Raw genomic sequence first — 115343 nt, forward strand, 5'->3', positions numbered from 1 at the left:
GGCCTTCATTTCATCGCAAAGCGCCTTTGCGATATCCACGTCGAAACCAGCCAGGGTGCCATCCGGCTTAATGAAATTGAACGGAGGATAGGCGCCCTCAGTGCCGATGATGAGTTTCAGCGGTGCTTCGGCATTTGCAGCAGTCGTTGCCAGTCCGCCGATCATGGTTGCCATCGTCGCCACCGAAGCAGCCACGACGATACGCTTCAAGACACGCATGCTAAGTTCTCCCAATTTGCTTTGGCTGGTTCCCTTATTGATGTGCCGACCCAGCCGCCGGCAGGGTAATCACAACCAAGTCAATGCAAATTGACGACTCGCAGTGCCTTCCCCCGCTCTATCAATAGATGTTTCTTTTAAATCTGGACAATGTCTTTTCGTGTGAAAGCTTCAGTATCAGTCCTACTGAGCCTTCGCTCGCAATACACGTCAACGACGCACACCGCCATGTCATGAGTGACAGGCGATGAAAGGATAGTGCCGCTCTAACTGCCCGGTTCTACCCGAACAGCCCGACAAACATCCACACGACGAGGGATGCCATCAGACTGACAATCAACACGGTCAGAACCTGGGTTCCCTGCCTGCCCTGACGAACATTCTGTGCCTCGAATTCCTTCGGCGGCAATGTGCGCGTGACCATGACAGCCTCCTCTCAAAGAGGCCTTCCAATATGCGCTGAAATAACGACGAAAAAGCGGCCTGTATTGGCGCATGCTTTTCCCGAATCAGAACAAGTCCTGACGTTACGTCATTTGAACAAACACAGTCTTTTCTCCTGCACGAGCAGCATATCCATGCCTAAAGTAGCAGAAGAGCCCGAATTGACAGTCCTGGTAAAGTAAGTTTACCAATCAATCGTCTAAAGAAGTCAACAATCAGCAATAGGCACCTCCGGGGAGAGGATGGTGTCAGTTGCCTCTTCATCGGCAGACAGACCGGTGAAGCATTTTGCATTGAAGAGAGGAACGTTTTTCAGTCCAGGAAGGGAGGAAACCATGCCCTGGAATCAAGTATACGACCCTTTGGGCAGCATGTTCTGGTCAACATTGCTTGCCGCTTTGCCAATTGTCGTCCTGTTGGGCGGCATCGGCTTTCTCCATATGAAAGCTCATACTGCAGCAATACTCGGTCTTCTGACCGCTCTCATCATCGCCGTTGTAGGATTTGGTATGCCCGCCGACAAGGCAGGCGCAACTGCCGTCTATGGCGCGGCCTACGGGCTTTTGCCCATCGGCTGGATTATCCTGAACGTCATTTTTCTCTATCGCCTTACTGAACAGACCGGGCAATTCAACATTCTGCGCGACTCGATCGCCGGGATTACGCCGGATCGCCGTCTGCAGCTGCTGTTCATTGCCTTTTCCTTCGGCGCCTTCTTTGAAGGAGCGGCTGGTTTCGGCACGCCAGTTGCGGTCACTGCGGCGATGCTCATGGGACTGGGCTTTGCCCCTCTCCCGGCAGCCGGCCTGTCGCTGATCGCAAACACCGCGCCTGTGGCCTATGGCGCGCTTGGAACACCAGTCATCGCGCTTTCCGCCGTGACCGGCATCGATCTTCTGCAACTATCAGGCATGATCGGGCGGCAATTGCCGTTCTTCTCGGTTATCGTGCCCTTCTGGCTGATCTGGGCCTTTGCCGGACGCAAGGGCATGCTGGAAGTCTGGCCTGCCTTGCTGGTTGCCGGTGTGGCCTTTGCGATTCCGCAATATCTGGTTTCAAACTTCCATGGTCCGTGGCTGGTCGACGTGGTTGCCGCCGTCTGTTCCATGGCAGCGCTCGCCGGATTTCTGAGAATATGGCAGCCGAAACGCATCTGGACTTCCACCAGCCTCGATGCCGACGAAGTCGCCGCGTCCTATACGCCACCGCAGCAACATGCGAGCGGAATCGTTTTCCGTGCGTGGTTGCCATGGCTGATTCTGTCAGTCTTCGTGTTTCTGTGGGGCACGCCACAGTTCCGTGCATGGCTCGACTCACTCTGGGTGCTGAAAGTGCAGGTGCCTTATCTGCATAATCTGGTGTTCAAGGTGCCGCCCGTCGTCGCCGAAGCTCATGCGGAAGCGGCGGTCTATACGCTCAATCTGCTGTCGGCCACCGGGTCAGGCATCCTGCTTTCCGCCATCGTGGCGGGGCTAGTGCTGGGTTTCAATCCGTTCAAGCTTTTGAAGGAATACGGCAAGACCGCCTATGTGGTGCGCTTCTCGCTCATCACCATCGCGGCCATGCTGGCGCTGGGCTATGTCACCCGCTATTCCGGCACGGATGCCACGCTTGGCCTTGCATTCGCGCAGACCGGCTGGGTCTATCCGTTCTTCGGCGCGATGCTGGGCTGGCTCGGCGTTGCCCTCACCGGCTCGGACACGGCATCCAACGTTCTTTTCGGCGGCTTGCAGAAGATTACCGCCGAGCAGCTCGGGCTCTCGCCAGTACTGATGGCTGCCTCCAACTCGTCGGGTGGCGTCATGGGCAAGATGATCGATGCGCAATCCATCGTTGTCGCGTCCACGGCAACCCAGTGGTACGGGCATGAGTCGAAGATCCTGCGCTATGTGTTCTTCCACTCGGTTGCGCTGGCGTCGCTCATCGGTCTTCTCGTGATGGCACAGGCCTATCTGCCGCCATTTACCCATATGGTTCCGGCGGAAACCCTGCCTGCCATAACGCACTGATTGCCGATCAAGTCCGCAACAACCCACGCGAGCGCATGGCCGCGTGGGTTTTCTTTATCGGAACCGATGGCGCATTCGGGCGTTCCATTCTTACCCCTCACGTTAAGGAGTTGAATGTGAACAGAAACGGGCTTTATCTGATTATCGGCGCATTGATCGTCGTTGCCGCCGGTCTGGCTTTTTACGTCTATCGCGAAGAGACGAAACCCGCCGGGATCGAGTTAAAAATCGGAGAAGGCGGTGTTTCCGTCGAGGAAAACTGACCTCTAAAAGGTTATAAACATATAAACCGATTTAGATTTCAAGTGCTTACGCTTTGTGATGCAACGTTCTGGGCAGCTCCGTGTTATCTGCATCGCCAGATGAACGGAGGATCAAAATGAGTATCCAGACTGTTTCCGATGAACTTTATCGTCGTCACGAACGCGAATGGGCACAGTGGCGTGACGCAGTTGAAGAGCAGGAATCGAACCAGAAACAACAGGATAAGGTTTCCGGCGAGACTTCTTGTGACGGCAAGACGTCCGGACACTGATTAGCCTCTTCTCGAAGAATTGGATGCGCCGCGAAAGCGGCGTTTTCCGTTTGTGGCCTGCCCTTGCCCGTTAAGCGCCAGGTAACGAAATGCGAAGGAAGACTTGTTAGCGTCTAGCCATCGCGATTCGAACAGGGGTCAGACATATGGCTGCACGGAAGCCCACCCGAAAAGCTGCACCGAAAAAGAGGTCCCGCTCCTCCAAGGGCGGATCTGGTTCGTCTGCGCCTGTTCTGGCGTTGGCGGCCATTCTCGGACTTGGCGCCTTCAGCCTATGGGCCACGTCGCAACACAAAAGCCCGCAAGCCGCGCTGACGGCACTTTTCCAGCGCTCCGCGACCAATCCTTTTGCATCGACCCCGCCCCGTACGGAAAGCAAGCCCACGGTTACCGCGAAGGCTCCAGAAACGACCGCACCGTCGAAGGACAAAGACAAGGACTATGGTGCAGCCGTCGGCCCTGTACCGCGTCCGTCAGCGCCCGTAGCGCCTGTCGCTCCGAAGCCCGTTCAGCAGGCGGCGGCTCAAGCCCCAACTCAAGTCACCGTTCAAGCGCCGAAGCCGCCACGCCCGACCAATCAACTCGTCGCCTCAGCGCCGACCGGCCCGCATATGATGCCGCCGCGTGGCGTCAACACGCCTGCGCATTCGCCTTCGGTCGTCTACGCCCGGACGCAGCTGACCATTCACAAGAATGCATGGGACAAATCCGCAGCCATCGGCACCGTCGCAAAGGGACGCGAGATGCGCTCTTACGGCAAGACAGGGCGCTGGCATCGCGTCATCGTGCCTAAGACCAATATGATTGGCTGGGTTCATGAAGATCAGCTTGTCGGCGGTCGCAACAAGCCCGACAGCGCAACGCTGATCACCGGCTCGGTCACGAAGAAGCCCGAGATCGCTAAAAGCGCGCCTCTACAGACGCAGTCCCGCATCGTCCCGCCCAAGGCGGTTGGAGATAAGAATTAGGCTTTTTTTAAATTCCGCAGCCATGGCTGCAATCTGCGGATCGCCAGGAAGATATTCAAACCCGGCGCCGGTCAGTGACGACGTGTCCGCTGTCAGATCACCGAACAGCTGCTCATAGAGCCCCTTTTTGCCGAGTGCCGTCAGCAGCAGGCGCATCAGCATTGGCGGCACGGGCAGAAGGCGCGTCGGACGCCCCATAGCCTTACGGGCGATGGATACCAGTTGCCGGGTTGAACGCGGTTTGGGTTCAGCCAGATGGAACACCCGCCCCGCGACTTTTTCAGCCGGAGCTTGCGATAGGAAAGCAAGTGCGCGGGCGGCATTCTGCAAGGATACGAAGCTGCGCTGGTTGTTCGCCATGCCGAACGGTAGCGGAAATGCACTATCGCAGAGCTTCATCAAGGCCCGGAGATTGGCGCGTGCACCGGGACCGTAGACGAGTACGGGACGCGCAATGACAACCTCGATGCCGGTCATCGCCAGCAGCGCCGCTTCCGCCTTCGCCTTAGCGCGTCCATAATCGTCGTCTGCCCTCGGCGATAGTGGCATGTCGGGCGTCAACGGCGTTGGATTTCCGGCAATGGTATAGATGGTTGAAACGAAGACGAAGCGTTTCACGCCCGCCTGTTTCGCCTTTTCGGCCAGTTCAACAGTCAGTCGGTGATTGACGGCATCGAAAGCATCAGCGTCCGGTCGTTCCGCGCCCGTGCGATGGGCAAGGGCCGCGCAGTGCACAACGGACTCCGTGCCGGAGAAATACGCATTCGCCAGATCGTTGCGAGAGAGGGGCGTGACCTGATGCCCTTCGTCATACAGCTGCTGCACAAGCGCGCTGCCGATAAACCCGCCTGCCCCCGTGACGACAATCTTCACCGTCAGCCTGCCTTGTCGCCCGTTTGGCCATCCGTATCAGCCAGCACCTGCGCCGCCAGCGCCCGCGTGATGCGGGTTTTCTGTTCCAGAGCCGCCCGGTCGAGCTTGTCGACAATCTGGATCGCAGACAGGAGCGAACGTTCAATCCGGCTGACCAGATAGGTCACGACATGCGGCTCAACGCTGACCTGACGATCGGCAAAAAGCTTGTGAATGACACCCGACAACAAAAGATCGTCCGGCTCGGCGATTTCCACCACGGTGGCCGCTTTCAGCCGCGAAGCGAGATCGGGCAGCTTTACGTTCCAGTTCGCGGGCCACAGGCGCGACGTCATCAGGAGTGACGGCCCGAAACCCTGCGCGGCATGCTGGCGAACGCTGTTGATGAGGTGAAACAGCCCCGTTTCATCGAACGGCGCGCCGCCAATATCGTCAATCAGCACGGCGCGCTCTGCCGCAGCCTGAACGATTTCATCGGTAATCCGCGCGGGATCGACCAGAAGCGCATCTGTACCTGCGCGCCAGATTTCGGCGAGATGCGTCTTGCCCGCACCGGTAGGCCCGGCCAGGATCGTAACCGGCGATACCCAGTTCGGCCAGCGGTCGATAAGGTCAACCGCCGCACGGTTCGAGCCCGTGACGATCAGGTCTTCGCGGTGATAACCGGGCTGGTGTTCGAGATTCAGCGGAATCTGACGCGGGGCGTCACGCATCGCTGCCTCCCGCACACCCGTCCAGATTGCGGTTCAGTCTCATTTGTCCCTGCCTGCATTCGGGCCTGCATTCTCGCCTGCCTCGATCAGCGGCCCCGCATCCGGGTCGCGACGACGAAAGGCTGGATCGTACATCGGTGAATTGAGATAGCGATTCAAGGCAAAACGCACAAGCACCCCGACTGCCGCCGCAGCGGGCACAGCGACCAGCATTCCGGTGAAGCCGAACAGTGAACCGAACGCGAACAGAGCGAACATGAGCCATACCGGATGGAGGCCAACCGACGAGCCAACCAGCTTGGGCTGGAGGATGTTTCCTTCCACGAACTGGCCGATGAAAAACACCGCCGCGACGGCACAGATCATGATCCAGTCTGGCCAGAACTGCACCAACGCCACACCAATGGCGAGTGCCAGACCGACGAACGAGCCGATATAGGGAATGAAGGAGATCAGACCGGCAAAAAAGCCGATCAGCAGGCCGAAATTGAGCCCCGTCAGGGTCAGTCCCAGGGCATAATACGTGCCCAGAATGAGGCAGAGCGTGCCCTGCCCGCGAATGAAGCCTGCAACCGCTGCATTCATTTCGCGCGCGATCTGGCGCACCGTGTGAAGCTGCGCCCGTGGCACCCAGGAATCGATGCGATTGACCATCCGGTCCCAGTCGAGAAGCATGTAGAAAGCGACGACCGGCGTGACGACGAAAAGTCCCGCAATATCGATCAGGATTTCCCCGAATTCCACAGGGACTGGAGCAGTGTGGTCATGAAACCGGCACCCTGCTGAACCAGCGCGCTGAGATTTTGCTGAATGACCGAACTGTCGATGCCGATATATTTCTTCAGCCATTGCGAGTTTTCGTTAGCGAGCAACGACTGCAATTGCGTGATGTATCCGGGCAGTTTGGAAATGAAATCGGCAAGCTGCGTCGCCAGAATTGGCACGATGATCATCAGCCCGACGACGAGCGCAATCAGAAAAACCAGCAGGATGACGACAGTTGCAGTCAGACGCGACAGGCCGAAACGCTGGAGCCTGTCAGCCACGGGATCGAGGAAGTAAGCCAGAGCCATGCCCGCCACAAAAGGCAGCAGAACCGAGCTGAACACCACCAGAAACAGAACGAACAAGGCCATTGTCGCGAGCCAGAACATCGCCTGACGCCGCACCGTCGTTCCCGTCAAACTGCCGACTTCGACATTGACGTGGATATTGCCATCCGAAGCGATGGCATCCGTCTGGCGAATGACTTTGCTGCCAGCCGTCTGGTTGGTATCTGTTCTGGCGCTTGTCTGGCGTGTCGGCGTCGGCTTCTTGACCATATGGTTCCGTTCTCTGCAAATATCTGCTGGCAAAACAATATCAGAATTGCATTACCGGCATCTTATCGCTGATGCTCGGCTCATTTCGTACTAAGAGTAGACTGGCCCGCGCGAAATGCAAAGCCATGCGACAAACGCAGTCATCGGCACGACGACGACCGATCATGCGAAAAACTGGGCAGAATCCAGCAGAGTTTTGCGCTTTTCCCGCTTCTTGACCTTGCGGGCAGCGCCATCTCGTGGCATTGCGCGCTAGGGTCTGAACTCGATTAGGATTTGGAGCGCGGTATGAGCGAAAATCGCTCAGCTTTAGGAGCGAACGCGAAGGTGGAGTGTATCTCCATCAAGTGTTCGCGACGAAAAGATGAGGGATTTCCGTCATATTCCGAAGGAACGCGGTGGATTTTGTCCCAGAATGCGTCGAAAAGCCCTCATGGAGATTTACTCCATCACGGTCTTTTCTCCTATTCTAAAACAAAATCCAGCTCGCGCCGCGCCCGAAACCTAATCGAGTTTAGACCCTAGTGGATAGCACCCAGTTTCAGGAGCAGGCCATGTCCTCGGAAAACAAGCTCGACGGCCATAATGGCCTGACCTATGCGCAGGCAGGTGTCGATATCGATGCCGGCAACCTGATGGTTGAAAAGATCAAGCCACTCGTGCGTTCGACGCGCCGTCCCGGTGCGGATGGCGAGATCGGCGGTTTCGGCGGCCTGTTCGATCTGAAAGCGGCAGGCTTCAAGGACCCGGTTCTGGTCGCCGCCAATGACGGCGTGGGCACCAAGTTGAAGATCGCCATCGACGCTGACAAGCATGACACCGTTGGTATCGACCTCGTCGCCATGTGCGTGAACGATCTGGTTGTACAGGGTGCGGAGCCGCTTTTCTTCCTCGATTATTATGCCACCGGCAAGCTGTCGCCCGATCAGGGCGTGGACATCGTTGCAGGCATTGCCGAAGGCTGTCGTCAGGCTGGCTCGGCGCTGATCGGCGGCGAAACCGCTGAAATGCCCGGAATGTATCGCGACGGCGACTACGATCTCGCCGGTTTCGCCGTGGGCGCGGCAGAGCGCGACCGGCTGTTGCCGCGCGGCGATATTGCCGAAGGCGATATCATTCTTGGCCTCGCCTCTTCCGGCGTTCATTCCAACGGCTTTTCGCTGGTGCGCCGCATTGTTGAACTGTCCGGCCTTGGCTGGAAGTCCGATGCGCCATTCCAGCCGGGTTCGACGTTGGGTGAAGCGCTACTCACCCCGACCCGCATTTATGTGAAGCCGCTGCTTGCAGCCATCCGCGCTTCGGATGGTATCAAGGCGTTGGCGCATATCACCGGCGGCGGTTTCCCCGACAATATTCCGCGCGTTCTGCCGGAAGGTCTCGCTGCCGAAATCAACCTGACGGCCATCGCCGTACCGCCCGTTTTCTCCTGGCTTGCCAAGACCGGCAACGTGGAAGCCAATGAAATGCTGCGTACCTTCAATTGTGGTATCGGCATGATCGCCGTCGTCACGCCTGAAAAGGTTGACGAAGTGGTCGCGGCCCTCGTGGCTGAAGGCGAACAGGTCGTCACGCTCGGTCGCATGATCGCACGCGAAAAGGACGGCGTCGTCTATAAGGGCACGCTCGCACTATGAGCCGCAAGCGGGCCGTTATTTTCATCTCGGGCGGCGGCTCCAATATGGAGGCGCTGATCCGGGCTGCGCAGGCGCCCGACTTCCCCGTTGAGATTGTGGCTGTCTTCTCCGACAAGGCAGATGCAGGCGGCCTTGCCAAGGCGGAAGCCGCTGGCGTTGCCACACAAGTTTTCACGCGCAGGGATTTTGCGTCGAAGGAAGAGCATGAAGATGCGATCCTCGCCGCGCTGGCTGCGCTGAAGCCTGATTTCCTCTGCCTCGCTGGCTATATGCGGCTTCTGTCCGGGCGTTTTATCGCGCCCTATGAAGGACGCATCCTCAACATCCACCCTTCCCTGCTGCCACTTTTTCCGGGCCTCCACACACATCAGCGCGCTATCGACGCCGGTGTGAAACTTGCAGGCTGCACCGTGCATCTTGTGACGGAAGGCATGGACGAAGGCCCCATTTTGGCTCAGGCTGCCGTGCCGGTCATCGACGGCGACACTGCCGACACGCTGGCGGCACGTGTTTTGAAAGCCGAACATCGGATTTATCCGCTCGTTCTGCGGCAGTTTGCGAATGGCCAGAAGGACGATGATGCGTCTCTAGCCGACGCGATGCTCGTGAGCGCCTGAGGGCGCTTCCGCGCATATGCGCGACAAATTCATCACACCCCAAGTTTTTTTGTTAATAAAACTTTAATTTCCCGCAAAAAGCTCTAATTCAGATTTGTAACGGAACTTGCTTCGGCAATCCCCGTTATTGAGACGAGCCTATGCAGCCCCGTCTCTTTCAATATGTGTTCAAGAAGAGGACAAGATCATGTCTCTCCGTTTTTCGACTTCCTTCCTGTCCGCAATGGCCGTCATCTCCGGCATTGCTGTCACCGCTCCCGCCATCGCGGCAGACTTCGTAGCTCCTCCCGCTTCGGGTCGCACGCAGCCGCGTTCGGAAGTCGGCACCCTGACCTGCGACATTTCCCCGGCGATCGGTGTGATCATCGGCAGCCAGCAGGAGGTTGATTGTGTGTTCCGCCCTGCGCGCCGTGGTAATCCTTTGGAACATTACACCGGAACGATCACCAAGCTCGGCGTTGACGTCGGCTTTATCAATGGCGGCACTGTCGCCTGGGCCGTCTGGGCTCCGACCGTTCGTCCGGAAGGCGCACTCAAGGGCCGTTATGTCGGCGCTTCGGCCAATGCAGCCATCGGCATCGGTTTCGGCACGAACATCCTGACGGGTGGTTCTTGGAAGACGATTTCGCTGCAGCCGATTTCGGTTCAGGGCCAGCGTGGCCTCAATGCAGCTGTTGGTGTGTCCAAGCTGAAGCTGAACTACGCCGGTTAATCGTTAGCCTGCTTTACGGAAAAGCCGCGCCGAAGACATTCGGCGCGGCTTTTTATTACGCAAGTTTTCTGATCCAGATCTTTGTGTCATGCACCGCCAGACCGCCATAAGGAGCGGCGGGCTCCGCACCGAGCAGCGTATTGATCCCCTCGCCGCGCTCGAATGACGTGTTTGGAAAAATGCCTTCCGACACCACCACGCCGCGTTTTTGACCAGCGCGAAGCACGGCGTGCAGCACCACTTCGCCGCGATGATTGCCGATCTCGATCCGCTCGCCATCGGCAATGCCAAGTTCCGCCGCATCGTCCGGATGAATCAGCAGTTCCGGGCGGATTTCCTTGGCCATAGAGGTCTGCGTTTCGGCAAAAGTCGAGTTCAGGAAATTATGCGCCGGTGATGTCGCGAGCCGGAACGGATGCTCGGCATCCGCCACCTCAATGACTTCCCAATAATCCGGGAATTCCGGGATCGAGTGGAACTCGCCTTGCAGGCCCATGACTTCCGGCGGACGGTCCGGTGCAGGACTACCCGTCCAATCGGGGCGGAAGCGGAATTTGCCATCGGGCCATTTGAAGCCGTTGATGTAATGCGCTTCTTCGAAAGGCGGTTGCTTGTCCACAAAACGCCGCTCTCTCAGTTCGTCGAAATGCGGCAGATCGCTGTTGGCGTTCATATTGTCAATCAGCGTGCGCTCATCGACAGAAAAGCCCGGAAGGTGGCCAACGCCGAGCCGATTGGCCAGTTCGTTGATGACGAAAATATTCGGTCGCGCCTCGGCTAAAGGTTCGATTAGCTTTGGCCCAAGCACCACGTGCTGCTGGCCGCCGCCGCGATATATATCGTCATGTTCCAGGAATGTGGTGGCGGGCAGCACGACATCGGCCATCTTGGCCGTATCCGTCATGAACTGCTCGTGCACGGTGACGAACAGGTCCTCGCGCGCAAAACCTTTGCGGACAAGACGCTGTTCCGGTGTCACATTCATCGGATTGGTGTTCTGGATGAGCATCGCCATGACGGGCGGGCCGTCATAAAGCGCCTCGCGATCGCCGGTAAGAACGCGCCCGATCTTCGACTGGTCGAGGAAGCGGATGGTCTTATCCTGCATCGCCCGGCCTTCAATCTCGCGCTTGTCGAATTTGAAGATGCTGGCGTTTGAGTGAAACGCGCCGCCGCCTTCATAAAGGAATGCCCCGGTCACGCAGGCGATAGAGGCTGCGGCATGCATATTCACCGCGCCATTGCGCTGCCGCGTGAAGCCATAGCCAAGGCGGAAATAGGTCCGCTTGGTCTTGCCGACCAGATGCGCGAAGGCTTCGATTTCCTCAACCGTCAGCCCAGTGATAACGGAGGCCCATTCCGGCGTGCGGGTTGCCAGATGCGCTTCCAGCCCCTTCGGGTCGTCGGTGTAGCGCTCCAGATAATCCCAATCGGCGAGGCCGTCGCGGAACAGCACGTGCATGACGGCGCAAGCAAAGGCGCCATCCGTACCGGGCTTGAGTACGATGCCCATATCGGCCTGTCGCACGGTCGCATTGGCATAAATGTCGATGACCACGATCTTGGCACCACGCTCTTTGCGCGCACGCACGGCGTGGGTCATGACATTAACCTGCGTGGCGGCAGCATTGGTGCCCCAGATTACCACCACGTCAGCCTTGCTCATCTCGCGCGGGTCCGGGCCGATCAGGCTACCAGTTCCGGCGAAATAGCCCGTCCAGGCCATATTGGTGCAAAAACTGTCGAACTGATTGGAATAGCGTTTGGCGAAGCGAAGACGGTTGATGGAATCGCGCTGAACAAGCCCCATCGTGCCAGCATAATAATAAGGCCAGACGCTTTCGCTGCCATATTCGGCTTCGGCTTTCAAAAACCGTTCGGCAATCAGATCAAGCGCCGCTTCCCAGGACGCCTGTTTCCATTCGCCCGCGCCCTTAGCGCCGGAGCGTATCAAAGGGTGTTTCAGCCGGTCTGGATGATGAACGCGTTCGGCATAGCGCGCCACCTTGGCGCAGATGACCCCCGCCGTATAGCTGTTGTCCTTCGAACCGCGCACACGACCGATGGTGCGCTCGTCCAGAAGTTCGACGTCGAGCGCGCAGGTGGACGGGCAGTCATGCGGGCAAGCCGAATGACCGATCTTGATATTGGATATGGAAATTTGCTCGTTCATATTTCTTTATTACCGCAAGCGCTCACACGGCGAAATATGTTTTCAACGTAGGACCTCTAAGACAGACGAAGCGTAATCGCACCCAGCACAATCAGTGCCGCAGCCACAAAACGCGGCAACCCTACCTTTTCCTTCAGCACGACCGCAGAAATGATCATGCCAAACAGGATGGCGGTTTCACGCAAGGCCGCCACCACGGCAATCGGCGCCATGGTCATCGCCCAGAGTGCCAGCCCGTAGGAACCGAGCGTCCCCACGCCGCCGATCAGCGCCGGACGCCAGCGATTGCGCATATAGCTGATAAAACGGTCGGGCTCGCGATAGAGCGCCCAGCCCGCCAACGGCACGGCATTGATGACAAACAGCCACAATGTATAGGAAAGCGGCGCACCCGACGCCCGCACGCCAAGACCGTCGATGATGGTGTAACCGGCAATAAACCCGGCATTGGTCAGCGCCAGAATGGCCGTGCGACTGGAGGTGCCGCGATTGCGCCGCCTTGCTTCCAGCGCCATGGCCAGCACGCCCGAACAGATGAACACAATGCCGAGCCAGCTCTTCCAGCCCATGACCTCGCCCACCAGCGGCGCGCTGACCAGCGCAACGAGCAAAGGCGGCGTGCCGCGCATGATGGGATAGGCCTCGCTCATATCGCCGGATTTATAGGCCGCCGCCACCAGCGACATATAGAAAGTCTGGGTGACGGTCGACATCAGTATATAGACCCAGCTGACCGCATTCGGCATCGGCAAAAATGGCACGATGAACAAGGCGATAAAACCGGCAGCGCCGGTCACGCTGGCGGCAGCGAAAAACTTGTCGCCGCTGCTTTTGACGATGGCGTTCCAGCTCGCGTGAAGAAACGCGCCAAACAGGACGATCAGAAGGACGCCACCGGACATTGCAAGCTCGACTCAGGTGAAGATGCGGTTGGTGACCGCTGTATGTCACATTTATGACAGTCGTGGCGAATCGGAAATTGGTATCCTCTTGCCGAAAGCGGAAAGCCGTGAAACAAGCGCGATCATGAATTATCGTCACGCCTATCACGCCGGAAATTTCGCGGATGTCGTCAAACACGTCATCCTCGCCCGTATCATCGACTATCTGAAGCGCAAGGATCAGGCCTTTCGCGTCATCGACACCCATGCGGGCATCGGACTTTACGACCTGAAGGGCGTCGAAGCGGGCAAGACCGGCGAATGGACCGGCGGCATTCACCGTGTCATCGAAGCGGTCGAAAAAGGCCAGATTGAACCGGCAGTGCTGGAACTGCTCAAGCCTTATCTCGATGCGGTGCGTGCGGTGAACGCGGACGGAAAACTCCGCCACTATCCTGGTTCGCCTTATGTGACGCGGCATTTGTTGCGCAAGCAGGACCGCCTGTCAGCGCTGGAACTGCACCCGCAGGATGCGGCCAAACTGGCAAAGCGCTTCGACGGCGATTATCAGGTGCGCGTCATTGAACTCGACGGCTGGCTGGCGCTTGGCGCGCATCTTCCGCCAAAGGAAAAACGCGGCCTCGTGCTCGTTGATCCACCTTTCGAAATTGAAGGCGAATTCGACCGTATGGTGGATGGTCTCGCCAAGGCGCACAAGCGCTTCGGCGGCGGCACTTATGCGCTGTGGTATCCGGTGAAGGACCGCAAGGAAACCGAGCGCTTCGCCAAGCGGCTTCATGAAACCGGGATTCCGAAGATCATGCAGATCGAGCTGGCGATTCGCCCGCCCTCATCCGAACCGCGCCTCGATGGCACCGGTATGATTGTCGTGAATCCGCCCTATACACTCGAAAGTGAGATGCAAACCGTGCTTCCCAGCCTTACGAAACTGCTGGCCGAAGAAAAGGGTAGCAATTTCAGTGTTCGGTGGATACGCGGCGAGACGGATCGCTCTTGACCGCTGCCGCGCGCTGAAAGAAACTGCGCGAAGCAAAGCTTCGGCTATCACAGACATAAGCGCGCGCTTCGCGTTCGCATTTTGGGACAGGATAGAGACATGCAACTTACCTCGGGCAAACTGGATCGCTTCGGTCGCTTTTCGCGGGCCGCCCTCTTCGCCGCCTCCGTCCTGCCGGTGACTTTTGCAGCCCTGCCCGCCAGCGCTGCCGATTATCTTCAGTCTGCACCAGCCGTGGTCGATAACACCGTCTGCAACCAGCAGAGCGTGCTGCGCTCGGTGGTCTCGCGTTTCGGCTATCAGGTGCGCCACGTTCCCGAACTGCCGCAAGTCGGCATTTCAGCGATGAGCGATGTTCAGCTGACCCGTTATGAGCCGAAGACCAACCCGGCAGAAATCGAACGCACCTATTGCAAGGCCACCGCCGTATTGAGTGACGGCCAATACCGTTCCGTCTGGTATCTGGTCGAAGAAGGTCAGGGTTTTGCATCGGTCGGTCGCAACGTGGAATTCTGCGTTGAAGGCTTCGACCGCTGGTATGTCTACGACGCGCCAAGCTGCCGCGTCCTCCGCTGACCTGACCGGAGGTTCCATGCTGCGAAGACTGGCGGCTGTCCCAAGCGCTTTGCTTTCGATTGCCCTGATGGCGACGACAATATTGTCGGGTGCAGCTCTTGCTGACGACCAGGACAATGGCGATGTGCCCGGCGATTTCGACTTCTATGTGCTGTCGCTTTCTTGGTCACCGAGCTATTGCGCGTCGGAAGGCCGTCGCGCCAACAAGCAGCAATGCAACAACCAGCGCCCTTTCGGCTTCGTCGCCCATGGTCTCTGGCCCCAAAATGAATGGGGCTATCCGACCAATTGCCAGCTCGACAATGTGCGCAGCCGCGGCGGTTATGTTCCGCGCCAGATTATTTCCAGCCTGTCGGACATCATGCCGGCCGCTGGATTGATAGGCCATGAATGGCGCAAGCACGGAAGCTGCTCGGGTCTGTCCCAACGCGATTATTTCGACACGCTGCGCAACGCCTATGAGCAGGTCAATATTCCGCCCAGCCTTCGCAATGTAAGCGGTGACCGCCGGGTTGACCCAATGCTGGTCGAAAAAGCCTTCCTTGCAGCCAATCCGGGCATGAAGGCCAGCGGCATTTCTGTCACCTGCCAGCGCAATTATCTTCAGGAAGTGCGCATCTGCATGACGAAGGATCTCCAATATCGCGCCTGCCAGGAGGTTAATAATAACGCCTGCCGCAGCCGTTCGGTCATGATGCCGGCAACCCAATAATCTTCATTCTCAGGAATCACACATGACGCAGATTCTCTATTCACCCGCCTCGCCTTACAGCGCGAAGGTGCGCATGGCCGCGCATTATGCAGGCGTCCCTTTTGAAAGCGTGGTCGTGAACACGTCGGCGGAGCCGGAGAACCTCATCAGCGCCAATCCGCTTGGCAAGATTCCAACCCTTGTTACCGATGACGGCAAGGCCGTTTTTGACAGCCGCGCCATTACCCAATATCTGAACCGCGTTTCCGGCAACAAGCTTTTCCCGCGCAACGCGGAAAAGCGCACCGATGCCGAGCGTTATGAAGCCATTGCCGATGGCCTGGCCGACGTTCTGCTCGCGCATGTCTATGAACGCCGCCTGCGCCCGGAAGATAAAATCCACCAGCCATGGCTGGATCTGCAATGGCGCAAGGCCGAGCGTGCGCTCGACCTGCTCAATGAGGCCCCGCCGCGTCTGGCGGGCAAGCTGCATGCGGGCCATATCGCCGTCGCTGCTGTGCTGGGCTATCTCGCGCTGCGCTTCGATGGCAAATGGGAACGTGGACGTCCGAAGCTGAAGCGCTGGATCAAGCGTTATCGGGAACTGCATCCGGAACTGGCGGCTTTGCTGCCGCAAGGCTAAGTTCTGCGCCAAGCTTTCAAATGCCCCGGATGGCAGCCGCTATCCGGGGCGTTTGTATTTTCAGCGATTATTGATTGCCGTCCAGCGCCTTCAGGATGCGGTAACCGGCCTTGATCCGTGCATCGTTCGGATAATTGCGGTTCGCAAGCATCACAATGCCGATCTTTTTGCCCGGCACAAAGGCCACATAGGCCCCGAAACCACCGGTCGAACCGGTCTTGTTCAGCAGCATGTCGTCCGACGGCTGCAAAGGTGGGGCGAGCTTTTCGATTTTGTGCGATTTCATCGCCATATCGGAGGTGTTGCCGCCAAGCAGCGTTTTCAGACTCAGCGGATAGGCGTAACGCTCCCAGCCAAGGCTCTGTGTCATGTCACCGACCTTGTAATAGCCGGTATGCGTGGCCGCTACGGCCTTTTGCATCGGCTGATCAAGCGATGTGCTGTCCATATTCAACTGAACGAAACGGATCAGGTCCGGCGCAGTGGTCTTGATTCCATAAGCCTGCGCGTCGAAGGCGCCGGGAGACACCCGGATCGGCTTGTTGGCTTTCGAATAGCCATAGGCGTAATTCTTCATCTGGCTTTCAGGCACCTGGATGAATGTGTGCTTCAGGCCGAAGGCCGGAATGAGCCTTGTTTCCATCACCTTGTCGAAGGGCTCGCCCATGCTTTGAGCAGCGAGATAACCAAACAGACCGATACTCGGATTTGAATAGCGGCGCTGTGTGCCCGCAGGATAATCCGGCTTCCAGTTCCTGAAATAATCGATCATCGTCTTGTGGTCGGTGACACTGTCTGGAAATTGCAGGGGCAAGCCGCCCGCAGTGTAAGTGCCAAGATCGAGCATAGAGACCTTGTCGAAGCTGCTGCCTGCCAGTTCGGGAGCGTATTTCGTCGCCGGATCGCCCGGGTTAAACGCGCCCTCCGCAAGCCCCAACCCGCCGAGCGTCGCGGTAAAGGTTTTGGAGACGGAACCAATCTCGAAGATCGTGTCTTCGGTCACCTTCTGTCCGCTTTCCTTAGAGGCGACGCCATAGCCGAAAAAGTAGGTCTCGCCGCCAGACGTAACCGCCACGGCCATTCCGGGAATCTTGTGTTCGGCCATGACAGTCTTGATCGTTTCATCGACCAGATGCCTGATCTCTTTCTCGCTCGGCGCGTTTGCGGCCTGTACTGATACACTGGACAACAGGCTGGCGACGGCAGTTATGCTCAAGGCGGAAACGGTAGTTTTTCTCATGATTTATACGCAATCCTCATTGTGAACCGATTTCCCTGCCGCGTGGGAGACATGCGGAAGGAATCGGTGTTTTCTCATGTGAAATAACGCGCGTTAAACCGGATGCAGGTGAATTGAATCAAAACCCGTCTATTCGGCACTCTCGATATAAGCGAGCTATACGTCCGAAACAAACGACGTTATCTTGCCTCTGGCATTAGAAAAATTTGGGTATAGCGATGGTCCGGCCTCATCTTCCGCTGAATGCACTGCGCGCCTTCGAGGCGTCGGCACGCCATCTCAGCTTCACCAAGGCGGCAATCGAATTATGCGTGACCCAAGCCGCTGTCAGCCATCAGGTGAAAAGCCTCGAAAGCCGCCTCAATGTCACCCTGTTCGAACGTTTGCCGCGCGGATTGCTGCTCACCCATGAAGGTGAAACGCTGCTGCCCACCTTGCGGGAGGCCTTCGATAACATTGCCGGGACGCTGGAACGTTTTGAAGGCGGACATTATCGCGAGGTTCTGCGCGTTGGTGTGGTCGGAACTTTGGCCGTCGGCTGGCTGATCCCTCGCCTGCGCGATTTTCAGACCACGCATCCGTTTATCGATTTGCGGCTTTCAACCAACAATAACCGCGTCGACATCGCCGCTGAGGGACTGGATTTTGCGATTCGGTTCGGGTCCGGGGCGTGGCACGGTGTCGAGGCAACCTGCCTTCTGGAAGCGCCGCTTTCGCCCTTGTGCATTTCGGACATAGCCAGCCAGCTGAAAAACCCGCCTGATCTCGTTCGCCATACGCTGCTGCGGTCCTATCGGGCCGATGAATGGTCGCAATGGTTTGCTGCTGCTGGCGTCACCGGCGACATGCCGCTGCCCAAAAGCATCATGTTCGATCTCGTCGCTGGCCATGATGGAAGCTGCAATACAAGGTGCAGGTGTCGCGCTTGCGCCGCCGTCGATGTTCACCCGGCAGCTTCACGCCGAAACAATCGTCCAGCCCTTCCCGCAAACGGTGACCATGGGCAGCTACTGGCTGGCCCGACTTCAATCGCGCCCGGAAACGGATGCGATGACCGCTTTTCGTAAATGGCTGGTCGATACCGCACAGCAGGAAGGTTATTGAGGGCCTGTCTGCCCGAAGAAAATTCGGGCAACAAAAAACCGGGCAGTTGCCTACCCGGTTTTCCGTGTTCAATTATCAGATAATTAGAACTTGTAGCCGAGACCGACGCGGATGTCGTGGGTGTCGAGCTTGTTGCCAACGGTGGTGCCACCGAGGTCATAGTCCTTGTTACCGAACTGGGTGTAGCGGTATTCAACGCGGCCCAGGATGTTTTCGGTCAGCTTGGCTTCCATACCGGCGCCAGCAGTCCAACCAACGCGGAACTTGCTTTCGTCGTCGCCATTGCCGCTCAGCTTAACCTGCGAACCAGCGATACCACCGGTGATGTATGGCATGATCGGGTTCAGGTCGTAGCCGAGACGTGCACGCAGCGAGCCTTCGAAGCCCTGCTTGACTTCCAGACCGTCCTTGGACTTCTTGGCCCAGGAGTAACCAGCGTCACCTTCAACACCGTATACGAACTGGTCCTGCTGGAAGTTCCAGCCAGCATAAGCGCCAGCCTTCCAGTCGTCAGGCTTTACGGTGCCGACGATGTCGTTCTTGGCCTTGTTCCAGCCGTAGCCGAGGTACAGACCGGTATAACCGCCAGCCCAGGTGTTCTGGGGAGCCATTTCGACCGGAGCCGGAACAGGAGGCTGTTCCTGAATGGCGTCAGCTGCAAAGGCAGTCGCAGAGAACGGCAGCAGCGCAGCCGAGGCGATTACGAGAGACTTAAGAGTGCGCATAGCATTCTCCTTACACAAATTACGTTTGACACGGTCCCTTATCGGGCGGGCAGCATGTTGGGAGTTCGAAGTTGCCCATGCCGTGCTGATGGGGAGGAGGTATCGTCGGTAATTGCGGCACGAAATGCCCGCTTCTGTGAAGAAAACCCGACGAGAAAATGGCAAAAATGCGATGTTGCATTCTCGCAACGCCAAGCTTTTGTGACTATATGAGCAGGTGCGGATTGTTGCGGGGCAATCAACTCACTCCCTCGCTACGAGAAGCAACTGATATTGCTCGCATTTTGTCAGTAGCGGACGTATTTCCCGCTATTAATGGATGCAATCTGACGAGCAAAATGGCATGAAAATCACGAGAGAATCTCGATAAGAAAGTGTTTACCGTGTTGAACGAACAGGAAGTCAGCCAGCTTGCAAAATGTCCGGTCCTCGTGACGGGCGGCGCACGGCGCATCGGAAAGGCGATTGTCGAAGACCTCGCAGCCCATGGCTTCCCTGTTGCGATCCACTGCAACCGTTCCATCGAAGAAGGACAGGCTCTTGCCGATGCCATCATTGCGCGCGGCGGAACGGCCTGCGTCGTTCAGGCCGACCTCTCATCCGAGCAGGATGTGCGCGGCCTTATTGCGCAAGCAGAGCGTCAGATCGGCCCGATCCGCCTGCTCGTCAATAATGCGTCCTTGTTTGAGGATGACCGGGTTGGTGATCTCGACATGGCTTTGTGGGACAAGCATTTTGCAATTCATCTCAAAGCCCCGGTCATGCTTTCCGAAGCAATGGCCAAGGCTCTGCCGGAAGCAGTGGACGGGTTGATCGTCAACGTGATCGACCAGCGCGTCTGGAAGCTCAATCCGAACTTCTTCTCCTATACGTTGTCCAAGACAGCGCTTTGGAATGCAACCCGCACGCTTGCGCAGGCATTGTCCCCGCGCATTCGCGTCAACGCCATTGCGCCGGGGCCCACCTTGCCGAGTGAGCGGCAGCGACCGGGTGATTTTGAACGACAGGTCAGCAAGGTCGCCTTGCAACGTGCGCCAGAATTGCCGGAATTCGGGCGCACAGTGCGTTACTTCTGGGAGAATCGTTCCATTACCGGCCAGATGATCGCGCTTGACGGCGGGCAGCATCTGGCATGGGAAACCCCCGACATTGCAGGAATCACTGAATGAGCGGCAACCGCAAAAACCATGACGATACTGGCTCTAGCTTGCCGTCCGACGACGAGCAGGACGTGGCCGGTATTATCATTGGCGATGCGGAAGCCGAAGATGATGAAGACAGCGACGACACCGGTTCCGAAATTGTTGCTACGCCTTCAATGGCCGATCAGATCCAGTGGGACTCGTCCGATGGACTGCCGGATACGGCAGGTCTCAGCGGTCAGGATATCATCAACGCCTTCGTCAAGCGCCTGCCGAACAATCCCGGCGTCTATCGCATGTTCAACAGCGATGGTGACGTGCTCTATGTCGGCAAGGCGCGCAATCTCAAGAAACGCGTTTCCAATTATGCGCGCGGCATAGCCCATTCGAATCGCATCGTGCGGATGATCCGCGAGACGGCGATGATGGAATTTGTCGTCACGCGCACCGAAACCGAAGCGCTGCTGCTCGAAGCCAATCTGATCAAGCGATTGCGCCCGCGCTTCAATGTGCTGATGCGCGACGACAAGTCGTTTCCCTATATTCTGCTGACGGGCGATCATCGCGCGCCGGGTATTTTCAAGCATCGCGGCGCACGCTCTCGCAAGGGCGACTATTTCGGCCCCTTTGCCTCGGCAGGCGCGGTAGGACGCACGATCAATGCGCTGCAACGCGCCTTTCTGCTGCGCACCTGCACCGATCTCGGTATTCGAAAGCCGCACCCGCCCCTGCCTGCTTTATCAGATCAAGCGCTGCTCCGGCCCCTGCACGGGCGAAATCAGCGATGCCGACTATGCCGAGCTGGTCTCGGAGGCCAAAGCATTCCTGTCCGGCAAGAGCCAGTCGGTGAAAGACCATCTGGCCACCGCCATGCAGGCGGCATCTGCCGATCTCGATTTCGAACATGCGGCAGTCTATCGCGACCGTCTGGCAGCGCTTTCGCATGTCCAGTCACATCAGGGCATCAATCCGCAGACGGTCGAAGAAGCCGATGTGTTCGCCATCCATCAGGAAGGCGGCATGACCTGTATTCAGGTCTTCTTCTTCCGCACCGGCCAGAACTGGGGCAACCGCGCTTATTATCCAAAAGCCGACAGCTCGCTTGGCCCGGCGGAAGTTTTGGGCGCATTCCTGTCGCAGTTCTATGACGACAAGCCCTGCCCCCGTCTTGTGCTTCTGTCTGAGGCCGTGGAAGAACAGTCGCTCATCGCCGAGGCGCTTTCCACCCGCGCCGGTCATAAGGTGCAGGTCAATGTGCCCCAGCGTGGCGAGAAGAAGGACCTTGTCGATCACGCCCTGACCAATGCGCGCGAAGCGCTGGGCCGCAGACTTGCCGAAACCTCGTCGCAGGCGCGCCTGCTGCAAGGCATGGCAGAGACATTCGGCCTTGCGCGTACGCCACGCCGCATCGAGGTTTACGACAACTCGCACATCATGGGCACGAACGCCGTCGGTGGCATGATCGTCGCCGGACCGGAAGGGTTCGTCAAAAACCAGTATCGCAAGTTCAATATCCGCTCGACAGATATCACGCCGGGCGATGATTTTGGCATGATGCGCGAAGTGATCGAGCGTCGCTTCTCAAGGCTGGTGAAGGAGCATGGCGCGCCGGATGAAGCACCCGATCCGGAAAGCCCTGAAGTGCCTGAAATAAATGACAGTTTCCCGGCCTGGCCCGATGTGATTCTCATTGACGGTGGACAGGGGCAAGTGGGGGCTGTGCGTCAGATTCTCAACGAGATAGGTATCGCCAATCTGGTCAATGCAATCGGCATCGCCAAGGGCGTGGACCGTGAAGCGGGACGCGAACGGTTTTTCGTGGAGGGCAAGCAGCCTTTCACCCTGCCGCCGCGCGATCCGGTTCTCTATTTCATCCAGCGCATGCGCGATGAGGCGCACCGGTTCGCCATCGGCACGCATCGCGCACGGCGCAAGAAAGAAATGGTCAAGAACCCGCTCGATGAAATTGCGGGAATCGGTCCATCGCGCAAACGCGCATTGCTGCATCATTTTGGAACGGCAAAGGCTGTTTCCCGTGCGGCGATGGAAGACCTGATGCAGATCGACGGCATATCGGAGGCAATGGCACGCACCATTCACGATCATTTTCGTGACCGGTGACGCAATTTTGATGCGCTTTTGCGCGCCAGCGTCATAAGGTCCGAGCAGAACACCTGCACAAGAGTTGATTTTATTGGTCATCCCTGTTGATGTGCACAAAATAACGTTACGGCGGAACAATGCAGAACAAACATACCCTCTCCTTGCCCAACATCCTCACATATGGACGGATTGTCGCCGTGCCGCTTGTGGTGTTGTGCTTCTTTGTGGAGGGGCGCCTCGAATCCAGCGACTTCGCGCGCTGGACCGCTCTTGGCCTGTTTATCGTGGCCAGCATCACCGATTTCTTCGACGGCTATCTTGCCCGTATCTGGAAGCAGACCTCGACCATCGGTCGCATGCTTGACCCGATCGCAGACAAGCTTCTCGTATCCGCCATTCTGCTGCTTCTGGCCGCCGATGGCACCATCGCCGGCTGGACGCTCTGGGCGGCGATCATCATCCTGTGTCGCGAAATTCTGGTTTCCGGCCTGCGTGAATATCTGGCGGAACTGAAAGTCAGCGTTCCGGTTTCGCGTCTTGCGAAGTGGAAAACCACAGCGCAAATGGTTGCATTGGCCTTTTTGCTCGCTGGCCCTGCCGGTGATAAAATCATGCCCTATGTAACGGAACTGGGCATTGTCCTGCTGTGGATTTCGGCAATCCTCACGCTTTATACGGGCTGGGATTACTTCAAGGCAGGCCTGAAGCACGTGATGGATTAAGCTCGTGAGCGTTAAAGTCGTCTATTTCGCCTGGGTGCGGGAGAAAATCGGCAAGGATGAGGACCTCATCGTCCTCCCTGCCCCGAAAGTGACGGTCGGCGAACTCATTAGCCAGCTGAGAACCCACGGCGAAGAATATGAAGCCGCTTTCGAACATGGCGACGTTATCCGCGCGGCGATCAATCAGGAACATGCCGAACACCACGAATGCATTCAGGACGGCGACGAGGTAGCACTTTTCCCGCCCATGACGGGTGGCTGAGATGAGCGGGCAACCAATTTGCCCGCTGTTCGTCAGCGTTCGCGAAGATGATTTCGACGCGGCGGCGGAAGTGGAAAAGCTTCGCGACGGGCGCAAGGATATCGGGGCCATAGTCACCTTCTCCGGGCTTTGCCGGGACGAAAATGGCCGCCTCTCTGCGCTTGAACTTGAACATTATCCGGGCATGGCCGAAGCCGAGATCAGGCGCATTGCCGAACAGGCGATGGCGCGCTGGCCGCTTCTCGGCATATCCGTCATTCATCGCTATGGGCTCATCAAGCCCGGCGACAATATCGTCCTTGTCGCGACCGCTTCCGCGCATCGCCTCGCCGCCTTCGAGGCCGCCTCTTTCCTGATGGATTTCATGAAGACCGGCGCACCGTTCTGGAAGCGCGAACACCTCGCCGATGGCACTGCGGATGGGTGGGTAGAGGCCAAGGCAGACGACGATTTGAGTCGGCAACGATGGGGCAAGTCGCGCGATACTTGAGCCGTCCAAACAGTGCGCTGATCTATTTGCTGAAAACTGCGTTTATCTTTAAGTGCGAATTAACTATTTAAACCCCTAAAATAAAGGGTAATTTGGGTCGCATTTACTTGTGCTGCCACAATTTTCACATGAAGATTTCATTACTGTCAGCGGAGTGAATCAGGCTCCCGTCAGATATGGATCGCGAACGGAGCAATGGGCACGGCAACACTGTCACGACGGGGATTCTCCCCGACTGTGCAGGAATCAGGTTTCGGACTTTAAGAATGCGAAAACTACTGAAAAGCACTCTTTCCATTGCGGCGGCCCTTGTGGTCGGTCTTGGCGCGCTTGGTGGCGCCGCCTTGTTTCTGACCACGTCCATGCCGACCAGCAGCATTGCTGCGGAAAAGACTGTCAGTGGCAAGGTCATGTATCGTGAGCGCATTGCCCTGCCCCCCGAGGCCAAGCTGACCGTGCAGCTTGCGGATATTTCGCTTGCCGATGCGCCGTCCACAACGATTGCCGAAACTCGCATTGAATCCGCGCAAGGATCGCCGATCCCCTTCGCGATTAATTTCGACACCGATCAGATTCAATCCGGCCACACCTACGCCTTGCAGGCCCGCATCACGGCTGGCGATACGCTCTGGTTCGTCAATGACCAGAATTACACCATCGATCCGGCCAATCCCGGTGCTCCGGTGGAAATGCGCGTCGTCATGGTTCGCAAGAGCGCCGACGAAGCCGTGTCCATCGGTATTGAAGGCAAGGACTGGCTGGCAGAAGACATTCAGGGTGGCGGCGTGATCGACAATGCCCAGACCACACTGACCGTCACCTCCGATGGATCCGTCAGCGGTTCGGGCGGCTGCAATCGTTATTTCAGCAAAGCCACGGTGACGGGCGAGAATATTTCCTTTGCCGAGGTCGGATCGACCTACATGCAGTGTCCACCCGCACTCATGAACCAGGAACGCAAGTTCCTCGACACATTGACCAGAACGCGATCCTACAAGATTGATACGGTAGGCAAGCTCGTCCTTCTCGATCAGGAAGGCAAAGAGATCGCGACACTGGCGCAAAATCTCTGATCTGATTTGAGAAAAGATACAAAAAAAGCCGGGCGCGAGCCCGGCTTTTCTCATGCATGCGGATCGGATTAGCCGACGATTTCGGTGCCCGAGAACCAGTAAGCGATTTCTTCGGCAGCGGTTTCCGGAGCGTCGGAACCGTGAACCGAGTTTTCGCCGATCGACAGGGCGAATTCCTTGCGGATCGTGCCAGCGTCTGCATTTGCAGGGTTGGTGGCGCCCATGACTTCGCGGTTCTTGGCGATTGCGTTTTCACCTTCGAGAACCTGAACGATCGTCGGGCCCGAAGACATGAATTCAGTCAGTTCGCCGAAGAAAGGACGATCCTTGTGAACAGCGTAGAAGCCCTGTGCTTCACGCAGGCTCATCCAGACGCGCTTCGAAGCGACAACACGCAGACCAGCTTCTTCAAGCTTGGCGGTGATTGCGCCGGTCAGGTTGCGGCGGGTCGCGTCGGGCTTGATCATGGAGAAGGTACGTTCGATTGCCATTATGACACCTTGTTTGCTGGGAAATTTTAGAAAAGTGAGGCTCTATACCGTCGATAGGCCTGATTGCCAAGAGCTAGCGAGCATCGCCACCCGTTTACCGGCTTGAGACGGCAGAAATTTGAAGGCATAGATAACGCCATTCTGATTCAGGCTGTCAGATAGCGGGGGATTGCATGGAACAGCATTTTCAAATGTTTGCGTGGTACAATCGCTGGGCGAACGAACTGCTTTATGCAGCCGCTGCCGATCTGAGCGATGAAGAATACCGGCTGGATCTCGGCCTGTTTTTCGGCTCGGTCCATCGCACGCTCAACCATCTCCTGGTTACCGACCGCATCTGGATGAAGCGTTTTACCGGCGAAGGCGACCATCCAAAGCAACTCGACGCCATCATCACCGACAATTTCATCACGCTGCGCGATCTGCGCCATGCCGAGGATGAGCGCATCTGCCGCTATACCGAAGGGTTAAACGCCGACAAGCTCGCAGGGCGCTTTACCTACACGACCGTTTCCGACATGCGCACGATGAGCCAGCGACTGGCGCCTTCGCTTGCGCATCTGTTCAATCACCAGACCCACCATCGCGGCCAGATCCATGCGGCTCTGACGCGGCTCGGCACCAGCGCCCCATCGCTTGATCTCTCGCAATTCCAGCGCACGGAAGGCGGTCGCCGCTTCGCCTGATCTATGTTGATACTTGCGGAAACGCCCGGAGCCGTGCAAAAGCCTGTCCATGCTTATTCTCGATGACATTTCCGTCCGCATCGCCGGACGCCTTCTGATCGATCATGCCAGCGTGACGCTGCCAGCTGGGTCGAAGACCGGTTTCGTCGGTCGCAACGGCACCGGAAAGTCCACCTTGTTTCGGGTGATCACCGGTGATCTCGCGCCGGAAACCGGCAGCGTATCAGTGCCGAAGAACACCCGCATCGGTCAGGTGGCGCAGGAAGCCCCCGGCACCGAGGAAGCGCTGATCGAAATCGTCATGAAGGCGGACAAGGAGCGCACCGCGCTTCTGGAGGAAGCCGAAACAGCGACCGACCCGCATCGCATCGCAGAAATTCACACGCGGCTTGCCGATATCGACGCCCATTCAGCCGAAGCGCGCGCAGGCGCGATCCTGTCCGGTCTCGGCTTCAACGCGGAAGCGCAACGGCGCCCGGCGTCGGCCTTCTCCGGCGGCTGGCGCATGCGCGTGGCGCTGGCTGCGGTGCTGTTTGCCGAACCGGACCTGCTGCTGCTCGACGAACCGACCAACTATCTCGATCTTGAAGGCGTGCTGTGGCTGGTCGACTATGTGAAGCGTTATCCGCACACAGTCATCATCATCAGCCATGACCGCGATCTTTTGAATTCGGCCACGACCTCGATTATGCATCTCGACCAGAAGAAAATCAGCTTCTGGCGCGGCAATTACGATCAGTTCGAGCGGCAGCGGCATGAAATGCTGGAATTGCAGCAAAAGGCCCATGCCAAGCAGGAAGCGCACCGCAAGCACATGGAATCCTTTGTCGAGCGGTTCCGCGCCAAGGCCACCAAGGCCAAGCAGGCGCAGTCCCGCCTCAAGGCGTTGCAGAGGTTGAAACCGATCGACCTTTATGTCGAGAGCCATGTGCAGCCGTTCAGCTTTCCCGACGCGGAAAAGAAGGCCGCCTCGCCCATCATCGCGCTGGACCACGCCGATGTCGGCTACGTGCCGGGCAAGCCGGTGCTGCGCAATGTGACGCTGCGCATCGATAATGATGACCGCATCGCGCTGCTGGGATCAAACGGCAATGGTAAGTCCACACTGGCCAAGCTGATCGCGGGCCGGTTGAAGCCTGAAAACGGCACGCTGACCATTTCACCCAATCTGAAGGTGGCCTTTTTCGCACAGCATCAGCTGGACGATCTGGTGCCGGAAGACAACGCCATCGAACATGTGCGCAAGCTGATGCCGACCGAGCCCGAAGCAAAGGTTCGCTCGCGCGTGGCGCGAATGGGGCTTTCGACGGAAAAGATGCTGACACCCGCCAAGGATCTTTCTGGCGGGGAGAAAGCGCGTCTTCTGATGGGACTTGCGACCTTCCACGGTCCAAACCTTTTGATCCTCGACGAACCGACCAACCATCTCGACATCGACAGTCGCGAAGAGCTGGTCCACGCACTCAACGCCTTCAACGGTGCTGTCATCCTGATCGCGCATGACCGCCATCTGATCGAAGCCACGATGGAACGGCTTTGGCTGGTGCGCGAGGGCGGCGTGAAAGCGTTTGAAGGCGATCTTGATGAATATCGCCAGATCGTTCTGGCCGACGCCAAGGGTGAACCGGCTTCCGAACGTGACGAAGGGCCGAAGGTCAACAAGGCGGAGCAGCGCAAGCTTGCCGCGCAAAAGCGTGAAGCCATGGCGCCCTTGCAGAAAAAGATCAAGGAAACCGAAAGCTTGATGCAGAAACTGCAGAAACAGATTCAAGCTTTCGCCGCTCAACTGGAAGATCCGGCGCTCTACGAGAAAGAGCCTCAGAAAGCCATTCGCATCAACAAGGATATGAGCGATGCGAAATCCGCGCTCGCGAGCGCGGAAGAAAAATGGCTGGAGCTTTCATCGGAATATGAAGAGGCGATGGCGGATTAATCCGCCATTGCTCAACCGATAAATCCAAGAGCGAACACAAGCGCCAGCAGCACCCATCCGGCGATGCGCGCCCAGACCGGCAACGGTCTTGGCCCGAAGCGGACTGCCAGAACCGCGAAAATGACGGTCAGGATCGGAAATCCGAAATAGACCGCGACGTATCCGCTCGATCCTTCAAAAGACGAGCCGAAAACGCCAAGCCGCTCAAGCGGAAACAATGCCACCACAGCCGACAAAAGAAGCAAAAGCAAACGGTCTGAAATGGTGCCGGACAAGCTGCATAGGATCAGCTCTGTCGGCGCAGACGGGTGCGCATCAGGCCATAGACGCCCAGCACGCCCAAAACCAGACCGATGGTGGTAAAGGTTTCGTCCGGTGTTTCCGCTCCACGGCGCAGAACCAGATCGGCCTTCGATATTTGCAGGCCGTCCGTATTGCCCTGAACAAGACGAAACGCATATTGGCCGGGGATGACCGGATCAATATCGCCCGCACTCTGGCGCAGCGGCGTCCCGTCCTGCGGGCGGTCCGTATTGACGGAGCTGCTGTTCGAAACGAAATCAAGCCCCTGCGACAGAACCGGCTGGCCGTCGCGGCTGACGGCAAGCGTCAGCGCGGACCGGCGTTCTGCAGGCACATAGCCCGGCAAAGGCGTGGCATCGATGAAGACCCGCACCGGCGCATCGCCCGTTTCAAGGCGCACTTGCTGCACCTTGAAACCGCTCTGCCGGTTTTCCAGCATTGTCCAGCGACCGATCTCGCTGCCGGTGAAATGGCGCATATACCACGGGTAGCCCAAGCCAAGCCCGACGCCCGCCACGATCATCGCAACAAAAACCGGACGCATCAGGCTTTCCGCTCCCAGCGGCGATCCGGCGTCTGCTGCCAGTAAGTCAAATCGTGGTTCTCCGCCTTGAAGGCTTTCCATTGTCCGCGCGCAATATCGAGCTGGTCCTGATCGTGACCGTCAAACATCACCACAAGCCGTTCGAAATTGCCGACCTGCTCCAGCCCGGCGCCTTCCACCAGAAAGCGGACGGTTGCGCCATTGGCATTGTTTTCGGTCGTCGTCAGCAGGACAGGCTGCAGCTCCGGGTTCGGTTCCGCATCGGTGCCGTGGGCAACGAAGGACGTGTCGGAGAAGGTCCACAGCAGATTGTCCAGCGCATCCCGCCTTTCCTCGCTGACGGTCTGCACCGTCACGCGCCAGCCGCGCCCAAGCGATCGCTCGACGAGGCCCGGCAGAGCTTCGTCGAGTGTCGATTCCGTCAGATGGTAGAACAGGATTTCTGCCATGCACTTCCCAGAACTGTCTGCGAAGCGGGGCGGAGAAAATGATTCACATTCCCGCCCCATCTTCTTGTTTCAAAAAGAGTTTAGCTTTCGAAATGGTCGCGGACAAGGCGGTCGAGCAGACGCACGCCGTAACCGGAAGCCCAGGTCTGGCTATATTCATTTGCCGGAGACCCCATTGCTGTGCCTGCCACGTCGAGATGCGCCCACGGCGTTTCACCGACAAAGCGCTTCAGGAACTGAGCAGCGGTGATCGAGCCGCCGTAACGACCGGCGCTGTTCTTCATATCGGCGAATTTCGAATCGATCATCTTGTCATATTCGGCGCCGAGCGGCAGACGCCACAACTTCTCACCCGTCGCCTGACCGGCATCGTAAAGCTGGTCAGCGAGTTCATCGTCGTTGGAGAACAGACCTGCATGATACTGGCCGAGCGCAACCATGACCGCGCCGGTCAGCGTGGCCAGATTGATGATAAAGCGCGGCTTGAAGCGATCATTGGTGTAGTGCAGCGCATCCGCCAGCACCAGACGGCCTTCCGCATCGGTGTTGATAACCTCGATGGTCTGGCCAGACATGGTGGTGACGATGTCACCTGGACGCTGCGCATTGCCGTCAGGCATGTTTTCCACAAGGCCGATCACACCAATCGCATTGACCTTGGCCTTGCGTCCGGCCAGCGCGCGCATCAGGCCCGTTACGGCTGCCGCGCCACCCATATCGCCCTTCATGTCTTCCATGCCGCCAGCGGGCTTGATCGAAATGCCGCCCGTGTCGAACACGACGCCCTTGCCGACAAATGCGACGGGCTTTTCCTTGCCCTTCGCGCCCTGCCACTCCATGACGACGAGACGCGGCGGGCGCACCGATCCTTGCGCAACCCCGAGAAGCGCGCCCATGCCAAGCTTCTTCATTTCCTTTTCACCGAGAATCTCGATCTTCACGCCGAGCTTCTCAAGCTTTTCCGCTTCTTCGGCAAACTCCACCGGGCCGAGTACATTGGCCGGCTCGTTGACGAGATTGCGCGCCTGAATGACGCCATCGGAAATGGCTTCAGCCACTTCAAAGGCCTTCTTCGCGCTGTGCGTATCGGCAACGTTGATGGTGATCTTCGCGGCGTGTTTCGGCTCGGCGTTTTCCTCGTTCTTGCGCGTCTTGTAACGGTCGAACTTGTAGGACCGCAGAATCATGCCAAGCGCCACATCGGCAGCTTCGTCGCCCGCAATCGTCGTTTCCGGCAGAGCCAGCGTGACAGTCGCGCGCTCGGACTTGCCGATTCGCGAAAATGCCGCACCGCCGATCTTCAGCCAGTCGTCATTGCCAAGCTTGCCCGGCTCGCCAACGCCGACGAGAATAATCTTGTCGATGCCGCCAGCCGTCGTTTCGATTGCTTCAGCAGTCTTGCCCAATGCGCCGGTGAAATCCGAGATTTCGAGGATGCGCGCAATCTTTTCCGCCCCACCGACAGCCTGCGCCGCCTCTTCAGCGAAGCCTCCGCCTTTGGCAACCAGAACGATGGCTGCGCCTTTTTCGGGTGCTTCAAACGCGCTGAAAGAAATCGAAGGACGTTTAGACATGATAACTCCAAACCGATGGCCGATGAACAAATGACACGATTGTGTCGCGACTTTTCATCACTCATGTGAGACGAATATGGCGAAACAGCAAGGGTGCAAGCCCTTCCTTATCAGTTTTGCGTTAACTTGGGTGAAGCGCCATCACATGCAATCGATATTCTGGTCACACCCTCGGTCATTCCAACAGCTGTTGCGCAGAAACATGTTGCCTCGGACATTTCAATCCTTTTAACAGACAACAGCTAGCGCCAGCGCTTCGCTTTTAGTAATCTGTTAACTGCGTTTATTCGGGCAATCTTAGCCAAGCGGCATTAGATTAAGTTCATTATTGCGAGTGCCGTTCCAAAATGGTGAATGGGCTCCTTCAACGGAACCGGGATGTAAACTCCACCTATGCGATTGATAGAGTTGTACATCCTGCGCCGCGTGGCGATCATGTTCCTCGCGGTGCTGGGCGCGGCGGTGGGCATTACGTGGACGGTGCAGGTGCTTCAGCGCATCGACTTTCTGACGACCAGCGGACAGACTTTTCAGACGATCATTCAGTTCAGTTCGCTGCTGATCCCGTCCGCCATCCCGCTGGTGATGCCTTTTGCACTGATCATCGCCATCACCCAGACGCTCTCGACGATGAACCAGGACTCCGAACTTGTCGTCATCAATGCATCGGGCGCGCCGCGCAGTGCTGTCATGCGCCCGATTCTGATGCTTGCGGCGGTGATTTCCATCGTTTCGTTTCTCGTCGCCAATTATGTCGATCCTTATGCGCGCATGAACATGCGCGCGATGATCGCCAATGCCAGCGCCGACCTCGTCAATCTGATCGTGCAGGAAGGCAGCTTCCGCAAGTTGGCTGACAATCTCTATATTCAGGTGGCCGAGCGCCGTTCCGATGGTAGCATTGGCGGATTGTTCATCGCGGATTCCCGCGATCCGTCGCTCGATCTCATCTATTACGCAGCCGACGGTGGCATCGCCACGACGGAGACCGGCGCCAACATGCTGCTCATGCAGAATGGCGAAGTGCAGCGCCGCAGTGTGTCCGATGGCACGGTTTCGATCATCAAATTCGATTCCTATGCTTTCGACCTCAGCCAGTTTGCCTCTGCCGGCGACGATTATGTGATTTATGCCAAGGACCGTCCGCTGTCCTATCTGCTCAATCCGGACCCGAACGATCCGATCCTGCAAACGCGCCCGCTGCGTTATAAGGCGGAACTGCATCGCCGTTTGACACAATGGCTCTATCCGGTGGTCTTTGCGATGATCGCACTGGCTTTCGCCGGCGATTCCCGCTCGCATCGTGAAGCACGGGTGTCCGCATCGTTTTCGGCCATCAGCACCGCCCTTCTCGTCTATTGGGCCGGGTATTTCGCCTCGGATCGCGCAGACAAGGACGCATCCTATATTGTCGTGATGTATTTCGTGCCGATTGCCGTCATGCTCTTCACCGGTTTTGCGCTGGCGACCGGGCGCAGCATCGGGCTGCCCAACAAGTGGAACGACAGATTGCTCGACAGCTTCGACCGTCTCCGGAAGTTTGTTTCCGATCTTTATGATCGCGTGACGGGCCGCTTCCGCGGCAATGCGGGAGGTCAGGCATGATCGGTTGGACGCTCGGTCGATACTTCTTCACGCGCTACGTGCAGATCACCTTCTATTTTCTGCTCGGCATTTTCGCGCTTTCGATGCTTCTCGACTTCACCGAGAATGCCAGCAAACTCTCCAATCTGCCTGACTATACGGTGTGGGCGGCGCTTGGCCTTTCCGCCATGCGCGTGCCGTTTATCATGCAGCAGATGATTCCATTCGTGGCGCTGTTTTCCGCAATGGCGACGCTGATTTCGCTTAACCGCAAATATGAGCTGGTCGTCGCGCGTTCGGTTGGTGTCTCGGCCTGGCAATTTCTGCTGCCCGCCTGCTTCGGCGCGCTGCTATTCGGCGTCGCGACGATTCTGGTGCTCAATCCGCTGGCGGCCTATGGCTTCTCCAAGGCTGAGGAAATTGCGGCGACATGGAAAAACGGCAAAGTGACCGATGTTTCCGCGCTGCGCGATCCATGGCTTCGCCAGAAGACCGACGAAGGCGAAACCATCATCGGCGCGAAGAGCATTCTGGATCAGGGCGCGAGGCTGGCCGACGCGACATTCATCCAGTTCGACAGCCAGAAGAATATCAGCGTGCGTTACGACGCCCGCGTGGCCCAGCTGATGGATGGTCATTGGCAGCTTACCGACGTGACGCGATTCGCGCGCGGCGAAGAGCCCAAGAAAATGGACAGTTTTGCGATCCCCACGCAGCTGCGACCCGAATATGTCGAAGAGAAGCTCGCTTCTCCCGATACGATTCCCTTCACCCAACTACGACGCAAGATCGAAGTCGCGCGTTCATTCGGCTATTCAGCAAACGCATTTGACATGCAATACCAGTCACTTCTGGCTTTGCCTGCGCTTCTGATGGCGATGACGCTCATTGCTGCAACAGTGTCCCTGAAATTTGTGCGTTTCGGCCAGTCCGGCGCGATGATTCTGGGTGGCGTTGTCGCTGGCTTCATGCTTTATGTCGTTTCGGTACTGGTCAAAGCATTCGGCAATGCGGGATTCGTCCCGCCGTTTGTAGCTGCCTGGGTTCCTGTGATTATTGCGACATTCTTTGGTGTCTCCTTTTTGTTGCATAAGGAGGATGGTTAGTGGGTTTGAGTAACACCCGCATGGTATTGCCCCAGCTGCTCACGCGCTTCTCGCGCGGGACCGCCTTGGCGTGCGTCCTTGCTTTGCCTTTCATATCTGTCGCAGTCATGCCCTCGCCCGCTTCGGCGCAGGACGCATTGGGAGCCAATTATCAGAGCGATCCGAATGCACGGATGCTTCTGCAGGCGGATGAGCTTGTCTATGATCGCGATGTGAACACCGTTACCGCTCAGGGTCGGGTCAAGATCGAGTATGACGGCAACCGCCTTGTCGCCGATAAGGTGACCTATAACCAGCAAACCCGACGCATGACGGCGACCGGGAATGTGGAAGTTGTCGAACGCGACGGCAACAAAATCTATTCCGATCACATGGATGTCACCGACAGTTTCCGCGACGGCTTCGTCAATGGCCTGCGCGTCGAGACGACGGATAATACGCGTTTTGCCGCCGAAAGTGCTGAGCGCAGCAACGGCGAAATCACGACATTCAATAACGGCGTCTACACGGCTTGCGAAGCGTGTAAGAAAGACCCCGACAGGCCTGTTCTGTGGCAAATCAAGGCCCGCAAGATCATCTGGAACAGCACCACGAAGACGGTGCGGTTCGAGCGCGGCAAGTTCGAGTTTCTCGGCATTCCGCTGGCCTGGTTCCCGGCGTTTGAAATGGCTGACCCAACGGTCAAGCGCAAGAGCGGCTTCCTGTTCCCGGGCTTTGCCTATAAGGACGATCTCGGTTTCGGCATCAAGAACTCCTATTTCTGGGCTCTTGCACCGAATTACGACGTGACCCTTTCGTCGACCTATTACACGAAGCAGGGCTTCCTGACCGAAGCCGAGTGGCGCCATCGCCTTGAAAACGGCACCTATAACCTGCGTATCGCAGGCATGCATCAGGCCAAACCCGGTGAGTTTGATGTCGCGACGGTTGATCGCGATGTGGACAACCGCGGCATGGTGTCCTCGAAAGGTGATTTCGAGATCAATTCCCGTTGGCGTTACGGCTGGGACGTCATGGCCCAAAGCGACCGTAATTTCAGCCGCACCTATAATATCGAAGGATATAACGCCGGAACGCAGGTTTCGAAGATTTACCTGACCGGTATCAACAACCGTAATTACTTCGATCTGAATTTCTATCGCTTCAATGTGCAGGAGTCCCTTCTGCCGGGCGATCCAAACGAGATACATTCGAAGCAGCCTTGGGTTTTTCCAAGTCTGGATTATTCCTATACGCTGCCTGAATCTGTTTATGGCGGCGAGTTGAGCATCAACACCAATCTGCAAGCGCTTTATCGCGACAACGATAATGTGACGCCTTTGGGTACTCGCTACCCTCGTGTACCGGGTTTTGGTGGAACAAGTGCTCGTTTAACGAGTGAAGCGGAATGGAAGCGTACCTACATCACGCCATCCGGCCTGGTTATTACGCCATTGCTCGCATTGCGTGCCGATGCAATTGGTGCCAATACGAATCTCGATCTTTCCTCCGCTGGATACACAGACGCCGTCGTACGCTCCGAAGCACTGCGCGCCATGGCGACTGCGGGCCTCGAATTGCGCTGGCCGATCCTGTTCTCGAGCACCAGTTCAACGCATATCCTCGAACCAATTGCGCAGATCTATGTGCGCAACAATGAGCGTTATGCTGGTGAATTGCCGAACGAAGATGCACAGAGCTTTGTCTTCGACGCGACGAACCTGTTCTCGCGCGACAAGTTCTCTGGTTATGACCGCGTTGAAGGCGGCACGCGCGCCAATCTCGGCTTCCGCTACTCCGGCAGCTTCAACAACAGCGATTGGGCGCTCTACGCCTTGGCGGGGCAGTCGTTCCAGCTGGGCGGCCTGAATTCCTATGCAACGAGCGACTTCGTGAATGTCGGTGCGGATTCGGGTCTCGACAGCGCACGTTCGGACTATGTTGCGATGATTGGCACGTCCAATTCGACCGGTCTGGCGCTGGCTGCACGCGGTCGCTTCGATAAGGACAGCCTGTCGGTACGTCGCGGTGAACTGGAAGTGCAGCAGAGCTGGCAAAAGCTGACGCTCACGGCGCAATACGCCTATATCACGCCACAACCAGCCTATGGCTATAATGATTTGCGTCAGGAAGTGAGCGGCACCGCTTCGGCCAAGGTCAATGCGAACTGGCGTGTTTTCGGCTCGGGCACTTACGATCTCGTGTCGAATACCCTCGTCCGTGCATCGTCCGGCCTTGCCTATGATGACGAATGCTTCACTTACATGATGGCATATACGCAGACGCGTAATCCCGGTGAGGACAAGGCTTCGCACGGCATCGGCTTCAACATCTCGTTGCGCACGCTCGGCGATATCGGCAGTGGCAACCAGACATTCTAAGATTTTTTGATCGGAAACATATTCTTATGTTTCCGATCAAATCTGCTCAAAGCTGTTCCCAATAAAAAACGGCACTTCCGAAATTTGCGATTTCGTTCAGTAAACAATCTCCAATCGTCTTGTAAAATGCGCGAGGGTCATTGTTTCGCCGCACTGGCTCCTCTATACAGACAGCAATATAGTTGGTTTCCGATACTCTTGCGGCTCGATGACAAGCATATCCGGAACCGAATGAGCACATCCGGTGAAGGGTTTCGTTCACCGACCGTAAGGAAATCGGGAAACAAGATGATGTTTGCAAGACCTCTTTTCGCCTCCCTGTTAAGCGCGGCTGTCTGTCTGACGGCGCTCGGCACGGTTGCGCTTCCCACCTCGGCTTTTGCCGCTGGGGAAGCTGAGGTCAAGGTTGTCGTTTCCGGCAATGCGATCACCAATGGCGATATTCAGCGCCGGGCAGCTTTTTTGAAGCTGCAGCGCAAGGGCGGCAATACCGCCCAGCTCGCCCGTCAGGAACTGACTGACGAAATGCTGAAGCGCATCGAGATGAAGAGCCGCGGCATCAACGTTTCCGATCAGGAAGTCGATCAGGCCTATGCGGGCTTTGCCACGCGCAACAAGATGACGCTTGCGCAGTTGAATCAAGTGCTCAATCAGGCAGGTGTTACGCCGGACCATTTCAAGAAATACATCATGGTCCAGATGGGCTGGGGACGCCTTGTCAGCGCTCGTTTTCGTGCCACAGGCATGGTTAGCGAACAGGATGCCGTTCAGCGCATGCTGAAGGACGGCGGCAAGAAGCCTGTTGCGACCGAATATCATCTGCAGCAGGTCATCTTCGTCGTACCGACCTCTAAGCGGTCGCCCGCCCTTCTCGCCAAGCGCCGTCAGGAAGCCAATGCGCTTCGTTCGCGCTTCCAGAGCTGCGACGCGACGCGCCAGCAGGCAAAAGGCATTATCGATGTGACTGTCCGCGATCTTGGGCGCATTATCGAACAGCAGCTGCCGGGTGAATGGTCGAAGGATGTGAAGGCCGCTGGCGTGGGCCGCACGACACCGCCGCATGACACGGAAAAGGGCGTCGAATTCCTCGCCGTCTGCGCCACGCGCCAGCTTTCCGATGACCGCGTCGCACAGCTCGTTTTCTCCATGGAGGGCGCGGACACGCCAGAAGGTCAGGAAAAGAAGGCGGACGCGCTTGCCACCAAATATCTGGATGAGCTGCGCAAGAAAGCCACCATCGTTAATCGCTAACATTCCGGCGACAGCACAGCTGTCGTTCAGGATAAGGCAATGATATGAGCTGGCACGGTATTTTCCGGTTGCCAGCTTTTATTTTTGGAATCAGAAGCATGTGCGCACAGTCTGTTCTTCCGCTCGCGGTTACTATCGGCGACCCATCCGGTGTCGGCCCGGATATCGCGCTGGCCGTCTGGCTCAGACGGGATGAATTGTCCCTGCCCCCTTTTGTGCTGCTGGCCGATCCTGCACAGCTTGAAGCACGCGCGCGGCTTCTCAATCTCGACGTCCAGATCGAAGCGGTCGCAGACGCTGCCGCATCGCGCGAGGTTTTTGCACGCGCTTTGCCCGTCTTGCCGCTCGTGAACAAGCACAGCGAAAGCGCTGGTAAACCACTGACTGACAATGCCGCAGGCACAGTTGAAGCGATTGAGCGCGCTGTCGCGCTTACGCTCGCTGGCGAGACGTCCGCCGTCGTCACCTGCCCGATTGCCAAGAAGCCACTTTATGAAGCCGGATTCCAGCATCCGGGGCACACCGAATTTCTGGCAGAGCTTGCAAGCCATCACGCTGGCACGACAATCACGCCGGTGATGATGCTCGCCGGGCCGCAATTGCGCGCCGTCCCCGTGACCATTCACATCCCGCTTGTGGAAGTGCCGCGCCAGCTCACGACCGAGAATATTCTCGAAGTGTCGCGCATCACGGCGCATGAACTGCGCGAGCGGTTCGGGATTGCCAAGCCGCGTCTGGCGCTTTCCGGCCTCAACCCGCATGCGGGCGAAGGCGGCGCCATGGGCAAGGAAGACGACGCGATCATTCGCCCCGCAGTGGAACAATTGCAACTGGAGGGCATCGACGTGCGCGGTCCCCTGCCCGCCGATACGATGTTCCACCCTCAAGCGCGTGCGGCATATGATGCAGCCATCTGCATGTATCACGATCAGGCCCTGATACCAGCCAAGGCGCTCGCCTTTGACGAAACCGTCAATGTGACGCTGGGCCTGCCCTTTATCCGCACCTCGCCGGATCATGGCACAGCGTTCGACATTGCAGGTCAGGGCTTAGCGCGACCAGACAGTCTGATGGCAGCGATCCGGCTTGCGCATGAGCTGGCAAAAAATACAACAGGTTCCAAGGCATGAGCATCGACAATCTGCCCCCCCTTCGCGAAGTCATCGAACGGCATGACCTGATGCCGAAGAAGTCTCTCGGGCAGAATTTTCTGTTCGATCTCAATCTGACTTCCAAGATCGCCCGTCAGGCGGGCGATCTGAAGGACCAGCCAGTTATCGAGGTTGGCCCCGGCCCCGGTGGGTTGACCCGCGCCCTTCTGGCGCAGGGCGCCTACGTGACGGCAATCGAGCGCGACGAACGCTGCCTTGAGGCGCTGGCGGAAATAGAGGCCCATTATCCGGGCCGCTTGCGGATCATCTCCGGCGATGCGCTGGAGCAGGATTTCAAGACACTGTTTCCCGATGGCCCCAAGCCGCGCATCGTGGCCAATCTGCCCTATAATGTCGGCACGCAGCTGCTTTTGAACTGGCTTCTGGTCGAGCCGTGGCCGCCGTTCTATTCCTCCATGACGCTGATGTTCCAGCGCGAAGTGGCAGAACGCATTGTGGCAACACCCGACAGCGATCATTATGGACGCCTCGGCGTGCTGGCAGGCTGGCGGACAAAATCCAGGATCGCGTTCGACGTGCCACCGCAGGCCTTTACACCGCCGCCGAAAGTCATGTCGTCCGTGGTGCACATCGTTCCGCTCGAAAATCCGCTGCCCTGCAATGCGGCGGCACTCGGTCAGGTGACGCAGGCCGCTTTCGGACAAAGGCGCAAGATGCTGCGCCAGAGCCTGAAACCCATCGGCGGTGCGGCCCTTCTGGAAAAGACCGGCATTGACGGCACCCGCCGCGCCGAAACGCTCAGCGTCGAAGAATTCGTCACTCTGGCGAATGCCCATCGCCCATGACGTGATTTAATGGTGGCCACCAGCCACCCGGCCCGCCTTTTGACTATTGGCCGGTCGGTCATGCGGTTCGGTCTTGTCCTTGGCGTCTGAGCCGTCTTTCAGAATCGGCAGCGTCATTTCATCGACGATCTGACCGACGTGATCGATTTCCTCGCGGAAACTCGACAGCGACGAACCGGAGAGCTTTTCACCGGCATTGAGGCGCGCGGTCAGCGGGTCGACATATTGATCGCCGACTTTCAGCTCATAATAAAGATGCGGACCCGTGGAATAGCCGGTCGAGCCGACATAGGCGATGACTTCGCCCTGCTTGACATGCTGGCCGACGCGCAGTCCTTCCTTGGCCGATGAAAGATGCGCATAGGTGGTGCTGTAACCGCCCTGATGGCGGATACGCACATATTTGCCATAACCCTTCTGGTATGAAATCAGTTCCACGACGCCGTCGCCCGCAGCCACGATCGGCGAACCTATCGGTGCGTCGTAATCGACACCGTTATGATGCTTGCGGACGTGCAGAACCGGGTGGATACGCCAGCCGAAACCATCGTTCAGTCGCCCGTTCGGCAAAGGTTTGTGCATCAGATATTTGGTCATCGAGGAGCCATCCTCGTTGAAGTAGTCCGTGGCGCCGCCCTTGCCTTCGTGACGGTAGAGGCGCTTGCTTTTACCGTTGGTGGTGAATTCCACAAATACCAGTTCCGGGTCGGTTTCTGCGCTTTTCCTGAAAAGAAGGTCGATCAGATCCGGCGCATTGACGCCCTTCTCCAGCACGACACCGTTCTGTTCCGCAAGCTTCTCGACTTCACGCACGATTTCTCGTGGAGCGCCCGCCTGAACCAGCCTCGTTTCTATCGAGCCATTGCTGTTTTCCGCCGGAGCCGATGGATGATAGGCGCTCAGCATGGCATCGCGGGACAAACGCGCAAAAAGCCGCTCATTACCGGTCGAATGAAAGACACCGTCATCTGCCCGACCATAAACGGCCTTGTTGGCATTGCCGTGGTTGAAGCGGGCCAGCGAAACATGGGCGGCGGCATCGCTGCCGTCTTTCTTGTCGACCAGCAGTTCCAGATTGTCGCCCGGAAGCAATTCGGTGCGGGCCAGCGCTTCTTCCAATCTCTGACTGTCTTCGGCGGCGATCCCCGCGGCCTGCAAAAGCGCCTCTATTCGTTCCCGCGATTGCGGCGCAACGATGATTTCATGCACATCCGCCTTCTCATGGGCGGCGGGCTTGGCAAGGCTGACATTGACCGGAACGCCGCGCTCCAGTTCGGACAGCGGTTGCGCCGGTTCGCAACACTTGGCCGCTATTGTTGTTCCATCCATCGTATCGTCAATGGCGGGCCGCCTGGCGTCGCGGCCTTTCACATCCAGCACCACGTGCTGATAGGTATAAAGCCGCGCATCGCCATCCTCGACGCCTTCCGCGATATCGATGCGGCGCGACACGCGATGGCTTAAGTCATTAATCGCGGCGGGCACCAGCCGCGCATCTTTGGCTGCGGCGCGATGCCGGCGAACCAAGCTTGTCGGGCTGGCAAAAGCTGGCTGTGCGGCACGACCATGGCGCACAAGCCCGCCGGTCGCGAGTATCATCGCGCCACCGGCAATGACCGTGACGGAGGCCAGCGCGAGACAGAAGCGCATATGCGTATGCAAGGAAAAGCGAACCCAGCGCACCGGCCCAAGGCTACGATGTGATAACGGTTCCGCCTTCATATTTGTGCCAGCAGGTGCAAAGACGGACCCCAATGGGTTCACCGTCGCAACCGCAAGCTTGCGATGGAAGTATCCTGCCCTCGGGGCCATACCGACAATACTCTAGGTTCTCTGCAAATATCGGCGGAACTGATGCTGATAGAGCGGCCAAATTAAGACCTCCGGTGGAGGTTATCCACCGGAGGTAAATCACAAATTATTTATGATTGCTGGTCAGTCCCGCGCGCGGTTGCGGCGGTGCTGGGACAGTGTCGACCAGGAGTAGAGCGCAAGCCCCGCCCAGATCAGCACGAAAGCGCCAAGCTGCACGGTCGAAAACGGCTCGTGGAAGATGAAAATCGCGAAGAAAAACAACATGGTGGGCGTCATATACTGCATCAGCCCAAGCGTGGTGTAGCGCAGAAGTTTTGCACCGCCCGCATAAAGAATAAGCGGGATGGCGGTGAACGGACCGGCAAGCAGCAGGAGACCGACATTCGAAACCGGACCGGCGAAGAAATGGTCCTGACCAGTCGAGCCGAGCCATGCCACATAGGCGAGCGCCGGAATACACAGGATCAGCACTTCAAGCGTGAAGCCCTGCAATGGCTGCATCGGCAGTGATTTCCGGAAGAAGCCATAGAGACCGAAGGACACCGGCAAAGCGAGCGACACCCAAGGCAAGCCGCCGGCATTGAACGTGAGCAGCAGGACAGCTGCCGCGGCAAGGCCGACAGCGACATATTGCACCTTGCTCAACCGTTCACCGAGAAACAGGCCGCCCAGCACCACATTGAACAGTGGATTGATGTAATAACCAAGTGCTGCGCCCATGACCTGGTCATGCGCGACCGCCCAGACATAAATGGTCCAGTTTGCGGTGATAAGCGCTGCGGTCAGCGCCGCCATTGCGAGCATACGCGGCTGTCGAACTGCGTTGAGAATATCCTTGAATTGCCCAAGCGCGACCAGCAGCAGCAAAGCAACCGGCACCGACCAGATGACGCGGTGAGACACCACTTCCATAGCCGGAATATGGGCTACCATTTTCAGATAAAACGGCAATGCGCCCCAAAGCGCATAGGCGCCGAACGCCATGAGAAAACCTCTGGCCCCATCCGAAAGACGGGTATCGGACAGGGTCTCATCGGTCATTGTCTCTCTCCACTCGAAAGCAAATCCGCTTTTGAATAAATCGCATAGCAGATGACTTGTTCAGCCACTGCTATGCGCTTCTCAATACATAAAATCCATTCAATTAAACTGATTGAAGCATCAATCCTAGTGAATGATGGCGGTTATTCCGCAGCCGCAAGCCCGGCCATGGCGCGGTTTTTCATAAGTTTAAAATTCACGGAATCCATCAGCGCCTGAAATGAGGCATCGATGATATTGTCCGAAACGCCAACCGTGCGCCAGCGCGCGCCTGTGGCGTCGCCCGACTCGATCAGGACGCGCGTGATCGCCGCCGTACCGCCATTCAGGATACGCACCTTGAAGTCCACGAGTTCGAGATCTTCGATTTCCGCCTGATAGCGACCGAGATCCTTGCGCAGTGCAATGTCGAGTGCATTGACCGGGCCGTGGCCTTCGGCGACAGACATGCGCACTTCGCCATCGACCTCCACCTTGACCACCGCTTCCGACACGGTCTTCAGCATGCCATTGGCATCGAAACGGCGCTCGACGAGACAACGGAACGACTCGACCTTGAAGAATTCCGGCTGCGGATTGAGCATATTGCGCGCCAGAAGTTCGAAACTTGCATCCGCGCCCTCATAGGCATAGCCTTCCGCCTCGCGCTCCTTGACCAGCGTGATCAGCGTATCGAGGCGGACATCGTCTTTCGCAACGCGGATGCCGCGACGCTCCAGCTCGGCGATGAAATTAGACTTGCCACCCTGATCCGAAACCATGACGCGACGGCTGTTGCCGACCGTTTCCGGCGGAACATGTTCGTAGGTCTGCGGTTCCTTGAGCAAGGCCGAAGCATGGATGCCCGCTTTCGTCGCGAAAGCTGATGTGCCGGTATAAGGCGCCTGCTCGGTCGGCGGACGGTTCAAAATATCGTCAAACGCACGCGAAATACGGGTGATCGCCTTCAGCGAAGCCGGTTTGATGCCGAGTTCAAACCGCTCCGACCAGTATGGCTTGAGCAGCAGCGTCGGGATCAGCGAAACCAGATTGGCATTGCCGCAGCGCTCGCCAATACCGTTCAGCGTGCCTTGCACATGCCGCACACCGGCATCGATGGCGGCAAGCGAAACGGCAACGGCCTGTTCCGTGTCATTATGGGCGTGGATGCCGAGGCTTTCACCGGGCACCACGGCCTTCACCGCATTGACGATTTCGGCAATTTCATGCGGCTGCGTACCGCCATTGGTGTCACACAGCACAACCCAGCGTGCGCCCGCCGTATAAGCCGCCCTCGCGCATTCCAGCGCATAGTCCGGATTAGCCTTGTAGCCGTCAAAGAAGTGTTCGCAATCGACCAGCGCCTCACGGCCCGCCATACGCGCAGCCGTCACCGATGCCGTGATCGATTCCAGATTTTCCTCATTGGTGCAGCCAAGCGCCAGCCGCACATGATAGTCCCAGCTTTTGGCAACGAAACAAACAGCATCGGCGGAAGCCTGCAGTAGGCTCGACAGTCCCGGATCGTTCGACGCGGAAACACCAGCACGTTTGGTCATGCCGAAGGCGGTAAATTTCGACCGCGACGTCTGACGGCGCTTGAAAAAAGCCGTATCGGTCGGATTGGCGCCCGGATAGCCGCCCTCGACATAATCGACGCCCAGTTCCTCAAGCAGCGCGACAATCGACTTCTTGTCCTCGACAGAAAAATCAATGCCGGGGGTTTGCTGCCCGTCGCGCAAGGTCGTGTCGTAGATGTAGATGCGTTCGCGTGCCATAAATGCCTGCCTGTCGGTGGGTCTCTATTGGTTCAACGTTACCGTTGCGGCCAATTATCTGTGTCGTAGTCTGGATGCTGATAGGAAATCATCGTCCTGACAAATTCGATGCTCTCCGGATCGCGTTCGGTTGCATAGCCGGGAAGGTTTGCAAGTCCGCTCACATAAGGAAGCTGCTTTTCGATGCCCCATTGCACGGTCGGCTCCACTTCCTCCGGCGCATCGAACGCACCGATGGCGAGCGCGATGCCATCCGGCGCTTCATAGGTGAGCGGGGTTCCGCATTCCGGGCAGAACCCGCGTTGCACATGATTGGAAGAGCGAAAACGCTTGGGCTCGTTGCGCGTCCATTCCAGTTTTGCCTGCTCGACGGAAACCAGCGGCGCATAGAAATTGCCGAAAGCCTTCTGGCACATGCGGCAATGACAGATAGAGGCCGAACCCAAAGCGCCGTCGACGCGGAAACGCACCGCGCCGCATTGGCAGCCGCCGGTATAAATCGGCTTGTTATCGAGCGTCATGTGGTCCTCCCCAATCAAAAACGCTGTCAGCCTACCACATCCCACGTCGTCATGCGCTCGCCCGTGGCAGGATCCTTGCCATCCTTGAGCTGCACGCCTTCCGCGAGAAGCGCATCGCGGATGCGATCAGCTTCCGTGAAGTTCTTCTCCTTGATGAAGCGCAGGCGTTCCGTAATGCGCGCCTCAATGGCATCCGTATCGACATTCGCTTTGGCGAACACCGGCACATCCTCCGCCGTCACGAAGTAAGGATCGAGCAGGCCCATCAGCGCCATGCCCTCGCCCAATGTCGCAATATCCTTGTTCTTGAACGCCTTGCGCAATGCGGTGATCGCGACCCAGCTGTTCAGATCGTCGGACAGGGCTTCCGTCACTTCACCGATTGCGGTGAGCTTCTCTGGCGCCGCAAACTTTACATCACGCAGCAAACCATACCAGCGGCGCAGTTCGTCGGCTGATTCAGCCAGACGCTGTGCCGTCCAGTTGATCGGTTCGCGATAATGGGTTTGCAGCATCGACAGGCGCGCAGCCAGACCGACCCAGCGATCACGGATTGCGTTGTCGTCCCACGCACCCAGTTGCGGCAGGCCGCCATTCAGCACGTCACGAATGGTGATGAAATTGCCGAGCGATTTCGACATTTTCTGCCCTTCGACCTGCAGGAAGCCGTTATGCATCCAGATATTGGCCATCCGCTCGGTGCCGAATGCGCAGCAGGACTGCGCGATTTCGTTCTCGTGGTGCGGGAAGACCAGATCGATGCCGCCGCCATGAATATCAAAACGGTTCTTGTCCGGATCGTCGCATTTCAGTCCCCCGCCGAACGGCTCCAGAAGTTTGGCCATCGACATGGCCGAGCATTCGATATGCCAGCCCGGACGGCCGAGCGTCTCGATACCCGCGGGCGATGGCCAGCCCGGTTCGCCTCCCTTTGAAGGCTTCCACAGCACGAAATCCATCTCGTCACGCTTGTAGGAGGCAACGTCCACACGCGCACCCGCCAGCATTTCATCGAGCGAGCGGCGCGCCAGCGCGCCATAGCGCGGACCGCCGAACGTCTTGACGCGCTCGTTCATGGCGGAGGGCGAAAACAGCACGTGATCTTCTGCCACATAAGCGACGCCGATGGAGACCAGACGGTCAATCATCGCGCGCATTTCGTCCATATGCTCGGTCGCGCGCGGCTGAACACTCGGCGCCAGATTGCCGAGCGCCGTCACATCGGCCTGAAACTGCGCATTGGTGCTTTCCGTCACACGCCGGATGGCCTCGTTGAAAGGCAGCTTCGGATAATCGCGTGCGGCGCGCGCATTGATCTTGTCGTCAACGTCGGTGATGTTGCGCGCATAGGTAACGTGTTCGGAACCGTAAACCTGGCGTAAAAGCCGGAAAAGAATGTCGAAGACGATGACCGGGCGCGCATTGCCGATATGGGCAAAATCATAAACGGTGGGTCCGCAGACATACATGCGCACATTGTCGGCATCGATGGGGGAAAAATCCTCCTTCGTGCGGGTCAGCGTATTGTAAAGACGCAATTGCGGCGCATCAGCCATGGAACCATTCCCCAAAAAAAACCAGCAAATCCAAGTGAATTCAATGCACAACGGATCGCAGCCATCTGGCCGGGGCGTTATCATCCTGTTTTATGGAAGGGAGACGAAAACGGCCGGGCCAGCAGGCTGCTAGCCAATAATGATCGCACAAATACAAATGTTCGTGGTCGGCGTTTTCATGGCAGCACTTATCCCTGTCCGGCGAACGACAGTCAAGCGCTTTTGCTGGGGGGTGATTATTTTGCCAGGAATTGAGAGCGCCAAAATGTTGCATTTCTGCAACCCCGATAATCCTTGACGGGCGTTAACCGGATTACCCCAAAACCGGCCCCAAACAGCCTTCATTCGGTCTCAATCCATCACAAAATAGTGAGTGTAAATTACTTAGGCGTAACCGAAGTTCGGTTGGTTTTGGAAGCATTCGGGACCGAACGCTTCGGGGAAAGGAAGTAAAAATGTCTAAGAGTGAACTGCAACCGCGTCAGGACCGTCTGGTCGACAAGTATCGTGAAATTGGCCCCGCCGCGCTCGTCGCCGCCTTGATGACGGCAGCAAAGCGCAGCAGCGCAGGCCGTAACGACAATCGTCGTCAGTCTATACTGGCCACCAAAAAATTCGCCAAGTAAGCGGTAACGACCACTATTAAGTCGCGCAACGCGGTCAGAACATTGAAAGCTGACCGCCGGAACTGTCTTCGGGTTCCGCTTTGGCCTTGCGCTTTTGCGGTGCTTTCTGAGCTTCCATCGTTTCTTCGACACGCGTCTGCAGATCCGGCGTGGCGTTGCTCACCTTGTTGACCTTGTCCGAGACGGGTATAACCTCGAAAAAATCCTCCTGCACCGGGCGCATGATGTCCGCCACTTCGCGCGGCAAGTAGCGCTTGCAGTCGAGCCAGCGTGCAAAATCTTCGGGCTGCACCACCACCGGCATGCGTTCATGGATAGGACGCAGGAGTGCATTGGCGCTTGTCGTCAAAATGCCGCCCGTATCGATCTGCGACCCGTCGGCACCACTCCAGGTTTCGATCAGTGCACCGAAGGCGACCATGCCGCCATTGCGTGGGCGTACCCAATAGGCTTGCGCCTTGTTCTTCCCCTCGCGACGCCATTCATAAAAGCCGGAAGCCGGAACAAGCGCGCGACGATGATTCAGCGCGGCGCGAAACGAGTTCTTCTCGGCAGCTGTTTCCGAGCGGATATTGAACACCAACGACCAGTCATTCGGGTCTTTCACCCATGATGGCACAAAACCCCAGCGCACCAGCGTGCCCACCCGATCCGGGCGGTTACCGCCTACCGGAGGCATGTTGCCGACAAAACTGGAAAGAGACGGCGTTTCGCCCGCCACTATGGTCAGGATCGGCTGGGTCGGGGCGATATTATAGCGAGGAGGAAAATCCTCCGAGATCATGGCAGCCAGAAAGATCTCGAGTTCTTCCCGACTTGTCGTCAATGAAAAGCGTCCGCACATGGTGGCCATGTTCAGGTTTTTGTGCTGGTGGTCAAGACCGGTTTGCGATTGCCAAAACGCCGCAAGCCGATCATAGCTATTCCATGCCCACGATCCCCATCATTCCCGTTCCGCTTCATATTCATGGCGTTTCGCTGATCTGTCGTCGCGATGGCCGCTTTCTGCTGGTCGAACGCGGCAAGGAGCCGTGGAAAGGCTGGCTGGCTTTTCCGGGCGGAAGCATCGAAGCGGACGAGACGCCGGAACAGGCCGCCATTCGCGAGTTGAAGGAAGAAACTGCGCTCGATGTCAGCGCGCTTTCCCACGTCATCACCGTCGATCTGGCGCTGGAAGGCAAGGCCTATGAGAAAAGCTATTTCCTGTCGGTCTTTCGTGCGCTGGATATTTCAGGGCGCGAACAGGCCGGCGATGACGCTGCCGCGATCCATTGGCTAACGTTGGAAGAAATGGCCCATGCCCGCGTGACTGACAGCACGCTCGACGTCGCCCGCTCCGTTGCGGAAAGCGAAGATGGCTTGGGATATTGATCGGCCTCGTTTCATCCTGTTTGACAATCTGCCTTGAAGCAGCCCCTATTTCACGCAACAAGTGCATTTCATGTGAGAGGGTTTCCGATTGAAAGGCATGAAACTGTTCCGGTTCGCATTGTTGATGTGGGCAGGCGCAGCCGGTCCGGCTTTTGCGCAGGATGCGCCCTATGAGGGCAAGATGTTGCGGCTTGCCGAGGTTCTGGGCTCGCTGCACTATCTGCGTAACCTGTGCGGAGAAGCAGGCAGCGAATGGCGCGACCGCATGGACGCGATCATCGCCGCCGAGAAGCCGTCGGAGGGCGAAAGGGTGAGGATCGTTTCGAGCTTCAACCACGGATATCGCGTCTTCAGCGACAATTATACCAGCTGCACCCCTTCCGCGCTTGCGGCGATAGACCGCTATATGAAGGAAGGCGAAGGCTTGTCGAACGAGATCATCTCGCGCTATGGAAATTAACCAATCATACACTCTTATGCGGATTGCGGAGAATAGTCTCGTTCAAATCCGGTATAATCTGTTAACACTGTCTTAAGAAGGCAGGCAGGCCGCAAATGGATTGCGCTCCCGGAACACGGTGAGACATCCGCAAAACGGCAGAAAGGCGAAAGCCAGGATGAAGTCTATGGAACATGCACCGACCGATCTGGACGAGATGATCGCACGCGAGAAGAAACTCGTGGCTATCGAATATCAGAACGAGGCCTGGGCGGACGGTATTTCCGAAGGCATTGAGCCTGAAATCCTCGCCGAAGCTGCATTTACAACCGCGCTGACGGAACTGATCCGTGAGGCTGGCGACGATTGTGCGCTCGAACTGATCGAAAAGATGCGCGAACAGATCGAAGCTGGCGCTTTCCTGCCAGCACGCATCCTGCAATAGCTAAGCCATAACGTCGCCGGTCGAGGGGCAAGAACCGGCCGTTCCCACCAGTCGTCCTCCGACAACGCCGATGCATCCTGCAATCTGGAATTCCGTCCGACCGCTCGCGCTCGTCGCGAGCATGATGCTCGTCTCACTGCCCGCCTTAGCGGCAGCGGATCAATTGGCGTTTGTGGATCGTTCTGAATTCTTGACACTGCCAGCCTATCGCACCGCACCGGACGAACATCCGGCTTCGTCGCCGATACCGCTTCCCAATGCGCTGCCGCATCGGGTGCCCTCTGCAACACCGCAGAACGTGCCCGCCAGCCCTGCCCAACCGGTTGCCAAACCGATGCCGGAAGTGTTGCGCGATTTCGACAAACTGCCGCAGCCTGTCCGGCAAATGCGCGAGAAAATGCTCGCCGCCGCACAATCCGGCGATATCGAGCTGTTGCGCCCGCTGTTGGGCGAAGCCCACAACAGCACACAGTTTTCGCTGGAAGACCACGAAGAAGACGTCATCGAATTTCTGAAATCGCTGGCTGGAGATGCGGAAGGCCGCGAAATCCTCGCCATCATCGCCGACCTGCTTGGCACAGGTTATGTGCATGTGAATGCCGGAACGGATGATGAGGTTTATGTCTGGCCCTATTTCTACGCCATGCCGCTTGACAGGCTGACACCGTCGCAGACCGTCGAGCTTTTCCAGATCGTCACCGCCAGCGATTTCGAAGACATGAAAAAGGCAGGCGGCTATATTTTCTACAGCATCGGCATTGCGCCCGATGGAAGCTGGCGCTTTTTCACCGCCGGGGAATAATCACCCCACTGCCCCACGCGCGCGGCTTGGCGACTGGTCATAGATGCGCTGCCAGGCACGGCGAAACTGCCGCGCCGAGGCGAAGCCGGATTTTTCAGCCACATTCTCGATATCGAGACCTGAATTAAGCAGCATTTCGCGGGCCAGACCAACTTTCAGCCGGTTGACGTAATCCGTCACGCTCATGCCAGCATGTTCATTGAACAGCCGCGAGAGATTGCGCGGGCTCGCGCCACTCACATCGGCAAGCTTTTCGACGGGCCATGCTCCGGCGGGGTCCGCTGCGATGGCGTCCTGCGCACGGTGCACGACGGGGTTCATGTGGTTACGCCCTTCAAGCCAGGGCGAAAGCTGCGGATCGCCGCCGCTACGCCGGAGGTAAACAACCAGATAGCGCGCCACCGACAAGGCGACTGCGTGGCTGGTCAAATCGGCCACGACTTGCAGCATCAGGTCGATCCCGGCGGTAATACCCGCACTGGTCAGCCGTTCGCCATCTTCAACGAAAAGCCGGTTTTGCAGCACTTTTGCGGTTGGCGCTGACTTTTCCAGTTCTGTAATGGCCATATGGTGCGTCGTGCAGACATAGCCATCGAGCAGCCCTGCCCGCGCCGCCAGCAAGGCGCCGGAGCAGATCGTGACCAGCCGAACACCGGGGCAGACGACACGCTTCAGCCAGCCGATAATTTCATTCTCAAAGACGGCGTCTTCATCGCGGCTGGCAACCGACCCGCCAAGCGGCATATCCGTGGAACCGGACACGATCACCAGCGAACCCTGCGGCACGCTATCCGGCAGCGGTTCGACGCCAGTTACTGCCAGACCGATGGAACTGTGAACAGTGCCGAGCGGCCCGACATAATGCACCGCAAATTCGACCTTGTCCTGATCGAGATTCGCCTTGCGCAACACTTCCAGCGGTCCTGCCACGTCCAGCAAAAGCAGACGTGGCGGAACGATGACATAGACGGGAATGATTTGCTTGCCTTCTGTCGGTTGGGTCATGCGGCCTTCCGTTCCTGCTGGCCAGCCAGCGCTTCTTCCACCGTGGCGATACGGGCGAAGCGATTGGCCAGCACGAGTTCAGTGCGCGCGCAGATCTCGGCAGCGCTCCATTCATGGCCCATTGCGTCGGTCATTGGGAAAGTCAGGGTCGCCTCGCCGACGAAATCGACCGTATAGCCCAGATCGGACGCCTGCCGGGTGGTAGTTTCGCAGCACTGTTCCGTGCGAATGCCGGAAACGATCATCCGGCGAATACCGTTTGCTACCAGCCATACATCGAGACCGGTGCCGACCAGCGCACTGTGACGACGCTTACGGAACACCGCATCCGGCGTGAAGGAGAGCGGCGCGAGTGTGCGGACGTGGCCCGATGCTTCGGCGAAGTTGCCGCTTTCTTCCGTGTGGAAAATCTGCACAACCGGAATGCCCGCCTGCTTTGCGCCATCAATCAGCTTTTGCTGGCGCTCGACATAGGCGGCCACATCGGCCTCACGATAATAAGGCTGGTGCCGGAAGGATTCCTGCGCATCGACGACAAGCAGAACGGTATCTTGAGCGGACATTTTTGTTCTCCTACGGTGTGAATATAGGAGAGAATTTACGCCGTATAGACTGGAGCGAAAGATAGATGCCGGACAAAGATGGGACAAATCACGCCATTCGTTCGAACGGCGTGAAAACCCATTATCCGCGCGGCAGAGCTTCGATAAATTCGACCGGCTCGCCCTGATGCGGGTTCACGATTTCTGCGTCCCACATCACCTTGATGCCGCGAACGATTGTCCCGACCGGCCAGCCGGTGACGGTCTTGCCGTGGTAAGGCGTCCAGCCAGCTTTTGAGCCTGCTTGTTCATGCGTGATGGTTTCGCGGCGCTTCATGTCCACAATGGTCAGATCGGCATCATAGCCGACAGCGATGCGGCCCTTGCGCGACATGCCGAAAATACGGTTCGGGCCGTGGCTCGACAGATCAACGAAGCGCTCCAGCGACAGTTTGCCCGCATTCACATGGTCGAGCATGATCGGCACCAGCGTCTGCACGCCGGTCATGCCGGATGGCGAGGCCGGGTAAGGCTTCTGTTTTTCTTCCAGCGTATGCGGGGCATGGTCGGAGCCCAGCACATCGACGATACCCTGATCGATACCCTTCCAGATGCCGTCGCGGTGGCGTTTGTCGCGCACCGGCGGGTTCATCTGGATGAGATTGCCCAGCGTCTTGTATTCATCGGCGGAAAGCGTCAGGTGATGCGGGGTTGCTTCGCAGGTCGCAACATCTTTATGCGCTTGCAGAAAGTCGATTTCCTCAGCCGTGGAGATATGCAGCACATGAATGCGTGCGCCGGTTTCATGCGCAATGCGCACCAGACGTTCCGTGCATTGCAGCGCGGCAATTTCATCGCGCCAGACCGGATGGCTGGACGGATCGCCCTGCACGCGCAGACCTTCGCGCTGCTTGAGGCGGAATTCGTCTTCCGAATGGAAGGCAGCGCGGCGGCGCGTATTTTTCAGGATGGAGCGAACGCCGTCATCGTCTTCAACCAGCAGATCGCCGGTCGAGGAACCCATGAACACCTTGATGCCTGCGGCGCCCGGAAGGCGCTCCAGTTCGGCAACGTCCTTCGCATTGTCGCGTGTGCCGCCGACCCAAAAGGCGAAATCGCAATGCATGCGGTGGCGTCCGCGACGGATCTTGTCTTCCAGCGTTTCGACGGTCGTGGTCAGCGGCTTGGTGTTCGGCATTTCAAAGACAGCCGTAACCCCGCCCAGCACGGCAGCGCGGGAACCGGTTTCGAGATCTTCCTTATGCTCCAGACCCGGCTCGCGGAAATGAACCTGGCTGTCCACGACGCCCGGCAGGATATGCAGGCCGGTGCAGACGATCACTTCGCCTGCCGACGCCTGCCCCAGAGAGCCTATAGCGGCAATACGCCCGTTGCGAATACCGATATCGCGCTGCCCGGTGCCGTCATGATTGACGAGGGTTGCGCCTTTCAGAATCGTGTCGAACGTCTCGGCCATTGTGCTCTCCTACGCTGCTGATGGGACTTGCGAGCCTTTCCAATGGGGATTACGTAACGAAGGCGCGAAACGCAAGGAAGAAGCGATGACAACGGCAGCCGAAACGATCAATCTTTCCAACAGAGCACTGGTCCACATCACCGGCGAAGACGCGGAAAAGTTTTTGCAGGCCGTAATCACGACCAATCTCGACAAGCTCGGCTCAGACGAAGCCAAACCCGGTGCGCTGCTGACGCCGCAGGGGAAAATCCTGTTCGATTTCCTTGTCTCGCGTATTGAAAACGGCCTGCGCTTCGAGATGCCCGCAAGCATTGCAGCTGATTTCTGCAAGCGCATGACATTCTATCGCCTGCGCGCCAAAGCGGAAATTACACAATTGCCGGAACCACTTGTCAGCGTTTCCTGGCAAACTGATTCCTCTCCTTCACAAGATGATTCAACAAAACGCGATTCCCGCTTTCCGGCTGAGTTGAACGTGCTTCGCACCTATGGTCAGGCCGGTGAAAATGCCGACGCATCGGCTTGGACGAAGCTGCGCGCCGAATATGGTATCGCAGAAGGCGAAGCCGATTTTGCCTATAGCGATGTGTTTCCGCATGACGTCAATTTCGACCAGATCGGCGGCGTCACCTTCCCGAAGGGATGCTTCATCGGACAGGAAGTCGTCTCGCGTATGCAGCATCGCGGCACGCCGCGACGCCGGGTTCTGGTCGCCAAGTCGGAAGGCAATCTGCCGCCGCTCGGCACACCTATTACGGCAGACGGACGTGAAGTCGGCAATCTCGGCAGTTCTGCAAATGGCGTCGGCATCGCGCTTGTGCGCATCGACCGCGTCAAGAACGCAATGGATGCAGGCACGCCCCTGCTCGCTGGCGAAACACCGCTAGAACTGAGCCTCCCGCCTCATGTTCGGTTCGGCTTCCCGGAAATCGAAGCAGGCAACGCCTGATGGCGGCGGCGGATCAATCATCCGGCAAAGCGCGCGCCTGGCAACGCATGTTGTCGGGCCGCAGGCTGGACCTGCTCGACCCCTCGCCGCTCGATGTGGAAATCGAAGACATTGCGCATGGCCTCGCCCGTGTGGCGCGCTGGAATGGACAGACCATCGGCGAGCATGCGTTTTCCGTTGCCCAGCACTCCCTGCTGGTGGAAAAGATATTCAATCGCCTCGTGCCCGATGCAAGCGTCGAATGGCAAATCCTGACGTTGCTACATGACGCGCCGGAATATGTCATCGGCGACATGATCTCGCCGTTCAAGGCGGTGATGGGGGCAATTACAAGCTGATTGAAACACGTCTGCAAACCGCCATTCACCACCGCTTTTCCCTGCCTGCAACATTGTCCGCAAAGCTGAAACCGCTGGTAAAACGCGCCGATCAGATTGCCGCGTTTTTCGAAGCCACGCGACTGGCCGGTTTCAGCGAAGGGGAAGCCATCAAATATTTCGGTCGCCCGCGCGGCTTCGATCCAGCCAATCTGGACCTGACCCCACGCCCGACGCAAAACGTGCAGAATGATTTTCTGGCGCGCTTCGCCTTGCTGGAAGAAAAGCGCAAGAGCGGCTCATGACGCTGATCGCCGTCAGCCCCCTCTCCCAACTGGCTCTACAGCTTGAGCATCACCGGCCAAGCCATGTCGTAACGCTGACTAGCGGGGAAGTTCCTGCATTGCCGGAAAGCGATGCTATGCGGCGTCTGGTGCTGACATTCAACGACATTACCGAACCGCGCGAAGGCATGGTCGCGCCAGACACGAGCCACGTGCAAGCCTTGCTCGGCTTTGTGCGCGCATGGCCCAAAAACGCGCCGCTGCTCATCCATTGCTATGCGGGCATTTCCCGTTCAACCGCAGCCGCCTATATCGCGGCCCTAGCGCTCAATCCGCAAAGCGACGAAGCAGGGCTGGCAAACGAATTGCGGAAGCGGTCGCCTTCCGCCACGCCGAATATCCGCCTGATCGAGATTGCAGATGAGATTCTGGGACGTAATGGTCGGATGGCTGCTGCGATCAAATTGATCGGTCGTGGTGCAGAAGCGTTTGAAGGCGAGGTTTTCAACCTGCCTGTCCGCGTTTAAGCGCGTTCAAAAAGCCGCCACGAGAATCGGGCGGCGTCTGCGCGCGTGGCTCCCAGACATGGCGCAAGAAAAAATAGCCCGTCATCTTGAACGCATGGTCGATGTCTTCATAAGACGACGCACGCACCGCCGTATCATTGACGAAAGCAGGCAAGGCCAGAAGCTTGTCGGCCCAAGGCGCGCCAGCCTCGCGACAAACGGCACGGCCGGATTTCGGCGAGACATAGATCAGCTCTTCACGGCGGCCCGTGGCGGCGCATTCCTTGAGATCTAGGCCGAAGCCCAGTTCTTCCAGCATCATGACTTCAAACCGCAGCAGCAATTCGCCGGATGCGAGCGGATCGTCAAAATGCTCGATGATCAGCCGCAGCGTTTCATAAAGTCCGCGATGGGCGTCGCGTTCCGGCAAGAGCCGCAAATGCGAGGCTGCAAGCTGGATGCCATAAAGCGCGACAGGCGTTTCAATGAGCCGGGCTGCGGCAAAGCCCAGCGGCTCAATAGTGAAACTGCCCATATGCTCGTCCAGCCGCGCCCACCAGCCGATATCGACATGGTTGCCGGGCTGGAGCAGCGGCTGCATGCGGCGGGATCGCCCGCCGCGCACCATGCCCAGATGTCGGCCATGTTCACGGGTCATCACTTCGACAATGGCGCTGGTTTCACCATGACGACGTGTGCCCAGAATTATGCCTTCATCATGCCATTCCATAGAGGTCAGTTTTGATTGTCAGGTTGGGAAATCAAGTCCCATTTCGCGATAGCGCTCGGGATCATTGCCCCAGTTTTCGCGCACTTTCACGAACAGGAACAGGTGAACCGTCTGTTCGAGAATTTCCGAGATTTCCTTGCGCGCCGACTGGCCAATCGCCTTCACCGTCTCGCCCTTGTGACCAAGCACGATCTTCTTCTGGCTTTCGCGCTCGACATAGATGACCTGCTCGATACGAACCGAACCATCCTTGCGCTCTTCCCAGCGTTCCGTTTCCACGGTCGAGGCATAGGGAAGTTCTTCATGCAGGCGCAGGTAAAGCTTCTCGCGGGTGATTTCGGCTGCGAGCTGGCGCATCGGCATGTCGGAAATCTGGTCTTCCGGATAATACCACGGGCCGTTCGGCACGTTTTCAGCCAGATATTTCGCCAGATCCTTGCAGCCCGAGCCATTCAGTGCCGAGATCATGAATGTCTGGTCGAAGGTCACCAGTTCATTGGCCTTCTGTGCCAGCGTCAGCAGAACCGGCGGATCGACGCGGTCCACCTTGTTCAGCACCAGCACCTTCTTCTGGCGCACATTCTTCATGCTTTCCAAAAGCGCTTCGGCATTCTCATTGAGACCGCCCTGCGCGTCCAGCAGAACCAGGATGATATCCGCATCCTTCGCACCGCCCCAGGCGGTGGTGACCATGGCGCGGTCGAGCCTGCGCTTCGGGCGGAATATGCCGGGGGTGTCGACCAAAACGATCTGAGCCGGACCCTCGATGAAGATGCCGCGCACCAGTGCGCGTGTTGTCTGCACCTTGTGCGTGACAATCGATACTTTCGTGCCCACAAGCTGGTTGACCAGTGTGGATTTCCCCCGCATTTGGCGCCCCGATCAGCGCAACAAAGCCCGAGCGGGTCTGCCCGGTTTCCGTTTCGCTTTCTGTCGGTGTCGTCCGATTATTCATTGTCCATCCTTCCAGACGATATTTTTATAGAGCGTGATCCCCTTGGCACGCCCGCCTCCCGTGCGACCTGTCGTCATTACAACGAAATTTGTCGCAATCGATCAATTATAACCGATCTCGATTGAAAAAACGTGAGTTCTTGCGTCATATAGTTTCGTCGCGCTTCCACACGCCTTGGCGGTAGAGCATAGCCTCTGCAGCACTCTGTTCGGCGATGCGCTTGGAGCGCCCCTCACCGTTTTCCGGCGCAAAGCCTTTCACCTGAACTTCGACCACGAAAAGCGGGTCATGGTCCGGGCCGCTGCGGCTCAGGACCGAATAGGACGGGTGCACATTGCCCTGCTGATGCGCCCATTCCTGCAATTCCGTCTTGGCATCGCGGCGCCCTGCGCCGGTCTCCAGCGACCGTTTCTTCCAATAACGCTTAATGAAGGAGCGCGCGGCTTCAAGGCCGCCGTCGAGATAGATCGTCGCGATCAGCGCTTCCACGACATCGGCGCGCACATTCATGAGGCGCTTGTCGTTCAGCGATTTGATATCGGAGCCGGTGTGAATGAAATTGGCGAGACCGATTTCGTCGGCAATCGCCGCACAGGTTTCGGCATTGACGAGCGCATTGAGGCGCACCGACAATTCGCCTTCGGAAGCCTCGGGAAATGCCTCAAACAGCATTTCTGCGACAGCGAGCCCCAGCACACGGTCGCCAAGAAATTCCAGCCGCTCATAATTCGCCCGCGATGGGGCCTGTACACTTGAATGGGTGAGCGCACGTTCCAGCCGTTTCAAATTAAGAAAACGGTGTCCTGTGCGCTCTTCCAGAATGGATGCTGCCTGCCCTGCGGAAACCATCTCAGTTTCCGGTGACGGCCGTGTGGGGCGCAGCATTCACAGAACTGAACAGACGGCTGAAACGCACATCGGTCGGCCATTTCCAGATTTCCAGCGGGCTGGCTTTGTCCGCGATGGAGAAGAAAATAATATTGGCGCGACCGACGAGGTTTTCGAACGGCACATAGCCGACGCCGAAGCGGCTATCGAGGGAGTTGTCGCGATTGTCGCCCATCATGAAATAATGACCGGCTGGCACTTCGAAGACGCGGGTATCGTCGCCGATGGAATTGGGTGCAAGATCAAGCGTGTCGTAGGTCACGCCATCCGGTAACGTCTCACGATAGACCTCGACCGGACGGTTTTCTTCCGTCACATCGGGATTGTCGATGGTGCCGATGCGGTCGCGCTTGACCGGCTGGTCGTTGATATAAAGCACACCACCGCGCATCTGCACGCGGTCACCCGGCAGGCCGATCACACGCTTGATGTAATCAACGGACGTGTCGCTCGGCAGCTTGAAAACCACCACGTCGCCGCGCTTCGGTTCCGCGCTCCAGATACGTCCCGAAAAAAGGTCGAGACCAAAAGGCAGCGAAAAGCGCGAATAGCCATAGGCATATTTCGACACGAACAGATAATCGCCTTCCAGAAGCGTCGGGCGCATCGAGCCCGATGGAATGCTGAATGGCTGGAAAAGAATGGTGCGGATCACCAGCGCCAGCAGCAGCGCCTGCACGATAACGCTGATGGTTTCGCCGAGGCCGCCGGACTTCTTGGTTTCACTCTTGCTGGACACGCTCATTGTCTCTCCGCTTGCGATAACGCGATCTAATAACCGCTAAGATTGCGTGAGGCAATCCGCGCACTGCTTTCTCGCACGATTATGAGCAGGAGTTTACCTGTCACAATCCCAACAAGTTTCGTGTAGGCCTACCAAAACCGCTCAAGCCGATTCCGGCAACGCCTCGATGATCACGAAAGCCTGCGCGAGAGGAAAATCATCGGTAATTGTCAGATGTATGGCAGCGCGTGTTCCCGGCGGCAGGAGTTTCTGCAACTGGGTGGCGGCTCCACCCGTCAGATGCATTGTGGGCTTGCCGGAAGGCAGGTTCACCACCCCCATGTCGCGCCAGAACACACCGCGCGCAATGCCGGTGCCGAGTGCCTTGGCGCAGGCTTCCTTGGCGGCGAAGCGCTTGGCATAGGATGCAGCCCGCTGCTGGCGGCCATCCGATTTCTTCTGTTCGATTTCGGTATAAACCCGATTGCGGAAGCGGTCGCCGTGCCGCTCAAGCGCTTTTTCGATACGCCGGATATCGATAAGGTCACTGCCTATTCCGACGATCATATTTGCTGCAGCCCCCGCTCGCCGTGCAGCCTGTGCTTTTCAGCCAGTCGCTCCAGACGACGACGGCGAAACCCCGAGACTGCATAGCGCGTCACAAAATAGACAAGCACGGCGCAGGCTGCGCCCAGAATTGTCGAACCGAACAGCATCGGCTTCAGAAGCGGCGTCCAGATTTCATCGAAATGCATCGTTTCGAGAGCACGGCCAAAATGCACAGGCGGCGCTGCATCCACACTGCCATTCATGATGAAGCGGCCCAGTTCGAACGTGCTGCCCCAGATGAAGGGTAAAGTCAGCGGATTGGCCAGCGTGGTGCCGATGGCGGCAGCTGCAATATTTCCTGCCAGAAAATAGGCAAGCACAATCGCAATGATCAGATGAAAGCCGAAAAACGGGGTAAATGCCGAGAAGACACCCACGGCCAATCCTGCCGCCACCGCATGCGGCGACGCGGTGATGCGCAGAATCCTCTTGCCCCCGTACTTGAAAGAACGGGAAAAGGAGCGACGCGGCCAGAGCATAAGTCTCAGGCGCTCGCGTCGGGTCAGCGGATTTCGGCGTTGGAACAACATGGGCTCTTAATACTGCTCTCCTCGAGCGGAAACAATTGCTTTTATTAGATCATCCTATCGATCATGCATCGCGGTATTCTGTCGGCGCCAGCTCTGATTTCGGCTGGTAATGACGAGGGGATACGCCCAGCATGCGGCGAAACATTGTCGTAAAGGCCGAAACACTGTCATAGCCGAGATCGAGCGCCACGCTGGTTACGGCTTCCCCTTCCGAAAGCCGGGGAACGGCGGCGAAGAGGCAGGCCTGCTGACGCCACACCGAAAGGCTCACCCCTGTCTCACGCTGGAAATGCCGGGTAAAGGAGCGCCTGCTCATGGCAAGCCTGTCCGCCCAGTCATCGATTGTGACGCGCGAAGACGGGTTCTTGACAAAGTCGCGACAGAGCTTTTGCAAGCGCGGGTCGTTCGGAATGGGCAGTCCAAGCGACCTTTGCGGCAGCGTATGCAGATCACGCAGGATCAGTTCGATAACCAGCGCGTCGCGGCTGCCCGCTTCCGGTATGCTGTCGATCATGGTCGCATCGATGATGAGGCAGCGCATCAGATCAGTCAGCCCCACGACATGCAGATAGTCGGGCACGCCGGATACGGCATCGGTGCTGATATAGATCGAGCGCATATAGACATCGCCAACGATCTCGACCGAATGCTCGATGCCAGCCGGTATCCACATGGCATGATCGCCGGGGATCATCCAGCGACCGGCATTGGTTGTAACCAGAACGACGCCCTGCGAAGCACACAACAGCTGCGCACGCGAATGGCTGTGGAGCGGTACGAAATAGCCGTCGGGATATTTCGTCGGAAGCGCCACTACCGGCCCGGTCATGGTCTCCAGCATCGCCACGCGGTCTTCGTGGAATCTTTGCAGTTCCTCGCTCTCGGGTAAGAAAAGACGTGATGGCGATGGCGGCTTCATCTCAAATTCGTTCTTAAACAGCTTAGCTTGGCCCACTCTGACAAGTAATGGACCAAATCACGAAAGCGGGCGGCGAGCAATATGCTTATGAAGAGAGAACTGGAGAGTACGCTTGACGAAATCTCCTTTCGGAATGGCATCCAAACGCTCCTTTTCTTTCCAATATGCGGGAAGGTTGGAACGAAAGACGGATACTTCTTATAAAATGCGTTCGATCTGATTGAATTGGGTCGGCGCTCTGCACGTTTATTTTAACGCACATCTTATCCGAAAACCGCTGATGCTTTTCGGGATGTGTTCGAGGAGTCGCATTATGAGCATGAGTGCTGCGCAGCAGCCGTCCAACAGCGGTGCGGACAATACGGTCCTCACCATCATATTGGCCACAAGCATGGGCCACTTTCTGAACGACATGATGCAGTCGCTCCTTCCGGCCATCTATCCGATGCTGAAGGACAATTACAGCCTGTCCTTCTGGCAGATTGGTCTTCTCACCTTCACTTTCCAGATGACGGCATCCATTTTGCAGCCGCTCGTCGGCATCTATACCGACCGCAAGCCGATGCCTTATTCGCTGTCTTTCGGCATGGGTTGCACACTTGTCGGCCTCGTGCTGCTGGCGACCGCGCATCATTATTCGGTACTGCTGATGGGCGCTGCCTGCGTCGGCTTCGGCTCGTCCGTTTTCCATCCGGAAGCATCGCGGGTTGCACGACTGGCCTCGGGCGGCAAGCACGGTTTCGCACAATCGCTGTTTCAGGTGGGCGGTAACTTCGGTTCGTCAATCGGCCCGCTGCTTGCGGCATTCGTCGTGCTGCCCTTCGGCCAGATCAGCGTTTCGTGGTTCTCGATCGCAGCTTTGGCGGGCATGTTGCTGCTCTGGTATGTCGGTAACTGGTATAATCGCTATCGTCTGGCCAATGCCCGCAGGGCGCAGCCTGACAAGACGCTGCCGCTGCCGCGCAACCGGGTAATCGCCACGGTTGCCGTGCTCGCGCTGCTGATCTTCACCAAATATATCTACATGGCGAGCCTGACGAGCTACTACACCTTCTACACGATCCACCATTTCGGCGTGTCGGTGCAGACCTCGCAGATCCTGCTGTTCCTCTTCCTCGGCGCTGTGGCTGCGGGAACGATCTTTGGTGGCCCGATCGGTGATCGCATCGGAACGCGCAAAGTGATTTGGGTGTCGATCCTCGGCGTTTTGCCCTTCACTCTGGCTTTGCCTTACGCAAATCTTGAGATGACGGCTGTGCTGACGGTGATCATCGGCTTCATCCTGGCCTCGGCCTTTCCTGCCATCGTGGTCTTTGCGCAGGAACTGCTTCCGGGACGTGTGGGCATGGTGTCCGGTCTGTTCTTCGGCTTTGCCTTCGGCATGGCCGGCATCGCAGCCGCGGTTCTCGGCATCGTCGCCGACCGCAAGGGCATCGAGTTCGTCTATACGATCTGCTCATATCTGCCATTGCTCGGCCTTCTGACCGTCTTCCTGCCAAAGCTGGAAAAGAACCGCAAAGCGAAAGCCTGAGCCCGAACTTGAAAAGCGCTCCCCGAAGAGGGGGAGCGCCGCACGTCCCCCAACGGCGGCGCTCCCATGCCACTGACCTTTTGACGGCCCGGTACAGCGGCATCTCCAGAACGGTTCGTTGGAACCGCTCGATCAAATGCAGATCACACGGCGAAGCTGAAGCCTTGCACCGTTTCCCTGCGAAATTCATCAAAGGCCGCCGCGACGAGGCGGATCAGCGGCTTGCCATCCTCGGTAGCGCGGATGAGGCTACCCTTCACTTCGACCAGACCATCGGCGACCAGCGGGCGCAGCAAGGCGAGTTCATCAGAGAACTCCATACCCGGCGCCACATCATCGAGATCGACCTCAAAATTGCACATGAGCGCGGTGATGATTGCTGAACGGAGCCGGTCGCTTTCGCGCATCGTATAGCCGCGCACCGTGGCAAGCTCGCCCGCATCGACGGTCTTGCGATACTGCCCGATATCGGGAATGTTCTGCGCATAGCCGCCCGGAAATTGCGAGATGGAGGACGGCCCAAAACCGATCAGGGTCTGGCTTCGATCCGTGGTATAGCCCTGGAAATTGCGGTGCAGCAGCCCCTTGCGGGCAGCAACTGCCAGCGCATCGTCCGGCAAGGCATAGTGATCGATACCCACCGGCTCGTAGCCGAGAGCGGAAAAACAGTCAGCCACCACTCGCGACTGCGCAAAGCGCGCTTCAGCGTCGGGCAGTTGGCTCGCATCGATCAGTCGCTGGTTGGCGCGGCGCTGCGGCAGATGTGCATAACCATAGCAGGCAACGCGGTCCGGACGTAGCGCGGCAACCGTCTCGCAGGTGCGGCGCAGACTGTCCACCGTCTGCATCGGTAGACCATAGATGAGATCGAAATTGATTTTCTCGATGCCCTCACCGCGCAAAAGCCATGTGGCTTCCGACACGGTTTCCATCATCTGCACCCTGCCAATGGCCTTTTGCACACGATTATCGATATCCTGGACGCCAAGGCTGGCGCGGTTGACGCCCATGAAAGCCAGCGTCCTGACGAGGTCCGGCGTGACAGAGCGCGGATCAAGCTCAATGGCATGCTCCATCGTCGGCGCAAATTCGAACACCGAGCGCAGCGCTGTGATAATTTCCAGAAACTGGGAAGAATTCAGGATCGAAGGCGTTCCGCCGCCCCAGTGCAGATGGGTGACGCGCGGACGGCCGGTCAGCACATGGCCCACCGTTTCGATTTCGTTCAATAGCGAATGATAGAAACTCTCGACGACATCGTCGCGTATGGCGACCTTGGCGTGGCAGCCACAATAATAGCAGAGCTGCTTGCAATAAGGCACATGGATGTAGAGTGAGGTGCCCTCGCCCGGGCCAATCTGGCGAAGCCAGCGATGCGCAGTCTCGGATGCGAAGGGAACGAAATCGGCAGCCGTCGGAAAGGACGTATAGCGCGGAACAGCAAGTGCAGCGTAACGCTTTATCGCTTCTTCATGCATGGCGCACCCACCTCGCGCGGCGCGCGGACTGGCGAAGTTCGGCCAGTGCGAATGGAGACGCCGATGCCTGAACCGGAATTGCAACCTGCAGGACTGGACGGCATGATGCGGCACGATATACCGCATGAATGACAGCCAAGGTTGCAGTGACCAGCCACAAGAGCACCCGTCTTTCTCCCCATTTACCGCGCGGCCGTCCCTTTTGTAGCCGCATCAATCTTTATGGTAGAAATTACAGGGCAACGCGGCACCCCGCATTGATTTGAATCAACGGGTGACGATGAATGAGCAGAGTATTGGGAGCTGGAGAATCTTCAGCAGAAGTGCTGCACGCCTATACGGTGAAATCAGCGCACCGGACTGATTTCAGGCCCAGCTTCGATCAGGCAGAATATACGCTAAAACAAAGAATTAGAGCGATTACAACAGATCGACCTTAGACCGTTTTAAAGTGCGTCGAAATCCATGCCCGCAACAGCTGCAAGCGAACGGCGCGACAGAATTTCGACCGTATTGGCGTCGATGAGCTGGATCAGGCCCTGGCTCTTCAGCTTGGTGAAGCTTCGGCTCACCGTTTCGATGGTAAGCCCCAGATAATCCGCGATATCCGTACGGTTCATCGACAGATGCACCGGATTGGAGCGTTCACCGCGCTTTTCGGCGCGGGAGGACAGAACCAGCAGGAAGCTCGCAAGTTTTTCCACCGGCGCAAGACGACCGAGCACGAGCTGGTTGTCGCGCGCGGTGCGCAGTGCAGCCCGCGTCATCTGGTGCAGCCTTTCCTTGAGCTTTGGAAAGCGCTCCATCAGATTTTCCATTTCCTTCGTGGAGAAGGCACACAGGACCGAAGGCACCACTGCTTCCGCCGACTGCGAATAGACATCATCGTCGGCAAGACCGAGATAATCGCCGGGAAACAGGAAGCCCGCAATCTGGCGGCGCCCATCCGGTAGAGAGGTATAGATGCGCAACATACCGGACGTCAGGCTGAAGACCCGCCCCTTCAGCTCACCCTCCTCGACCAGCATCTCGTTCGCATCCAGCCTTTTGGACGTCATGATCGCTTCCAGCGCACCAAGATCGCCGTCGTCGAGCGCAGCACAAACCGCCATACGGCGCACATCGCAGTCGACACAGATGCCGCACGGCGCGCGAAAAGGCGATTTCGGATCGAAAACTAAAGGTGCTACAGCCACGATGGATTCCTGTCGGCGAGAACTGATCGGACTCTTCTATCAACCATCTAGATTACGTAAATAAAAGGCCCCACGTAAAGGGGAATCTCACCGCAGAGCTTTAATAGCCCTGCGGCATCAACACTTATATTATATCCAGCCAGAAAGTCTTTTAATATACAACGTTTCTAAAGAACTTCCCGGCAAGAAATAACCGTCAAATATTGCGGCTGCCCGGCTTGATGGCCGGGATTGCCGCCAGTTCCGGCGGCAGATTATCGGCGGGGTAAGCTGGCACTTCATATTCCGCAAGCGCGATCAGCTTGGTGCCAACATCAGCCTTGCCCGCCGACCGGTCAACGATGCAGGCCGCAGCAACAACCTCGATGCCGAGCTCTTTCATGCAGTCGATGGTTTCGCGGATCGACAGGCCGGTCGTCACGATATCTTCCACGATCACCACGCGCGCGCCCTTGGGCACATCGAAGCGGCGCAGGCGGAAAACGCCGTTTTCGCGTTCGACCCAGACCGACGGCACACCCAGATGGCGCGACGTTTCATAGGACGGGATAAGACCGCCAATGGCCGGCCCGACCACATAGTCGATGGGACCGAGATTGGCCGTCTTGATCTTTTCTGCCAGCGCCTTGCACAGCTTTTCCGTCTTGTCGGCATGCATGAACACACGCGCCTTCTGAAGGAAAATAGGGCTGCGAAGGCCGGAAGTGAGAATGAAATGGCCTTCGAGGATCGCTCCCGCTTCGCGGAAGACGGCAAGCACGCCTTCGGTGTTCATTTTGGTCCTATCCGTTCACGCGCTTGGCGCCGCTGACGCTCGCGCTTTCTTTCAATTGGGAAATGATGCGGTTGAGGTGTTTCAAGTCCCACACCTCGACGTCGATGATCATTTCGGTAAAGTCCGGTGCGGTGCGCACCATGGAGAGATTGTGAATATTGGCGTCGTTGGCCGCAACAATCTGGGCGATTTCCGCCAATGAGCCCGGTGAATTGATCGCCGAGACGCTAACGCGGGCCGGAAAGCGCTCATGCATCGTCTCATCGATATCCCAACGCACATCGATCCAGCGTTCCGGCTGATCGTCATAGGCGGTCAGCGCCGGTGACTGGATCGGGTAAATGGTGATACCGGCGCCCGGCTGGAGAATGCCGACGATACGGTCACCCGGCACCGCGCCTTCCGGCGCAAAACGCACCGGCAGATCGGAATTGGTGCCACGGATTGGCAGAGCACGCTTGCCCGGCTTCGTCGCGGTTTCCTGATCCTTGCCCTTATCGGCCTCGGAGCCTTCACTGCCTTCGGGAACCTTGAAGATCATCCCGGCAGCATTTTGAATGTTGAACCAGCCTTTTTCGCCGGTCTTGGCGGGGTTGTTCTGCGTTGTGACACGCGTATCCTGATAGTCTGGATAAACGGCCTTCACCACATCGGTGGACGGCAGTTCGCCGCGCCCGACGGCGGCCAGCACGTCTTCCACATCCTTTCGCGCCAGACGCGGCAGGCCCGGTTTCAGGATATCCTTGCTGAATGGCTTTCCGGCGCGCTCGAAAGCGCGTTCGAGAATACGCATGCCGAGGCCGGAATATTGCTTGCGCACGGCGGAGCGGGTCGCACGGCGGATCGCAGCGCGCGCCTTGCCGGTCGCAACCAGAGATTCCCAGGCCGCAGGCGGCACCTGCGCCTTGGAGCGGATGATATCCACTTCGTCACCGTTCTTCAGCTCGGTCATCAGCGGCATGATGCGGCCATTGACCTTGGCGCCAACACAGCTGTCACCAATATCGGTGTGCACGGCATAGGCGAAATCGATCGGCGTCGCACCGCGTGGCAGTGCAATCAGGCGGCCCTTCGGCGTGAAACAAAAAACCTGATCCTGAAACAGCTCCAGCTTGGTATGTTCCAGAAACTCTTCCGGATTATCGCCTTCGGAAAGCTGCTCGATGGTCTGGCGCAGCCAGGCATAAGCGTTGGTTTCCGTCGAGATCGCGTGCGGATTGTTGGCGCTGCCGCGATCCTTATAGATCGAATGCGCCGCCACACCGAACTCGGCAATTTCATCCATCGCACGGGTGCGGATTTGCAGTTCGATACGCTGGCGTGACGGACCGATAATGGTGGTGTGCAGCGAACGATAGTCGTTTTGCTTCGGCGTTGAGATATAATCCTTGAACCGCCCCGGCACCATCGACCACGTCGTATGGATCAGCCCCAGCGCCCGATAGCAATCCTGCACCGTATCAACCATGACACGGAAGCCGAAAATGTCGGACAGCTGTTCGAAGGACAGGCCCTTGGTTTCCATCTTGCGGAACACCGACCACGCCTTCTTCTGGCGGCTTTTGACACTGGCCTTGATGCCGTTCTTCTCGAAAATCTCGGACAGGTCCTTTTCGATCTTCTGCAGGAGACCGCGGTTTTTCTCTAGAAGTTCAGCCAGACGGTCCGTAACCGCGCGCCATGCATCGGGATTGATATAGCGGAAGGCCAGCTCTTCCAGCTCTTCGCGCATGTCCTGCATACCCATGCGGCCAGCGAGCGGCGCATAGATATCCATGGTTTCTTCGGCAATGCGCAGGCGCTTGTCCTCGCGCATGACGCCGAGCGTGCGCATATTGTGCAGACGGTCGGCAAGCTTGACCAGAAGCACGCGCACATCTTCGGCGATGGCCAGAAGCAGCTTGCGCAGGTTTTCCGCCTGCACGGCCTTCTTGGAAACCAGATCGAGCTTCTTGAGCTTGGTCAGTCCTTCGACGAGCTTGCCGATTTCCGGTCCGAACAGCTGGTCGATTTCCTGACGGGTCGCGGTGGTGTCTTCGATGGTGTCGTGCAGAAGCGCGATGGCGATCGTCGCCTCATCCAGATGCATGTCCGTGAGGATGGCCGCGACTTCGAGAGGATGAGAGAAATAAGGGTCGCCGGAAGCACGTTTCTGGCTGCCATGTTTCTGCATGGCATAGACATATGCCTTGTTGAGAAGCGCCTCGTTAACATCCGGCTTGTATCGCTGCACACGCTCCACAAGCTCATACTGGCGCATCATCTACGACAACTCCCTCAAACCAACGCCGGGCGGTTCGCGGCCACGCCGCAAAACAATGACACCCCAATCGAGCACAACTTCGCAAATTATCGAGTGTTTTGCGAGCTTTAGCACCGACTTTCTGCCAACAGGATTAATTTCAGACAGAAATCAATTTCCTGCAAGCCGCCGCAGCGATCATTTTATGTTCACGCGCGTAAAAATACGCGCCGCGGCCTGATGAGCCGCAGCGCGTGTATAAAAAGGCAACCCGATAGCGGATTAGAAGTCGTCGTTCTTTTCCGGAGCGACCAGACCTTCGATACCGGCCAGAAGCTCTTCTTCCGACATGCGGTCGAAAGACACAATGTCTTCCTCGGCAGCATCGGCAATGCCTTCAGCCAGTTCGTCGGACGACGACGTGATCTGGGCAGGAGCAGCAGCTTCCGGCTCATCCACTTCCACATGCTTCTGCAGCGAGTGGATCAGGTCTTCCTTCAGATCGTCCGGCGAAAGCGTTTCGTCGGCGATTTCGCGCAACGCAACGACGGGGTTCTTATCATTGTCGCGGTCGACAGTGATCGAAGCGCCCTGGGAAATCTGGCGGGCGCGATGACCGGCGAGCAGAACCAGCTCGAATCGGTTCTCGACTTTGTCTACGCAGTCCTCAACAGTGACGCGGGCCATACACGGTCCCTTTCATTTTCGAACTTTAAACGGATTTTTTTTCAGCACATAACGCCTGTCGGGCGAAATTACAAGCCAAAGCGGGATTACAGGCGTTAAATAGCCTTAATCCGTTCATATACCCTCGATTTTTAACGATATACCGCATAATATCTCATCGCATTTCAAAATGGAACAATATTAAGCAGACCAAAATTCGTTCCCATATCGAAATTGCTACATTAGGTAAATTAGCTCACTAAAATAACAACCTATGGTTGCTTGTTTTTCTATAATATGTCCTTAGAAACGCTATAAACGCTATTGGTAGAAATATTTCGCCAGCCGACGTTTGTGAAACAAATCTGAATACGCGGTCGACGGTCCACACTCCCGTTAGGCTGTAGAGTGGATATATTGCACGATGTTCGATTCTCGTGAAAAAATTGCGCTTTTTATTGACGGCGCCAATTTATACGCAGCATCCAAGACTCTGGGCTTTGACATCGATTACCGCAAGCTTCTGAAGGCGTTTCAGAAGCGCGGTTATTTGCTGCGCGCTTATTATTATACGGCGCTTGTTGAAGATCAGGAATATTCCTCGATCCGCCCACTGATCGACTGGCTGGATTATAACGGTTACAAGGTGGTCACCAAGGCCGCCAAGGAATTCACCGATTCGACGGGTCGCCGCAAGGTAAAGGGCAATATGGACATCGAACTCACCGTCGATGCCATGCAGCTCACCGACACGGTTGATCATTTCGTCATCTTCTCCGGCGACGGCGATTTCCGTTCGCTCGCAGAAGCCCTGCAGCGCAAGGGCCGCAAGGTTTCCGTCGTTTCGACGCTGACGACCCAGCCCGCGATGATCTCCGACGAACTGCGCCGTCAGGCCGATCATTTCATCGATCTTGTTTCGCTGAAGGCTGAAATCGGTCGCGATCCTTCGGAGCGCGCGCCACGCCGCCAGGACGACGATCTCGAAGAGAATTATTGATATCGGTCAGGGTTCGATCCATGCACCAGCATGAATTTTGAGCCCTCCCGACGAATAATCCACTTTTCTACCTGAATCAAAAAGAGCGCCTGACGGCGCTCTTTTTCTTTGGAATGCGATCAGCCCCGGTCGCGGAGCAAGCGGGCCTTTTCGCGGCCCCAATCGCGCTTCTTTTCCGTCTCGCGCTTGTCATGATTCTTTTTACCGCGCGCCACGGCCAGTTCCAGCTTCGCGCGTCCGCGATCGTTGAAATAGAGCTTCAACGGAACGACCGTCATACCGTCGCGCGATACGGAGTTGAACAGGCGCGATGCTTCGCGGCTGCTCACCAGAAGCTTCCGCAAACGGCGCGGCTCGTGGTTGAAGCGATTGCCCTGCGTATATTCCGGAATATAAGAGTTGATCAGCCAGAACTCGCCATTCTCGAAGCTGGCATAGCTTTCAGCGATATTCGATTGATTGGCGCGCAGGGACTTCACCTCGGTGCCGGTCAAAACCAGACCAGCCTCGAGCGTGTCCAAAATCTCGAAATTGAAGCGCGCCTTGCGGTTTTCCGCGATGATCTTGCGTGCAGGGGAATTCTTCGGCTTGTTCATAACTGCACTATATAATGTGTTGCATTTAAAATGAAAACGCTCCCGCGACGGCGGGAGCGTAAAAATCAGCAGCTTGCAATTCTTTTAACGAGCAGCCACGCGAATGCCTGTTTAGTTGATGAGACCTGCATGCTTCATGGCGTGATCGATCTTCTCCGCCGTCGAAGCTTCGACCTGCACCATTGGCGAGCGCAGGCTGTTTTCGACGCGTCCAAGACGCGACAACGCATATTTCGGGCCAGACGGGTTCGGCTCGATGAACAGCGCCTTGTGCAGCGGCATCAGACGGTCCTGCAGTTCCAGCGCCTTGGCGAAATCGCCAGCCTGGCAGGCATCCTGAAACTCGGCGCATAGACGCGGCGCGATGTTTGACGTCACCGAAATGCACCCTACCCCGCCATGGGCGTTGAAGCCGAGCGCGGTCGCATCCTCGCCCGAAAGCTGGATGAAATCCTTGCCGCAGGTGCCACGCTGTTCTGAAACGCGCTCGATCTTGCCGGTCGCATCCTTCACACCGATGATGTTCTTGTGATCGCGCACCAGAGCGCCCATCGTTTCCGGCGTCATGTCGATGACCGAACGGCCCGGAATATTGTAGATGATGAGCGGAATGGAGATCGAACGCGCAACCTGCGAGAAATGTTCGTAAAGTCCACGCTGGGTCGGCTTATTGTAATAAGGTGTAACTACCAGCACGGCGTCGGCGCCAGCCTTTTCGGCATGCTGCGCGAGTTCAATCGCCTCGACAGTATTGTTCGAACCGGCACCCGCAATAACCGGCACGCGACCGGCGGCCACCTCGATGCAAACCTCGATGACGCGCTTGTGCTCGTCATGGGAAAGCGTCGGCGTTTCGCCGGTGGTGCCAACGGGAACGAGACCTTTGGTGCCCTCTTTTATCTGCCAGTCAACGAATGCACGAAAAGCTTTTTCATCGAACGCTCCTTCACGATCGAATGGCGTGACAAGCGCGGTAATTGAGCCCTTCAGCATCAGTAACTCCTGAAAAAGATAGACAGAACCTCAAACCGCAGGGGCGCTCGACCTCATATGCGGTTTGCGGAGGCGTTGAACAATAGTCTTGCAGCACGAATGGAGCAAGCACATTGCAAGCGGAAAACAGGGGTATTACGGCAGATTTGCGACGAAAATTCCGGCTTTATTCCAATGTTATCTTCGCTCATCCCGACAGCCCGTAAAGCCCGGTATTCCGCATGGCCGTTTCGTCGCCGTTTGCACTATCTTATAAAGCTTTTATTAATCATAGTTTCATTCCTTGGGGCCTATCCTTGACGACAAAATATGCGGGCGAAATGAAAGGCTAACAAAAGCCGAATTTTGCTAACATATTTTGCAGCAACCAAGTCCCGGCTGGCCGGATTTTTGTTTCAGAGTGCGGATGTCTAAAGAAGTCGTAGCGATCAGTATCAGACGAAAAGCCCTGCTTGCAGGATGCCTTATTGCGGTTGCCGTGCAGCCGTCAGCGTCGTTTGCGCAGTCGTCACTGCCGACCCAAGTGCCGACCCCACTCGCGCGCCCGTTTGCGCCTGCCGCAGCACCGTCTCCGGCGTCGCCGATGAATCTCGTGACGCCAACGCCGCGTCCCACCCCGCCCGATCCGGTTATCACCTCGTCATTCAGCCGCGTGGAAAATCCGGCGGCCATTGGCGGCACGCTGAAAAGCGGGCTTGATGCGCTTTATTCGAAAGATGTTGCAAGTGCGGTTGCCTTTCGCAACGGCATGCCACGCGGTTCGCTCGACCGGCAGATTCTGACCTGGGCCATTGCGACCTCGGGCGTCGAAGGCGTCACCAGCAGCGAAATCGCCGCTGCGACTGCCGAACTGCCCGGCTGGCCCGGCATTTCCACACTTCAGCGCAATTCTGAACGCGCCCTATTCAAGGAAATCCCGCCCGCGGGAACCGTCATGGCGGCATTTGGCAGCCGTCGCCCGGTGACTACCGAAGGCATGATCGTGCTCGCTCGCGCCTATGTCGGTATCGGCAATCCCGGCAAAGCCCGCGAACTCCTGTCTCCCTGGTGGGCAACGCAGCGCCTCTCGTCTGAAGACGAGCAGAAAGTGCTGAAGGAATTCAACGGCATCCTGACACGGGAAGACCATCAGCGGCGTTTTCTGCGCGCGATCTATAATGACCGTATGGCATCGGCAAAACTGCTTGCCGGTCCCGCGCAAGCCCAGTCGCTGTATAATGCTTTTGCAGCCGTCTCGCAGAAATCGCCCACCGCAGCGGCGACGATTGCCGCCGTGGACCGTTCGTGGCAGGCGAATGCGGCCTATCAGTTTTTGAAGATTCGCTATCTGCGTCGCACTGAGCGCTATGATGACGCGACCGAGTTGATGCTGAAAGCGCCGCGTCAGGCAGCCATGCTGGTCGATCCGGACGCATGGTGGACCGAACGGCGTATTCTGTCGCGCGAGTTGCTCGATCTCGGCAAGCCGCAACTGGCCTATAAGGTAGTCGCGGCCCACGCTGCCGAATCGCCAACAGTTGCCGCCGAAGCGGAATTTCATGCTGGCTGGTATGCGCTCCGCGCGCTCAAGCAACCCAAGACTGCCGCACCGCATTTCGCCAGAATTGCCGAAATCTCCGCCCGTCCAATTTCCGCGTCCCGCGCCTATTATTGGCTCGGACGCGCTGCGGATGCGGGAAGCGGCGGCAATGCGCGCGATTTTTATCGTCGCTCGGCCCATTTCGGCACGACATTCTATGGCCAGCTTTCCGCAGCCAAGCTGGATGAAAAGGCGCCGGAACTGATCTATCCGAAGCCGACCGAGACGGATCGCGCGCGCTTTGCCAACCGCCATGCGGTGCAAGCCATCAAACGTCTCGAACAAATCGGTTATGCCACCAAGGCGACATCCATCTATACGCAGCTTTCGCAGGAACTCGACAGTGTCGGCGAACTGGCTTTGCTGGCCGTCATGGCAGAGCGCAACGAGAACCATTATCTGGCACTGCGTGTCGGCAAAACCGCAGCCCTGCGCGGGCTGGATGTGGGTGCGCTTTCGCATCCGCTCGGCGCCATTCCGGCCAGCGCCAATATCAGCGGCTCGGGCAAGGCGCTTGCCTATGCCATCGCGCGTCAGGAAAGCGAGTTCAATGTCGGCGCAGTTTCGAAGGCCGGTGCACGCGGACTGTTGCAGCTGATGCCTGCGACCGCCAAGAGCGTCGCAACGCGCAACGGCATGCCCTTCTCTGCACCGCGCCTCACGAGCGACGCAGGCTATAACGCGACGCTCGGCGCACATTTCCTGGGTGAACAGCTCGACCGTTTCAACGGTTCTTATGTGCTGACTTTCGCCGGATATAATGCCGGACCGCGCCGCGCATCGGAATGGGTCGAGAAATATGGCGATCCGCGCGGCCAGTCGATTGAAGAGGTCGTGGATTGGATCGAGCGCATTCCCTATTCGGAAACGCGCAATTATGTGCAACGCGTGATGGAAAATTACGAAGTCTATAAAGCGCGCCTGACCGGTTCTGCCGATATCGAATCCGATCTGGTTTACGGGCGCCGCTAGAGCGGTTCCGATTATGCTTCGGATTTTTTCGTAGGCTTCGCCTTCGGCTTGGCTGGAGCCTTCCTGGCTCTGGCTGGCCGTTTGGCCGCTGGCTTGATCGTGGTCTCCACAAGCCTTTCTGCCTGGCCGATCCAGTTTTCGCGCACGATTCGGCGCGGGAACCCGATGTGACGTTCGACCCATGCAGCTTCCTCATCCGACCAGTTTGCGATCTGGTCATAATGATAGACGCCAAGCCCATTCAGCATCGATTGAATAGCCTTGCCTATTCCGCTGATCGCGGTCAGTTCGTCTGCTTTGCCTTCGCGCGGCGCATCCAGCAGTTCCGGGCGGCCCGGATCTTCCGGCTCACTCTGTTCTTCCGGTTGGACCGGCTGCACCGGCAGCGGCCCGCCAACGACTTCGGCATCCGGCACAGGCGCTTTCTTCGGCGCGCTCGCCTTTACGGGCTTCTTGTCTTTCGTGAGCGGCGCGGTCACCGCCTCTTTCACAGGCGCGGGCTGAACCGGCTCCGGCTTCTCATCCACGGCTGGAGCCGAAAGCGCAGCCGCGACGATTGTGCGTTCCTCGTCGGTCATGGCCTTGTTCTTGCGTCGGAACAATCTGCCCAGAACGCATCCGACGATAAACGCCACTGCAACAAGGATCGCCAGTTGAATGATCAGCAACGGCATATCGGTTTCCCTCGTATTCTGTACTACGCGCCCTAACCTCTCGATTCGGCGCATTTTATTCTCCAGGCTCGCTTTGAAGCCCGCACAGCTCGCAATGGCGGCTCTATTTACGACCGCTCAGCCATCCGACAACGATCCCGATCAATACCGCCGCGAGAAGAACGGGCCAGAATGTTTCAGCAAGATAAAGCATCAAAACCTGCACTGGGTTTCATAGGTCAATTCCAATCCGTCAGTCATAATAAGAAAGCAAAAATTGAAACAGCGAAACTGTCATTTTCGAACAGGAAAGTCGCTGGATTAACCTACCGCAACGGAAGATTTTATTCGCAGAATCACGGCTCAACCAAATCTGATGCCGCCAGTTTCAAATCGAATGGCAGCGGCTTGGACAAAATATCCGCCATCGACCGATATTGCTCAGCACTGGCCGCCTTCCCTTTTATCGAAAGCGATCCGTCCGTGATCGTTATCTCGCCACCGGCAAGTCCCTTGGTCAAAGAGAGCGCAAACAGCACACCGTCGGAAAATTGTGGCCAGCTGCCGCGCGCCAGCGCCATTTCATCGTCGAGCGACAGGCCCGGTGCAACCGCTTCCGCAGCCTCCATAATCCGGTCGCGCAAGGCGTTTTCAGGGATAGAGCCGGTGAAAACCAAACCGTCATTGCTCTTCTCTATCTTAAAAACATAAGGCGACGCGGCCGGCAGAACCGATGTGAGGTCGGTGATATCGTTTACTCCCCACACAGCGCTCAATGCAGCACGTGCAGCGTCTTGCGCTGCCGGGTCGGGCGCGATGCCCTTCAGGGTGACATCGCGGCCTTCAATATCAAAACCCGTCCAGACATAGGGCGCCAGCGCTTCGGAGGTGCGGCTGGAAATATCGGTCTGAACACGATCCACGCCGAACCACAGCGCCAGCGCCGTCAGTGTTGCGGTCCACGTTAGCCCCGGCCAGAACCAGCTTTTCATGTCGCCTCACCTTCCGTGTCTGTGATCCGCTTCGTCCGAGCGGCGCATTTCAATAGCTCGTTCGTACAAAGACAGGACATTCCACAAATGCAAGAGCCGTTCGAATCAGAGAACAACAAAAAAACCCGGCAGCTGAGCTGCCGGGTTTCCTGTAACCAATCCGTAAAGGATTAGAACGAACGCTGGAAGCGGATGGTGCCGCCGATTGCGTCCTTTTCGGTGATGCCACCGTCATAGGCGCGCCAGTCGTTGCTGAAGCGGGTGTAGTTGATTTCTGGCGTAATGGTGAAGCCAGGAACCAGCTCGTAAGCAACGTTAGCAGCAATTGCGGTCTTGCCCCAATCGTCATGCGCGCCCTGAAGGTTGAAGACAGCCTTGTCGGTTGCCTTGAACTTCAGACCACCCCAGACAGCCCAATCGCCGCCCCACTGGCCGTACATCTGGTCCGGATTTTCTTCCGAAGCGTATGCACCCTGCAACCAAACCGAGAAGCGGTCGGTGATGTTGACGTCGCCACGAACCTTGGCAGCCCACTCTTCGATGACCGAGTCGTAAGCCACGACGCCAGCGATCGAACCCCAGCCGCCAGCATACTTCAGGCCGCCAACAACGTGTGGCATGTAGCCGTCGATTGCGTAGTCGCCAGCGCCCGTAAAGCCACCGTCGTTGTCCGCACCCTGTTCAAGAGCGATCACAGCCGAGAAGCCGTTGCCGCCAGTGAAGGTGTACGAGATCTTGCCCGTGCGGTATGCGCCAGCAGAGACCACGTCATCGTTGATGATGTCGCCGAGGTAACCGGTGAAGGTGTGGAATTCCGACTCATCGATACCGACCTTCAGGCCGCCGAGTTCGATATAAGCGAACTGCATAACGACGTCGGAAGAGTTCGAGCCATAAACGCCGTCTTCACGCGAATTAGCCGAAGCATAGTTGAAGCGGGTTTCGGTGAAGGTCTTCAGCGTGCCGAGTTCGGTTTCCGAAGCGGTCGAGGTGCGGAGCGCGAAACGAGCGCCCTTATCCCAACCTTCACGGTCCTGACCGGAATAGACGTTGTCGCCGCCCTTTACGTCGTAACGGACGTAACCATGGATGCGCAGGCAGGTTTCGGTGCCCGGGATGTAGAAGTAGCCAGCGCCGTATGCGTCGCAAACGCGAACATATTCAACGGCTTCGGGCTCTGGCGCGACGATTGCGTCGGCAGCCTGAGCGCCGGAAGCTGCAACCAGAGCTGCAGCGGAGCCGAGAAGAAGGCTCTTGATGTTCATTTCTGACCTCCAGTCAAAGTTAAAAACGGGTCTGGGCATTTTGATTTGGCTGAAGGACAACCTGTCCCCATCCCCTTGTGAAAAAGTCGCCCCGAAGCGCTCCTTCTTCTGGATGTGAAGATACTCGCCCGTTCCCTCGTTTCAACTGCGAATACGGCTTACCCGCCCCGGCAAGCCCTCTATGCAGAATGGTTGTTGCAGAAAAGACACGAAATTGTCAGCTTTGGTGGCCCTTCTTTAGAGTTTATTAACATTCCTAACCACGAATTAACCGATCTTAACGATTGAAAACGTAGATTTTTTTTAAGTTAAGCGCCAAAACAGCGTCGAGATTCCACCATTTGCCACCTGGGAACAGAAAGTGTCCTGCGGATGTCCGTAACTTGGTGATTCCTCTTGTGAGAGGCCGAATCTCTAATGTTCTGAATGGCATGATTGTGCGACGGACCAATGAAGAGCGCATAGCCGAAACGCCGCAAATCAAGCCTGCACCATGGTTGCCTTATATATAATGCGTGTAATTCGCAGGAAATTTTACCAGCTGTTGCGTAAATCGCTTGAAATGCCTCGGCGTACCGGCTATCTCGCCCTTACCGGAGAGGTGGCCGAGTGGTCGAAGGCGCTCCCCTGCTAAGGGAGTAGACCTCATAAGGGTCTCGTGGGTTCGAATCCCATCCTCTCCGCCACTAGCTGCAATCAGCTTTCCAACTCCTTCCCCAAAATCATCGATAGTATCGTCTCTTTGAGCCGTTTCTCGACGCATATTCAGGCCGTGCGATGCGAGCGTTTTTGACACTTTGAATCTCGAAAATACGTAACATACTGATTTATAGGTATTTTCTGGTTTCCCTCCGATTCTTGACTGGAGGTCAGAAATGAACATCAAGAGCCTTCTTCTCGGCTCCGCTGCAGCTCTGGTTGCAGCTTCCGGCGCTCAGGCTGCCGACGCAATCGTCGCGCCAGAGCCCGAAGCCGTTGAATATGTTCGCGTTTGCGACGCATACGGCGCTGGCTACTTCTACATCCCGGGCACCGAAACCTGCCTGCGCATCCATGGTTACGTCCGTTACGACGTAAAGGGCGGCGACAACGTCTATTCGGGTCAAGACCGTGAAGGTTGGGACAAATCAGCTCGCTTTGCACTCCGCACCTCGACCGCTTCGGAAACCGAACTCGGCACACTCAAGACCTACACTGAAACCCGCTTCAACTACCTCGCGAACAACTCGCGTATAGACGGCGTATACGGCACCACCGATTCTGAAGTTGTACTTCAGTTCGCTTATATCGAACTCGGCGGCCTGAAGGTCGGTATCGATGAGTCGGAATTCCAGACCTTCACCGGTTACCTCGGCGATGTCATCAACGATGACGTGGTCGCAGTTGGCGGCTATCGCACGGGCAAGATCTCGTACACCTTCACCGGTGGCAACGGCTTCTCGGCTGTGATCGCTCTTGAACAGGGTGACGACGGCTTCACCATCGACGGCTACATGCCGCACGTTGTTGGCGGCCTGAAATATGCAGGCGGCTGGGGTTCGATCGCTGGTGTCGTAGCTTACGACTCGGTCATCGAAGAGTGGGCTGCCAAGGTTCGCGGCGACGTCAACATCACCGACCGTTTCTCGGTTTGGTTGCAGGGCGCGTACTCGTCGGAAGAATCTCCGCTGCAGATGTACGGCCAGTGGGGCGGCGATTGGGCTGTCTGGGGTGGTCTGAAGTTCAAGGCAACCGACAAGGCTGTCATCAACATTCAGGGCGCGCATGACGACTGGGGCAAGACCGCAGTTACGGCCAACGTTGCTTACGAACTGGTTCCTGGCTTCACCATCACGCCAGAAGTTTCCTACACCAAGTTCGGCGGCGAATACCGTAATGTCGTTGACGAAGACAACGCTTTCGGCGGCATGGTCCGTTTCCAGCGTTCGTTCTAATCAGATCGAGCTTGAACAGAAAGACGCCAGCGGGAAACCGCTGGCGTCTGCAATCGTAGAATCGTTGTTCACAGAGTTGTGAAACCACCCGCCTCGAAATGGGGATTTCGGCCGGTGGCGATGAGGGGAATTACCGAGAAACAGAAAGATGGGGACAAACGGGGGGCCTTAAACAAGGATCGCACCATGTCTCTGCATAAAATTAGCCTACTTATCTTGTGCTTCTTAAATTATTCCATTAGTTGTGCAGCCCGGAGAATGCCGGGGGGCGCAAAATGATAACTATTGGGGAAACCAAAGTCGGTTCTGGTGACAAATACGCGCCAATCATCGACTACAATCTGAACTACGCATCCGACAGAAGCCAAAACCATCGCCTCGTAGAGAAATTCTCCATCGCCGAGTTGACGGGAAAATATATAAACATTCTGTGGGATGACGGCTCGCACAAGTATAATGTGAGGTCGTTTCTCGGCGAGATTGACGAAATTCTGAAGGGCGAACGCTTTTCAGGTTTCGATCAGGAAATGCTTGATTCCCTTATTGGCACGCTCCGTGAGCGCGGCAACAGCAATGCAACCATCAACAGAAAGATGGCTGCGCTGAGCAAGCTGCTGCGAAAGGCGCATAAAATGGGGGATATCTATAGTCTGCCGGAGTTCGTCCGACAGAAAGAACGGGTCGGACGCATCCGTTTCCTCGAATATGAAGAAGAAAAGCGCCTGTTCGCCGCAATTAAATCGCGCTGCGAAGACAGTTTCCGTCTTGCCGTATTTCTGGTTGATTCGGGCTGCCGTCTTGGCGAAGCCATCGGTTTGACCTGGAACGATTTGCAGGACCATCGCGTCACCTTCTGGCTCACCAAATCCAACAGAAGCCGTACCGTTCCCCTCACCCGCCGTGCTGCAAAGGCAACGAAGATCGCACATGAGCGCCTCAAAGGCCCATTCTCGATGCTCAATCAGGTTCGGTTCCGCCAGATCTGGAACGAAGCCAAGATGGAAGTCGGCCTGGGCACTGACGATCAGGTCGTACCGCATATTCTGCGCCATACCTGTGCTTCGCGCCTCGTTCGCGGTGGGATCGATATCCGCCGTGTGCAGATGTGGCTCGGTCATCAGACACTGCAAATGACCATGCGATATGCGCATCTGGCTACGCATGATCTCGATTCCTGTGTGAAAGTGCTGGAGATTCACTAGGGATTTCCGGCCAACGTCTGGAGCGCCGACAGGGACAAATCGGGACACATCTGATTTCGATTACGCTGCGGTGCGAGAATCGTAAACAAAAACAACGCGATTGGATTACTCCACGCGGACGCAGCCCTTCGTAGAGTTGTGGTTTAATGCCTTAAAACATGTCTTCCATATTTGACTGCATCCTCTTCTCGCGACAGCACTGGAAGCGGAACTCTTAATATCGGCCTCATCTGCCATTGCGGTTCGGAAGCCGAAACGCACCTCCTTAATGGAGCGGTGCGAATTCCTCAGTCCTTACGACCACGCATTCTTCTGTGGTTTCCGCTTTGCGTCGGGCACGCCTTAGCCGGCCAGTGATTGAAAACACACTCCGAAAAAGCGTCCTCGCCTCCTACTATCGCGCCTCGAACCTTTATCGACCGCCTTCGTCAAAACGACACGACGGAACACGCCGCACAGCTGATCGCAATAAACCTCGCATCAACAGTACCCGATTGAAAATCCGGGATCGTCAGCGCTTTCTCAGCTAAATGAAATTGATGCGTTGACCACATCACGAATGCCGCCAACCCTGATCACCTATTTTAATAACCAGCAAATGGACCGCTAAACACGCCTTTCTCACCATTCTGGTGGAACCGACGGGCAGGTCTTGCTATGCCTGATTATCGGGAGGACGAACGGCCATGCGGCAGCAGTTGCGGACCATCTCGCCCGACCGAGCCGCCTTCATTGCCTGACGGAAAGCTGACTGGATATCGCCATGGGATCACCCCGCCTCACGCCTCTTGTGGAAAAGCTGCCTTCAACCGTGCCGTTTGTCGGCCCCGAAACGCTGGAATTGCAGCGCGGCAAACCGTTCAAGGCCCGCATTGGCGCCAATGAGAGTAGTTTCGGCCCAGCACCTTCGGTGATCGAAGCGATGCAGCGCGAAGCTGCAGAGGTCTGGAAATATGGTGACCCGGAAAATTACGAACTGCGCCATACCATCGCCGGGCATCACGGCTTGAAAGCCGAGAATATCATGCCCGGTGCTGGCGTCGACGCCCTACTTGGTCTGGTCGTTCGCCAGTATGTTCAAGAGGGTGACAAGGTCATCAACTCACTCGGCGGCTATCCGACCTTCAATTATCACGTCGCAGGTTATGGCGGCGCGTTAGTGACGGTGCCTTATCGCAATGATAAATCGGATCTGGATGGCCTGCTCGCTGCTGCAAAGCGCGAGAATGCAGCCATCGTCTATGTGGCCAACCCGGATAACCCGATGGGGACCTGGCACGAAGGCGCCGACATTCAGTCATTCATCGACGGGCTTCCGGAAACGACGATGCTCATTCTGGATGAAGCCTATTGCGAGACCGGACCGGATTCGGCCTTCCCACCTTTCGAAACAGATCGCCCAAATATTCTGCGCATGCGCACCTTCTCCAAGGCTTACGGTTTGGCGGGCATTCGCTGCGGTTATGTCGTCGGCAGCACTGAAGCGATCCGCTCATTCGACAAAATCCGCGACCATTTCGCCGTCAACCGTGTCGCGCAGGCAGCAGCTATCGCAGCGCTGAAAGATCAGGCCTATCTCAAGGACGTTGTCGGCAAAATCCATGCCGGTCGCGACCGTATCGCTGCCATTGCCGCGGCCAATGGCTTGAGCGCCATCCCTTCGGCAACCAATTTCGTGGCTATTGACTGTGGACGCGATGCAGCCTTCGCCTCCGCCATTATGAATGGACTGATCGCGCGCGATGTTTTCGTGCGTAAGCCCGGCGCACCGGTTCTCGACCGCTGCATTCGCGTGAGCGTGGGAATCGAAGAGCAGCTGGATGTCTTCGAAGCCGCCCTGCCCGGCGCATTGGAAGATGCCCGCCAGTCCGTCAAAAGCACCGAAACCGTTTGAACAGCGAGCCATCATGTCCAGTTTATTGAATGGCAGACCCTATAACGTTCTTTTCAGCACGCTCGGTGGCCTTTGCGGCGCGCTAGCAATTGCTGCCTATGCGGGCGCTGCCCATGGGGGTGAAAACCACCTCGGCAGCATAGCACCTTTGCTTCTGGGGCACGCGCCAGCCCTGCTCGTGCTGGCCCTATTGGCACCTGCAAGCCGCGCAGCCATGATCGGCGGCGCACTTCTGGTCGTAGGCCTTGCACTCTTCTGCGGTGATCTTTTCATGCGCGATATCACCGGCAATCGGCTGTTTCCCCTTGCCGCGCCGACAGGCGGAAGCCTGATGATTCTTGGCTGGCTCGGTGTTGCGCTGACCGGCTGGTTTTCACGACAAAAATAAAGGGCCTCACGGCCCCTTTTTCTTAAAGTGTGTCGCGTTCAGTCATATTCACGCGACACATTTTAAGCTTTTGTTTTTACGCATGTCTCCCGAAACTGGTTCCCACTTCGGGAGACATGCTTTAGATCAGGAATTGCCCTTGAGGCGTGCATTGCAAAGGCTGTAATAGCCGCCGCCCTTCTGCACCCACTTCAGGCCGCCAAGTGCATTGGCATCCTTCAATGCGTGATACTGCTCAAGGCAGGTGTGCATGCGCGCCTTGCCAGCCGATTCATTCGAATATTTCGCAGAAACGGCAGTTGGGAACTTCACGCCCTTTGGAGCCGCGACGGTTGGTGCAGCAGGTTCGCTATTGCCATCCGTGCTGAGCGCAATCGGATCGGCTCCGGCGCCGCATTCGGCCTTACGGAAATCGTTCCACTTCACGCCACCATCTGTGCCTGCGTCCTTGGCAGCCTGATATTTGGCGCTGCACTGCTTCATCGTCAGGCCCTTGGCGCTGTCATCAGCGGCAGGGGCTGCCGTTTTTGCAGCCTTGGCGGCTGGCGCTGCTGCGGCGGGTGCCGCCGGAGCAGCTGCGGTATCGTCGTCGCCGCACTGCGCTTTGCGGAAGTCGTTCCACTTCAGATTGCCGAGCGTTCCGGCGTCTTTGGCGGCCTGATACTTGGTGCTACATTCCTTCATCGTCAACGCGCTTGCAGGCGACGAGAAGGTAAAAGCCGCTGCACCCATAATGATGGCGGTGCCTGCCAAAGCTGTGATGGTTCGAATGGACATTGCGTCACTCCCTATCGAATACGGCCCCTTGGATCGCGAGACACCGGATTGATGCTTCCCGACCAATCTCTATTGCATATGCAGGGATTCTATATTCCTCAGCATATGCCGGAATTAAGAAGAACGCAGGCCCAACCTGTTGCTCCTGTTCATTCCTTTTCCGCGCCAACATTGCTCCTGGCAAAATTGACTGTCAATCGTTTGCTTAATATTACAGGCTCTGGCAATACAAATTTTCTAACGATCATTTTCGGCCCGTTATGGTTACCGCCTTCATAGTAACGACATAGTAACGTCATCAAATTGACCCCTTTCTATTTAAGCAGAAACTGCATTAAGGACGGTGGACGATGCCACAGCGTATCATGATTATCGGTGGCGCCGGTTCAGGAAAATCAACGCTGGCGCGGGAACTGGGCCAGATGCTGGACCTGCCGGTCATCCACATCGACACCATCTACTGGCAGCCCGGCTGGGTGATGCGTTCGCTGGATGAAATCGCGCGTCTGACAAAGGAAGCGGCGGACCGTGAGGCCTGGGTTTTTGAGGGCAATCACAGCCATACCATGGCCTATCGCGCCTCGCGGGCCGACATGCTCATCTTTCTCGATATTTCAACTGCTCGTCGCCTCTGGCGGATCATCTGGCGCATCGTGAAATATCATGGCCGCACCCGACCGGATATGGGCTTAGACTGCCCGGAGCGTTTTGACTGGGATTTCATCAAATGGGTGGTCGATTATCGCAAAAATGGGCGAATTCGCGCCCTGAAATTCATGGAAGAGGCCCCAAATCGCCTGATAAAGCGCCATTTACGCGAGCCCCGCGAAGTGGACGCTTTTCTCGACAGCATTCGTCGCGAAACAAAACAAAAGCAAACCGACCATAAAAAGTAGCGAGCCAATAAAGGCAGGCGTAAAATAGCAATATTGCAAATGATGCCAAGGCGCTCTGGCACTGCTATATTCCATGCGTCTCCCAAGACTTGACGCTCGTGTACGATCATTGCAACAATGACCCTATCGGCACAGCGCAATCATCTGTTAAACGAGCGCCGGACCCAATCCGGCTTTTGACTTTTGAGCCGGTTTTCCGGCTCTCGCTGCTGGAGTCCGAACGTGGCCAATATCGCAGATAGCGCCGCTCCGCTTGCCGGTGTGCCCAATACAATGAGCCACGACCGTCATCGCCTCTACGAAGACGCGATGGCCATGCTCATTGGCACGTCGTTCATCGCGCTCGGCATCAATCTCTACAGCCATGCAACGTTGATGACCGGCAGCACCGCCGGTATCGCCCTTCTCATTCAATATGCGACGGGCACAAATTTCGGCCTGCTCTATTTCCTGATCAACCTGCCTTTCTATTATTTTGCCATCCGGCGCATGGGATGGCCATTCACGATCCGCACCTTCGTTGCGGTCGGCATGTTGTCGGGTTTTGCCTGGCTTATACCGCAGAGCGTCGATTTCAGCACGGTCAATCCGCTGTTTGCAGCGCTGATGGGCGGCACCTTGATGGGAATGGGTGTGTTGGCACTTTTCCGCCACCGCTCCGGCGTCGGCGGCGTCAATATTCTGGCGCTCTATCTCCAGGACGCTTATAAAATTCGGGCGGGCTGGTTTCAGCTCGGCCTTGATCTGGTGATCATGCTGGCATCACTGTTCTTCATCCCGTGGCAGAACATGGCGCTGTCCCTGCTGGGCGCAGTGGCGATGAACCTCATCATCGCGATCAATCACAAGCCGGGCCGCTATCTCGGCATGAGCTGATGCAAAAAAGCCGCCTTCGAAGGCGGCTTTTGTTTCCGGTCATGACTTTCGCAGTATCAGTGCGTGGTCATCCATTCGCGTGCATCGCGAAGGGCTGCGGCCAGTTCAGTCTTGCTCATTGTAGCGGCAACCTGATTGCGCATCCGGGCGGCCTTCTCGTTGCCGCGAATGGCAGCGATGTTGAGCCACTTATGGGCTGCGACCACGTCGATCTCGCAATCACGTCCGATTGCAAACTTCATGCCCATTTCCAGAAGAATGCGGTCCTGCGAGGCGATCTTTTGCTGCTGCGTAAAGCTCTGAAACTGTGCCATTTTTCTTTGTCCCTGTTAAATCCCGAGAACCGTCCGGTCTTTCTTTCGTGGCGGTTGCTACCGCTTTGAAAACGCCGTCTCTGTCGTTCCGTTCATGATGTCTAGAATAGAGCTCAGGGCTGAAATGCGCGTTAAACCAGATGCTTAACGTCTGACCAACAAAATCCCAACAAGGTGTAAACTTGGGATTTTGTTAAACATCCAAGCCTCGCGGATTGCTGGGTTTTTCCAAAAATTCAATTCAAATCCGCTCGGTGCATGGAAACCGGATGATAACCATAGGACAAACGCTGTCCGTCGGATTGGTGCATTTCGACGTTTACACATGCGCAGAGAATCCCTTCACCAACGCTCCCGCGAGAGTGAAAATTCCACTTCCGCTCTTGCGAAATCTCGTTTACGTTTACGTTTGCGTAAGTCATGGCGATTGGGGGAGAACACTGTCGTCTTGCAAAACCGGCGCAATCCGAGGCTTTGCGATCAGGCAAAGGCCCCGGTTTACGGCGACCACGGCAAATGAATAAAGCGGTTTGCGCCATATCCCGATGGAGCGGGACTGGCGCACATTGGGAGGAATGAATGATCCGCACTCTTATTCTTGGAATGACACTTGCAGCCAGTTTCGCCGCGCCCGCCCTGGCGGAGGAAGGCATTGTGGGCAGCTGGAAGCGCCCGAACGGCACCATCATCAGCTATGCGTCCTGCGGCGGCAACAAATTCTGCGGCACGGTCATGACCGGCGAATACAAGGGCAAGTCCATCGGCACCATGTCCGGCACGGGTGGCAGCTATAAGGGCGAAGTCAACAAGCTCGACGAAGGCAAGACTTATACGGGCAAGGCATCGGTGAAGGGCAACACGCTCTCCTTGTCCGGCTGTGTGCTCGGCGGTCTGATCTGCAAGAGCGAAAGCCTGACGCGCCAATAATTGCGGCGACAACAGTCACCAAACGAAAAGGGCGACCTGAACAGCCGCCCTTTCCTTTTATTCCGCGTTTAGCGCGCTTTCTGGCCGAAGAGAATCTTCTGCGCTTCCTTGTCGTTAGCGAGATTGGATTTTTCGCGCTCTTCCTTACCGACAAGCAGACCGCGCGCGACGGCCGGACGCGCGTTCATGGTTTCATGCCAGCGCTTCACGTTCGGGAAATCATCGAGGTTCTGCTCGTAGTTCTTGAAAGCATTCACCCAGCCGATACTGGCCATATCCGCGATGGAATATTCGCCGGTGATATAATCCTTGCCTTCGAGCTGACGGTTCAGCACGCCATAAAGACGGTTGACCTCATTGGTATAGCGGTCGATGCCATACTGCACCTTTTCCGGCGCATAGAGACGGAAGTGCCCCGCCTGCCCGGACATCGGCCCGAGCCCGCCCATCTGCCACATCAGCCATTCGTCGACGGCCACGCGCTTGCGTTCGTCAGTCGGGTAAAACTTACCGAACTTACGTCCAAGATATTGGAGAATAGCGCCGGATCTGAAAACCGAGATCGGTTCGCCGCCCGGACCTTCAGGATCGATGATCGCTGGCATGCGGTTGTTTGGGGCAATCTTCAAGAAGTCCGGTTTGAACTGGTCGCCCTTGCCGATATTGACATATTTGACCTCGTAAGGAACGCCCAGTTCCTCCAGCATGATGCTGATTTTGACGCCGTTCGGCGTTGGCCAATAGTACAGCTCGATGGGCTTTGTCTGTTCAACCATGGGCTTTCTCCAACTCGTTCGAGTGTGTGCAACAGATTTGTGCGGGAGGCGTCCCGCGTTCCAATGATGGGAAACATAAGACCCATTTCGACAGGCACAAGACCAATCCGGCGCATTTAACGGAACATCAATATTTTTGAACCGCACATGAACGACCGTATCAGCTGCGGTTCAGGCGCGCTCGCTAAACTGGGCAACAACAAGGACGGATTTGAACCTTTTGGGGGCTTTCATGTTGCTCAGGCGCCTGACGATCGTTTGTCTGCTCATTGCCGGATTGGCGGTTGTCGCTGGCGTCTTCGCAGACAGGAAACACGATAGCTATCGTGACCAGACGATGTTCGGCCCGCTGGCTTCCATGCAGGTCAAGACGGGGAAACAGCCATGACCAGAACCATTCGTTCCAGTGCCGCAATCGCGCTGCGCGTATTCCTATTCACAGCGATTTTCACCGGCCCGGCGGCAACCTTCGCCTATATGCAAATCGGCGAGCACACCAAGATGAGTGGCGTCGGCCTGGTGCTTTATGTCAGCCTGCAACGCACCGCATAATCTGCTTCATTTTATGGTCATGGACTCTGCTATACTAAGCCATGACACAGCAGAATCGAACAATCATTTCTCAATGAAATCAAAACGCCGTCGCCGGTCGAGCCGGAGGTGTTTACCGATGCGAGCGCGGCGGTTGCCGCGCTGCAAAAGCTTTACGAGCGCAATACGGGTTTTCTGCGCAATGCTTTCGAGAAAGTGGCGCGCGGGGAAATACCTGCCCAGCGATACCGCGCCTTCTACCCCGAGATTTGCCTTTCCACGTCGAGCTTCGCGCATGTGGATTCGCGTCTGGCTTTTGGCCATGTTTCGACGCCGGGCGATTATTCCGCCACCATTACCCGTCCCGACCTGTTCGACCATTATCTGACCGAGCAAATCCGCCTGCTGATGCGCAATCACGGCGTGACGGTCACGGTGCGCAAATCGTCCACACCGATCCCGATCCATTTTGCCTTCATGGAAGGCACCTATGTGGAGGCCTCGGTCGCGAGCGCCTTCCAGCATCCGCTGCGCGATTTGTTCGACGTGCCGGATCTGGCGGCCACCGACGACAAGATCGTCAATGCAGACTTTGAACCCGCGCCGGGCGAACCGATGCCGCTTGCGCCCTTCACGGCACAGCGCATTGATTATTCGCTGCACCGGCTGGCGCACTACACGGCGACCAGCCCGGCGCATTTCCAGAACTTCGTACTCTTCACTAACTACCAGTTCTACATGGATGAGTTCTGCGCCTATGCCCGCGATTTGATGGCGCAGGGCGGCGGCGGTTACGAACAGTTCGTGGAACCGGGCAATCTCATTACCCGTGCGGGCGAAGCCGCGCCGAGCAGCGGCACCCCATTGGGACGCCTGCCGCAGATGCCAGCTTATCACCTGCAGCGCTCCGACCATTCCGGCATCACCATGGTGAATATCGGCGTTGGACCTTCCAACGCCAAGACAATCACCGACCATATTGCCGTGCTGCGTCCGCATGCATGGCTGATGCTCGGCCATTGCGCAGGCCTGCGCAACAGCCAGCAGCTTGGCGATTACGTGCTGGCCCACGCTTATATGCGTGAGGATCACGTTCTCGACGACGACCTGCCGGTGTGGGTTCCCCTGCCCGCGCTGGCGGAAATTCAGGTCGCGCTGGAAGAAGCGGTCGAAGAAATCACCGGCCTCGAAGGCTATGATCTCAAGCGCATCATGCGTACCGGCACCGTTGCCACCATTGACAATCGCAACTGGGAACTGCGCGACCAGCGCGGCCCGGTGCAGCGTCTTTCGCAGGCACGCGCCGTAGCGCTCGACATGGAATCGGCCACCATCGCCGCCAACGGCTTCCGCTTCCGCGTACCCTACGGCACCCTGCTCTGCGTTTCGGACAAGCCGCTGCACGGCGAGTTGAAGCTGCCGGGCATGGCGACCGAGTTCTACAAGCGGCAAGTGGCGCAGCATCTGCGCATCGGCATCCGCGCGGTGGAAAAGATCGCCGCCATGCCGGATGAAAGGCTGCATTCGCGCAAGCTTCGAAGCTTCTACGAGACGGCGTTCCAGTGAGGTTAGGGCAGTAGGGGAGTAAGGGAATAGGTGAGTAGGTCTTTGGGAATGCGGCCTCAGCACCAACATACTCCCTTACTCCCCTATTCCCCTACTGCCTTCCGTCCATCATCACGCCGTAATCCATCCCTAAAGGCATCTCATGTCGAAAAGCCGTGAGAATATCCCCTTCCTGTTGCTGCTTGCCGCTGTAGCGGTATCCATCCCGCTCGTGCTGGGATTTCTCGGTGCGGTCCATCCGGCGCTCGATTCGTTTTCGCATTTTCGGGCACATCTCGCGGTTCTGATGATCGTGCTGGCTCTGCCGCTGCTGTTCACCAAGATGCGGCGCGAAGGTGCGATGTTGCTGCTGTTCGCCATCATGGCGCTCAGCACCACGCTCGGCATGGCGCGTGATTTTCTCAGCGGTACGGCAGGCGCAACCTCAGCCGGAGCATCAGGGCCGCGCTATAGCCTCGTTCAGATCAATCTGCGGGAGGACAATCCGGAGCCAAAGCGCATCTTGCAAATGATCGCTCGCGAAAAGCCGGACATCATCACCTATCAGGAAGCCAGCGAGCAGTGGACGAAGTGGCTCGATATTCTCCAAGGGACTTATCCCTATCGCCTGCATTGCCGTAAGGATCCCCGCACTTGGGGCGTGGGTATACTGTCCCGCCGTCCTTTCGTTGAAGGCGCACAACCTGTTTGCATCGGTGATGGCGTGCTCGCTATCGCCCCCGTCGATCTCGGCGGCTCGCATATCAATGTAGCTTCACTGCATTTTTCATGGCCATGGCCGCGCTGGCAGCCCTATCAGCTTGGCTTCATAGAGCCGGGCTTAAGGGAGTTGGCTGGGCCGACGATCATCGCTGGTGATCTGAACGCCGTGCCGTGGAGCAATACCGTTCGCCGGATTGAGGCCGCGTCGAAGACCGCACATATGACAGGCATCGGGGGAAGCTGGTTCCCGTCGTTCCTGCCGGTGTCGCTGGCGCCTTTTCTCGGCCTGCCTATCGATCAGATTTTCACAAGCCCGGATATTGTTGCGCCCAGGGCTGCAGCCCGCGAAGATGCCGGGTCGGATCACCTGCCCGTTCGGCTGGACTTTTCGGTCCCAGCCCCGGTGCGCCCGGACGAAGACGAACCGGAAACGCAGTCCGTCATGCTGCAATAGAAGGAACTCCTCATGCAGATGTATCAGGTCGATGCGTTTACCGATCGCCTTTTCGGCGGAAATCCCGCTGCCGTTCTCGTCCTTGACGATTGGCTACCGGATGCACTGATGCTGGCAATTGCGCAGGAGAACAACCTCGCCGAAACCGCCTTCGTCAAGCCTCGCCCCGATGGAGCATGGGATTTGCGCTGGTTTGCCCCGGCGCATGAGGTTGATTTCTGTGGTCACGCTACCCTTGCGACAGCCCATGTCTTGTTCACCACGGCCAAGGCGGACACCCTGCTGGTCTTCCACAGCAGAGTGGGAGAACTGCGCGTGTCGAGGGAAACGGATAGCTACAGGCTAGACATTCCCCGCCTGTCGCCGGAAACCATTGACGCTTTGCCCCGCGAAATTGCCGATATCTTCGCCGAGCCGCCTGTCCACATTTTTCGGAATTTTGAAAACTTCTTTGTCGATCTCGGCAGCGCCGATGCCGTGCGGAGTTTTGTGCCGGACCTCGCCGCAATTGCCCTTCTCGGCCCGGTCGGTCTTGTTGTGACCGGGCAAGAAACGGACGATGCAAAGCCGGACTTCGTGTCCCGCTATTTTGTTCCGGGCGCAGGCATTCCAGAAGACCCGGTTACAGGGTCGATCCATGCCACGCTTGTGCCCTATTGGGCCTCACGGTTGGGACGCGACAAGCTCATGGCCTATCAGGCGTCGGCACGCGGAGGGTGGCTCGACTGCGAATTGAACGAGGATCGCGTTATTCTGCGGGGAAATGCCGTGACTTTCATGGAAGCCACGATCTTTCTGCCCGAAACGACATAGCTGTCATTCATCTGCAATAAAAAAGGCGGTCCGGGACCGCCTTTTTCGCATTACATGTTTACATAGACCGGTCCTTCGCCGCCTTGTGGCGGCACCCAGTTGATGTTCTGGTTCGGATCCTTGATGTCGCAAGTCTTGCAGTGCACGCAGTTCTGCGCGTTGATGACGAAACGAACATCCTTGGCGCTTGGGTCCGCAGCCGAGTTGCCGTCCTTGTCCACCCATTCATAAACGCCTGCCGGGCAATAACGCGTCGATGGGCCTGCAAAAACATCGTGTTCCGACGTCGTCTGCAACTGCATATCGCGGACTTGCAGATGGATTGGTTCATTCTCGTCATGATTGGTGTTCGACAGAAACACAGACGACAGACGGTCGAAAGTCAAAACACCATCCGGCTTCGGATAGTCGATCTTCTTGTGCTTTGCTGCCGGTTCGAGCGACTGCGCGTCGTTCTTGCCATGCTTCAGCGTGCCAAAGAACGAGAAGCCGAACAGCTGGTTCGTCCACATATCGAGACCGCCGAGAGCGACGCCCACCACTGTGCCAAACTTCGACCACAGTGGCTTGACGTTGCGGACCTTTTTCAGGTCCTTGCCGATCAGGCTCGAACGCCAACTGTTTTCGATCTCGACCGGTTCGTCATTGGCGCGACCGGCTGCAATGGCTTCCGCCAGCTTGTCGGCGGCGAGAATGCCGGACAGAACCGCATTGTGGCTGCCCTTGATGCGCGGCACGTTTACGAAACCTGCCGAGCAACCGATCAGCGCGCCGCCCGGGAAGGACAGTTTCGGCACCGACTGGAAGCCGCCTTCGGTAATCGCGCGGGCGCCATAGGACAGGCGCTTGCCGCCTTCGAAAACATCCTTGATCGCCGGATGCGTCTTGAAACGCTGGAATTCTTCAAACGGCGACAGATACGGGTTCTTGTAGTTGAGGTGCAGCACAAAGCCGACCGCAACCATTTTATCTTCGAGATGATAGAGGAACGAACCGCCGCCGGTCTTCATGTCGAGCGGCCAACCGAACGAATGCTGGACCAGACCCGGCTTATGCTTGGACGGATCGACCTGCCACAATTCCTTGAGGCCGATACCGTATTTGCCCGGCTCGCGGCCTTCATCCAGCCTGAACTTCGAGATCAGCTGTTTGGCCAGCGAACCGCGCGCGCCTTCACCAATCAGCGTATATTTGCCGAGCAGCGCCATGCCGCGCGTATAGTTCGGCCCATGCGTGCCGTCGCGCTCGACGCCCATGTCGCCGGTGGCAACACCGATGACCGCGCCTTCGTCATTGTAAAGCACTTCGGTTGCGGCAAAGCCCGGATAGATTTCGACGCCAAGTTCTTCCGCCTTCGTACCGAGCCAGCGGCAGACATTGCCGAGCGACACGATGTAATTGCCGTGATTGTTCATCAATGGCGGCATGGCGAAATTCGGCAAACGCACCGAACCCGCAGGGCCGAGCAGCAGGAAATGATCGTCCGTCACCGGCGTCTTGAAAGGGTGCCCCTCGTCGTCCCGCCAGTCCGGCAGCAACTGGTCGATGCCCACCGGATCGACAACCGCGCCAGACAGGATATGCGCACCGACTTCCCCGCCCTTTTCAAGGACCACGACAGAAAGCTCTGGATTGACCTGCTTCAGACGGATGGCCGCCGCAAGACCCGCGGGGCCCGCGCCGACGATCACAACGTCAAATTCCATGCTCTCGCGTTCGGGAAGCTCCTGGTTCGCATGTTCTGGGGCTTCGGACATTCATCCCTCCGTTCGGTATGCCATCATCGTCTCATTACGACAGCGAGATGATGCATCCAATTGTTTTTACGCATAATCCCCTTGCGAATACCCATCAACCAGCGCATTGGCCAGTAATGATTGGCATCCGATTGGATTTACCTGTTCCCGTCATTCGCCTTAACCTCTTACAGAGTTAGTCACTGTCGCAAATGCGTCCAATTGTCCAAAATCAGCGTCTGACTGCGTTTAATCATATTTACTTTAACGTAAACGTCAATTTCAATTGTTTGAAATCAGTGCGCCGGATTTTTGCCGCGACCGGGGTGGTTTTCACTTCCCCGGCAAGCTTCCGGTGGTTAGTCGGCGGTTTGATCGTGAAAAGCGCGGCGCGCTCTTGCATTCGCGGTCAAAATTCGCCACCTCATCTATTGAGGTACAAAATGACTGATGGCCGCGAGATACTGGATATGGAAAGCTTGCTCCGCTTCTATGCGGAAGCGGGCGTTGACATGCCGCTCTCGGAAACGCCGATTGACCGCTTTGCCGAACCGCAGCGTGCGCCTGCCGCGCCACGACCGGACATGCAGGCCACAGAGCGCCCTCGCCCGCCGCAGCAGCAACCCAACCAGCAAAGCCGTTCGCAAAACTGGCAGCAACCATCAGCCGCCGCCACGCCTTCGCCAGAAAGCAGGCCTGTTCAGGCCGCAGCCGACGTACCGGATACGGCCCAGATCGCTCTGGCCCGGGAGGCCGCGGCGCAAGCTGCGACATTGGACGAACTGCGCGAGAAGCTTGCTGCATTTGACGGCTGCAATTTGAAATTCACCGCGAAGAACCTTTGCTTTGCCGATGGCGATCCTTCCTCCGACATCATGTTCATCGGCGAAGCGCCGGGACGGGATGAGGATATGGAAGGGCTGCCTTTCGTCGGCAAATCGGGCCAGCTTCTCAACCGGATGATCGAATCCATCGGTCTGAAGCGCGAGAGCGTTTATATCGCCAATACGATCCCCTGGCGCCCGCCGGGCAATCGCACGCCGACGCCGCTGGAAACCGAGCTTTGCCGCCCATTCATCGAACGGCAGATCGAGCTTGCCGCGCCGAAAATACTGGTCGCACTCGGCGGTCCGGCTGGCAAGGCGCTGACCGGAGCAACCGAAGGCATATTGCGGCTTCGCGGCAACTGGAAAATCCACCGCACGCCATCCGGCATGGAAATTCCTGTGCTGCCGACATTGCACCCGGCCTATCTTCTGCGCACACCGGCACAGAAGCGTTTTGCCTGGCGTGATTTTCTGTCCGTGAAGTTGAAACTAGACGAATTACGCAATTGATATTTCGGCCTTTCGGTGTCATCGCCTCTCGCACGAGAGCAATGCTTGTCACCAACATGCCGCAAACTTGTTCTATTTCGCCGCTTGCCAAAGCGCCTGACGGCGACAAGTAGTTTTAAAATCCAGACTCTTCGTTTCGGAGTATTTCATGGCTGGCCAGCTCGTGCCCATCGCCGCCCTGCTTGCAAGCACGTTCCTGATGCTGCTTGCCGGTGGCCTCGCGGGTATTCTTCTGCCGCTACGCGGCGGAATGGAAGGCTGGTCCACAACCACCATTGGCTGGATGGGAACAAGCTATTCGCTGGCCTTCACCATCGGCTGTATCGTCGTGCCGCATCTGGTGCGCCGCGTCGGCCATGTGCGCGTGTTTTCCGCTTTGTTGACCTTGCTGTCGATGGCGCTGTTGTTTCATGCGCTTGTGGTCAGCCCGGCGGCCTGGATGATCTTTCGTGGTGTCGCGGGCTTCTCGCTCGCAGGCAGCTACATGATTATCGAAAGCTGGCTGAACGAGCGCGTGACCAATGAATCGCGCGGGCGCATTTTCTCGATCTATATGATCATCACTATGCTCGGGCTTATGTGCGGACAGTATATCCTGCCCTTCGGCGATGCGATGACGCAGACGCTGTTCATCGTCTGCGCGATCATCTATGCCAGCGCCCTGCTGCCAACGGCCTTGTCCAGTGCCCAATCGCCGAACCCGCTGACGCAAGTGTCGCTCGACATCAAGGGGCTTTACCGCCGCTCACCCGCCGCAGCCATCGGCTCGCTGATCGCCGGTATCGTCGCCGGTACGTGGAACTTTCTTGCTGCGATCTATGGCGAGATGAACGGTCTTTCGACCTTCGGCATTGCGACCATGCTGGCCTCCGCAATGATCGGCGGTGCCATTTTCCAATATCCGCTCGGTCGCGCTTCCGACTTCGTGGACCGGCGCTATGTCATGGTTCTGGCCGGGCTTATCGGCTTCGCATTGTCGCTGGTCATGGTGCTGTTCCACCCGACCGCGCCTTATGCAATCTATGCGATGATGTTCCTGTTCGGCTCGGTGATCTATCCGATCTACAGCCTCAATGTCGCGCATGCCAATGACTATGCCGACGCCAGCGAATTCGTCAAAATCTCCGGTGGACTGCTGATCATCTATGGCGTGGGCAGTGTGATCGGACCCGCACTTTCCGGCCCGCTGATGGATGCCATCGGCCCTTCCGGCTTCTTCGTAACCATGGCCATAGCCTTTGGCGTTTATGGCCTGCACGCCTTCTGGCGTATTCGCAGGCTTCAGCGCCCCGCGATCAGCGAGCAGAAAACCGAATACAAGTTCCACACACCGGACGGCCAGTCCACGCCGGAAACCATGCAGCTCGACCCGCGTTCCGAAGGGCCACAGGAAACGACGAACTGATCTTTACTGGCCTTGCGGCGCGTTGACCTTATGCGGTTCGAGCGCGAGCTTGTGTTCGCGATAGATGATGAACCCGCCCGCCGCCATCACGATGACGCTGCCGACCAGCATTTCCAGCGTCGGCACATCACCGAACAGCAGGAAGCCGATCAACAGGCCAAGCAACATCGACGTATATTCAAAGGGCGCGATGGTGGACATCGGCGCATGACGGTAGCATTCGGTGAGCAAAATCTGCGCGATACCGCCCGCAAATCCCGCACCGACAAGCAGAGCCAGCTGTGTCCAGCTCGGCACGACCCAGCCGAAAGGCAGGCTGGCCAGCGCAATGACGCTTGCCGATAGCGAAAAATAGATCACGATTGTTGCCGTGCGTTCTGTCTGCACCAGACGCCGCACCAGCAGCATGGCGATGGCGGAGGTGAAAGCTGCGCCCAATGCGGATAGCGCTCCAATCGCCTCGTCCTGCCCGACATCGCCTTGCGAAAACAGCGTCATTCGCGGCCAGATAATCACCAGCACGCCGAACAGGCCAACCAGAACCGCGCTCCAGCGATAGAACCGCACGACTTCATGCAGGATGACCGCGCCGAGAATCACCGTGATCAGCGGCGAGGCATAATTGATGGCGATTGCTTCGGGCAGCGGTAGTTTCATCAGCGCAAAGAAACTCATCGTCATGGAACAGACGCCGACCAGCCCACGCCAGAAATGACTGAAACCGTGCTGCGTCCGAAACGCGCCGGAAAGCTGCCCCCGCCATTGCAGATAGAGCAGAACGGCAATCACCGCAAAAAAGGATCGGAAGAAAATCAGCTGCCCAAGCGGCACGCCGTCAGCGGCCTTGAGCATGGTGGACATGCCGACGAAAACGGCAACGGAAGCAATCTTGAGGCCAATGCCGAGCATCGGATTGGAGTCCAGCCCTGCCGCCTCAACAGGTGCACTCGCATGAGCGTTCACGATGCAATTCCCCAAACGTACCGCGTAAAAAGCGTGGCCTGAATATTATGACCACATTGATTTCTTAAGCTTGTTTGCAAAGAACCGCCACCCGGACTTGGCGTGATCGCGAAATTAAATTGACGCAAGCGCTTTTCTTGTCGTTTGCGCAAAAGCCGGGTACGAATCCAGCATGAGAGCGGTTCCTGTTTAGACGGAATCGTCGGAACCGCTCTATCCATTTGTGTTTACGCATTTCCGAACGCAAAACCGCTTCGCACTTTTGCTGGAAATGCTCTGAAGTCCACAGAAAGAGTTCCGCAATGCGTACAGAAACCGGCCAGACATTTCGTCTCGAAGATTACCGCCCGACGCCTTACGCGATACCGGAAACAAAACTCGACTTCACGCTGGAGCCGGAAAACACCATTGTCCGCGCCGAGTTAACCATCGAGCGCCGCCCGGGCACCGCGCCCGGCACACCGCTGGTCCTCGACGGCGACGAACTGAAGCTTGTCAGCATCGCCATCAACGGCACGCCGCTTGCTGATAACAGCTATGCCGCGACGCCAGATCTCCTGACCATCAGCGATTTGCCGGACCGCGAGCGTTTCACGCTGGAAATCGTCACCGCCGTCAACCCGACGACCAACCGCCAGCTGTCAGGGCTTTATCGCTCCAGCGGCGTCTATTGCACGCAATGCGAAGCGGAAGGCTTCCGCCGCATCACCTATTATTATGACCGGCCCGACGTGCTTTCCGTCTATACCGTGCGAGTCGAAGCCGACCGCGAAGCCGCGCCGATCCTGCTCGCCAATGGCAATCCCGTTGAAAACAGCGCGACGGAAGACAATGCCGACCGGCACTTTGCAGTGTGGCACGATCCGCATCCGAAGCCGTCCTATCTCTTCGCTCTCGTTGCCGGTTCGCTCGGCGTCGTGAAGGATCATTTCACCACCGCTTCGGGACGTCCGGTTGATCTCGCCATCTATGTCGAACATGGCAAGGAGAAGCGCGCGCTTTACGCCATGGATGCGCTGAAGCGCTCCATGCAATGGGACGAGGAAAAGTTCGGGCGTGAATATGATCTCGATGTTTTCAACATTGTCGCCGTGTCGGATTTCAACATGGGCGCGATGGAAAACAAGGGCCTCAATGTCTTCAACGACAAATATGTGTTGGCCGATCCGGAGACCGCAACCGATGTGGATTATGCCGGCATTGAGGCCGTCATCGCGCACGAATATTTCCACAACTGGACCGGCAATCGCATCACCTGCCGCGACTGGTTCCAGCTCTGCCTCAAGGAAGGGCTGACCGTCTATCGCGATCATGAATTCTCTGCCGACCAGCGCTCCCGCCCGGTAAAGCGCATCGCCGAGGTGAAGATTCTGAAGGCGCAGCAGTTCCCGGAAGATGGCGGCCCCCTCGCCCATCCGGTGCGCCCGCGCGAATACCGCGAGATCAATAATTTCTATACGGCGACGGTCTATGAAAAAGGCTCGGAAGTCGTGCGCATGATCCGCACGATCATCGGGCCGGACCTGTTCCGTAAGGGCATGGACCTTTATTTCGAGCGCCATGACGGTGACGCCGCCACCATCGAAGATTTCATCAAGGTTTTCGCCGACGTTTCCGGGCAAGACTTTGCGCACTTCGCGCTCTGGTACGATCAGGCAGGCACCCCGCGCGTGGAAGCGGATTTCGATTATGATGCGGCGGCTGAAACCTTCACCATCCGTTTGAAACAAGCGCTGGCGGCGACACCCGGCCAGCCGGTGAAAAAGCCGATGCATATCCCAATCGCGTTCGGCCTCATTGGGCCAGACGGCAAGGATATGGAGGCCACTTCCGTGGAAGGTGGCGACGTGCACGACCATGTCATCCATCTGCACCATGCGTCTGAAACCATTCTTTTCCACGGCATCAAGGCGCGCCCGGTTCCCTCGCTGCTGCGCGGCTTTTCCGCGCCGGTCAATCTCACTTCACCACTCTCCGAGGAAGACCTGACATTTCTGGCGCTGAACGACAGCGATCCGGTTGCGCGCTGGCAGGCCATGACCAGCATTCTCACCCGCGCCCTGCTCGACGGCGCAAAGCGCGTTCGCGGCGGTTATCAGCCGGAGCTGAATGCCAAGGTGGTTCAACTGGTCGGTCGCGTCGCGTCCGACGAAACGCTCGACCCGGCGTTCCGCGCACTCTGCTTGACGCTTCCAAGCGAAAGCGACGTGGCGCGTGAAATGGGTGACAATGTCGATCCCGACGCTATCCTTGCCAGCCGTGACCATTTGATCGCCGCGATTGCATCGGCCTATGCGACCGATTTCGCGAAACTTTACGACGGTCTCAAGGAGACCGGCGCGTTCACGCCCGATGCGGAAGCCGCAGGCAAGCGTTCCTTGCGCAATGCGCTGCTCGATTATCTGAGTCGCCATGAGCAGAACCAGCGTCGTGCCGCCCTGCAATATGCAGATGCCGACAACATGACCGACCGCTTCGCGGCACTTACGATTCTCGTCCATCGCTTCGGCGATACGGATGAAGCACAGGAAGCCCTGTCCGGCTTTGAACAGCGTTTCGGCGGCGACGGCCTTGTCATGGACAAATGGTTCAATGTTCAGGCAACCCGACCCGGCGACCATGCGCTGAAAACGGTGCGCAAGCTTGCCGTCCATCGCCTGTTCTCGCTCGACAATCCCAACCGGGTGCGCTCGCTGATCGGCTCGTTCTCGGCGTCGAATCCGACCGGTTTCAACCGCAAGGACGGCGCGGCCTATGCGTTCTTCGCCGACACGATCCTCGCCATCGATCCCGAAAACCCGCAGCTCTCGGCGCGGCTTTTGACCTCGATGCGTTCGTGGCGGTCGCTCGAAGAAACGCGGCGCGAACACGCCCGTGCCGCTCTTGCCCGCATATCGGGTACGGCGAAGCTTTCCACCGACCTGCGCGACATCGTGGACCGCACTCTCGCCTGATTCGCTGGCGACAATCGAAACAGCATGATTCGCCCCTGCCCGCCGCCTCGTCGCGGCTGGCAGGGTGAACAGCTATGCCCGCCAGCGCTTGTCTGACAAGCTTTCGGAGCGAGCATGTTTTTCATGAGTCTTTTCATGGATTTAAGCGCGTCAGCTGACGAACTGATTCCAGTTAAGAGCTTGAGATTCATAAGAAAATCAGCAGCAGCAAACGGGCTTTTTTACGTCTCGTTAACGAAATCGCTGGACAGCGCGAATCACTTTTGATTCATTGAATGCATTCGGAGGTGGCGTATTCCGAATCACTTCACTCGCAGGCATTTCACGAGGGACCATCAGATGGCGAGCACCGACGCGTATGGCGCGCCGGCGGGGACGCATTGCGAATCCGGTCGGAAGAGAAGGAAAGGCAAGGTCTCTGGCCATGTCCGTCTTCTCGCGGGTCCGGCCTATGGCAAGTTTATCTCGATGGAACCCATTCTGCGCCGCCTCGTTCCCGCGCTGATCATCATCTTCCTCGTCATTTTGGGTGTCGCCCGCGTGTTCTCCATGCTGGCCTGGCATGACGATATCGAACAGCAGCACAAGGCTTCGCTGTCGGCGGCGACCGCCAATCTCGCGCAAATGATCGAGCGCGTGGCGAACGGCACCACGGCAGGCGCGCAGATTTCCGCCAAAGACCTTCAGGACACGATTGCCGAATTTCGCTCGCGCGGCCTCTCCTCGCCCGGCATGACGGTTGCCGTCCTGGACGGTCAGTCGTTGGTGGTCGCAGCCTCCGGCCCGCTCTCCGATTTGACCGGGAAGCCGATCGATACGATCCTGACGGAAGCGCAACCGCTGTTCCTCTTTGCCGAGCGCGCAGGCGTATTGAAAGTGATGTTGCAGGGCGAAGCCGCCTATGGCGCCTTGTCCAAGCCACTGACAGCGCCCTATTCCGTCATAGCGACGGAAGCAGAAAACACGATCTTTGCCGAATGGCGTCGCGCCGTGTCGCTCAACGTCACGCTCTTTGCAGGCACCACCGGCGTCATGTTCGCCATTCTCTACGCCTATTTCAGTCAGGCAGCGCGCGCTCGCGAAGCCGACGATCTGTCCAACCAGATCCAGCGCCGGATTGATCTGGCCATGGCGCGCGGACGCTGCGGCCTCTGGGATTGGGACATGGCGCGCGGGCGCATCTACTGGTCGCATTCCATGTATGAAATGCTGGGCTATGAAGCGCAGGACGCGGTTCTGCCCTTTGGCGATGTCGCTGCGATCATCAATCCTGAAGACGGCGACCTTTATTCTCTTGCTGAGCAAGCCGCCGCTGGAGACTTCTCACATGTCGACCGCGTGTTCCGCATGCGCCATGCGGACGGGTCGTGGGTGTGGATGCGTGTGCGTGCCGATATTGCCGCCGAGGGCGACCTGCATCTGGTCGGCATCGCCTTCGACGTCAGCGAACAGCACCGCTTTGCGGAAGCGACAGCGGAAGCGGACATGCGCATCCGCGAAGCCATCGAGAATATTTCGGAAGCCTTCATTCTCTGGGATTCCAACAACCGTCTGGTGATGGCGAATTCCAAGTTCAGCGAATATGCGGGTCTGCCAGTCTGGACGCTGAAGCCGGGCGTGCCGCGCAATGAAGTCGACGCCCATACGCGCCCGTTCACCTTCGAACGCCGCATGGCCAACGAACACAATCGCGCAGGCGGTCAGACCTTTGAACGCCAGCTCAGCGATGGCCGCTGGCTACAGGTCAACGAACGCCGCACGCAGGATGGCGGCCTCGTTTCCATCGGCACCGACATTACCCAGCTCAAGCTGCATCAGGAACGTTTGGTGGACAGCGAACGTCGCCTCATGGCAACGATCCACGATCTGTCCATTGCCCGCAAAGGCGAGCGCGACCGTGTGCGCGAATTGTCCGAACTTGCCCGCAAATACGGTCAGGAAAAGGAACGCGCCGAAGCCGCCAACCGCGCCAAGTCGGAATTCCTCGCCAATATGTCCCATGAGCTGCGCACGCCGCTCAATGCGATCATCGGCTTTTCGGAGATGATCCAGGCGGGCACCTTCGGGCCCCTCGGCTCCGACCGCTACGAGGAATATATCAACGATATTCACACCAGCGGTAACTTCCTGCTGAATGTCATCAACGACATTCTCGACATGTCGAAGATCGAAGCCGGTCATTTCTCGCTCGACCGTGAGCAGATCGACCTTTGCCCGCTCATAAATGAGACGGTACGCATGATTTCGCTGCAGGCCGACGAGAAGAACATCACGGTCGAAACGCGCATCGAAGATGCGATGCAGCTCTATGCCGACCGCCGCGCGGTCAAGCAGGTGTTGATCAATCTTCTGTCCAACGCGGTCAAGTTCACGTCCCATAACGGGCACATCACAGTGCGCGCCCGCAAGGCCGGATCGGCCCTGTTCATGACCATTCAGGACACGGGCGTCGGCATTCCAAAATCGGCATTGAAGAAGATCGGCCAGCCGTTTGAACAGGTTGAAAACCAGTTCACCAAGAGCCATAGCGGCTCCGGCCTCGGGCTCGCCATCACCCGTTCATTGGCCGAACTGCATGGCGGCTGGCTGCGCATCCGCTCGACCGAAGGCGTCGGCACGGTGGTTGCGGTCAGCATACCCGACCGCAAGGCGGTTCAGATCAGCGGGCACAGCACCGCGATCCACGCGGCGTAAATTTAGACGCTAACGAGCTTCTCAAAGCTCGCACGCACTTCCTTCGCCAGTTCGGTCAGATGATGTTCGACACGCTTGATGTCGGGCATATCGGCGGCGCGGCACAGAAGATCGATCATGCCCGGAATGAACTCGTCGCGCGGGGCATCGCCGCCTAGACACAGGCGAATGGTCTGGCTGAGATTGGTGTAAAGCCGGTGTGCTTCAACCAGACTGTCGGCAAGGGCTGGTTCCGCATAGGCCGGGTCGAGCGATGCCAGCACCTCCTCCGTTCCAAGCGGACGCGGCTTCTTCGTCACCTTGCCGACCAGCGCCGCAAACTGGGCGATGAATTCCAGATCGACAATGCCGCCCGGTTTCAGCTTGAAATCCCAATCGTCGCGCGGTGGTTTTTCCTGATAGATCAGGTCGCGCATTTCGCGCACATCCTTGGCAATCTTCTTCACGTCACGCGGCGTTGATAGCACCTCGTCGATTTCCGCCGTGATATGCGCAATAAAATCCTCGTCGCCGTGGATCGGGCGCGCGCGCGTGAGCGCCATATGCTCCCAGGTCCAGGCTTCAGTGCGTTGATACTTGCCGAAGGATTCAATATGCGTTGCAACAGGTCCCTTGTTGCCCGAAGGGCGCAACCGCATGTCGACTTCATAGAGCACGCCCTCCGCTGTCGGCGCAGACAGCGCGGCGATCAGGCGTTGCGTCAGGCGGATATAATATTGCGACGGGGCGAGCGGCTTTTCACCGTCCGATTCATCAGCATCCGTGTCATGATCGTAGAGCAAGATCAAATCAACATCGGAACCTGCCGTCAGTTCACGACTGCCAAGCTTGCCCATGGCGAGCAGCGCGGATTTCGCGCCTTTGACCTTGCCGTGGCGACGCTGCAATTCGGCCTCCACGGCCTCGAATGCTTTGCCGATCATCAGCTCGGCCAGATCAGAAAAAGCGCGGCCGGCGCGCACGCCGTCAATCGCGCTTGTCAGCAGGCGAATGCCGATCAGGAAACGGTGTTCAGCCGCGAAGATGCGCAGCCGGTCCAGCACTTCCTCATAGTCGGTCGCGGCCCCGAGAAAGACGCGCAGCCGTTCTTCAAGATAGGAGCGGGTCGGCATTTCTGAAAAGATAGCCGGGTCGAGCAGTCCGTCGAAAACATGCGGATTGCGGGTGATGATTTCGGCCAGCCGTGGCGCGGCGCTCATGATCATCACAAGCAGATTGAGCAGGCGCGGATTGGATTGCAGCAGGCTGAAAAGCTGGATGCCCGCAGGCAGACCTTGCAGGAAACTGTCGAACCGCAACAACGACTCGTCGGCGCGCTTGGTCTCGGCGAAGGCTTTGAGGAGCGCAGGCGTCAGTTCGGTCAGGCGCTCGCGCGCTTCCGCTGACTGCGTGGCGCGATAGCGTCCGAAATGCCAGGTGCGGATGACACGGCAGATGTCGCTCGGGCGCTCATAGCCCATGGCGGCGAGCGTCTCCAGCGTACCCGGATCGTCCACATCGCCGGTGAAGACGAGATTGCCGGTCGAGGTGCCCAGTTCCGGCGCCTGTTCGAACAGGGCCGCATAGTGCTTTTCAACGATCTTGAGCGCTTCGAGGAAAACATCGGAAAACTCTGACGGATCAGCATAGCCCATCATATGGGCGACACGGGCAAAGCCTTCGTCGTCTTCAGGAAGAATATGGGTCTGCTCGTCGGCAATCATCTGGATGCGGTGTTCCACATCGCGCAGGAAATAATATTCCTTGGCCAGCGCATCGCGCGCTTTTTCCGTGATCCAGCCGCGCTCCGCCAGTTGGCCGAGCATCGGCACAGTCTGATTGCCGCGCAGTTCCGGAAAGCGTCCGCCAGCGATCAATTGCTGGGTCTGGACGAAAAACTCGATCTCGCGGATACCGCCGCGACCAAGTTTCACATTGTGCCCGCGAACGGCAATGTCGCCATGGCCCTTATGGGCGTGGATTTGCCGCTTGATCGAATGAACATCGGCAATCGCCGCATAATCGAGATATTTGCGCCAGACATAAGGGGAGAGTTCAGCCAACACCTGACGACCGGACGCGCGATCACCGGCGACGGGCCGCGCCTTGATCATGGCGGCGCGCTCCCAGTTCTGCCCGCGCCCTTCGTAATAATGCAGCGCCGCGCCAACGGGAATGGCAAGCGGCGTCGAACCCGGATCTGGACGCAAGCGAAGATCAACTCGGAAGACATAGCCATCCGCCGTGCGATCCTGAAGGATGCGGACAAGACGCCGTGTCAGACGCGAAAACGTGTCCACGCATTCATAAGGATCGCCGATGGCCGGTTTGGTTTCGTCGATGAAGACAATCAGATCAATGTCGGAGGAATAGTTCAGCTCGCGGGCGCCGAACTTGCCCATGCCCAGCACGATCCAGCCGCAATCCTTGTCGGGCTTGTTCCTGTCGGGCAGCTTGATCTTGCCCGCAGCATCCGCATCGCCCAGCAAAAAGCGCACGGCAGCACCGGTGCAGGCCTCGGCCAGATCGGTCAGCCAGCCGGTGGTGGCTTCGGTGTCGAAAATATGCGCCAGATCGCAAAGCGCGATCAGCACATGCGCTTCGCGTTTGAAGCGGCGCAGATCGGCCATAAGCGAAGCTTCGCTCGCGCCCTCCTCCATGCAGCACACGGAAACCGTCGCAAGAATGTCGTGCAATGCAGTTTCTGGCGAAGCAGAAACGATCCGGCTCAAAATAGATGGATGCCGGTTCAGCGCTTCGCGAATGAAGGGCGACAGATCGAGTACCGCTGACAGGAAGGCCGAAGCTTTCTGCGTTTCCAGCAGAGCGGCGACTTTCGGCAGTTCGTCCTCGCGGGACCGTTCAATCAGATCGGCGAGGAAAGATCGCGCCCGATCAGGATCAAGCGGCACCAGCGCACAAAGGTCTCTCTCGAAAAACAGTGCCTTTGTATCGTCAGCCGCCATGATCCCCTCATCGAATTATGCTTATTTCACCTCGCCCTGCGGCAACGGAAATTCCAGAACAGCACGCAGTCCCGGTTCGTTGCTTTCAAGACGAAGCGCGCCACCGTGCAACTTCATGACCGCCTTGGCAAGACTCAAACCGAGGCCGGAACCCGGTTGCGTACGGCTTTCCTCCAGACGCACGAAACGTTCTGTCGCCTGTTCGCGTTTTTCCTCGGGGATGCCCGGTCCATTATCGGCCACGATGATCCGCACCCAGTTAGCATCGCGCTCCATGGCGAGCGAGACATTTGCCTCGCGTTCCTCGCAACTGGCATATTTGATCGCATTGTCCACGAGGTTCGAAACTGTCTGGCCCACCAGTTCGCGGTTGATATGCAGCACCACCTCGTCCAGAGCGCCAAGCGTCAGCTTCCCATTCGCGTCTTCCGCCACCGGCTCATACATCTCCGCCACATCACGCACGATGGGCGCGACCGGCAGGTCTTCGAGGTTTTCCGTCGAATAACCAGCCTCAAGACGCGAAATCATCAGGATCGCGTTGAAGGTGCGGATCAACTGATCCGATTCGCCAATGATATCTTCCAGAGCTTCCCGATATTCCGGCCCCGCCTTTTTGCCCGCCAGTGCTTCCTCGGCGCGATTGCGCAGCCGGGTCAGCGGCGTCTTGAGATCGTGAGCAATATTATCGGAAACCTGCTTCAGCCCTTCATTCAACTCCAATATGCGCCCGAGCATGACATTGAGATTGCCCGACAACCGGTCGAATTCATCGCCCGAGCCGTTGACCGGCAGACGCCCGGTCAGGTCGCCATCCATGATACGCTGCGAGGCTTTGGATACGTCATCGATGCGCTTCAAGGCGCGGCGTCCGACCACGAGCCAGATCAAAAGCGCGCCCGCGCCCATAATGCCAAGCGCCAGCATGAGTGAACTGCGAATGATGTCGCGGAAGCGCTCCGGCTCGCCAAGATCGCGCCCGACCATCAGGCGCATGCCATTTGGCAGCGCAATTACCACGGCAACGGCGCGATGATCGCTTTCTGCCCCCTGTTCGCCATAGCGCTTGTAGACAAAGGCGCGCTCAACAATGCCGTCCGTGTCCAGCACGCCTGGTTCCACGCTTTCGACATTGCCTGCCAGAATGCGCCCCGTTGGGTCGGCGACCAGATAAAGATAAGCGCCCGGCTGGCGCGAGCGATAATCGATGCTGCGCACAAGCTGCGGAATACCGCCGCGCGCATAGCTCTTGCCGATGCTGGCCACCTCTTCGCCCAGTGCCTGTTGGGTCTGGGCGGTGAGGATCGAAGCCGACAGATTGGTCATGTAAAAGACCAATGCGACGGCCCCGACCACGAAGAGAAGCAGATAAAGAGCCGACAGGCGCACCGCCGTGGTGCGCATAAGCGCGGAAAACCGACCCATCAGTCCACCTTGGCGGCGGTCTGTTTGGCACGCCCGGCCTTCAGCATGTAACCGGCGCCACGCACCGTATGCAGCAGCGGGCCGTCAAAGCCCTTTTCGATCTTGGAGCGCAGACGCGAAATATGCACGTCGATCACATTGGTCTGAGGGTCGAAGTGATAATCCCATACATTTTCCAGCAGCATGGTGCGGGTCACCACCTGCCCGGCATGACGCATGAGATATTCGAGAAGGCGAAATTCACGCGGTTGCAGCGTGATATCGACATCCTGACGGCGCGCCGTATGCGCAAGCCGGTCAAGCTCGAGATCGCCGACGCGATAGATTGTGTCCGCCTCGCGTGGGCTGGAACGGCGCTGCAATACTTCTACGCGCGCCAGAAGCTCGGAAAATGCATAGGGCTTGGTCAGATAGTCATCGCCGCCAGCACGCAGGCCCGTCACGCGGTCATCGACTTCGCCGAGCGCAGATAGAATTAGCACCGGCGTTTCCATGCCCTTGGCCCGCAGGCCCGCCACGACAGACAGTCCATCGCGCTTCGGCAGCATACGGTCCACGACCAGCACGTCATAAGTGCCGTTTTCCGCCAGCGCATAACCGGTCTCGCCGTCACCGGCAATATCTGCCGAATGTCCGGCTTCGCTGAAAGCTTTCTCCAGATAACGAGCAGCTTCGCGGTCATCTTCAATAACGAGAATTTTCATGGCGCCACTTATAAATTACATTCGGAGATAAAGCACATCCCGAAAAGTGTAAGACAGTTTTCGGATAAGAGGTGCGTAAACAAAAACTGAGAGCGCAGATCTGATGCAATCAGATCGAAACGCGCTCTAAGACGATGCCAGGCAGTTACCCGCCTGGCATCGATTGTTCAGAAGTCGCTACGGATACCGGTCATCAACCCTGATCGATCGGCAAGGCCACGAAGCGGCTCTGATCGTTGCTCTGCAATTGCAGCAGCACAGCCTTGCGACCCGACTTGGAGGCTTCGCTGATGGCGTTGTTGATGTCTTTGGCGCTCTTCACCGTCTGGTTGTTGACGCTGACGATGACATCGCCGGAGCGAACGCCACGGTCGGCGGCATCGCTATCGGGATCGACATCGGTAACCACCACGCCGTCACCATCTTCCGAAGGCGTCACGGTCAGGCCGTAGCTGTCGAGCGTTTCGCTCTGCTGGCCGCCCTTGTCTTCATCCGTCGTACCGCCAGCCTGCTTCAGATCCTTCGGCATCGCCTCGATGGTGATGCTGATTTCTTCAGCCTTGTTCTTGCGCCAGACGCTGAGGGCTGCCTTTTCGCCCGGATTGATACCGGCAATCTTGCGGGCCAGATCACGCGGATCCTGTACCGTTTCCCCATTTACGGCGGTGATCACGTCACCGGCCTGAATGCCAGCCTTGGCTGCGGGACCATCCTTCTGCGGTGCAGCGACGATTGCGCCCTTTTCCTCGGCCAGACCAAGCGAAGCAGCGATATCCTTCGTCACCGGCTGGATCTGCACGCCAATCCAGCCGCGCTCAACCGAGCCCTTCTTGATGAGCTGATCGACAACCTGCTTTGCAGTGCCCGACGGGATTGCGAAGGCGATACCGACGCTGCCGCCCGAAGGCGAGAAAATGGCGGTGTTGATGCCGACGACCTGACCGGACAGGTTGAAAGCCGGGCCACCCGAGTTGCCCTTGTTCACAGCCGCGTCGATCTGGATGAAGTCGTCGTAAGGACCAGCTCCGATGTCACGGCCACGGGCCGAAACGATACCCGAGGTCACCGTGCCGCCGAGACCGAACGGATTGCCGACTGCAACAACCCAATCGCCGACGCGCACCTGATTGTCATCGCCGAAAGCGACATAAGTGAACTTGCGCTTGGCATCGTCAACCTTCAGCACGGCAAGGTCGGTGCGCGGATCGGTGCCGATCAGCTTGGCGTCGAGTTCGGTGCCGTCATCCATGACGACCGTATAGGCGTCACCGTCGGAAACGACGTGATTGTTGGTGACAACATAACCGTCTTCAGAGATGAAGAAGCCGGAGCCCTGTGCATAGGGGCGCTCATGACCCGGACGGCCCGGACGCTTGCCGGGGCCACGGCGACCATCGGGACGCGCATCGCCACTCGGCGGTTCCATGCCGAAATCACGGAAGAAGCGCTTCAGCGGATGATCGTCGGGCAGCTGGTCAAAACCGCGCGCACCAAAATTCTGACCGCCACGGCTATCGGCTTCCTGAACGTTCTTCTTCACGGTGACGCTGACGACGGCAGGACGTACCTTTGAAACCAGATCAGCGAAGCCGACAGTCTGCTGCGGCGGCGTCACCTGAACGGCTTCCGCGCGGGCATCGTTGAGTGCGCCAAGCGGGCCAGTCGCGACAAACGCGCCTGCAAGGGCAGCGCAAACTGCAACGGCTGCAACGCTCTTGCGGTAATGGGAAGTCTTAGCTCTGGACATCTATTTCTCCTTGCGAGCAGTAATCGGCCCGTGTTCTCGTCATCGGGAAACGAGGCCCTGAAGATCCTTTATAGAGCGCAGGATAGCTACAGCTACCTTACCGCTCAATTTCCGCAACATGAAAGTTTCGTAAGGTTGAGCGCGCGCAAGGTAGAAACTTGCTCATAAATATAGAGGATTATTTATTATTCAGAAGTCGGGAAAGCTCAGCTTTTTCGCTTTCGGAAAGCGGCTGCGCCGCTTCGCCAAGCCTGCGTCGCCCCCGAAACGCGAAGACGAGCGCCACCGCGCCGATCAGAAGCACCATGACCGGAAATCCCCAGAGCAGAACCGTGCGGGCCGACAGGCGCGGCTTCAACAGCACGAACTCACCATAACGGGCAACCACAAAATCCTTCACCTGATCGTCCGTATCACCTGCTTTCAGGCGGTCACGGACGAGAAGGCGCAGATCGCGGGCAAGCTCGGCATTCGAATCATCGATGGATTCGTTCTGGCACACCATGCAGCGCAACTCGCCGGATATGGTGCGGGCGCGCTTTTCAAGCGCCGGGTCGGGCAGAACTTCATCCGGGTTGACGGCGAGCGCCGCCGTTCCCTGAATGGCCAGAGCAACGGCAAGGGCACACGTGGCAAAGAGGTTGCGCATCTTCATGCTGCGGCCTCCGCTTCCTGCGACGAGGTCTTTCGCTTGGAGGCAGGTGCGCCGACGCGCAAGCGGCGGTCGGCCAGCGAAAACAGGCCGCCCAGCATCATAACCAATGCGCCATACCAAATGAGCGTGACCTGCGGTTTCCACCAGATACGAACGACCACCGAACCGTCGCCCGGCTCATCGCCCAGTGCCACATAGACCTGACTGAACCAGAGCGTGCGAATGCCCGATTCGGTCGTCGGCATCTGGCGTGCCGGGAAGAAGCGCTTGGATGGCTCTATCCGGCCAAGATCGCGCGCACTGGAATCGAGCAAAGTGAACGTACCGCGATTTTCCGTAAAATTCGGACCCGTCAAAGGCCGCAACCCGTCAAAACGCAACGTGTAGTCCTGAACCTTGACCGTATCGCCCGCACGCATGATGAGCACGTTTTCGGTGCCGAAGGTCGTCACGCTCACGATACCGAGCAGCGTCACGCCAAGACCGATATGCGCCAGCGCCGTTCCGAAAACGGAGCGCGGCAGCCCCTTGAAACGCGCCCAGGCCTTCGTTGCCGAAACCTTGCCGATACCGGCTTTCTGTACCAGATCGGTAAGGCTACCGAAAATCAGCCAGGCGGCGAGACCGACGCCGCAAGCCGCAAGCAGCGATTTGGCCGAAGTGGTCCAAAGCACGATACCGGCCACAACCAGCGCCAGGGCGAAAGCCGTCATCAGTCGCTGGGCCACGCCGTAAAGGTCGCCGCGTTTCCAGGCGAGAAGCGGCCCAAACGGCACCGCAAACAGAAGCGGGATCATTAGCGGACCGAAGGTCATGTTGAAGAACGGCGCGCCGACGGAAATCTTCTCGCCCGTCATGACTTCCAGCAGCAGCGGGTAAAGCGTACCGATCAGAACGGTCGCAGCGGCCGTGGTCAGGAACAGGTTGTTGAAGACCAGCGCCCCTTCCCGCGAAATCGGATGGAAAATGCCGCCAGCGGTGAGGCTCTGGACGCGAAGCGCGAACAGCGACAGGGAACCGCCGATAAAAATGGCGAGAATGGCCAGAATGAAAAGCCCGCGCCCCGGATCGGTCGCGAAACTATGCACCGAGGTCAGCACGCCGGAACGCACGAGGAAGGTTCCGAGCAGCGATAGCGAGAAGGTCAGGATCGCCAGCAGGACCGTCCAGATTTTCAGCGCCGAGCGCTTTTCCATGACCAGCGCGGAATGCAGCAAGGCGGTGCCGACCAGCCATGGCATGAAGGATGCGTTTTCGACCGGGTCCCAGAACCACCAGCCGCCCCAGCCGAGCTCGTAATAGGCCCAGTAGGAACCCATTGCGATGCCGCCGGTCAGGAACACCCATGCCACCAGCGTCCATGGCCGCACCCAGCGCGCCCAGGCTGCATCAAGACGACCTTCCAGAAGGGCGGCGACAGCAAAGGAGAAGCAGACGGAAAAACCGACATAGCCGAGATAAAGTAGCGGCGGATGAATGGCGAGGCCGATATCCTGCAAGATCGGATTGAGATCGCCGCCTTCCATCGGGGCCGGAAGGATGCGCGTGAACGGGTTCGACGTGAAGATGATGAAGGCCAGAAAAGCCACAGCGATCCAGCCCTGCACGGCCAGCACATTAGCACGCAATGTTTCAGGCAGATTGCCGGAAAATGCCGCGACCAGCGCGCTGAAAAGCGTCAGGATGAACACCCACAACAGCATGGAGCCTTCATGGTTCCCCCAGACGCCGGTGATCTTATAGAGAAGCGGCTTTTGCGAATGCGAGTTTTCGACAACGTTCAGGACCGAGAAATCGGACACGACATAGGCATGGACCAGCACCGCTGAGGACAGGACGACAAGCGCAAAAACCGCAAGCGCCGTTGGCACGGCCACCGACATGAGCTGCGTGTCGCGTCGGCGGGCGCCGATCACCGGCACGACCGACTGAACGATCGACAGAGCCAGCGCCAGCACCAGAGCAAAATGGCCGATCTCGACACTCATAGGCAGTCTCCCGGCATAATTATTTACCTTCCCACACGCCTTTGGCCTTCAGGCTATCGGCAAGATCCTTGGGAACATAGTTCTCGTCATGCTTGGCAAGCACATTGTCGGCGCGAAACACGCCATCTTGTCCGAAACGTCCTTCGGCCACCACACCCTGCCCTTCACGGAACAGGTCGGGCGGAATGCCTTCGAACACCACTTTCACGGTCTTGATCGTATCGGTGACGGTGAAGCGCAGCTCGCTGCCTTCTCGGCTGACCGAGCCTTCCTCGACCAGACCACCCAGACGAAAACGAGAACCGGACGTCAATTCCTGTTCCGTCAGATCAGCGGGCGTGCGAAAGAAACGGATGTCCTGATTGAAGGCCATCAGCATCAAGCCAACCGCCACGGCCAGAACCGCCAGCGCACCGCCGATCAACATCAGGCGCTTGCGTTTTCTCTGGCCGATTGTCCGGGCAAGACTGCCAGCAGGTTTCGGCTTGCGTGCGTTTTCTTCTGCGGTCGCGCTCATTTCTGTGCCTCTAGACCCAAGCCGGATGCAAAACTGCGAAGTTCGGTCCGCTGTTCTTCCGCAAGGGCGGTCATGCCCCGGTTCAGGGCATCAAGCGCCGCATCGCGGCGATGCAGGATCATATAGGAGCGCACGAGACGCTTCCAGCCTTCGACATCCCCGCTATTCTGGCGAAGACTTTCATCAAGACGTTGAACCATGCCCTCGATCATCGTCTGACGGTCTTCCGCCGACAGGGACGAAGCCGCTTCGATATCGTCGGATGACGGGCCTTTTTGCTCTGTCGGCTGGTTGGCCGAAGGATTGCTTAGCCGCGCAATGGCCTGTTCGACCTGACCACGCCAGGGGGCATCAGCTGGCGCCTTGTCCAGAAGGGTCTTGAGACGGGCGGCGGCGGCATCGGGGCGACCGTCCTGCATCTCGCCTTGCGCAAGATAGAATTGCGGACGCGGATCGTTCGGATCGAGCGCGACAGCTTTGTTCAGAAACGTTTCTGCCTCGGCGGTGATCGTGCCGCCGGAAACTGCGGCAAGCCCTTCGGCCAGACCCAGCAAGCGCGGGAAATTTTCGCCGTCAATGCGCATGGAAGAACGATAGGCATTCACCGCATCCGCTGGACGGCCAAGACGCATATAAATCGGCGCCAGCACATCCCAGCCGCGCGCATCGTCGGGATTTTTCGCCAGATGCGCTTCGGCCCGCGCGATCAGTTCATCAACGGAACCGCGATCAGGATTATCGGAGAGACGGTCCGCAAGCGGCATGGATGGCACGTCCGGCTTGCCAAAAAGCGGATAGACGCCCCAGGCGATCAATGGGACCGCCAGCACGGCAACCAAGGCCAGAACGCGGCCCGACTTTGTGGCCTGCGCTGCGCTCACAGCGTCCTGACTTACCTTTTCAGCACTCAGAATGCGACGGGAAATTTCAATTCGCGCCTGTTCGGCGCTTTGCGGGTCGATCATGCCGCGCGCGGCATCGGATTCGACCTCGCGCAGTTGATCGCGATAAACTTCAAGGTCGTTCTTTTCGGCAGGCAAAAAAGCCTGCTTGCGCCGCGTTAGAGGCAACAAGACAGCCAAAGTGGCTGCTAACGTCAATAATGCTGCAATCAACCAAAATCCCATGGCTACGACTTAAGCGTAGGCATGGGAAAAACCAACCTCTACCTGCCACAACTGGCCGCCTAGGGCAATTCGCCGCAAAGGCCGCCCGTGAGTTGATCAGGTCAGCGGCGTCCAGCTGCCGTCCGTGTTGCGGCAGGCGGTGCCGCGCACGGTCTGCTGCGAACCGCCAATATCGAAGGTGTGCGAATATTGGCGGCAATTCTGCGAGCCGACCTGATAAGGCTGTGCCGCAGTGACATCACCGGAGTTCGAACCGCCGCTCCAGGAAACGGCTTTGCCGGCTGGCGAATATTCAAGCGCACGATATTCGGCTTCCAGCGCTTTTTTGCGGTCGCCCGCGCTCAGCTGGTTTGCCGCATTGCCAAGCAGGCCGTTGCCCAGCGATGCGAGCAGGCTCGATTCCGGCTTTGCAGATGACGACGATCCGCCAAGCGATGTCAGCCCTCTGCCACCACCCGATGTGCCACATGCCGCCAAGGCCAGCGACAGCGCAACCATGGTCGGAACGACCAGAACCGGAGAAGAAAACCTCAATTCCATCATCATAACAAACCGGCCCTCATGAACCAATGAGCTTGCATATTATCGCATCATGCGATCTTGTAATTTCAATTTCTTAGAGCATTTCCCGCAAAAATGTGAGCCTGTTTTGCATACGGAAATGCTAAAAAGCAAAGACGCCGTTTCAGCCTAAAAGACAACCTTAATCTTCGGCAAGCGGCAACACACTGCGAACACGCAGGCCCCCGAGCGGGCTGCGGTCGAGATGCAACTGGCCGCCATATTCACGAACGGTATCCTGCACGATGGCAAGCCCCAGACCTGTGCCCGGCTTGGTTTCGTCCACGCGGCTGCCGCGTTTCAATGCGGCCTCGATCTTGTCGTCCTCAAGTCCCGGCCCGTCATCCTCGATTACGATTTCAAACTGCCGTTGCCCGCCCATTGCTGCCCCAACGGTGATATTCACCCGACGGCTTGCCCATTTTCCGGCATTTTCAAGCAGGTTGCCGATGATTTCCTCAAGGTCTTCCTTTTCACCGGCGAAGATCGCGTGCGGGAGATCATTGCGCAAGCTGACATGCAGTGCAGGGTTAAGCTTGGCGGTCACCCGTTGCATGCGCTCCATCACCGGCGCGACAGAGGTGCGGAAAACCACACTGTCCCGTTGCGCCGCTATGCGCGCACGTTGCAGATAATGCTGGATCTGCACCTGCATGGCCTCGCTCTGCTCCTGCACGACGCGGCCCTGATCGCCGCCGATGGCGCGGCCTTCATTGACCAGCACGGACAGCGGCGTCTTGAGCGAATGAGCGAGGTTGCCGACCTGCGTTCTCGACCGCTCGACGATTCGGCGGTTGTTTTCGATCAACGCATTCATTTCGCGGGCAAGCGGCGCAATTTCCATCGGCAGTGAGGCATCGAGCTTGGATGAACGCCCCTCGCGAATATCGGTGAGTGCCTGACGCACCTTGTCGAGCGGGCGCAGGCCGAACAGGATGATGGCTGCATTGATGAGGATGCTGCCGATACCGAACACCGCAAGATAGGCGGCAAGCTTCGTCCTGAAATCGGAAATCTCGTTCATGACTTCGCTGAGATTGCCCATCACGCGGAAGCGGGCCACCCGGCCCGCATTATCCAGCACGACTTCCGTTTCGACGATGAAAAGCTCTTCGCCATTGAGTCCCGGCAAAGAATAGCTGCGCATGAAGGAACTGTCGAAAGGCGCCTGCGTGATCGGCATTTCCGGGACAATGCGCCCAATCAGCGAGGGCGATTCCAGCTTGCCGCTAACATTGGGTGCGAGCGGGTCCACCGACCAGTACCAGCCGGAAAGCGGGCTTGAATAGCGCAGTTCACCCAGTTCGGGACGTCCTTGAAGCACGCCTTCCGTCGATACACTGACAGCGCCAACAAGGCTGAATAGATGTGCTGTCAGAAGCCGTTCGAAATTGCTGCGGGCGGCATCGCTATAAAGCGAGCCGATGAGGGTCGCGACCACCACCAGCGCGGCAATCACCCACAACGTCGACAATGTGACGACGCGAACGGCGAGAGAGCGAAGCGATGGGATGACGCGAAAACGCTTCAGTTGTCGTTCCCCTTCGGTTCAGCTCCGGTATCGGAGCGCATACGATAACCCATGCCGCGCACGGTCTCGATCAGATCGACACCCATCTTCTTGCGCAGGCGTCCGACGAAGACTTCAATCGTATTGGAATCGCGATCGAAATCCTGATCGTAGAGATGCTCCACCAGTTCCGTGCGGGAAACCACTTCGTCCATATGATGCATGAGATAGGACAAAAGCCGGTATTCATGCGAGGTCAGCTTCAGCGACACGCCGTCAACACTGGCCTTGGAGGTCTTGGTGTCGAGATGCAATGGACCGCAGACGATTTCCGACGAGGCATGACCGGCAGCACGACGAATGAGCGCACGAAGCCGCGCCAAAACTTCCTCGATATGAAAAGGCTTGGCGACATAATCATCCGCACCGGCATCGATACCGGCAACCTTGTCGCTCCAGCGATCACGGGCGGTCAGCATGAGCACAGGCATGGCACGGCCGTTCCGACGCCAGCGTTCCACGACGCTGATGCCGTCAATACGCGGCAGTCCGATATCGAGAATCACTGCATCATAGGGTTCCGTATCGCCCAGAAAATGACCTTCTTCGCCGTCATAGGCGCTATCGACCACATAACCGGCGGCAACCATCGCATCGGAAAGTTGCCGGTTCAGGTCCTTGTCGTCCTCAACAATCAGGATACGCAAGCGGGCTGTCTCCCTTCAAAGGATCAGATGCAACGCAAAAGCCGGTCTGCTTCTTACAACGCAAACCGGCTCTAAAACCCATGCCGGGAATTTTATCGATTGGGCACAGCCACTTCGACGCGACGCGGACGTTCACCGTCGCGACCGGGGACCAGCACGACGACAACGCAAACCGGCGCACCGTTCTGGGTGGAAGGGGTGGCCTTGGCGAGCTGTCCGCCCTGTTTGGCCGCAACCTGTTCGCCCACGGCGGCGCAGTCGCTGGCAGCGGCGATCAGAAGATTGGAGGTCTGCGGCGCAGCAATCGGCATGGCGCCAGCATCGGCAATGCCGCCGACGGGCAACAAGCCAAAACTCACCGCGAGAAGCGCGAAAACTTTGAGTGCAGAGTTCTTTTTCATCATGCCGCCTTGTATAGCGCGCGACAGCTGAACGATGCATGAAC

At 57.6% G+C, this 115343-nt stretch carries 105 protein-coding genes, 1 tRNA gene and 5 pseudogenes (1 of these 111 running past the window's edge); 54 read left to right on the top strand and 57 right to left on the bottom strand.

Annotated features, from left to right (window positions below; genetic code table 11):
- Both QLQ11_RS04665 and QLQ11_RS04670 read right to left on the bottom strand, forming a co-directional pair.
- Nucleotides 1-219 carry the start of an ABC transporter substrate-binding protein gene (locus QLQ11_RS04665; RefSeq protein WP_121535665.1) on the bottom strand. Its footprint begins 588 nt before the window's first position, so the window shows 219 of its 807 coding nt (coding positions 1-219); its start codon is at nt 217-219; the stop codon falls past the left edge of the window.
- Nucleotides 220-499: 280 nt separating this feature from the next.
- A complete protein-coding gene (locus tag QLQ11_RS04670; RefSeq protein ID WP_167836022.1) occupies nt 500-643 on the bottom strand; it encodes a hypothetical protein in 144 nt (47 codons plus the stop codon).
- 355 nt (nt 644-998) lie between these two features.
- On the opposite strand from QLQ11_RS04670, the gene QLQ11_RS04675 reads away from it, so the two are divergent.
- The 4 genes from QLQ11_RS04675 (at nt 999) to QLQ11_RS04690 (ending at nt 4175) form a co-directional block, all read left to right on the top strand.
- Nucleotides 999-2672 carry an L-lactate permease gene (locus QLQ11_RS04675; RefSeq protein ID WP_121535662.1) on the top strand — a complete coding sequence of 558 codons (1674 nt, stop codon included), beginning with the start codon at nt 999-1001 and terminating at the stop codon, nt 2670-2672.
- Nucleotides 2673-2788: 116 nt separating this feature from the next.
- Nucleotides 2789-2935, top strand: coding sequence for a hypothetical protein (locus QLQ11_RS04680; protein WP_119045079.1), 147 nt, complete (start codon nt 2789-2791; stop codon nt 2933-2935).
- Nucleotides 2936-3051: 116 nt separating this feature from the next.
- Nucleotides 3052-3207: a hypothetical protein gene (locus tag QLQ11_RS04685; protein WP_167836021.1), complete on the top strand. Its 156-nt coding sequence runs from the start codon at nt 3052-3054 to the stop codon at nt 3205-3207.
- 146 nt (nt 3208-3353) lie between these two features.
- The gene (locus QLQ11_RS04690) at nt 3354-4175 is read left to right on the top strand and encodes a hypothetical protein (RefSeq protein ID WP_121535659.1); all 822 of its coding nucleotides are present in this window, start codon (nt 3354-3356) and stop codon (nt 4173-4175) included.
- Here QLQ11_RS04690 and QLQ11_RS04695 read toward each other — a convergent pair.
- The 3 genes and pseudogenes from QLQ11_RS04695 to QLQ11_RS04705 form a co-directional block, all read right to left on the bottom strand.
- On the bottom strand, nt 4122-5048 hold the full coding sequence (locus QLQ11_RS04695) for an NAD-dependent epimerase/dehydratase family protein (protein ID WP_371835922.1): 927 nt from the start codon (nt 5046-5048) through the stop codon (nt 4122-4124). The genes QLQ11_RS04690 and QLQ11_RS04695 overlap by 54 nt on opposite strands.
- 2 nt (nt 5049-5050) lie before the next feature.
- Nucleotides 5051-5761 (bottom strand): DnaA regulatory inactivator HdaA, encoded by a 711-nt coding sequence (gene hdaA / locus QLQ11_RS04700; protein WP_121535653.1) that lies wholly within the window; start codon nt 5759-5761, stop codon nt 5051-5053.
- A gap of 39 nt (nt 5762-5800) precedes the next feature.
- Nucleotides 5801-7083 (bottom strand): annotated as a pseudogene (locus tag QLQ11_RS04705) (AI-2E family transporter).
- Between the two features lie 554 nt (nt 7084-7637).
- Here QLQ11_RS04705 and purM point away from each other — a divergent pair.
- The 3 genes from purM to QLQ11_RS04720 all read left to right on the top strand — a co-directional run bounded on the left by purM (nt 7638) and on the right by QLQ11_RS04720 (nt 10046).
- Nucleotides 7638-8717, top strand: a complete 1080-nt coding sequence (gene purM / locus QLQ11_RS04710; RefSeq protein WP_109368691.1) for a phosphoribosylformylglycinamidine cyclo-ligase — start codon at nt 7638-7640, stop codon at nt 8715-8717.
- On the top strand, nt 8714-9334 hold the full coding sequence (gene purN / locus QLQ11_RS04715; RefSeq protein ID WP_121535647.1) for a phosphoribosylglycinamide formyltransferase: 621 nt from the start codon (nt 8714-8716) through the stop codon (nt 9332-9334). The genes purM and purN overlap by 4 nt, the downstream gene beginning before the upstream one ends.
- Before the next feature lie 187 nt (nt 9335-9521).
- A complete protein-coding gene (locus QLQ11_RS04720) occupies nt 9522-10046 on the top strand; it encodes a DUF992 domain-containing protein (RefSeq protein ID WP_109368689.1) in 525 nt (174 codons plus the stop codon).
- Nucleotides 10047-10101: 55 nt separating this feature from the next.
- Here the strand turns inward: QLQ11_RS04720 and QLQ11_RS04725 are convergent, their stop codons facing one another.
- Together QLQ11_RS04725 and QLQ11_RS04730 are read right to left on the bottom strand one after the other, a co-directional pair.
- Nucleotides 10102-12219, bottom strand: coding sequence for a molybdopterin oxidoreductase family protein (locus tag QLQ11_RS04725; protein WP_121535644.1), 2118 nt, complete (start codon nt 12217-12219; stop codon nt 10102-10104).
- 56 nt (nt 12220-12275) lie between these two features.
- Nucleotides 12276-13121 (bottom strand): DMT family transporter, encoded by an 846-nt coding sequence (locus QLQ11_RS04730; RefSeq protein ID WP_121535641.1) that lies wholly within the window; start codon nt 13119-13121, stop codon nt 12276-12278.
- A gap of 124 nt (nt 13122-13245) precedes the next feature.
- On the opposite strand from QLQ11_RS04730, the gene QLQ11_RS04735 reads away from it, so the two are divergent.
- The 4 genes from QLQ11_RS04735 to QLQ11_RS04750 all read left to right on the top strand — a co-directional run bounded on the left by QLQ11_RS04735 (nt 13246) and on the right by QLQ11_RS04750 (nt 16028).
- Nucleotides 13246-14118, top strand: a complete 873-nt coding sequence (locus tag QLQ11_RS04735) for a 23S rRNA (adenine(2030)-N(6))-methyltransferase RlmJ (RefSeq protein ID WP_121536286.1) — start codon at nt 13246-13248, stop codon at nt 14116-14118.
- Nucleotides 14119-14217: 99 nt separating this feature from the next.
- Nucleotides 14218-14694: a phage portal protein gene (locus tag QLQ11_RS04740; protein WP_121535638.1), complete on the top strand. Its 477-nt coding sequence runs from the start codon at nt 14218-14220 to the stop codon at nt 14692-14694.
- 16 nt (nt 14695-14710) lie between these two features.
- Nucleotides 14711-15406 (top strand): ribonuclease T, encoded by a 696-nt coding sequence (locus QLQ11_RS04745; RefSeq protein WP_109368685.1) that lies wholly within the window; start codon nt 14711-14713, stop codon nt 15404-15406.
- A 22-nt stretch (nt 15407-15428) separates the two neighbouring features.
- Nucleotides 15429-16028: a glutathione S-transferase gene (locus QLQ11_RS04750; protein ID WP_121535632.1), complete on the top strand. Its 600-nt coding sequence runs from the start codon at nt 15429-15431 to the stop codon at nt 16026-16028.
- 67 nt (nt 16029-16095) lie between these two features.
- Here QLQ11_RS04750 and ampC read toward each other — a convergent pair whose 3' ends face one another.
- On the bottom strand, nt 16096-17268 hold the full coding sequence (gene ampC / locus QLQ11_RS04755) for a class C beta-lactamase (protein ID WP_283735795.1): 1173 nt from the start codon (nt 17266-17268) through the stop codon (nt 16096-16098).
- A 218-nt stretch (nt 17269-17486) separates the two neighbouring features.
- On the opposite strand from ampC, the pseudogene QLQ11_RS04760 reads away from it, so the two are divergent.
- A pseudogene (locus QLQ11_RS04760) lies at nt 17487-18372 on the top strand (LysR substrate-binding domain-containing protein).
- 83 nt (nt 18373-18455) lie between these two features.
- On the opposite strand, the gene omp25 reads toward QLQ11_RS04760, so the two are convergent.
- Nucleotides 18456-19097: an outer membrane protein Omp25 gene (omp25, locus tag QLQ11_RS04765; protein WP_109368681.1), complete on the bottom strand. Its 642-nt coding sequence runs from the start codon at nt 19095-19097 to the stop codon at nt 18456-18458.
- A 374-nt stretch (nt 19098-19471) separates the two neighbouring features.
- On the opposite strand from omp25, the gene QLQ11_RS04770 reads away from it, so the two are divergent.
- The 6 genes and pseudogenes from QLQ11_RS04770 to QLQ11_RS04795 all read left to right on the top strand — a co-directional run bounded on the left by QLQ11_RS04770 (nt 19472) and on the right by QLQ11_RS04795 (nt 24889).
- The gene (locus tag QLQ11_RS04770) at nt 19472-20266 is read left to right on the top strand and encodes an SDR family oxidoreductase (protein ID WP_371835923.1); all 795 of its coding nucleotides are present in this window, start codon (nt 19472-19474) and stop codon (nt 20264-20266) included.
- Nucleotides 20263-22360, top strand: a pseudogene (gene uvrC, locus QLQ11_RS04775) (excinuclease ABC subunit UvrC). The gene QLQ11_RS04770 and the pseudogene uvrC overlap by 4 nt, the downstream one beginning before the upstream one ends.
- Nucleotides 22361-22479: 119 nt before the next feature.
- Complete coding sequence (gene pgsA / locus QLQ11_RS04780; protein ID WP_078340745.1) at nt 22480-23064, top strand: CDP-diacylglycerol--glycerol-3-phosphate 3-phosphatidyltransferase; 585 nt, start codon at nt 22480-22482, stop codon at nt 23062-23064.
- A 4-nt stretch (nt 23065-23068) separates the two neighbouring features.
- Entirely contained in the window at nt 23069-23326 is a 258-nt protein-coding gene (moaD, locus tag QLQ11_RS04785; protein ID WP_283735792.1) for a molybdopterin converting factor subunit 1, read from the top strand.
- A 1-nt stretch (nt 23327) separates the two neighbouring features.
- On the top strand, nt 23328-23816 hold the full coding sequence (locus QLQ11_RS04790) for a molybdenum cofactor biosynthesis protein MoaE (protein ID WP_283735791.1): 489 nt from the start codon (nt 23328-23330) through the stop codon (nt 23814-23816).
- A 266-nt stretch (nt 23817-24082) separates the two neighbouring features.
- Nucleotides 24083-24889, top strand: coding sequence for a YbaY family lipoprotein (locus tag QLQ11_RS04795; protein WP_121535619.1), 807 nt, complete (start codon nt 24083-24085; stop codon nt 24887-24889).
- 68 nt (nt 24890-24957) lie between these two features.
- Here QLQ11_RS04795 and ndk read toward each other — a convergent pair whose 3' ends face one another.
- A complete protein-coding gene (gene ndk, locus QLQ11_RS04800) occupies nt 24958-25380 on the bottom strand; it encodes a nucleoside-diphosphate kinase (RefSeq protein WP_109368676.1) in 423 nt (140 codons plus the stop codon).
- Nucleotides 25381-25553: 173 nt separating this feature from the next.
- Between ndk and QLQ11_RS04805 the strand changes: the two genes are divergently transcribed.
- Both QLQ11_RS04805 and QLQ11_RS04810 read left to right on the top strand, forming a co-directional pair.
- Nucleotides 25554-26066 (top strand): DinB family protein, encoded by a 513-nt coding sequence (locus tag QLQ11_RS04805; protein WP_109368675.1) that lies wholly within the window; start codon nt 25554-25556, stop codon nt 26064-26066.
- A 49-nt stretch (nt 26067-26115) separates the two neighbouring features.
- On the top strand, nt 26116-27999 hold the full coding sequence (locus tag QLQ11_RS04810) for an ABC-F family ATP-binding cassette domain-containing protein (RefSeq protein ID WP_283735790.1): 1884 nt from the start codon (nt 26116-26118) through the stop codon (nt 27997-27999).
- An 11-nt stretch (nt 28000-28010) separates the two neighbouring features.
- On the opposite strand, the gene QLQ11_RS04815 is transcribed toward QLQ11_RS04810, so the two are convergent.
- From QLQ11_RS04815 to QLQ11_RS04830, 4 genes are all read right to left on the bottom strand, one after another.
- Nucleotides 28011-28250: a hypothetical protein gene (locus QLQ11_RS04815; protein ID WP_371835924.1), complete on the bottom strand. Its 240-nt coding sequence runs from the start codon at nt 28248-28250 to the stop codon at nt 28011-28013.
- Nucleotides 28251-28285: 35 nt separating this feature from the next.
- Nucleotides 28286-28846 (bottom strand): type IV secretion system effector BspB, encoded by a 561-nt coding sequence (gene bspB, locus QLQ11_RS04820; RefSeq protein ID WP_121535613.1) that lies wholly within the window; start codon nt 28844-28846, stop codon nt 28286-28288.
- Nucleotides 28846-29295 carry a DNA polymerase III subunit chi gene (locus QLQ11_RS04825; RefSeq protein WP_283735788.1) on the bottom strand — a complete coding sequence of 150 codons (450 nt, stop codon included), beginning with the start codon at nt 29293-29295 and terminating at the stop codon, nt 28846-28848. Before QLQ11_RS04825 ends, bspB begins: the two co-directional genes overlap by 1 nt.
- 80 nt (nt 29296-29375) lie before the next feature.
- Entirely contained in the window at nt 29376-30869 is a 1494-nt protein-coding gene (locus QLQ11_RS04830; protein WP_319080384.1) for a leucyl aminopeptidase, read from the bottom strand.
- A 393-nt stretch (nt 30870-31262) separates the two neighbouring features.
- On the opposite strand from QLQ11_RS04830, the gene lptF reads away from it, so the two are divergent.
- From lptF to rsmA, 6 genes are all read left to right on the top strand, one after another.
- Entirely contained in the window at nt 31263-32474 is a 1212-nt protein-coding gene (gene lptF / locus QLQ11_RS04835) for an LPS export ABC transporter permease LptF (protein WP_121535607.1), read from the top strand.
- On the top strand, nt 32471-33559 hold the full coding sequence (gene lptG / locus QLQ11_RS04840) for an LPS export ABC transporter permease LptG (protein ID WP_124915599.1): 1089 nt from the start codon (nt 32471-32473) through the stop codon (nt 33557-33559). Before lptF ends, lptG begins: the two co-directional genes overlap by 4 nt.
- 20 nt (nt 33560-33579) lie before the next feature.
- The gene (locus QLQ11_RS04845) at nt 33580-35919 is read left to right on the top strand and encodes an LPS-assembly protein LptD (protein ID WP_283736115.1); all 2340 of its coding nucleotides are present in this window, start codon (nt 33580-33582) and stop codon (nt 35917-35919) included.
- A 288-nt stretch (nt 35920-36207) separates the two neighbouring features.
- On the top strand, nt 36208-37170 hold the full coding sequence (locus QLQ11_RS04850) for a peptidylprolyl isomerase (protein WP_140024830.1): 963 nt from the start codon (nt 36208-36210) through the stop codon (nt 37168-37170).
- Between the two features lie 98 nt (nt 37171-37268).
- The gene (pdxA, locus tag QLQ11_RS04855) at nt 37269-38300 is read left to right on the top strand and encodes a 4-hydroxythreonine-4-phosphate dehydrogenase PdxA (protein ID WP_283735786.1); all 1032 of its coding nucleotides are present in this window, start codon (nt 37269-37271) and stop codon (nt 38298-38300) included.
- Nucleotides 38297-39127: a 16S rRNA (adenine(1518)-N(6)/adenine(1519)-N(6))-dimethyltransferase RsmA gene (gene rsmA / locus QLQ11_RS04860; protein ID WP_319080385.1), complete on the top strand. Its 831-nt coding sequence runs from the start codon at nt 38297-38299 to the stop codon at nt 39125-39127. The genes pdxA and rsmA overlap by 4 nt, the downstream gene beginning before the upstream one ends.
- A gap of 6 nt (nt 39128-39133) precedes the next feature.
- On the opposite strand, the gene QLQ11_RS04865 is transcribed toward rsmA, so the two are convergent.
- The 5 genes from QLQ11_RS04865 to cysS all read right to left on the bottom strand — a co-directional run bounded on the left by QLQ11_RS04865 (nt 39134) and on the right by cysS (nt 45817).
- Entirely contained in the window at nt 39134-40939 is a 1806-nt protein-coding gene (locus tag QLQ11_RS04865; protein WP_371835925.1) for a M23 family metallopeptidase, read from the bottom strand.
- A gap of 123 nt (nt 40940-41062) precedes the next feature.
- Nucleotides 41063-41983, bottom strand: a complete 921-nt coding sequence (rarD, locus tag QLQ11_RS04870; protein WP_109368664.1) for an EamA family transporter RarD — start codon at nt 41981-41983, stop codon at nt 41063-41065.
- A 143-nt stretch (nt 41984-42126) separates the two neighbouring features.
- Nucleotides 42127-43740, bottom strand: a complete 1614-nt coding sequence (cimA, locus tag QLQ11_RS04875; RefSeq protein WP_109368663.1) for a citramalate synthase — start codon at nt 43738-43740, stop codon at nt 42127-42129.
- Nucleotides 43741-43778: 38 nt separating this feature from the next.
- The gene (locus tag QLQ11_RS04880; RefSeq protein WP_124915594.1) at nt 43779-44261 is read right to left on the bottom strand and encodes a GFA family protein; all 483 of its coding nucleotides are present in this window, start codon (nt 44259-44261) and stop codon (nt 43779-43781) included.
- A 26-nt stretch (nt 44262-44287) separates the two neighbouring features.
- On the bottom strand, nt 44288-45817 hold the full coding sequence (gene cysS, locus QLQ11_RS04885; protein WP_283735785.1) for a cysteine--tRNA ligase: 1530 nt from the start codon (nt 45815-45817) through the stop codon (nt 44288-44290).
- Nucleotides 45818-46272: 455 nt separating this feature from the next.
- On the opposite strand from cysS, the gene QLQ11_RS04890 reads away from it, so the two are divergent.
- Nucleotides 46273-46443 carry a hydrolase gene (locus tag QLQ11_RS04890; RefSeq protein WP_124915650.1) on the top strand — a complete coding sequence of 57 codons (171 nt, stop codon included), beginning with the start codon at nt 46273-46275 and terminating at the stop codon, nt 46441-46443.
- A gap of 34 nt (nt 46444-46477) precedes the next feature.
- Here QLQ11_RS04890 and QLQ11_RS04895 read toward each other — a convergent pair whose 3' ends face one another.
- Nucleotides 46478-47287, bottom strand: coding sequence for an SOS response-associated peptidase (locus QLQ11_RS04895; RefSeq protein WP_121535601.1), 810 nt, complete (start codon nt 47285-47287; stop codon nt 46478-46480).
- An 83-nt stretch (nt 47288-47370) separates the two neighbouring features.
- Here QLQ11_RS04895 and QLQ11_RS04900 point away from each other — a divergent pair, with 83 nt between their 5' ends.
- The 4 genes from QLQ11_RS04900 to QLQ11_RS04915 all read left to right on the top strand — a co-directional run bounded on the left by QLQ11_RS04900 (nt 47371) and on the right by QLQ11_RS04915 (nt 49500).
- Entirely contained in the window at nt 47371-47814 is a 444-nt protein-coding gene (locus tag QLQ11_RS04900) for an NUDIX hydrolase (protein WP_124915592.1), read from the top strand.
- A 97-nt stretch (nt 47815-47911) separates the two neighbouring features.
- On the top strand, nt 47912-48274 hold the full coding sequence (locus QLQ11_RS04905) for a TIGR02301 family protein (protein ID WP_109368659.1): 363 nt from the start codon (nt 47912-47914) through the stop codon (nt 48272-48274).
- A gap of 166 nt (nt 48275-48440) precedes the next feature.
- Nucleotides 48441-48698, top strand: coding sequence for a hypothetical protein (locus tag QLQ11_RS04910; RefSeq protein WP_171318934.1), 258 nt, complete (start codon nt 48441-48443; stop codon nt 48696-48698).
- A gap of 70 nt (nt 48699-48768) precedes the next feature.
- Nucleotides 48769-49500 (top strand): hypothetical protein, encoded by a 732-nt coding sequence (locus QLQ11_RS04915; protein ID WP_109368657.1) that lies wholly within the window; start codon nt 48769-48771, stop codon nt 49498-49500.
- Here the strand turns inward: QLQ11_RS04915 and QLQ11_RS04920 are convergent, their stop codons facing one another.
- From QLQ11_RS04920 to QLQ11_RS04930, 3 genes are all read right to left on the bottom strand, one after another.
- A complete protein-coding gene (locus tag QLQ11_RS04920; protein WP_124915591.1) occupies nt 49501-50505 on the bottom strand; it encodes a GlxA family transcriptional regulator in 1005 nt (334 codons plus the stop codon).
- Nucleotides 50502-51068, bottom strand: a complete 567-nt coding sequence (locus QLQ11_RS04925; RefSeq protein WP_371835926.1) for an isochorismatase family protein — start codon at nt 51066-51068, stop codon at nt 50502-50504. The genes QLQ11_RS04920 and QLQ11_RS04925 overlap by 4 nt, the downstream gene beginning before the upstream one ends.
- A gap of 121 nt (nt 51069-51189) precedes the next feature.
- Nucleotides 51190-52524, bottom strand: coding sequence for a dihydroorotase (locus QLQ11_RS04930; RefSeq protein ID WP_124915589.1), 1335 nt, complete (start codon nt 52522-52524; stop codon nt 51190-51192).
- Between QLQ11_RS04930 and QLQ11_RS04935 the strand changes: the two genes are divergently transcribed.
- The 3 genes and pseudogenes from QLQ11_RS04935 to QLQ11_RS04945 all read left to right on the top strand — a co-directional run bounded on the left by QLQ11_RS04935 (nt 52523) and on the right by QLQ11_RS04945 (nt 54601).
- Complete coding sequence (locus tag QLQ11_RS04935) at nt 52523-53473, top strand: folate-binding protein YgfZ (RefSeq protein WP_124915649.1); 951 nt, start codon at nt 52523-52525, stop codon at nt 53471-53473. The genes QLQ11_RS04930 and QLQ11_RS04935 overlap by 2 nt on opposite strands.
- Nucleotides 53473-54095: pseudogene (locus QLQ11_RS04940) on the top strand (YfbR-like 5'-deoxynucleotidase). Before QLQ11_RS04935 ends, QLQ11_RS04940 begins: the two are co-directional and overlap by 1 nt.
- Nucleotides 54092-54601, top strand: coding sequence for a tyrosine phosphatase family protein (locus QLQ11_RS04945; protein ID WP_109368652.1), 510 nt, complete (start codon nt 54092-54094; stop codon nt 54599-54601). Before QLQ11_RS04940 ends, QLQ11_RS04945 begins: the two are co-directional and overlap by 4 nt.
- On the opposite strand, the gene recO is transcribed toward QLQ11_RS04945, so the two are convergent.
- From recO to QLQ11_RS04980, 7 genes and pseudogenes are all read right to left on the bottom strand, one after another.
- Nucleotides 54579-55310 (bottom strand): DNA repair protein RecO, encoded by a 732-nt coding sequence (recO, locus tag QLQ11_RS04950; RefSeq protein ID WP_078340715.1) that lies wholly within the window; start codon nt 55308-55310, stop codon nt 54579-54581. The genes QLQ11_RS04945 and recO overlap by 23 nt on opposite strands.
- 18 nt (nt 55311-55328) lie before the next feature.
- Nucleotides 55329-56265: pseudogene (era, locus tag QLQ11_RS04955) on the bottom strand (GTPase Era).
- A gap of 144 nt (nt 56266-56409) precedes the next feature.
- Nucleotides 56410-57114, bottom strand: a complete 705-nt coding sequence (gene rnc, locus QLQ11_RS04960) for a ribonuclease III (RefSeq protein ID WP_121535583.1) — start codon at nt 57112-57114, stop codon at nt 56410-56412.
- Nucleotide 57115: 1 nt separating this feature from the next.
- Complete coding sequence (gene lepB, locus QLQ11_RS04965; RefSeq protein ID WP_121535580.1) at nt 57116-57898, bottom strand: signal peptidase I; 783 nt, start codon at nt 57896-57898, stop codon at nt 57116-57118.
- A 141-nt stretch (nt 57899-58039) separates the two neighbouring features.
- Nucleotides 58040-58444: a holo-ACP synthase gene (gene acpS / locus QLQ11_RS04970; protein WP_109368649.1), complete on the bottom strand. Its 405-nt coding sequence runs from the start codon at nt 58442-58444 to the stop codon at nt 58040-58042.
- Complete coding sequence (gene bspA, locus QLQ11_RS04975; RefSeq protein WP_124915588.1) at nt 58441-59016, bottom strand: type IV secretion system effector BspA; 576 nt, start codon at nt 59014-59016, stop codon at nt 58441-58443. Before bspA ends, acpS begins: the two co-directional genes overlap by 4 nt.
- A 61-nt stretch (nt 59017-59077) precedes the next feature.
- Entirely contained in the window at nt 59078-59935 is an 858-nt protein-coding gene (locus tag QLQ11_RS04980; protein WP_109368647.1) for a helix-turn-helix domain-containing protein, read from the bottom strand.
- A 313-nt stretch (nt 59936-60248) separates the two neighbouring features.
- Here QLQ11_RS04980 and QLQ11_RS04985 point away from each other — a divergent pair, with 313 nt between their 5' ends.
- Complete coding sequence (locus QLQ11_RS04985; RefSeq protein ID WP_121535571.1) at nt 60249-61466, top strand: MFS transporter; 1218 nt, start codon at nt 60249-60251, stop codon at nt 61464-61466.
- A gap of 143 nt (nt 61467-61609) precedes the next feature.
- Here QLQ11_RS04985 and hemN read toward each other — a convergent pair whose 3' ends face one another.
- From hemN to rpoZ, 5 genes are all read right to left on the bottom strand, one after another.
- Nucleotides 61610-62944 (bottom strand): oxygen-independent coproporphyrinogen III oxidase, encoded by a 1335-nt coding sequence (gene hemN, locus QLQ11_RS04990; RefSeq protein ID WP_124915587.1) that lies wholly within the window; start codon nt 62942-62944, stop codon nt 61610-61612.
- Nucleotides 62945-63390: 446 nt separating this feature from the next.
- Nucleotides 63391-64056, bottom strand: a complete 666-nt coding sequence (locus QLQ11_RS04995) for a helix-turn-helix domain-containing protein (RefSeq protein ID WP_210261576.1) — start codon at nt 64054-64056, stop codon at nt 63391-63393.
- A 280-nt stretch (nt 64057-64336) separates the two neighbouring features.
- Entirely contained in the window at nt 64337-64915 is a 579-nt protein-coding gene (gene pyrE / locus QLQ11_RS05000; RefSeq protein ID WP_109368643.1) for an orotate phosphoribosyltransferase, read from the bottom strand.
- 7 nt (nt 64916-64922) lie between these two features.
- Nucleotides 64923-67178: a bifunctional (p)ppGpp synthetase/guanosine-3',5'-bis(diphosphate) 3'-pyrophosphohydrolase gene (locus QLQ11_RS05005; RefSeq protein WP_109368642.1), complete on the bottom strand. Its 2256-nt coding sequence runs from the start codon at nt 67176-67178 to the stop codon at nt 64923-64925.
- Nucleotides 67179-67439: 261 nt separating this feature from the next.
- Nucleotides 67440-67844 (bottom strand): DNA-directed RNA polymerase subunit omega, encoded by a 405-nt coding sequence (rpoZ, locus tag QLQ11_RS05010; protein WP_109368641.1) that lies wholly within the window; start codon nt 67842-67844, stop codon nt 67440-67442.
- 403 nt (nt 67845-68247) lie between these two features.
- Here rpoZ and QLQ11_RS05015 point away from each other — a divergent pair, with 403 nt between their 5' ends.
- A complete protein-coding gene (locus QLQ11_RS05015) occupies nt 68248-68823 on the top strand; it encodes an NYN domain-containing protein (protein WP_109368640.1) in 576 nt (191 codons plus the stop codon).
- 119 nt (nt 68824-68942) lie between these two features.
- On the opposite strand, the gene smpB is transcribed toward QLQ11_RS05015, so the two are convergent.
- Both smpB and dapA read right to left on the bottom strand, forming a co-directional pair.
- Nucleotides 68943-69419 carry an SsrA-binding protein SmpB gene (smpB, locus tag QLQ11_RS05020; protein WP_109368639.1) on the bottom strand — a complete coding sequence of 159 codons (477 nt, stop codon included), beginning with the start codon at nt 69417-69419 and terminating at the stop codon, nt 68943-68945.
- A gap of 111 nt (nt 69420-69530) precedes the next feature.
- Nucleotides 69531-70412 carry a 4-hydroxy-tetrahydrodipicolinate synthase gene (gene dapA / locus QLQ11_RS05025; RefSeq protein WP_109368638.1) on the bottom strand — a complete coding sequence of 294 codons (882 nt, stop codon included), beginning with the start codon at nt 70410-70412 and terminating at the stop codon, nt 69531-69533.
- A 406-nt stretch (nt 70413-70818) separates the two neighbouring features.
- On the opposite strand from dapA, the gene QLQ11_RS05030 reads away from it, so the two are divergent.
- Complete coding sequence (locus QLQ11_RS05030) at nt 70819-72963, top strand: lytic transglycosylase domain-containing protein (RefSeq protein WP_283735782.1); 2145 nt, start codon at nt 70819-70821, stop codon at nt 72961-72963.
- Between the two features lie 11 nt (nt 72964-72974).
- On the opposite strand, the gene QLQ11_RS05035 is transcribed toward QLQ11_RS05030, so the two are convergent.
- The 3 genes from QLQ11_RS05035 to QLQ11_RS05045 form a co-directional block, all read right to left on the bottom strand.
- Nucleotides 72975-73637 (bottom strand): 50S ribosomal protein L21, encoded by a 663-nt coding sequence (locus tag QLQ11_RS05035; protein WP_283735781.1) that lies wholly within the window; start codon nt 73635-73637, stop codon nt 72975-72977.
- Between the two features lie 335 nt (nt 73638-73972).
- Nucleotides 73973-74608: a BON domain-containing protein gene (locus tag QLQ11_RS05040; RefSeq protein WP_283735780.1), complete on the bottom strand. Its 636-nt coding sequence runs from the start codon at nt 74606-74608 to the stop codon at nt 73973-73975.
- Between the two features lie 170 nt (nt 74609-74778).
- Nucleotides 74779-75873, bottom strand: a complete 1095-nt coding sequence (locus QLQ11_RS05045; RefSeq protein ID WP_121535555.1) for a porin — start codon at nt 75871-75873, stop codon at nt 74779-74781.
- Between the two features lie 595 nt (nt 75874-76468).
- Here QLQ11_RS05045 and QLQ11_RS05050 point away from each other — a divergent pair.
- The 5 genes from QLQ11_RS05050 (at nt 76469) to QLQ11_RS05070 (ending at nt 81291) form a co-directional block, all read left to right on the top strand.
- A tRNA-Ser gene (locus QLQ11_RS05050) sits at nt 76469-76559 on the top strand.
- Nucleotides 76560-76748: 189 nt separating this feature from the next.
- Nucleotides 76749-77807, top strand: a complete 1059-nt coding sequence (locus tag QLQ11_RS05055; RefSeq protein WP_121535552.1) for a porin — start codon at nt 76749-76751, stop codon at nt 77805-77807.
- A gap of 275 nt (nt 77808-78082) precedes the next feature.
- Nucleotides 78083-79009 carry a site-specific integrase gene (locus QLQ11_RS05060; protein WP_109368632.1) on the top strand — a complete coding sequence of 309 codons (927 nt, stop codon included), beginning with the start codon at nt 78083-78085 and terminating at the stop codon, nt 79007-79009.
- Nucleotides 79010-79772: 763 nt separating this feature from the next.
- Nucleotides 79773-80903: a pyridoxal phosphate-dependent aminotransferase gene (locus tag QLQ11_RS05065; protein WP_121535549.1), complete on the top strand. Its 1131-nt coding sequence runs from the start codon at nt 79773-79775 to the stop codon at nt 80901-80903.
- Between the two features lie 13 nt (nt 80904-80916).
- Nucleotides 80917-81291 carry a DUF423 domain-containing protein gene (locus QLQ11_RS05070; protein WP_109368630.1) on the top strand — a complete coding sequence of 125 codons (375 nt, stop codon included), beginning with the start codon at nt 80917-80919 and terminating at the stop codon, nt 81289-81291.
- Between the two features lie 126 nt (nt 81292-81417).
- Here QLQ11_RS05070 and QLQ11_RS05075 read toward each other — a convergent pair whose 3' ends face one another.
- Nucleotides 81418-82068, bottom strand: a complete 651-nt coding sequence (locus QLQ11_RS05075; protein ID WP_109368629.1) for an antifreeze protein — start codon at nt 82066-82068, stop codon at nt 81418-81420.
- 350 nt (nt 82069-82418) lie between these two features.
- Between QLQ11_RS05075 and QLQ11_RS05080 the strand changes: the two genes are divergently transcribed.
- Both QLQ11_RS05080 and QLQ11_RS05085 read left to right on the top strand, forming a co-directional pair.
- On the top strand, nt 82419-82964 hold the full coding sequence (locus QLQ11_RS05080; RefSeq protein WP_109368628.1) for a DNA topology modulation protein FlaR: 546 nt from the start codon (nt 82419-82421) through the stop codon (nt 82962-82964).
- Between the two features lie 222 nt (nt 82965-83186).
- The gene (locus QLQ11_RS05085; RefSeq protein ID WP_109368627.1) at nt 83187-83840 is read left to right on the top strand and encodes a YitT family protein; all 654 of its coding nucleotides are present in this window, start codon (nt 83187-83189) and stop codon (nt 83838-83840) included.
- 56 nt (nt 83841-83896) lie between these two features.
- Here QLQ11_RS05085 and QLQ11_RS05090 read toward each other — a convergent pair whose 3' ends face one another.
- Nucleotides 83897-84154 (bottom strand): hypothetical protein, encoded by a 258-nt coding sequence (locus QLQ11_RS05090; protein ID WP_109368626.1) that lies wholly within the window; start codon nt 84152-84154, stop codon nt 83897-83899.
- A 579-nt stretch (nt 84155-84733) separates the two neighbouring features.
- Between QLQ11_RS05090 and QLQ11_RS05095 the strand changes: the two genes are divergently transcribed.
- On the top strand, nt 84734-85081 hold the full coding sequence (locus QLQ11_RS05095; RefSeq protein ID WP_109368625.1) for a DUF2147 domain-containing protein: 348 nt from the start codon (nt 84734-84736) through the stop codon (nt 85079-85081).
- Between the two features lie 68 nt (nt 85082-85149).
- On the opposite strand, the gene QLQ11_RS05100 is transcribed toward QLQ11_RS05095, so the two are convergent.
- Nucleotides 85150-85857, bottom strand: coding sequence for a glutathione binding-like protein (locus QLQ11_RS05100; RefSeq protein WP_371835927.1), 708 nt, complete (start codon nt 85855-85857; stop codon nt 85150-85152).
- Between the two features lie 232 nt (nt 85858-86089).
- On the opposite strand from QLQ11_RS05100, the gene QLQ11_RS05105 reads away from it, so the two are divergent.
- The 5 genes from QLQ11_RS05105 (at nt 86090) to QLQ11_RS05125 (ending at nt 89923) form a co-directional block, all read left to right on the top strand.
- Nucleotides 86090-86245: a hypothetical protein gene (locus QLQ11_RS05105; protein WP_167836020.1), complete on the top strand. Its 156-nt coding sequence runs from the start codon at nt 86090-86092 to the stop codon at nt 86243-86245.
- Nucleotides 86242-86409 (top strand): hypothetical protein, encoded by a 168-nt coding sequence (locus tag QLQ11_RS05110; protein ID WP_171318949.1) that lies wholly within the window; start codon nt 86242-86244, stop codon nt 86407-86409. Before QLQ11_RS05105 ends, QLQ11_RS05110 begins: the two co-directional genes overlap by 4 nt.
- A 78-nt stretch (nt 86410-86487) precedes the next feature.
- On the top strand, nt 86488-87954 hold the full coding sequence (locus tag QLQ11_RS05115; RefSeq protein ID WP_371835944.1) for an AMP nucleosidase: 1467 nt from the start codon (nt 86488-86490) through the stop codon (nt 87952-87954).
- Between the two features lie 142 nt (nt 87955-88096).
- Nucleotides 88097-89110, top strand: coding sequence for an endonuclease/exonuclease/phosphatase family protein (locus tag QLQ11_RS05120; RefSeq protein ID WP_371835928.1), 1014 nt, complete (start codon nt 88097-88099; stop codon nt 89108-89110).
- 12 nt (nt 89111-89122) lie between these two features.
- Nucleotides 89123-89923, top strand: coding sequence for a PhzF family phenazine biosynthesis protein (locus QLQ11_RS05125; RefSeq protein WP_121535540.1), 801 nt, complete (start codon nt 89123-89125; stop codon nt 89921-89923).
- Between the two features lie 50 nt (nt 89924-89973).
- On the opposite strand, the gene QLQ11_RS05130 is transcribed toward QLQ11_RS05125, so the two are convergent.
- Nucleotides 89974-91680 (bottom strand): electron transfer flavoprotein-ubiquinone oxidoreductase, encoded by a 1707-nt coding sequence (locus tag QLQ11_RS05130; protein ID WP_283735777.1) that lies wholly within the window; start codon nt 91678-91680, stop codon nt 89974-89976.
- A 422-nt stretch (nt 91681-92102) separates the two neighbouring features.
- Between QLQ11_RS05130 and QLQ11_RS05135 the strand changes: the two genes are divergently transcribed.
- Nucleotides 92103-92996, top strand: coding sequence for a uracil-DNA glycosylase family protein (locus QLQ11_RS05135; RefSeq protein ID WP_283735776.1), 894 nt, complete (start codon nt 92103-92105; stop codon nt 92994-92996).
- 148 nt (nt 92997-93144) lie between these two features.
- On the top strand, nt 93145-94401 hold the full coding sequence (locus QLQ11_RS05140; RefSeq protein WP_283735775.1) for an MFS transporter: 1257 nt from the start codon (nt 93145-93147) through the stop codon (nt 94399-94401).
- 3 nt (nt 94402-94404) lie between these two features.
- Here QLQ11_RS05140 and QLQ11_RS05145 read toward each other — a convergent pair whose 3' ends face one another.
- Nucleotides 94405-95364, bottom strand: a complete 960-nt coding sequence (locus QLQ11_RS05145; RefSeq protein ID WP_283735774.1) for a DMT family transporter — start codon at nt 95362-95364, stop codon at nt 94405-94407.
- Between the two features lie 302 nt (nt 95365-95666).
- On the opposite strand from QLQ11_RS05145, the gene pepN reads away from it, so the two are divergent.
- Nucleotides 95667-98318 carry an aminopeptidase N gene (gene pepN / locus QLQ11_RS05150; RefSeq protein ID WP_371835929.1) on the top strand — a complete coding sequence of 884 codons (2652 nt, stop codon included), beginning with the start codon at nt 95667-95669 and terminating at the stop codon, nt 98316-98318.
- 339 nt (nt 98319-98657) lie between these two features.
- Nucleotides 98658-101012 (top strand): PAS domain-containing sensor histidine kinase, encoded by a 2355-nt coding sequence (locus tag QLQ11_RS05155; RefSeq protein WP_283735773.1) that lies wholly within the window; start codon nt 98658-98660, stop codon nt 101010-101012.
- 2 nt (nt 101013-101014) lie between these two features.
- Here QLQ11_RS05155 and QLQ11_RS05160 read toward each other — a convergent pair whose 3' ends face one another.
- The 12 genes from QLQ11_RS05160 to QLQ11_RS05215 all read right to left on the bottom strand — a co-directional run bounded on the left by QLQ11_RS05160 (nt 101015) and on the right by QLQ11_RS05215 (nt 115299).
- Nucleotides 101015-103957 (bottom strand): bifunctional [glutamine synthetase] adenylyltransferase/[glutamine synthetase]-adenylyl-L-tyrosine phosphorylase, encoded by a 2943-nt coding sequence (locus QLQ11_RS05160; RefSeq protein WP_371835930.1) that lies wholly within the window; start codon nt 103955-103957, stop codon nt 101015-101017.
- Nucleotides 103958-103978: 21 nt separating this feature from the next.
- Nucleotides 103979-105385 carry a HAMP domain-containing sensor histidine kinase gene (locus QLQ11_RS05165; protein WP_171318999.1) on the bottom strand — a complete coding sequence of 469 codons (1407 nt, stop codon included), beginning with the start codon at nt 105383-105385 and terminating at the stop codon, nt 103979-103981.
- Nucleotides 105382-106086: a response regulator transcription factor gene (locus QLQ11_RS05170; RefSeq protein WP_109368612.1), complete on the bottom strand. Its 705-nt coding sequence runs from the start codon at nt 106084-106086 to the stop codon at nt 105382-105384. The genes QLQ11_RS05165 and QLQ11_RS05170 overlap by 4 nt, the downstream gene beginning before the upstream one ends.
- Nucleotides 106087-106279: 193 nt before the next feature.
- On the bottom strand, nt 106280-107833 hold the full coding sequence (locus QLQ11_RS05175) for a Do family serine endopeptidase (protein ID WP_283735772.1): 1554 nt from the start codon (nt 107831-107833) through the stop codon (nt 106280-106282).
- 178 nt (nt 107834-108011) lie between these two features.
- Nucleotides 108012-108488, bottom strand: a complete 477-nt coding sequence (locus tag QLQ11_RS05180; protein ID WP_339439868.1) for a cytochrome c-type biogenesis protein — start codon at nt 108486-108488, stop codon at nt 108012-108014.
- A complete protein-coding gene (locus QLQ11_RS05185) occupies nt 108485-110476 on the bottom strand; it encodes a heme lyase CcmF/NrfE family subunit (RefSeq protein ID WP_121535515.1) in 1992 nt (663 codons plus the stop codon). The genes QLQ11_RS05180 and QLQ11_RS05185 overlap by 4 nt, the downstream gene beginning before the upstream one ends.
- A gap of 19 nt (nt 110477-110495) precedes the next feature.
- Complete coding sequence (gene ccmE, locus QLQ11_RS05190; RefSeq protein WP_109368608.1) at nt 110496-110993, bottom strand: cytochrome c maturation protein CcmE; 498 nt, start codon at nt 110991-110993, stop codon at nt 110496-110498.
- Nucleotides 110990-112120 (bottom strand): c-type cytochrome biogenesis protein CcmI, encoded by a 1131-nt coding sequence (gene ccmI, locus QLQ11_RS05195; RefSeq protein WP_121535513.1) that lies wholly within the window; start codon nt 112118-112120, stop codon nt 110990-110992. The genes ccmE and ccmI overlap by 4 nt, the downstream gene beginning before the upstream one ends.
- A gap of 96 nt (nt 112121-112216) precedes the next feature.
- Nucleotides 112217-112666 carry a hypothetical protein gene (locus QLQ11_RS05200; RefSeq protein ID WP_121535510.1) on the bottom strand — a complete coding sequence of 150 codons (450 nt, stop codon included), beginning with the start codon at nt 112664-112666 and terminating at the stop codon, nt 112217-112219.
- Nucleotides 112667-112823: 157 nt separating this feature from the next.
- Nucleotides 112824-114155 carry an ATP-binding protein gene (locus tag QLQ11_RS05205; RefSeq protein ID WP_235858863.1) on the bottom strand — a complete coding sequence of 444 codons (1332 nt, stop codon included), beginning with the start codon at nt 114153-114155 and terminating at the stop codon, nt 112824-112826.
- Between the two features lie 53 nt (nt 114156-114208).
- The gene (locus QLQ11_RS05210) at nt 114209-114898 is read right to left on the bottom strand and encodes a response regulator transcription factor (RefSeq protein WP_109368604.1); all 690 of its coding nucleotides are present in this window, start codon (nt 114896-114898) and stop codon (nt 114209-114211) included.
- A 92-nt stretch (nt 114899-114990) separates the two neighbouring features.
- The gene (locus QLQ11_RS05215) at nt 114991-115299 is read right to left on the bottom strand and encodes a hypothetical protein (protein WP_109368603.1); all 309 of its coding nucleotides are present in this window, start codon (nt 115297-115299) and stop codon (nt 114991-114993) included.
- Nucleotides 115300-115343 lie beyond the last annotated feature (44 nt).

It is taken from the genome of Ochrobactrum sp. SSR (assembly GCF_030067775.1).
Lineage (GTDB): Bacteria > Pseudomonadota > Alphaproteobacteria > Rhizobiales > Rhizobiaceae > Brucella > Brucella teleogrylli.

Bases quoted from the DNA above. Each gene is read 5' to 3' on its own strand.
- QLQ11_RS05070 (WP_109368630.1), top strand. From the start codon at position 80,917: ATGTCCAGTTTATTGAATGGCAGACCCTATAACGTTCTTTTCAGCACG.
- QLQ11_RS04730 (WP_121535641.1), bottom strand. From the start codon at position 13,121: ATGTCCGGTGGCGTCCTTCTGATCGTCCTGTTTGGCGCGTTTCTTCAC.
- QLQ11_RS04750 (WP_121535632.1), top strand. From the start codon at position 15,429: ATGACGCAGATTCTCTATTCACCCGCCTCGCCTTACAGCGCGAAGGTG.
- QLQ11_RS04740 (WP_121535638.1), top strand. From the start codon at position 14,218: ATGCAACTTACCTCGGGCAAACTGGATCGCTTCGGTCGCTTTTCGCGG.
- QLQ11_RS04690 (WP_121535659.1), top strand. From the start codon at position 3,354: ATGGCTGCACGGAAGCCCACCCGAAAAGCTGCACCGAAAAAGAGGTCC.
- QLQ11_RS05045 (WP_121535555.1), bottom strand. From the start codon at position 75,873: ATGAACATCAAGAGCCTTCTTCTCGGCTCCGCTGCAGCTCTGGTTGCA.
- QLQ11_RS04795 (WP_121535619.1), top strand. From the start codon at position 24,083: ATGCGAAAACTACTGAAAAGCACTCTTTCCATTGCGGCGGCCCTTGTG.
- QLQ11_RS04895 (WP_121535601.1), bottom strand. From the start codon at position 47,287: ATGTGCGGACGCTTTTCATTGACGACAAGTCGGGAAGAACTCGAGATC.
- QLQ11_RS05035 (WP_283735781.1), bottom strand. From the start codon at position 73,637: ATGCCGTTGCTGATCATTCAACTGGCGATCCTTGTTGCAGTGGCGTTT.
- QLQ11_RS04685 (WP_167836021.1), top strand. From the start codon at position 3,052: ATGAGTATCCAGACTGTTTCCGATGAACTTTATCGTCGTCACGAACGC.
- QLQ11_RS05060 (WP_109368632.1), top strand. From the start codon at position 78,083: ATGATAACTATTGGGGAAACCAAAGTCGGTTCTGGTGACAAATACGCG.
- QLQ11_RS05105 (WP_167836020.1), top strand. From the start codon at position 86,090: ATGTTGCTCAGGCGCCTGACGATCGTTTGTCTGCTCATTGCCGGATTG.
- QLQ11_RS05125 (WP_121535540.1), top strand. From the start codon at position 89,123: ATGCAGATGTATCAGGTCGATGCGTTTACCGATCGCCTTTTCGGCGGA.
- rarD (WP_109368664.1), bottom strand. From the start codon at position 41,983: ATGACCGATGAGACCCTGTCCGATACCCGTCTTTCGGATGGGGCCAGA.
- lptG (WP_124915599.1), top strand. From the start codon at position 32,471: ATGATCGGTTGGACGCTCGGTCGATACTTCTTCACGCGCTACGTGCAG.
- rsmA (WP_319080385.1), top strand. From the start codon at position 38,297: ATGAGCATCGACAATCTGCCCCCCCTTCGCGAAGTCATCGAACGGCAT.
- QLQ11_RS04745 (WP_109368685.1), top strand. From the start codon at position 14,711: ATGCTGCGAAGACTGGCGGCTGTCCCAAGCGCTTTGCTTTCGATTGCC.
- QLQ11_RS05030 (WP_283735782.1), top strand. From the start codon at position 70,819: ATGTCTAAAGAAGTCGTAGCGATCAGTATCAGACGAAAAGCCCTGCTT.
- QLQ11_RS05005 (WP_109368642.1), bottom strand. From the start codon at position 67,178: ATGATGCGCCAGTATGAGCTTGTGGAGCGTGTGCAGCGATACAAGCCG.
- QLQ11_RS05140 (WP_283735775.1), top strand. From the start codon at position 93,145: ATGGCTGGCCAGCTCGTGCCCATCGCCGCCCTGCTTGCAAGCACGTTC.
- QLQ11_RS04810 (WP_283735790.1), top strand. From the start codon at position 26,116: ATGCTTATTCTCGATGACATTTCCGTCCGCATCGCCGGACGCCTTCTG.
- recO (WP_078340715.1), bottom strand. From the start codon at position 55,310: ATGGAATGGCATGATGAAGGCATAATTCTGGGCACACGTCGTCATGGT.
- ampC (WP_283735795.1), bottom strand. From the start codon at position 17,268: ATGAGAAAAACTACCGTTTCCGCCTTGAGCATAACTGCCGTCGCCAGC.
- QLQ11_RS04725 (WP_121535644.1), bottom strand. From the start codon at position 12,219: ATGAACGAGCAAATTTCCATATCCAATATCAAGATCGGTCATTCGGCT.
- QLQ11_RS05160 (WP_371835930.1), bottom strand. From the start codon at position 103,957: ATGGCGGCTGACGATACAAAGGCACTGTTTTTCGAGAGAGACCTTTGT.
- bspA (WP_124915588.1), bottom strand. From the start codon at position 59,016: ATGTTGTTCCAACGCCGAAATCCGCTGACCCGACGCGAGCGCCTGAGA.
- QLQ11_RS05100 (WP_371835927.1), bottom strand. From the start codon at position 85,857: ATGGTTGAACAGACAAAGCCCATCGAGCTGTACTATTGGCCAACGCCG.
- QLQ11_RS05130 (WP_283735777.1), bottom strand. From the start codon at position 91,680: ATGTCCGAAGCCCCAGAACATGCGAACCAGGAGCTTCCCGAACGCGAG.
- QLQ11_RS05055 (WP_121535552.1), top strand. From the start codon at position 76,749: ATGAACATCAAGAGCCTTCTTCTCGGCTCCGCTGCAGCTCTGGTTGCA.
- QLQ11_RS05065 (WP_121535549.1), top strand. From the start codon at position 79,773: ATGGGATCACCCCGCCTCACGCCTCTTGTGGAAAAGCTGCCTTCAACC.
- QLQ11_RS04675 (WP_121535662.1), top strand. From the start codon at position 999: ATGCCCTGGAATCAAGTATACGACCCTTTGGGCAGCATGTTCTGGTCA.
- QLQ11_RS05090 (WP_109368626.1), bottom strand. From the start codon at position 84,154: ATGGCACAGTTTCAGAGCTTTACGCAGCAGCAAAAGATCGCCTCGCAG.
- QLQ11_RS04865 (WP_371835925.1), bottom strand. From the start codon at position 40,939: ATGGCCCCGAGGGCAGGATACTTCCATCGCAAGCTTGCGGTTGCGACG.
- QLQ11_RS04825 (WP_283735788.1), bottom strand. From the start codon at position 29,295: ATGGCAGAAATCCTGTTCTACCATCTGACGGAATCGACACTCGACGAA.
- dapA (WP_109368638.1), bottom strand. From the start codon at position 70,412: ATGCTGAAGGGCTCAATTACCGCGCTTGTCACGCCATTCGATCGTGAA.
- QLQ11_RS05040 (WP_283735780.1), bottom strand. From the start codon at position 74,608: ATGAAAAGCTGGTTCTGGCCGGGGCTAACGTGGACCGCAACACTGACG.
- QLQ11_RS04995 (WP_210261576.1), bottom strand. From the start codon at position 64,056: ATGGCGGTTTGTGCTGCGCTCGACGACGGCGATCTTGGTGCGCTGGAA.
- bspB (WP_121535613.1), bottom strand. From the start codon at position 28,846: ATGCGTCCGGTTTTTGTTGCGATGATCGTGGCGGGCGTCGGGCTTGGC.
- QLQ11_RS04985 (WP_121535571.1), top strand. From the start codon at position 60,249: ATGAGCATGAGTGCTGCGCAGCAGCCGTCCAACAGCGGTGCGGACAAT.
- cysS (WP_283735785.1), bottom strand. From the start codon at position 45,817: ATGGCTGATGCGCCGCAATTGCGTCTTTACAATACGCTGACCCGCACG.
- QLQ11_RS05155 (WP_283735773.1), top strand. From the start codon at position 98,658: ATGGCGAGCACCGACGCGTATGGCGCGCCGGCGGGGACGCATTGCGAA.
- QLQ11_RS05170 (WP_109368612.1), bottom strand. From the start codon at position 106,086: ATGAAAATTCTCGTTATTGAAGATGACCGCGAAGCTGCTCGTTATCTG.
- QLQ11_RS04850 (WP_140024830.1), top strand. From the start codon at position 36,208: ATGATGTTTGCAAGACCTCTTTTCGCCTCCCTGTTAAGCGCGGCTGTC.
- QLQ11_RS05080 (WP_109368628.1), top strand. From the start codon at position 82,419: ATGCCACAGCGTATCATGATTATCGGTGGCGCCGGTTCAGGAAAATCA.
- QLQ11_RS04890 (WP_124915650.1), top strand. From the start codon at position 46,273: ATGTCTAAGAGTGAACTGCAACCGCGTCAGGACCGTCTGGTCGACAAG.
- acpS (WP_109368649.1), bottom strand. From the start codon at position 58,444: ATGATCGTCGGAATAGGCAGTGACCTTATCGATATCCGGCGTATCGAA.
- rnc (WP_121535583.1), bottom strand. From the start codon at position 57,114: ATGGTTTCCGCAGGGCAGGCAGCATCCATTCTGGAAGAGCGCACAGGA.
- QLQ11_RS05215 (WP_109368603.1), bottom strand. From the start codon at position 115,299: ATGAAAAAGAACTCTGCACTCAAAGTTTTCGCGCTTCTCGCGGTGAGT.
- QLQ11_RS04915 (WP_109368657.1), top strand. From the start codon at position 48,769: ATGCATCCTGCAATCTGGAATTCCGTCCGACCGCTCGCGCTCGTCGCG.
- QLQ11_RS04905 (WP_109368659.1), top strand. From the start codon at position 47,912: ATGAAACTGTTCCGGTTCGCATTGTTGATGTGGGCAGGCGCAGCCGGT.
- hdaA (WP_121535653.1), bottom strand. From the start codon at position 5,761: ATGCGTGACGCCCCGCGTCAGATTCCGCTGAATCTCGAACACCAGCCC.
- QLQ11_RS04910 (WP_171318934.1), top strand. From the start codon at position 48,441: ATGGAACATGCACCGACCGATCTGGACGAGATGATCGCACGCGAGAAG.
- pgsA (WP_078340745.1), top strand. From the start codon at position 22,480: ATGCAGAACAAACATACCCTCTCCTTGCCCAACATCCTCACATATGGA.
- QLQ11_RS05075 (WP_109368629.1), bottom strand. From the start codon at position 82,068: ATGTCCATTCGAACCATCACAGCTTTGGCAGGCACCGCCATCATTATG.
- ccmE (WP_109368608.1), bottom strand. From the start codon at position 110,993: ATGAGCGCGACCGCAGAAGAAAACGCACGCAAGCCGAAACCTGCTGGC.
- QLQ11_RS04735 (WP_121536286.1), top strand. From the start codon at position 13,246: ATGAATTATCGTCACGCCTATCACGCCGGAAATTTCGCGGATGTCGTC.
- QLQ11_RS05180 (WP_339439868.1), bottom strand. From the start codon at position 108,488: ATGAAGATGCGCAACCTCTTTGCCACGTGTGCCCTTGCCGTTGCTCTG.
- QLQ11_RS04980 (WP_109368647.1), bottom strand. From the start codon at position 59,935: ATGAAGCCGCCATCGCCATCACGTCTTTTCTTACCCGAGAGCGAGGAA.
- lptF (WP_121535607.1), top strand. From the start codon at position 31,263: ATGCGATTGATAGAGTTGTACATCCTGCGCCGCGTGGCGATCATGTTC.
- omp25 (WP_109368681.1), bottom strand. From the start codon at position 19,097: ATGCGCACTCTTAAGTCTCTCGTAATCGCCTCGGCTGCGCTGCTGCCG.
- QLQ11_RS04925 (WP_371835926.1), bottom strand. From the start codon at position 51,068: ATGTCCGCTCAAGATACCGTTCTGCTTGTCGTCGATGCGCAGGAATCC.
- QLQ11_RS05135 (WP_283735776.1), top strand. From the start codon at position 92,103: ATGACTGATGGCCGCGAGATACTGGATATGGAAAGCTTGCTCCGCTTC.
- pepN (WP_371835929.1), top strand. From the start codon at position 95,667: ATGCGTACAGAAACCGGCCAGACATTTCGTCTCGAAGATTACCGCCCG.
- QLQ11_RS04880 (WP_124915594.1), bottom strand. From the start codon at position 44,261: ATGACGCTCGATAACAAGCCGATTTATACCGGCGGCTGCCAATGCGGC.
- purM (WP_109368691.1), top strand. From the start codon at position 7,638: ATGTCCTCGGAAAACAAGCTCGACGGCCATAATGGCCTGACCTATGCG.
- QLQ11_RS04945 (WP_109368652.1), top strand. From the start codon at position 54,092: ATGACGCTGATCGCCGTCAGCCCCCTCTCCCAACTGGCTCTACAGCTT.
- QLQ11_RS05015 (WP_109368640.1), top strand. From the start codon at position 68,248: ATGTTCGATTCTCGTGAAAAAATTGCGCTTTTTATTGACGGCGCCAAT.
- pdxA (WP_283735786.1), top strand. From the start codon at position 37,269: ATGTGCGCACAGTCTGTTCTTCCGCTCGCGGTTACTATCGGCGACCCA.
- smpB (WP_109368639.1), bottom strand. From the start codon at position 69,419: ATGAACAAGCCGAAGAATTCCCCTGCACGCAAGATCATCGCGGAAAAC.
- QLQ11_RS04930 (WP_124915589.1), bottom strand. From the start codon at position 52,524: ATGGCCGAGACGTTCGACACGATTCTGAAAGGCGCAACCCTCGTCAAT.
- QLQ11_RS05185 (WP_121535515.1), bottom strand. From the start codon at position 110,476: ATGAGTGTCGAGATCGGCCATTTTGCTCTGGTGCTGGCGCTGGCTCTG.
- lepB (WP_121535580.1), bottom strand. From the start codon at position 57,898: ATGAGCGTGTCCAGCAAGAGTGAAACCAAGAAGTCCGGCGGCCTCGGC.
- ndk (WP_109368676.1), bottom strand. From the start codon at position 25,380: ATGGCAATCGAACGTACCTTCTCCATGATCAAGCCCGACGCGACCCGC.
- hemN (WP_124915587.1), bottom strand. From the start codon at position 62,944: ATGCATGAAGAAGCGATAAAGCGTTACGCTGCACTTGCTGTTCCGCGC.
- QLQ11_RS04900 (WP_124915592.1), top strand. From the start codon at position 47,371: ATGCCCACGATCCCCATCATTCCCGTTCCGCTTCATATTCATGGCGTT.
- QLQ11_RS05200 (WP_121535510.1), bottom strand. From the start codon at position 112,666: ATGATGATGGAATTGAGGTTTTCTTCTCCGGTTCTGGTCGTTCCGACC.
- QLQ11_RS04670 (WP_167836022.1), bottom strand. From the start codon at position 643: ATGGTCACGCGCACATTGCCGCCGAAGGAATTCGAGGCACAGAATGTT.
- QLQ11_RS04720 (WP_109368689.1), top strand. From the start codon at position 9,522: ATGTCTCTCCGTTTTTCGACTTCCTTCCTGTCCGCAATGGCCGTCATC.
- QLQ11_RS05095 (WP_109368625.1), top strand. From the start codon at position 84,734: ATGATCCGCACTCTTATTCTTGGAATGACACTTGCAGCCAGTTTCGCC.
- purN (WP_121535647.1), top strand. From the start codon at position 8,714: ATGAGCCGCAAGCGGGCCGTTATTTTCATCTCGGGCGGCGGCTCCAAT.
- pyrE (WP_109368643.1), bottom strand. From the start codon at position 64,915: ATGAACACCGAAGGCGTGCTTGCCGTCTTCCGCGAAGCGGGAGCGATC.
- QLQ11_RS05175 (WP_283735772.1), bottom strand. From the start codon at position 107,833: ATGTCCAGAGCTAAGACTTCCCATTACCGCAAGAGCGTTGCAGCCGTT.
- QLQ11_RS04790 (WP_283735791.1), top strand. From the start codon at position 23,328: ATGAGCGGGCAACCAATTTGCCCGCTGTTCGTCAGCGTTCGCGAAGAT.
- QLQ11_RS04845 (WP_283736115.1), top strand. From the start codon at position 33,580: ATGGTATTGCCCCAGCTGCTCACGCGCTTCTCGCGCGGGACCGCCTTG.
- QLQ11_RS04805 (WP_109368675.1), top strand. From the start codon at position 25,554: ATGGAACAGCATTTTCAAATGTTTGCGTGGTACAATCGCTGGGCGAAC.
- QLQ11_RS04830 (WP_319080384.1), bottom strand. From the start codon at position 30,869: ATGTCTAAACGTCCTTCGATTTCTTTCAGCGCGTTTGAAGCACCCGAA.
- ccmI (WP_121535513.1), bottom strand. From the start codon at position 112,120: ATGGGATTTTGGTTGATTGCAGCATTATTGACGTTAGCAGCCACTTTG.
- QLQ11_RS05120 (WP_371835928.1), top strand. From the start codon at position 88,097: ATGTCGAAAAGCCGTGAGAATATCCCCTTCCTGTTGCTGCTTGCCGCT.
- QLQ11_RS05110 (WP_171318949.1), top strand. From the start codon at position 86,242: ATGACCAGAACCATTCGTTCCAGTGCCGCAATCGCGCTGCGCGTATTC.
- rpoZ (WP_109368641.1), bottom strand. From the start codon at position 67,844: ATGGCCCGCGTCACTGTTGAGGACTGCGTAGACAAAGTCGAGAACCGA.
- QLQ11_RS04920 (WP_124915591.1), bottom strand. From the start codon at position 50,505: ATGACCCAACCGACAGAAGGCAAGCAAATCATTCCCGTCTATGTCATC.
- cimA (WP_109368663.1), bottom strand. From the start codon at position 43,740: ATGGCACGCGAACGCATCTACATCTACGACACGACCTTGCGCGACGGG.